The 115,343-nt window shown below is 55.4% G+C and carries 102 protein-coding genes, 1 tRNA gene, 3 rRNA genes and 1 riboswitch (2 of these 107 only partly in view); of the genes, 47 read left to right on the top strand and 59 right to left on the bottom strand.

The features are described 5' to 3' along the window. On the bottom strand, positions 1-747 hold the 5' portion of the coding sequence (locus QMG90_RS20205) for a polysaccharide export protein (RefSeq protein ID WP_283284011.1). The gene continues 360 nt to the left of window position 1, outside the view; 747 of the gene's 1,107 nt are visible here — the first part of the coding sequence; the start codon lies at positions 745-747; its stop codon lies off the left edge, out of view. Between the two features lie 545 nt (positions 748-1,292). On the opposite strand from QMG90_RS20205, the gene cbpA reads away from it, so the two are divergent. Genes cbpA through QMG90_RS20220 form a run of 3 tightly spaced genes read left to right on the top strand, consistent with a single transcriptional unit; the run spans position 1,293 to position 3,538 of the window. After that, positions 1,293-2,222 carry a curved DNA-binding protein gene (gene cbpA, locus QMG90_RS20210; protein ID WP_283281452.1) on the top strand — a complete coding sequence of 310 codons (930 nt, stop codon included), beginning with the start codon at positions 1,293-1,295 and terminating at the stop codon, positions 2,220-2,222. After that, entirely contained in the window at positions 2,222-2,527 is a 306-nt protein-coding gene (gene cbpM / locus QMG90_RS20215) for a chaperone modulator CbpM (RefSeq protein ID WP_283281453.1), read from the top strand. Before cbpA ends, cbpM begins: the two co-directional genes overlap by 1 nt. A 54-nt stretch (positions 2,528-2,581) precedes the next feature. After that, positions 2,582-3,538, top strand: a complete 957-nt coding sequence (locus tag QMG90_RS20220) for a nickel/cobalt transporter (RefSeq protein ID WP_283281456.1) — start codon at positions 2,582-2,584, stop codon at positions 3,536-3,538. Here QMG90_RS20220 and ampR read toward each other — a convergent pair. Beyond that, the gene (gene ampR, locus QMG90_RS20225) at positions 3,535-4,422 is read right to left on the bottom strand and encodes a LysR family transcriptional regulator AmpR (protein ID WP_283281458.1); all 888 of its coding nucleotides are present in this window, start codon (positions 4,420-4,422) and stop codon (positions 3,535-3,537) included. The two genes, QMG90_RS20220 and ampR, sit on opposite strands and share 4 nt — an antisense overlap. Positions 4,423-4,566: 144 nt before the next feature. Between ampR and ampC the strand changes: the two genes are divergently transcribed. Beyond that, entirely contained in the window at positions 4,567-5,715 is a 1,149-nt protein-coding gene (gene ampC, locus QMG90_RS20230; RefSeq protein ID WP_283284012.1) for a class C beta-lactamase, read from the top strand. A gap of 40 nt (positions 5,716-5,755) precedes the next feature. Here the strand turns inward: ampC and proP are convergent, their stop codons facing one another. The 3 genes from proP to crfC all read right to left on the bottom strand — a co-directional run bounded on the left by proP (position 5,756) and on the right by crfC (position 10,812). Next, on the bottom strand, positions 5,756-7,258 hold the full coding sequence (gene proP, locus QMG90_RS20235; RefSeq protein ID WP_283281460.1) for a glycine betaine/L-proline transporter ProP: 1,503 nt from the start codon (positions 7,256-7,258) through the stop codon (positions 5,756-5,758). A gap of 342 nt (positions 7,259-7,600) precedes the next feature. Further along, the gene (locus QMG90_RS20240; protein ID WP_283281461.1) at positions 7,601-8,488 is read right to left on the bottom strand and encodes a diguanylate cyclase regulator RdcB family protein; all 888 of its coding nucleotides are present in this window, start codon (positions 8,486-8,488) and stop codon (positions 7,601-7,603) included. Further along, on the bottom strand, positions 8,485-10,812 hold the full coding sequence (crfC, locus tag QMG90_RS20245; RefSeq protein ID WP_283281463.1) for a clamp-binding protein CrfC: 2,328 nt from the start codon (positions 10,810-10,812) through the stop codon (positions 8,485-8,487). Before crfC ends, QMG90_RS20240 begins: the two co-directional genes overlap by 4 nt. 341 nt (positions 10,813-11,153) lie before the next feature. On the opposite strand from crfC, the gene QMG90_RS20250 reads away from it, so the two are divergent. The 12 genes from QMG90_RS20250 to phnP all read left to right on the top strand — a co-directional run bounded on the left by QMG90_RS20250 (position 11,154) and on the right by phnP (position 19,853). After that, positions 11,154-11,489 (top strand): zinc ribbon domain-containing protein YjdM, encoded by a 336-nt coding sequence (locus tag QMG90_RS20250; RefSeq protein WP_283281465.1) that lies wholly within the window; start codon positions 11,154-11,156, stop codon positions 11,487-11,489. Between the two features lie 79 nt (positions 11,490-11,568). After that, positions 11,569-12,003 (top strand): VOC family metalloprotein YjdN, encoded by a 435-nt coding sequence (yjdN, locus tag QMG90_RS20255; protein ID WP_283281467.1) that lies wholly within the window; start codon positions 11,569-11,571, stop codon positions 12,001-12,003. A 145-nt stretch (positions 12,004-12,148) separates the two neighbouring features. Next, positions 12,149-12,874 (top strand): phosphonate metabolism transcriptional regulator PhnF, encoded by a 726-nt coding sequence (phnF, locus tag QMG90_RS20260; protein WP_283281468.1) that lies wholly within the window; start codon positions 12,149-12,151, stop codon positions 12,872-12,874. Beyond that, on the top strand, positions 12,875-13,327 hold the full coding sequence (gene phnG / locus QMG90_RS20265) for a phosphonate C-P lyase system protein PhnG (protein ID WP_283281470.1): 453 nt from the start codon (positions 12,875-12,877) through the stop codon (positions 13,325-13,327). After that, positions 13,324-13,908, top strand: a complete 585-nt coding sequence (phnH, locus tag QMG90_RS20270) for a phosphonate C-P lyase system protein PhnH (RefSeq protein WP_283281472.1) — start codon at positions 13,324-13,326, stop codon at positions 13,906-13,908. Before phnG ends, phnH begins: the two co-directional genes overlap by 4 nt. Beyond that, a complete protein-coding gene (locus tag QMG90_RS20275; protein WP_283281474.1) occupies positions 13,908-14,972 on the top strand; it encodes a carbon-phosphorus lyase complex subunit in 1,065 nt (354 codons plus the stop codon). Before phnH ends, QMG90_RS20275 begins: the two co-directional genes overlap by 1 nt. After that, positions 14,965-15,813: an alpha-D-ribose 1-methylphosphonate 5-phosphate C-P-lyase PhnJ gene (phnJ, locus tag QMG90_RS20280; protein WP_283281476.1), complete on the top strand. Its 849-nt coding sequence runs from the start codon at positions 14,965-14,967 to the stop codon at positions 15,811-15,813. Before QMG90_RS20275 ends, phnJ begins: the two co-directional genes overlap by 8 nt. Further along, a complete protein-coding gene (phnK, locus tag QMG90_RS20285) occupies positions 15,810-16,568 on the top strand; it encodes a phosphonate C-P lyase system protein PhnK (RefSeq protein WP_283281479.1) in 759 nt (252 codons plus the stop codon). The genes phnJ and phnK overlap by 4 nt, the downstream gene beginning before the upstream one ends. Positions 16,569-16,678: 110 nt before the next feature. Beyond that, on the top strand, positions 16,679-17,359 hold the full coding sequence (phnL, locus tag QMG90_RS20290; RefSeq protein ID WP_283281482.1) for a phosphonate C-P lyase system protein PhnL: 681 nt from the start codon (positions 16,679-16,681) through the stop codon (positions 17,357-17,359). Further along, entirely contained in the window at positions 17,356-18,492 is a 1,137-nt protein-coding gene (phnM, locus tag QMG90_RS20295) for an alpha-D-ribose 1-methylphosphonate 5-triphosphate diphosphatase (protein WP_283281483.1), read from the top strand. The genes phnL and phnM overlap by 4 nt, the downstream gene beginning before the upstream one ends. Continuing rightward, positions 18,492-19,061: a ribose 1,5-bisphosphokinase gene (gene phnN / locus QMG90_RS20300; protein WP_283281485.1), complete on the top strand. Its 570-nt coding sequence runs from the start codon at positions 18,492-18,494 to the stop codon at positions 19,059-19,061. The genes phnM and phnN overlap by 1 nt, the downstream gene beginning before the upstream one ends. Before the next feature lie 33 nt (positions 19,062-19,094). Further along, the gene (phnP, locus tag QMG90_RS20305; protein ID WP_283284013.1) at positions 19,095-19,853 is read left to right on the top strand and encodes a phosphonate metabolism protein PhnP; all 759 of its coding nucleotides are present in this window, start codon (positions 19,095-19,097) and stop codon (positions 19,851-19,853) included. On the opposite strand, the gene yjdP is transcribed toward phnP, so the two are convergent. Beyond that, complete coding sequence (gene yjdP, locus QMG90_RS20310; RefSeq protein ID WP_283281487.1) at positions 19,850-20,185, bottom strand: DDRRRQL repeat protein YjdP; 336 nt, start codon at positions 20,183-20,185, stop codon at positions 19,850-19,852. The genes phnP and yjdP overlap by 4 nt on opposite strands. A 306-nt stretch (positions 20,186-20,491) precedes the next feature. Here yjdP and fdhF point away from each other — a divergent pair, with 306 nt between their 5' ends. After that, positions 20,492-22,639, top strand: coding sequence for a formate dehydrogenase subunit alpha (gene fdhF, locus QMG90_RS20315; RefSeq protein ID WP_283281489.1), 2,148 nt, complete (start codon positions 20,492-20,494; stop codon positions 22,637-22,639). A 255-nt stretch (positions 22,640-22,894) separates the two neighbouring features. Then, positions 22,895-23,566: a tetratricopeptide repeat protein gene (locus QMG90_RS20320; RefSeq protein ID WP_283281491.1), complete on the top strand. Its 672-nt coding sequence runs from the start codon at positions 22,895-22,897 to the stop codon at positions 23,564-23,566. A gap of 56 nt (positions 23,567-23,622) precedes the next feature. Here QMG90_RS20320 and gltP read toward each other — a convergent pair whose 3' ends face one another. Continuing rightward, on the bottom strand, positions 23,623-24,936 hold the full coding sequence (gene gltP / locus QMG90_RS20325; RefSeq protein ID WP_283281493.1) for a glutamate/aspartate:proton symporter GltP: 1,314 nt from the start codon (positions 24,934-24,936) through the stop codon (positions 23,623-23,625). Positions 24,937-25,352: 416 nt separating this feature from the next. Between gltP and acs the strand changes: the two genes are divergently transcribed. The 3 genes from acs to actP all read left to right on the top strand — a co-directional run bounded on the left by acs (position 25,353) and on the right by actP (position 29,348). Beyond that, complete coding sequence (gene acs, locus QMG90_RS20330; RefSeq protein WP_283281495.1) at positions 25,353-27,311, top strand: acetate--CoA ligase; 1,959 nt, start codon at positions 25,353-25,355, stop codon at positions 27,309-27,311. Positions 27,312-27,387: 76 nt separating this feature from the next. After that, positions 27,388-27,702 carry a DUF485 domain-containing protein gene (locus QMG90_RS20335; RefSeq protein WP_283281497.1) on the top strand — a complete coding sequence of 105 codons (315 nt, stop codon included), beginning with the start codon at positions 27,388-27,390 and terminating at the stop codon, positions 27,700-27,702. Then, positions 27,699-29,348, top strand: coding sequence for a cation/acetate symporter ActP (gene actP / locus QMG90_RS20340; protein ID WP_054179749.1), 1,650 nt, complete (start codon positions 27,699-27,701; stop codon positions 29,346-29,348). Before QMG90_RS20335 ends, actP begins: the two co-directional genes overlap by 4 nt. 32 nt (positions 29,349-29,380) lie before the next feature. Here actP and QMG90_RS20345 read toward each other — a convergent pair whose 3' ends face one another. Both QMG90_RS20345 and QMG90_RS20350 read right to left on the bottom strand, forming a co-directional pair. Further along, positions 29,381-30,070, bottom strand: coding sequence for an LrgB family protein (locus QMG90_RS20345; protein WP_283281498.1), 690 nt, complete (start codon positions 30,068-30,070; stop codon positions 29,381-29,383). After that, complete coding sequence (locus QMG90_RS20350) at positions 30,063-30,473, bottom strand: CidA/LrgA family protein (RefSeq protein ID WP_283281499.1); 411 nt, start codon at positions 30,471-30,473, stop codon at positions 30,063-30,065. The genes QMG90_RS20345 and QMG90_RS20350 overlap by 8 nt, the downstream gene beginning before the upstream one ends. A 101-nt stretch (positions 30,474-30,574) precedes the next feature. Here QMG90_RS20350 and QMG90_RS20355 point away from each other — a divergent pair, with 101 nt between their 5' ends. Continuing rightward, on the top strand, positions 30,575-31,462 hold the full coding sequence (locus QMG90_RS20355) for a LysR family transcriptional regulator (RefSeq protein ID WP_283281500.1): 888 nt from the start codon (positions 30,575-30,577) through the stop codon (positions 31,460-31,462). A 38-nt stretch (positions 31,463-31,500) separates the two neighbouring features. Here QMG90_RS20355 and QMG90_RS20360 read toward each other — a convergent pair whose 3' ends face one another. The 3 genes from QMG90_RS20360 to soxR form a co-directional block, all read right to left on the bottom strand. Continuing rightward, positions 31,501-33,147, bottom strand: a complete 1,647-nt coding sequence (locus tag QMG90_RS20360; RefSeq protein WP_283281501.1) for a Na+/H+ antiporter — start codon at positions 33,145-33,147, stop codon at positions 31,501-31,503. Positions 33,148-33,303: 156 nt separating this feature from the next. Beyond that, positions 33,304-34,653 (bottom strand): NCS2 family permease, encoded by a 1,350-nt coding sequence (locus QMG90_RS20365; RefSeq protein ID WP_283281502.1) that lies wholly within the window; start codon positions 34,651-34,653, stop codon positions 33,304-33,306. Positions 34,654-35,221: 568 nt separating this feature from the next. Next, positions 35,222-35,680 carry a redox-sensitive transcriptional activator SoxR gene (soxR, locus tag QMG90_RS20370; protein ID WP_283281503.1) on the bottom strand — a complete coding sequence of 153 codons (459 nt, stop codon included), beginning with the start codon at positions 35,678-35,680 and terminating at the stop codon, positions 35,222-35,224. Between the two features lie 86 nt (positions 35,681-35,766). Here soxR and soxS point away from each other — a divergent pair, with 86 nt between their 5' ends. After that, positions 35,767-36,096: a superoxide response transcriptional regulator SoxS gene (gene soxS / locus QMG90_RS20375; protein WP_015368734.1), complete on the top strand. Its 330-nt coding sequence runs from the start codon at positions 35,767-35,769 to the stop codon at positions 36,094-36,096. Here soxS and QMG90_RS20380 read toward each other — a convergent pair. The 4 genes from QMG90_RS20380 to QMG90_RS20395 form a co-directional block, all read right to left on the bottom strand. Then, entirely contained in the window at positions 36,081-37,454 is a 1,374-nt protein-coding gene (locus QMG90_RS20380) for an EAL domain-containing protein (protein WP_283281504.1), read from the bottom strand. The genes soxS and QMG90_RS20380 overlap by 16 nt on opposite strands. Before the next feature lie 123 nt (positions 37,455-37,577). Continuing rightward, the gene (locus tag QMG90_RS20385; RefSeq protein ID WP_000019473.1) at positions 37,578-38,558 is read right to left on the bottom strand and encodes an IS5-like element ISKpn26 family transposase; all 981 of its coding nucleotides are present in this window, start codon (positions 38,556-38,558) and stop codon (positions 37,578-37,580) included. A gap of 45 nt (positions 38,559-38,603) precedes the next feature. Beyond that, positions 38,604-38,879, bottom strand: coding sequence for a CSS-motif domain-containing protein (locus QMG90_RS20390; RefSeq protein WP_430381667.1), 276 nt, complete (start codon positions 38,877-38,879; stop codon positions 38,604-38,606). A gap of 205 nt (positions 38,880-39,084) precedes the next feature. Beyond that, the gene (locus tag QMG90_RS20395) at positions 39,085-39,984 is read right to left on the bottom strand and encodes a PAS domain-containing protein (protein WP_283281505.1); all 900 of its coding nucleotides are present in this window, start codon (positions 39,982-39,984) and stop codon (positions 39,085-39,087) included. 535 nt (positions 39,985-40,519) lie between these two features. Between QMG90_RS20395 and QMG90_RS20400 the strand changes: the two genes are divergently transcribed. Further along, complete coding sequence (locus QMG90_RS20400; RefSeq protein ID WP_283281506.1) at positions 40,520-40,801, top strand: YjcB family protein; 282 nt, start codon at positions 40,520-40,522, stop codon at positions 40,799-40,801. 59 nt (positions 40,802-40,860) lie between these two features. Here QMG90_RS20400 and ssb1 read toward each other — a convergent pair whose 3' ends face one another. Then, entirely contained in the window at positions 40,861-41,391 is a 531-nt protein-coding gene (gene ssb1, locus QMG90_RS20405) for a single-stranded DNA-binding protein SSB1 (RefSeq protein ID WP_283281507.1), read from the bottom strand. A gap of 246 nt (positions 41,392-41,637) precedes the next feature. On the opposite strand from ssb1, the gene uvrA reads away from it, so the two are divergent. The 3 genes from uvrA to QMG90_RS20420 all read left to right on the top strand — a co-directional run bounded on the left by uvrA (position 41,638) and on the right by QMG90_RS20420 (position 45,352). Continuing rightward, the gene (gene uvrA / locus QMG90_RS20410) at positions 41,638-44,463 is read left to right on the top strand and encodes an excinuclease ABC subunit UvrA (protein WP_283281508.1); all 2,826 of its coding nucleotides are present in this window, start codon (positions 41,638-41,640) and stop codon (positions 44,461-44,463) included. Positions 44,464-44,581: 118 nt separating this feature from the next. Continuing rightward, the gene (locus tag QMG90_RS20415) at positions 44,582-45,013 is read left to right on the top strand and encodes a hypothetical protein (protein ID WP_283281509.1); all 432 of its coding nucleotides are present in this window, start codon (positions 44,582-44,584) and stop codon (positions 45,011-45,013) included. Next, a complete protein-coding gene (locus tag QMG90_RS20420) occupies positions 45,014-45,352 on the top strand; it encodes a hypothetical protein (RefSeq protein ID WP_283281510.1) in 339 nt (112 codons plus the stop codon). Between the two features lie 14 nt (positions 45,353-45,366). On the opposite strand, the gene QMG90_RS20425 is transcribed toward QMG90_RS20420, so the two are convergent. The 5 genes from QMG90_RS20425 to dnaB form a co-directional block, all read right to left on the bottom strand. After that, positions 45,367-45,723 (bottom strand): MmcQ/YjbR family DNA-binding protein, encoded by a 357-nt coding sequence (locus tag QMG90_RS20425; RefSeq protein WP_038158366.1) that lies wholly within the window; start codon positions 45,721-45,723, stop codon positions 45,367-45,369. Between the two features lie 168 nt (positions 45,724-45,891). Next, a complete protein-coding gene (aphA, locus tag QMG90_RS20430; RefSeq protein ID WP_283281511.1) occupies positions 45,892-46,605 on the bottom strand; it encodes an acid phosphatase AphA in 714 nt (237 codons plus the stop codon). A gap of 166 nt (positions 46,606-46,771) precedes the next feature. Then, on the bottom strand, positions 46,772-47,965 hold the full coding sequence (gene tyrB, locus QMG90_RS20435) for an aromatic amino acid transaminase (protein WP_283281512.1): 1,194 nt from the start codon (positions 47,963-47,965) through the stop codon (positions 46,772-46,774). 132 nt (positions 47,966-48,097) lie between these two features. Then, positions 48,098-49,177, bottom strand: a complete 1,080-nt coding sequence (gene alr / locus QMG90_RS20440; protein ID WP_283281513.1) for an alanine racemase — start codon at positions 49,175-49,177, stop codon at positions 48,098-48,100. A 16-nt stretch (positions 49,178-49,193) separates the two neighbouring features. Next, positions 49,194-50,609 (bottom strand): replicative DNA helicase, encoded by a 1,416-nt coding sequence (dnaB, locus tag QMG90_RS20445; RefSeq protein WP_038158374.1) that lies wholly within the window; start codon positions 50,607-50,609, stop codon positions 49,194-49,196. A gap of 63 nt (positions 50,610-50,672) precedes the next feature. Here dnaB and QMG90_RS20450 point away from each other — a divergent pair, with 63 nt between their 5' ends. Continuing rightward, complete coding sequence (locus QMG90_RS20450) at positions 50,673-51,656, top strand: quinone oxidoreductase (protein WP_283281514.1); 984 nt, start codon at positions 50,673-50,675, stop codon at positions 51,654-51,656. Between the two features lie 165 nt (positions 51,657-51,821). On the opposite strand, the gene pspG is transcribed toward QMG90_RS20450, so the two are convergent. From pspG to QMG90_RS20465, 3 genes are all read right to left on the bottom strand, one after another. Beyond that, positions 51,822-52,064: an envelope stress response protein PspG gene (pspG, locus tag QMG90_RS20455; protein WP_283281515.1), complete on the bottom strand. Its 243-nt coding sequence runs from the start codon at positions 52,062-52,064 to the stop codon at positions 51,822-51,824. Positions 52,065-52,208: 144 nt separating this feature from the next. Continuing rightward, entirely contained in the window at positions 52,209-53,207 is a 999-nt protein-coding gene (gene dusA, locus QMG90_RS20460) for a tRNA dihydrouridine(20/20a) synthase DusA (protein ID WP_283281516.1), read from the bottom strand. 81 nt (positions 53,208-53,288) lie between these two features. Then, positions 53,289-54,536 (bottom strand): conjugal transfer protein TraF, encoded by a 1,248-nt coding sequence (locus QMG90_RS20465; protein ID WP_283281517.1) that lies wholly within the window; start codon positions 54,534-54,536, stop codon positions 53,289-53,291. 315 nt (positions 54,537-54,851) lie between these two features. Here QMG90_RS20465 and zur point away from each other — a divergent pair, with 315 nt between their 5' ends. Beyond that, a complete protein-coding gene (gene zur / locus QMG90_RS20470) occupies positions 54,852-55,367 on the top strand; it encodes a zinc uptake transcriptional repressor Zur (protein WP_283281518.1) in 516 nt (171 codons plus the stop codon). A 67-nt stretch (positions 55,368-55,434) separates the two neighbouring features. Here zur and QMG90_RS20475 read toward each other — a convergent pair whose 3' ends face one another. From QMG90_RS20475 to QMG90_RS20490, 4 genes are all read right to left on the bottom strand, one after another. Continuing rightward, a complete protein-coding gene (locus QMG90_RS20475) occupies positions 55,435-55,644 on the bottom strand; it encodes a CsbD family protein (RefSeq protein ID WP_054179771.1) in 210 nt (69 codons plus the stop codon). Between the two features lie 121 nt (positions 55,645-55,765). Then, the gene (dinF, locus tag QMG90_RS20480; protein ID WP_283281519.1) at positions 55,766-57,085 is read right to left on the bottom strand and encodes an MATE family efflux transporter DinF; all 1,320 of its coding nucleotides are present in this window, start codon (positions 57,083-57,085) and stop codon (positions 55,766-55,768) included. Between the two features lie 69 nt (positions 57,086-57,154). Further along, positions 57,155-57,763: a transcriptional repressor LexA gene (gene lexA, locus QMG90_RS20485; protein ID WP_038158388.1), complete on the bottom strand. Its 609-nt coding sequence runs from the start codon at positions 57,761-57,763 to the stop codon at positions 57,155-57,157. Between the two features lie 108 nt (positions 57,764-57,871). Beyond that, a complete protein-coding gene (locus QMG90_RS20490) occupies positions 57,872-58,240 on the bottom strand; it encodes a diacylglycerol kinase (RefSeq protein ID WP_038158390.1) in 369 nt (122 codons plus the stop codon). A gap of 177 nt (positions 58,241-58,417) precedes the next feature. Between QMG90_RS20490 and plsB the strand changes: the two genes are divergently transcribed. After that, the gene (plsB, locus tag QMG90_RS20495; RefSeq protein WP_283281520.1) at positions 58,418-60,838 is read left to right on the top strand and encodes a glycerol-3-phosphate 1-O-acyltransferase PlsB; all 2,421 of its coding nucleotides are present in this window, start codon (positions 58,418-58,420) and stop codon (positions 60,836-60,838) included. 42 nt (positions 60,839-60,880) lie between these two features. Here plsB and ubiA read toward each other — a convergent pair whose 3' ends face one another. The 5 genes from ubiA to malK all read right to left on the bottom strand — a co-directional run bounded on the left by ubiA (position 60,881) and on the right by malK (position 65,987). Then, positions 60,881-61,750, bottom strand: coding sequence for a 4-hydroxybenzoate octaprenyltransferase (ubiA, locus tag QMG90_RS20500; protein ID WP_283281521.1), 870 nt, complete (start codon positions 61,748-61,750; stop codon positions 60,881-60,883). Between the two features lie 13 nt (positions 61,751-61,763). Beyond that, the gene (gene ubiC / locus QMG90_RS20505) at positions 61,764-62,261 is read right to left on the bottom strand and encodes a chorismate lyase (RefSeq protein WP_283281522.1); all 498 of its coding nucleotides are present in this window, start codon (positions 62,259-62,261) and stop codon (positions 61,764-61,766) included. 185 nt (positions 62,262-62,446) lie between these two features. Continuing rightward, entirely contained in the window at positions 62,447-63,379 is a 933-nt protein-coding gene (gene malM, locus QMG90_RS20510; protein WP_283281523.1) for a maltose operon protein MalM, read from the bottom strand. A 110-nt stretch (positions 63,380-63,489) separates the two neighbouring features. Then, positions 63,490-64,833, bottom strand: a complete 1,344-nt coding sequence (locus tag QMG90_RS20515; RefSeq protein ID WP_283281524.1) for a maltoporin — start codon at positions 64,831-64,833, stop codon at positions 63,490-63,492. A 44-nt stretch (positions 64,834-64,877) separates the two neighbouring features. Continuing rightward, the gene (malK, locus tag QMG90_RS20520) at positions 64,878-65,987 is read right to left on the bottom strand and encodes a maltose/maltodextrin ABC transporter ATP-binding protein MalK (RefSeq protein ID WP_283281525.1); all 1,110 of its coding nucleotides are present in this window, start codon (positions 65,985-65,987) and stop codon (positions 64,878-64,880) included. A gap of 370 nt (positions 65,988-66,357) precedes the next feature. Here malK and malE point away from each other — a divergent pair, with 370 nt between their 5' ends. From malE to malG, 3 genes are all read left to right on the top strand, one after another. Beyond that, positions 66,358-67,548, top strand: coding sequence for a maltose/maltodextrin ABC transporter substrate-binding protein MalE (gene malE, locus QMG90_RS20525; protein WP_283281526.1), 1,191 nt, complete (start codon positions 66,358-66,360; stop codon positions 67,546-67,548). 80 nt (positions 67,549-67,628) lie between these two features. Then, positions 67,629-69,173: a maltose ABC transporter permease MalF gene (malF, locus tag QMG90_RS20530; protein WP_283281528.1), complete on the top strand. Its 1,545-nt coding sequence runs from the start codon at positions 67,629-67,631 to the stop codon at positions 69,171-69,173. A 13-nt stretch (positions 69,174-69,186) separates the two neighbouring features. Next, positions 69,187-70,077: a maltose ABC transporter permease MalG gene (malG, locus tag QMG90_RS20535; protein ID WP_049855763.1), complete on the top strand. Its 891-nt coding sequence runs from the start codon at positions 69,187-69,189 to the stop codon at positions 70,075-70,077. Positions 70,078-70,163: 86 nt separating this feature from the next. On the opposite strand, the gene psiE is transcribed toward malG, so the two are convergent. The 6 genes from psiE to pgi all read right to left on the bottom strand — a co-directional run bounded on the left by psiE (position 70,164) and on the right by pgi (position 76,485). Next, positions 70,164-70,574 carry a phosphate-starvation-inducible protein PsiE gene (gene psiE / locus QMG90_RS20540; protein ID WP_038158408.1) on the bottom strand — a complete coding sequence of 137 codons (411 nt, stop codon included), beginning with the start codon at positions 70,572-70,574 and terminating at the stop codon, positions 70,164-70,166. 117 nt (positions 70,575-70,691) lie between these two features. Further along, positions 70,692-72,788, bottom strand: a complete 2,097-nt coding sequence (locus QMG90_RS20545; RefSeq protein ID WP_283281532.1) for a YjbH domain-containing protein — start codon at positions 72,786-72,788, stop codon at positions 70,692-70,694. Beyond that, positions 72,788-73,528, bottom strand: coding sequence for a capsule biosynthesis GfcC family protein (locus tag QMG90_RS20550; protein WP_283281534.1), 741 nt, complete (start codon positions 73,526-73,528; stop codon positions 72,788-72,790). The genes QMG90_RS20545 and QMG90_RS20550 overlap by 1 nt, the downstream gene beginning before the upstream one ends. After that, positions 73,525-74,163, bottom strand: coding sequence for a YjbF family lipoprotein (locus tag QMG90_RS20555; RefSeq protein WP_283281535.1), 639 nt, complete (start codon positions 74,161-74,163; stop codon positions 73,525-73,527). Before QMG90_RS20555 ends, QMG90_RS20550 begins: the two co-directional genes overlap by 4 nt. Positions 74,164-74,226: 63 nt before the next feature. After that, a complete protein-coding gene (gene yjbE / locus QMG90_RS20560; protein ID WP_038158418.1) occupies positions 74,227-74,469 on the bottom strand; it encodes an exopolysaccharide production protein YjbE in 243 nt (80 codons plus the stop codon). A gap of 366 nt (positions 74,470-74,835) precedes the next feature. After that, positions 74,836-76,485, bottom strand: a complete 1,650-nt coding sequence (pgi, locus tag QMG90_RS20565; RefSeq protein ID WP_283281537.1) for a glucose-6-phosphate isomerase — start codon at positions 76,483-76,485, stop codon at positions 74,836-74,838. A 293-nt stretch (positions 76,486-76,778) separates the two neighbouring features. Between pgi and lysC the strand changes: the two genes are divergently transcribed. The 3 genes from lysC (at position 76,779) to QMG90_RS20580 (ending at position 79,502) form a co-directional block, all read left to right on the top strand. Next, positions 76,779-78,128, top strand: coding sequence for a lysine-sensitive aspartokinase 3 (gene lysC / locus QMG90_RS20570; RefSeq protein ID WP_283281538.1), 1,350 nt, complete (start codon positions 76,779-76,781; stop codon positions 78,126-78,128). A 94-nt stretch (positions 78,129-78,222) separates the two neighbouring features. Continuing rightward, entirely contained in the window at positions 78,223-79,167 is a 945-nt protein-coding gene (gene panS, locus QMG90_RS20575) for a ketopantoate/pantoate/pantothenate transporter PanS (protein ID WP_283281539.1), read from the top strand. Between the two features lie 62 nt (positions 79,168-79,229). Then, positions 79,230-79,502 (top strand): YjbD family protein, encoded by a 273-nt coding sequence (locus QMG90_RS20580; RefSeq protein WP_283284014.1) that lies wholly within the window; start codon positions 79,230-79,232, stop codon positions 79,500-79,502. Here QMG90_RS20580 and rluF read toward each other — a convergent pair whose 3' ends face one another. Beyond that, a complete protein-coding gene (rluF, locus tag QMG90_RS20585; protein ID WP_283281541.1) occupies positions 79,503-80,387 on the bottom strand; it encodes a 23S rRNA pseudouridine(2604) synthase RluF in 885 nt (294 codons plus the stop codon). 273 nt (positions 80,388-80,660) lie between these two features. On the opposite strand from rluF, the gene QMG90_RS20590 reads away from it, so the two are divergent. Further along, positions 80,661-80,951: an addiction module antidote protein gene (locus tag QMG90_RS20590; RefSeq protein WP_054179791.1), complete on the top strand. Its 291-nt coding sequence runs from the start codon at positions 80,661-80,663 to the stop codon at positions 80,949-80,951. On the opposite strand, the gene QMG90_RS20595 is transcribed toward QMG90_RS20590, so the two are convergent. Beyond that, positions 80,945-82,576, bottom strand: a complete 1,632-nt coding sequence (locus tag QMG90_RS20595) for a Na/Pi cotransporter family protein (RefSeq protein WP_283281544.1) — start codon at positions 82,574-82,576, stop codon at positions 80,945-80,947. The two genes, QMG90_RS20590 and QMG90_RS20595, sit on opposite strands and share 7 nt — an antisense overlap. Before the next feature lie 135 nt (positions 82,577-82,711). After that, complete coding sequence (gene metH / locus QMG90_RS20600) at positions 82,712-86,395, bottom strand: methionine synthase (protein WP_283281546.1); 3,684 nt, start codon at positions 86,393-86,395, stop codon at positions 82,712-82,714. Between the two features lie 202 nt (positions 86,396-86,597). On the opposite strand from metH, the gene iclR reads away from it, so the two are divergent. The 4 genes from iclR to QMG90_RS20620 are packed head-to-tail and all read left to right on the top strand — an operon-like array spanning position 86,598 to position 89,705. Further along, positions 86,598-87,422, top strand: a complete 825-nt coding sequence (gene iclR / locus QMG90_RS20605; protein WP_283281548.1) for a glyoxylate bypass operon transcriptional repressor IclR — start codon at positions 86,598-86,600, stop codon at positions 87,420-87,422. A 57-nt stretch (positions 87,423-87,479) separates the two neighbouring features. Then, the gene (locus QMG90_RS20610; RefSeq protein ID WP_283281550.1) at positions 87,480-88,142 is read left to right on the top strand and encodes a CDP-alcohol phosphatidyltransferase family protein; all 663 of its coding nucleotides are present in this window, start codon (positions 87,480-87,482) and stop codon (positions 88,140-88,142) included. After that, positions 88,139-88,780 (top strand): lysophospholipid acyltransferase family protein, encoded by a 642-nt coding sequence (locus tag QMG90_RS20615; RefSeq protein ID WP_283281552.1) that lies wholly within the window; start codon positions 88,139-88,141, stop codon positions 88,778-88,780. The genes QMG90_RS20610 and QMG90_RS20615 overlap by 4 nt, the downstream gene beginning before the upstream one ends. Further along, a complete protein-coding gene (locus tag QMG90_RS20620; protein WP_283281554.1) occupies positions 88,773-89,705 on the top strand; it encodes a phosphatidate cytidylyltransferase in 933 nt (310 codons plus the stop codon). Before QMG90_RS20615 ends, QMG90_RS20620 begins: the two co-directional genes overlap by 8 nt. Here the strand turns inward: QMG90_RS20620 and aceK are convergent. The 8 genes from aceK to QMG90_RS20660 all read right to left on the bottom strand — a co-directional run bounded on the left by aceK (position 89,696) and on the right by QMG90_RS20660 (position 101,059). After that, complete coding sequence (gene aceK, locus QMG90_RS20625; protein WP_283281556.1) at positions 89,696-91,447, bottom strand: bifunctional isocitrate dehydrogenase kinase/phosphatase; 1,752 nt, start codon at positions 91,445-91,447, stop codon at positions 89,696-89,698. The two genes, QMG90_RS20620 and aceK, sit on opposite strands and share 10 nt — an antisense overlap. A 48-nt stretch (positions 91,448-91,495) precedes the next feature. Beyond that, complete coding sequence (aceA, locus tag QMG90_RS20630; RefSeq protein ID WP_283281558.1) at positions 91,496-92,803, bottom strand: isocitrate lyase; 1,308 nt, start codon at positions 92,801-92,803, stop codon at positions 91,496-91,498. A 31-nt stretch (positions 92,804-92,834) separates the two neighbouring features. Next, positions 92,835-94,436, bottom strand: a complete 1,602-nt coding sequence (gene aceB, locus QMG90_RS20635) for a malate synthase A (RefSeq protein ID WP_283281559.1) — start codon at positions 94,434-94,436, stop codon at positions 92,835-92,837. Positions 94,437-94,706: 270 nt separating this feature from the next. After that, positions 94,707-95,636, bottom strand: coding sequence for a homoserine O-acetyltransferase MetA (metA, locus tag QMG90_RS20640; protein ID WP_283281560.1), 930 nt, complete (start codon positions 95,634-95,636; stop codon positions 94,707-94,709). Positions 95,637-95,819: 183 nt separating this feature from the next. Beyond that, positions 95,820-95,935: ribosomal RNA gene (rrf, locus tag QMG90_RS20645) — 5S ribosomal RNA — on the bottom strand. A 189-nt stretch (positions 95,936-96,124) separates the two neighbouring features. After that, positions 96,125-99,033: ribosomal RNA gene (locus QMG90_RS20650) — 23S ribosomal RNA — on the bottom strand. 321 nt (positions 99,034-99,354) lie between these two features. Further along, positions 99,355-99,430 (bottom strand) — tRNA-Glu (locus tag QMG90_RS20655). Positions 99,431-99,517: 87 nt separating this feature from the next. Next, positions 99,518-101,059 (bottom strand): 16S ribosomal RNA (locus QMG90_RS20660). Together the 16S, 23S and 5S rRNA genes with 1 tRNA gene alongside form the textbook arrangement of a ribosomal RNA operon. A 562-nt stretch (positions 101,060-101,621) precedes the next feature. Here QMG90_RS20660 and purH point away from each other — a divergent pair. Next, positions 101,622-103,211: a bifunctional phosphoribosylaminoimidazolecarboxamide formyltransferase/IMP cyclohydrolase gene (gene purH / locus QMG90_RS20665; RefSeq protein WP_283281561.1), complete on the top strand. Its 1,590-nt coding sequence runs from the start codon at positions 101,622-101,624 to the stop codon at positions 103,209-103,211. A 15-nt stretch (positions 103,212-103,226) separates the two neighbouring features. Continuing rightward, positions 103,227-104,516: a phosphoribosylamine--glycine ligase gene (gene purD / locus QMG90_RS20670; RefSeq protein WP_283281562.1), complete on the top strand. Its 1,290-nt coding sequence runs from the start codon at positions 103,227-103,229 to the stop codon at positions 104,514-104,516. On the opposite strand, the gene zraR is transcribed toward purD, so the two are convergent. Both zraR and zraS read right to left on the bottom strand, forming a co-directional pair. Next, complete coding sequence (gene zraR / locus QMG90_RS20675; RefSeq protein ID WP_283281563.1) at positions 104,513-105,847, bottom strand: sigma-54-dependent response regulator transcription factor ZraR; 1,335 nt, start codon at positions 105,845-105,847, stop codon at positions 104,513-104,515. The genes purD and zraR overlap by 4 nt on opposite strands. Beyond that, positions 105,844-107,232, bottom strand: coding sequence for a two-component system sensor histidine kinase ZraS (gene zraS, locus QMG90_RS20680; RefSeq protein WP_283281565.1), 1,389 nt, complete (start codon positions 107,230-107,232; stop codon positions 105,844-105,846). The genes zraR and zraS overlap by 4 nt, the downstream gene beginning before the upstream one ends. Before the next feature lie 252 nt (positions 107,233-107,484). Here zraS and zraP point away from each other — a divergent pair, with 252 nt between their 5' ends. Then, positions 107,485-107,937, top strand: coding sequence for a zinc resistance sensor/chaperone ZraP (gene zraP, locus QMG90_RS20685; RefSeq protein WP_283281566.1), 453 nt, complete (start codon positions 107,485-107,487; stop codon positions 107,935-107,937). A gap of 2 nt (positions 107,938-107,939) precedes the next feature. Here zraP and QMG90_RS20690 read toward each other — a convergent pair whose 3' ends face one another. The 6 genes from QMG90_RS20690 to nudC all read right to left on the bottom strand — a co-directional run bounded on the left by QMG90_RS20690 (position 107,940) and on the right by nudC (position 112,296). Further along, entirely contained in the window at positions 107,940-108,632 is a 693-nt protein-coding gene (locus tag QMG90_RS20690; protein ID WP_283284015.1) for a DUF1481 domain-containing protein, read from the bottom strand. A gap of 12 nt (positions 108,633-108,644) precedes the next feature. Beyond that, the gene (gene hupA, locus QMG90_RS20695; RefSeq protein ID WP_006816568.1) at positions 108,645-108,917 is read right to left on the bottom strand and encodes a nucleoid-associated protein HU-alpha; all 273 of its coding nucleotides are present in this window, start codon (positions 108,915-108,917) and stop codon (positions 108,645-108,647) included. 186 nt (positions 108,918-109,103) lie between these two features. After that, complete coding sequence (locus QMG90_RS20700) at positions 109,104-109,694, bottom strand: YjaG family protein (RefSeq protein WP_283281569.1); 591 nt, start codon at positions 109,692-109,694, stop codon at positions 109,104-109,106. Between the two features lie 45 nt (positions 109,695-109,739). Then, positions 109,740-110,408: a deoxyribonuclease V gene (gene nfi, locus QMG90_RS20705; protein WP_283281570.1), complete on the bottom strand. Its 669-nt coding sequence runs from the start codon at positions 110,406-110,408 to the stop codon at positions 109,740-109,742. A 9-nt stretch (positions 110,409-110,417) separates the two neighbouring features. Further along, positions 110,418-111,482: a uroporphyrinogen decarboxylase gene (gene hemE / locus QMG90_RS20710; RefSeq protein WP_283281572.1), complete on the bottom strand. Its 1,065-nt coding sequence runs from the start codon at positions 111,480-111,482 to the stop codon at positions 110,418-110,420. A 40-nt stretch (positions 111,483-111,522) separates the two neighbouring features. After that, complete coding sequence (gene nudC, locus QMG90_RS20715; RefSeq protein WP_283281574.1) at positions 111,523-112,296, bottom strand: NAD(+) diphosphatase; 774 nt, start codon at positions 112,294-112,296, stop codon at positions 111,523-111,525. 99 nt (positions 112,297-112,395) lie between these two features. On the opposite strand from nudC, the gene rsd reads away from it, so the two are divergent. The 3 genes from rsd to thiE form a co-directional block, all read left to right on the top strand. Next, entirely contained in the window at positions 112,396-112,908 is a 513-nt protein-coding gene (gene rsd / locus QMG90_RS20720; RefSeq protein ID WP_283281576.1) for a sigma D regulator, read from the top strand. 45 nt (positions 112,909-112,953) lie between these two features. Continuing rightward, a riboswitch (TPP riboswitch) is annotated at positions 112,954-113,071 on the top strand. An 82-nt stretch (positions 113,072-113,153) separates the two neighbouring features. Beyond that, the gene (thiC, locus tag QMG90_RS20725; RefSeq protein WP_283281578.1) at positions 113,154-115,049 is read left to right on the top strand and encodes a phosphomethylpyrimidine synthase ThiC; all 1,896 of its coding nucleotides are present in this window, start codon (positions 113,154-113,156) and stop codon (positions 115,047-115,049) included. Then, a protein-coding gene (gene thiE, locus QMG90_RS20730; RefSeq protein WP_283281580.1) for a thiamine phosphate synthase crosses the window boundary here: on the top strand, positions 115,049-115,343 show its beginning. Its footprint extends 341 nt past the window's final position; only the first 295 of its 636 coding nucleotides appear in the window; the start codon lies at positions 115,049-115,051; the stop codon falls past the right edge of the window. The genes thiC and thiE overlap by 1 nt, the downstream gene beginning before the upstream one ends.

Genomic DNA, 115,343 nt, shown 5'->3' on the forward strand with positions numbered 1-115,343 from the left:
CATCACGAACACTTTCAGACTGTCATTGCGCGGGACAAACAGAATGTCGCCGGGGTACAGCAGCCGGTTCTGGGTTAAATCACCATGCTGCATCAGCGCATAGAGTGAAATGCGGCTCTCCATGCCGTTATGGGTCAGTACCACATTGCGCCAGTCGGCGTTTTCGGTCAGACCGCCCGCCGCGTTTATCGCATCCATAATGGTTAAGGGAATATTGGTGATCGGCTGCTGGCCGGAGTTGGCGACTTCGCCAGTGACGTAGGATTTCTGGGAGCGGAATGCGGCGATGCTGACATCCACCTGCGGGCTTTCGATGACCGCATCGAGACGCGCGGTGATCTCGTCCCGCACCTGAATAAGCGTCTTGCCAGCCACCTTCAGGCGGCCCACGTAAGGGTAAAAAATGGCGCCGTCGGCATTGACCCAGTTGCCGGTATCGCTGGCGCTGCGGTACTGACCCGCGGGCGTTGTCAGCTCGGGGTGATCCCAGACTGTGACCATTAAGACATCGCCAATGCCAATGCGATATTCGTAATCCTGCAGGAGCTGATCGAGTTGCGGGTTGGCGCGGGAGGAGATCCGTGGCGGGCGTAATTGCTCGACCAGGCCGGGTGTCAGCGGATAGATATTTACCATCTTATTCAGATCGTAATCCTTGTCCGCGGATTCAACGACATTCTTGCCGTGTGTGCTTAACCCTTGACCCGGAATTACCGTACAGCCGCTTAGCGCCGCCAGAACGAACATCAGCACGGGAAATGCGGAAATATATTTTATAGCCTTGGGCTTCCTGCTCATTAATTTTCCTTACAATGCGATTTCGCATTTAACATGCTAATCAGAGACATATTGAGATAATGAAAATGCAATCCCTAAATTTTATTAATGTATTAAAAGCAAAGAAGTTTATTGTTTTATCTTTAAAAACAAAAAGTTATAACAATTTAATAAGTTAAGGACGAGAGAGGGAAAACAGCAGAATACATTACTCCCCGCCCGCCTTGATGTAAACACAACTAAGTATTTTTAAGAATTTACAATGGATACTTAATAAAATAAATGCATTCTCAAAGAGAAAAAATAAATATACTGTTATTTGATGAAATATCAGAAAAAATATCGCAACAAGATTAATAAATAATACGACTTCTCGTCTGTTGGATAATCTGACGCTGTACGTAAGAAGAATAAGCACATTTGACCAGGAAAATTGCCTTATTTATTCTAAGATTAATGGCGATACCGGGTCAGGCAACCGGTACCTTTCGGTAAGAATAAAATGAGATAACACCATGGAATTAAAGGATTATTACACGATTCTGGGGGTTAAGCCGACGGACGATCTCAAAACCATCAAGACCGCCTATCGCCGCCTCGCGCGAAAATATCACCCCGATGTCAGTAAAGAAGCGAATGCCGAAGCGCGTTTTAAAGATCTCGCTGAAGCCTGGGAAGTGCTGAAAGACGATCAGCGCCGCGCCGAATATGACCAGCTCTGGCAGCACCGTAACGATCCGCGCATGGATCCGCATCGGGGACGCCAGCAAACACAACAGGAAACGCAATACAGCCAGCAAGAGTTCGACGATATTTTCTCGTCGATATTCGGTCAGCACGCCCGCCAGTCGCGGCAGTCACATGCCGCACGGGGTCATGACGTTGAAATCGAAGTGGCCGTTTTCCTCGAAGAGACGCTGGAAGATCAAACGCGAACCATCAGCTATAAGCTGCCGGTATACAACGCCTTTGGCCTCGTAGAGCAGGAGATCCCCAAAACACTGAACGTGAAAATCCCGGCAGGCGTTGGCGACGGGCAACGCATTCGCCTGAAAGGCCAGGGAACACCCGGCGAGCATGGCGGTCCGAACGGGGATTTGTGGCTGGTGATTCATATCGCGCCGCATCCGCTGTTCGACATTGTCGGTCACAATCTGGAAATTGTCGTACCGCTGGCACCCTGGGAAGCGGCGCTCGGCGCAAAAGTCACTATCCCGACGCTGAAAGAAAGTATTTTGCTGACCATTCCACCCGGCAGCCAGGCGGGGCAACGACTGCGCATCAAAGGGAAAGGTCTGGTCAGTAAAAAAACCACGGGGGATCTGTACGCAGTGATTAAAATCGTCATGCCACCGAAACCGGATGAGCAGAGCGCAGGGCTCTGGCAACAGCTGGCGCAGGCCCAGTCTGCGTTCGATCCGCGCAAAGAGTGGGGTAAAGCATAATGGCTAACGTTACCGTCACCTTCACAGTGACTGAATTTTGTCTGCATACCGGCGTCCCGGAAGATGAGCTGAATGAAATCGTCGGTCTGGGCGTGATTGAACCCTGTGAAACGCAGGATGAGGCATGGCGGTTTGACGACCGCGCCGTGAATATCATGCACCGCGCTGTGCGCCTGCGTAAGGAGCTTGAGCTCGACTGGCCGGGTATCGCCGTTGCGCTGGCGCTGCTCGACGAAAATGCGCGTCTGGTGAAAGAGAACCGCCTGCTGCATCACCGACTGGCGCGTTTTATCATTCACTCCTGATCGATGGCCTCCGCTGAGATATACTTCAGGGAGGCCATTAATGGGGGCACCCTCATGAGCACTCAACGTCTCGCGCGCAACTTACGCCTTTCCGGCATCGGCGGGTTTATGCTGCTGTCCCTGTTTGCCGTTATTACGCTGCACGCGCACTGGCCGGCGTTTATCCAGTGGTGCCTTAGTACCCAAATCACCCTGCACCGTTATCTGGTGATGTATCTGCTGCAACTGAATAATCATCAGTACAGCGGCGGCCTGTGGCTGCTTACCGGCGCTTTTTTATATGGCGTGCTGCACGCCATCGGCCCCGGGCACGGTAAATTCATCGTCACAACGTATCTCAGTACCAACAAAGAGAGTCAGCTCGCCGCCCGGGTCGTGCCGTTTCTTGGCAGCCTGATGCAGGGCGTCAGCGCGATCCTGTTCGTGTTTATTCTGGCGGTGGGGCTTAATCTGGCCTCCGGCGATCTCAGTGAGAGCCGCTGGTACGTCGAGAAAATCAGCGCCGTGTTGATTGGCGGTTTTGGCGCTTTCGTGATTTACCAGGCGCTGAAAACCCTGCAACCGCGCAGGCTGACGATCAAAAGCCTGACACCGGCGCATCAGCACGACGCGGAGTGCGGTTGCGGTCACCATGGCGTCGGGGTGGATCTCACCCGGGCCGACTGGAAAACCCGCCTCGGGGTGATTCTGGCGATCGGCGCACGTCCCTGCAGTGGTGCTATCATGATCCTGCTCTTTTCTAACGCGCTGGGCATTGTCAGTTGGGGCATTGCGGCGGTAATGACCATGTCCTTCGGTACGGCGCTGTCGATCATGGGATTGTCACTGGCGGTGCGCTACGCCCGAAACCGCACCGTGGCCTTTTTTGGTGCTGATAGCGCACAGCTTCACTGGCTGGTTCCGCTGGTGAAAGTGGCGGGCGGCGTCATTCTGATCCTCTTCGCCACCGTGCTGTTCCTGACCGTGATCCCGATGAACGCCAACGGTGATTTTATTGCCGCAGGCTGTTAATCCCCCTGACTCTGACGGGTTTGCGTGGTGATCCACGCAACAAAATCGCGCATCGCGGCAGTTTCCGGCCGCGACTGCAGACGCGTTAACCAGTATCCACCGAGACTGATTTGCGTGCTGAATGGCTGAATAATGCGTTCGGTATTCAGCAGCGAGGTAAACATTCCCGGCGGCGCGATGGCGATCCCCGCGCCAGCCTGTGCCGCTTCCAGCATTGTGACGGAAGAGTCAAACACCATCACCGGATGCGTCGGAGAAGGCGCCCGTTCACCCGCCGCCTGCGACCAGGCGCTCCATTCATCACGCCGATACGAGCGCAGCAGGGTAAATTTCAGCACATCCGCCGGCTGCCGTAATTCTGCCGCCAGCGCCGGGGAACAGAGCGGTGACAACGGCGCATCGCACAGAAAAATCGCCTCGGTGCCATGCCAGGCGCCACCGCCAAAGCGGATGGCGTAGTCCAGCCCTTCCGCCGCGGGATCGACCCGGTTGTTGTGAGTGGAGAGATGTAAATCAATGTGCGGGAAGCGGCGGCGAAAGCTTTCCAGCCGGGAAAGGAGAAAGCCTGTCGCGAACGTTCCCACCACACCAACCTTCAGTTTTTCCCGCTGCTGGCTGGCGGCAAAGCGATCCAGCGTATCAGCAATCCTGTCAAACGAATCATTCAGTACCGGTAGCAGATTTTCCCCTTCCGTGGTCAGCATCAGGCCGCGCGACACGCGGGCAAACAGCTGACAGTTGAGGTGTGCTTCCAGTGCTTTCACCTGCTGACTGATGGCCGAATGGGTGACGTTCAGCTCAATAGCCGCGTGAGTAAAACTTAAGTGTCGGGCAGCGGCTTCAAACGCGCGCAGGGCATTCAATGGAATATAGCTTCGGGTCATGGCGTTATCTGTAAGAAAAACTTCAGGCAGCTGCTAAATTTAATCGTTTGCCAGCGGTTGTCAAATCCCACAGACTGAGCGCATCTCAAGGGTCCGGACACCTCATCTTCTTCACGCTAAGAAAGGAATTCACTCATGCAAAAAATGCTTAACGCCACGCTGGCTTTTACGGCACTGACGCTGACCTCCCCCATTTTCGCCGCCGGAAATACGCTGACACCAGCGCAAATCAGCAAAACGGTGGACAAGACCATTGCACCGCTGCTCAGGGCGCAGGCCATTCCGGGTATGGCTGTGGCGGTCATTTATCAGGGGCAGCCGTACTACTTCACTTACGGCAAGGCCGATATTAAGCACGACAGTCCGGTCACGCCGGAGACGCTGTTTGAACTGGGGTCCGTTAGCAAAACTTTCGCAGGCGTGCTGGGTGGCGATGCCATCAGCCGGGGCGAAATCAGCCTCAGTGATCCGGCAACGAAATACTGGCCTGAACTTACCGGCAGCCAGTGGAAAGGGATCACCCTGCTGCATCTCGCGACCTACACCGCGGGCGGCTTGCCGCTGCAGGTGCCGGACGAGGCAAAAGACGAAGCGTCGCTGCTGAATTTCTACCAGCACTGGCAGCCCAAATGGGCGCCGGGCACGCATCGGCTGTATGCGAACTCCAGCATCGGGCTGTTTGGCGCGCTGGCAGTGAAACCGTCCGGGTTAAGCTACGAACAGGCGCTGACAGAACGCGTTTTGCAGCCGCTGAAACTGACGCATACCTGGGTAAACGTCCCGCCGCGTGAAGAGAAAAATTACGCATGGGGTTATCGCAACGGACAACCGGTTCGCCTCACGCCCGGCATGTTGATGGCCGAAGCGGCGGGGTTAAAATCGAGCGTGGTGGATATCGCCGCCTGGCTGCAGGCCAATATGGATCCGCAGCAAATCAGGAACCGCACATTGAGCGAGGCGGTATCGCTCGCGCAGTCGCGCTACTGGCGGGTTGGCAGCATGTATCAGGGGTTGGGCTGGGAAATGCTTAACTGGCCAGTGAAGGCCGACACCGTCATCAACGGTAGCGATAACAAAGTGGCGCTGGCTCCGCATGCGGCAACTGCCATTGAACCACCGGCGCCGCGCGTCGTCGCCTCGTGGGTGCATAAAACCGGCTCCACCAACGGCTTTGGCGCGTACGTGGCATTTATTCCGGAAAAACAGCTCGGCATCGTGATGCTGGCGAATAAAGCCTACCCCAATACAGAACGGGTGAAAGCCGGGTATGCCATCCTGAACGCGTTGCAGTAAACAGACGAAAAAAAGCCCGATATCATCGGGCTTATTACGGTTACTCGTTTATTTTCGGATGCTGCGACACCAGCCGCGACCGTTTTTCCTGAAGGTCGGCGATCTCTTTATCGATATCGTCGATTTTCTGCTCGATGTTATCGTGATGCTCCTGCAGGATCTCCCTTGCTTCCTGAATGTCAGACGCCGCAGGGGTCGCGCCTTTCAGCGGACGGTTGGCGGTCTCTTTCATCGTAATCCCGGTAATCAAACCGATAACGGCAATCACCATCAGATAGTACGCCGGCATCATCAGGTTCTGCGATGCTTCCACCAGCCACGCGGCGAGGGTTGGCGTCAGACCAGCTACCAGCACCGAAATATTAAACGCGGCGGCCAGCGCACTGTAGCGGATGTGGGTCGGGAACATCGCGGGCAGCGATGAAGCCATTACCCCGGTAAAACAGTTAAGCACCACAGCCAGCATCAACAGACCGGCGAAAATCAGGCCAATCACATCGCTGTTAATCAGAATGAAGGACGGGATCGCCAGCGCGAACAACGCCACGCTACCGATGATGATAAACGGACGACGGCCAAAACGGTCGCTCAGCAGTCCCATCACCGGCTGCACGAACAGCATCCCGATCATGATGGCGATGATAATCAGTACGCCGTGATCTTCGGAATAATGCAGGTTGTGTGACAGGTAGCTCGGCATATAAGTGAGCAGCATGTAATAGGTCACGTTGGTGGAAATCACTAGGCCGATACAGGCCAGCAGGCTGCGCCAGTGCTTCGTGGCGATCTCTTTAAAGGAGACCTTCGGCCCGTCCTGCAGCCCCTCGCGGTCGCCCTGCTCCAGCTTATCAACGTGTTGCTGGAACGCCGGGGTTTCTTCCAGCGCATGACGCAGATAGAGGCCAATCAGCCCTAACGGCAACGCCAGGAAGAACGGGATACGCCAACCCCATTCCAGGAAGTTCGCCTCACCGACAATCGTCGAAATGAGCACCACAACGCCTGCGCCCATCACGAAGCCCGCGATCGAACCAAAGTCCAGCCAGCTGCCCATGAAACCGCGTTTGCGGTCCGGCGAATATTCGGCAACAAAAATAGACGCGCCAGTATATTCTCCACCCACTGAGAACCCCTGCGCCATTTTACAGAGCAGCAGCAGGATCGGCGCCCAGATGCCAATGGTGGCATATGACGGGATCAAACCAATACAGAAGGTACTCAGGGACATGATGACGATGGTGATCGCCAGGATTTTCTGACGACCATATTTGTCGCCCAACATACCGAAAAACAGACCGCCCAACGGGCGAATCAGGAAGGGAACGGAGAAGGTTGCCAGGGCGGCAATCATCTGTACGCTGGGGTTAGCATCAGGGAAGAAGACCTTACCCAGGGCAAACGCCACAAAACCGTAAACACCAAAATCAAACCATTCCATGGCGTTTCCGAGCGACGCGGCGGTGATCGCTTTACGCAATTTGCCGTCGTCGATAATCGTGACATCCCGAAGCGTGATAGGTTTTACTTTTTTCCTTTTAAGCATTCATATTCCTCGTAAATTTCGCCGTGAGCGCACATTTGAGGGGCAAACAAAAGGGTGTTCGCAATCGTGCGGTAGCGGAGCGGCGAAATGCTGTGCTCCTCATTTCAAGCGTAGCAGGTTTGCCTGCACAGGCTGTTCAACCCCTGTACAACCGAACCTGTGACGCCTGCTCTGGCAGTCAAAGATAGCGCAGGATCACGGAATGACGTGGTCAACATTCGGCCCCTGCTTTTTTACCCTACCAGCGTTTAGATTTGTGATCAACTTCACGCAATTGATGACATCGTGTTACGTGACATTAACAAACGTAAAGGGGTTTACGTGCATGCTGACGACGCCCGGCTACAGCGGGGCGGCCAGCATGTCGTCTGTAAACATCTCTTCCAGCATCGCCGCAACCAGACGTTTCGCCGAACAGAGTCGCGGCATGCCCAGGGCGATGGTCTGCCAGGTTTGGGTGATGGACCAGCTGACCGGGTGTTTCTCTGCAGAGCACCAGCTGCCCTGCCAGCCGAGCATCTCCCGGTAATCCATCAATGAAGCCGAGGTCGGTGAGGCCAGCCACTGGTGATAAAAATGACGCGTCTCCGGCGAGGCGCTAATGCTTTCTGCCAGATACTGGCTGGCCATGGTCAGTAGATTCTCTTTCAGTAGGGTGCGGACTTCACTGTTCGCCAGGCGACAGGCATCGCCAAAGGCGCCCCAGCGCAGCTCTTCAAGAGCGATAAAACAGCGGCCCGCCAGCGACCAGCCGTCGTAACTGCCTGCATGCCAGCGGGTAAAAACCTCATCGCTGTGTTCGCCGGCATACACCATCAATCCACGCTGCGACAGCGCGCGCTGCTTATGCCCGGCGCGCTGCAGAAAGAGCCCGGCAACGGCGCCGTACTGCTCGCGCAGCTCAGCCGGGGCGCACCCTTTCTCCTGTAGCGAAAAGAGGTACTGGCTCATGCGCGTGAGCGCCAGGTGACCGGGGTCGAACATCCCCGCCAGTTTTTCCGCCAGTCTGAGCCGGATAGCCGGATTGTCGCCCGACGTCCCGGACACCGCCCATGGCGTCAGTTGTACCTGCGATACCACCTCTTTCAGCAGTTGCTCGCGAAAAAGCTGCTGTTGCGGCACCACGGAGCCAGGCCGGGGATTGTCGATGCCCAACACCAGTTCGACGATAAATTTCGGATGAATGGATTCCAGGTGTCGTCCCGGACCTTCCAGTAATTGCCTGTTCATGTCTGTTCGACCACAAAAAGTGTCTGAATATCATCGCGAAGCAGACGCGCATCCTCCTGGATCCACCGCACAGTAGACAGGCTTTGTTGCAGCTGGAGATTAAGCGTCATCACCGCGGACTGGTGCTGCTGACGTAAGTTAAGGCTTTCCTGCAAATTTTTTTGCAGCCCGGCAAGGTTCTGAGAAAAGCCGGCGAAAAAGGTAGTCATTCCGGCGGTCACCGCCACATCCACCTGCGCCCCCAGCGCCTTCAGGATCTGTTCGCAAAACTGAGAGATATGGAAGATCAGCTTTTGCTTCAGAGCCGGAATATCAATCACGTATCGCGACTGCGTCATGACATAATCGTCCCATCCCCAGCCCGGGTTATTCAGCCAGCGCGAGACGGATTCCCGCACTCCCACGCGTGGCAGCGCGCTGACCGGGGTATCTTCGCGGGCAATCGCATCGGCAAACACCAGCGGAATATTGAAATCCACCAGCCCGGCGCGAAACGGCGGCAGGCTGATCCGTGCGCGAAATCCGGCTTTGCCCAGCTCTTCTTTGATATGCAGTTCGATGGGGCGCAACGCCTCTTCCAGCGTGCGCGTCAGGCTGATTTCCAGTTGCGCGAAGCGCTGCGACAGCTCGCGCGTAAGCGTCTGCTGGGTGGTCAGCAACATGCTCTCGCAGCCCTGGCGAATCTTACTCAGCAGGCAGTGCGCCTCACTTTCGGCGTTGAGCACCACCGGACCGGGTTCACCGTCTTCCATCGTGCGTAGTTCAACCGGTATATCACCACTCAGTCTGCGCAGGTTCTCTTCTGCAAACCAACGGGTGACGTTCTGCAGCGCATTCGCCTGTTGCTCAGCGATAAAACCTTCAACGGCGGACAACGCCTCGATCACCTCATGATGCACCTCTTCGGTCACGCCATGTTTGCGCGCTTCAAACTGCGCCATACTCTCTTCCAGCCCGACGATATTGTGCTGAAGCTGGTCGAATGCCACCGTCATGCCCTGGTGGCGAAAATCGAGATAGTCCCTGGCCTGGGTCGCATAGTTGAGCAGCTTATGCGAGGCAGAGCGCAGCGCGAACAGTGACGCATGCGTATGCGCGGCGTGCAGCAACTTGCGGATGGGTTGTTCAAACAGCGAATCCTCCCACAGCAGCTGAGCCGCGTGATGCATTTTTCCGGCCTCCTGCAGATCCTCGCTGCGCCAGCGTCGCCCCAGCGCCGCCTCGGCAAAATCCTGCACCCAACGCTGCTCCTCCGGCGACGGTAGCCTGCCGTAGACGTTCAGTTCATGTCGCGCCCGGTTTGCCAGATAACCCCACATCGACGAAACCGGGAAAATCTGCCCGGGTGTAATGCATCCTTTCATCAGTGTGCCGGAGATCAGAGCCCGCACCTGGTCTTCATCGTCGCTGTTACGATCCTTTTGATCGAACTTATTCACCAGCGCATACAGCGGTACTGACCGTCCGACCGCCGCAATCGCCTGCCGCATCTCTTCATCAGAGACTGATTTCAACTGGGTATAATCCATTACCGCCAGCACCGCAGACGCACGCGACAACTGCTCGCTGAGCATTTTTTGCAGATGCGGTTGTCCGGCTTCGTTCGGCCCAGGTGTATCCAGCAATGTCAGTTGACCGGGGAAACTCCCCATGGCGGACAGATGCACAAACTCCACTTCAATCACTGGAATATGTTCAATCGCGGCATATTCGGCGAATGGAAATTCCGCCTCCAGCGCCTGCGAAAGCCGCACCAGATCGTTGAGACTTTTCAGGCAATGAAAAATCGGCTGTGCGCCCAGGTAATGTTTTTCAAACGCCACGCCGTGGGAAATATGATCGAGCAGCGTGTTCATGTCTTTATCAAGCTCCAGCTTTTCCGCCAGCGCGTTGCGATCAATGTGACTGATTTTATTCTGCAATTCCTGCATTAACCGATCGATGGGTTCAGGATGAGTAAAATGCAGGCCGGGTTCTTTTTGCCCCGGGGTGTGACGAATTAAGGTGGGGATCGCCGTCATCGGGCGATTGCGGTTAGGTAAAACCTCAGTCCCGACAATCGCATTAATGGTTGTCGATTTTCCGGCTTTCATGGTGCCGACAATCGCCAGCACCATTTCCAGACGGGTTATCTTGCGTAATTCGTTATTGAGCGTCGCCTGTTGGGTGTTAATCCCCTCGGGGCTGAAATGCACCGGACGTGGGGCGTCCTGAGCGTTCTGATTGCTCACGGGCAGGGTTTTCAAACTCTGTAGATGTCGCAGAGCCAGCTGCAGCAAGCGTTCCGCTTCCTGGCTTAACTCATATATTGTCTGTGTGTACATGGTTAAAGAATTTCCTTAACGCAAATTATATTGCTTTTATTTCTCTGAACTTTTAACAGCCAGATATTATTTTTATATTTACTCGTATTTATAATATTTTATGTTTATGCAGGCGCTCATTAATTTATTATTCTGGCGGTGCTTTAGATAAAGCAGAGATTAACAGCGTAGCGCATTTTCTAAAATATTCAGAACATATCGTTATTTATTTTCATATCGGTAACGCGACCTTTCCCGCGTGGCGCCGTCGCAGATGTGAAATAGCACCGACAAAAGTGTGGATTTGCGGTATAATTAGGCCTATTTTCGGCGATCTGCCATTTTTTAAGAGGACTTTTTCAATGCAACTTCCACACTGCCCAAAATGCAATTCCGAATATACCTATGAAGACAACGGTATGTACATCTGCCCGGAATGCGCGCATGAATGGAACGATGCGGAACCCGCTCAGGAGAGCGATGCGCTGATCGTCAAAGATGCGAATGGCAATCTGCTGGCCGATGGCGACAGCGTTACGGTCATCAAAGATTTAAAAGTGAAAGGCAGCTCGTCGATGCTGAAAATCGGTACCAAAGTGAAGAATATTCGTCTGGTCGAAGGCGATCACAACATCGACTGTAAAATTGACGGCTTTGGCCCGATGAAACTCAAATCAGAATTTGTGAAGAAGAACTAAATTGCCGCCCGGTGGCGCTTCGCTTACCGGGCTGGCCCTGACTACACTTAACGGGCTTCTCTTACCTGAGGTAATGAATATGCCGTTAAGTCCTTACATCTCCTTTGCAGGCAATTGTGCTGAAGCCATTGCCTTCTATCAACAAGCGCTCGGTGCAGAACTGGCGTACAAAATCACCTTCGGCGAAATGCCCAAAGAGGCGCAAAACAGCGAGGATGGCTGTGCGTCAACAATGTCATACCCGGATGACGCTATCGCCCATGCCAACGTTCGCATCGCCGGTAGCGACATCATGATGAGCGATGGCCTCACCAGCGACCGGGCAAACTACTCCGGCTTTACGCTGGTCATCGACACCCAGAATACGGAAGAAGGTAAGCGCTGGTTCGACAATCTGGCCCAAAGCGGCAAAATCGAAATGGCCTGGCAGGAGACGTTCTGGGCGCACGGCTTTGGAAAAGTGGTCGATCAATTTGGCGTGCCGTGGATGATCAACGTCGTTAAACAACACTAATTCCCTGCCTTCCCGCCCCGGGAAGGCGTCTTCAACTCTTCATCCCCCGTTAACAGACTTGTCACACTCCAGGCTCACGATGTTGCCATATCCCCTGTTTGCGCATGCGCAAAAGGCTCATCCGAACCGCGAGGCATTGACAATTATGCACTTGTCCAGACATCCGACCAGTTACCCGACGCGTTATCAGGAGATTGCCGCGAAACTCGAACATGAGCTTCGCAACCATTACCGTTGCGGCGACTGGCTGCCCGCCGAACATCAGCTGGCGGCGCGTTTTGAAGTGAACCGTCACACACTGCGTCGCGCCATCGATCAACTGGTGGAGAAAGGCTGGGTGCAACGCCGTCAGGGGATCGGCGTGCTGGTGCTGATGCGCCCGTTCGACTACCCACTGAATTCTCAGGCGCGATTCAGCCAGAACCTGCTCGATCAGGGCAGTCATCCTACCAGCGAAAAACTGCTGTCGGTGTTGCGCCCGGCGTCGAGCCACGTTGCCGATGCGCTCGGTGTGCAGGAGGGCGACAACGTCATTCATCTGCGCACGCTGCGCCGGGTGAACGGCATCGCCCTGTGTCTTATTGATCACTATTTTTCCGATATGGCGTTCTGGCCTGAGCTACAGAATTTCAACAACGGCTCACTGCACGACTTTCTGCGCGAGCGGCTGGGCGTGTCGCTGAAGCGTACACAAACCCGAATCAGCGCCCGCCGCGCTCAGGCCAAAGAAAGCAATGTGCTGGAAATCCCCAACCTGTCGCCGCTGCTTTGCGTGCGCACCCTGAACCACCGTGACGGTGAGGTCAACGCGGCGGAATACTCCGTCAGCCTGACCCGCGCTGACATGATTGAATTCACTATGGAGCACTGAATGCATTTTGATACCGCAACCCGTCAGCGCTGGCTATCGGCGCTGTCACACAGCGACCCCGCCGCGCTCAGTGCGCGAATGCAGGCGCTGGCGCTGTCGCCCGACTACGAGCTGATCCGCGCCCCGGAAACCGGACTGGTGCAGATCCAGGCACGGATGGGCGCCACCGGGGATCGCTTTTTTGCTGGCGACGCCACCCTAACCCGTGCGGTGATCCGCCTCGCGGACGGCACCCTCGGCTACAGCTGGGTGCTCGGGCGCGATAAACCGCACGCAGAACGCTGCGCAGTCATCGACGCCCTGCTGCAAACACAACCCCACTTCCACACGCTGATGGAAACCCTGATTAGCCCACTGGAGGCAGCGCGGACGGCACAAATCAATGCCCGTCGCGCCGAAGTCGATGCCAGCCGGGTCGACTTCTTTACGCTGGTACGCGGAGATAACGAATGACATTACAGACTGCCTTTACACTTCCGGTGCAGGATGCCCAACACTGTTTTCGTCGCCTGTTGAAAGCGATGAGCGAGCCGGGCGTGATCGTCTCGCTGCATCTGCTGAAGCACGGCTGGCAGCCACTCAATCTCGCCACCACCAGCGTGTTACTGACCCTGGCGGATAACGATACGCCGGTATGGCTATCGACGGCGGTGAACAATGATATCGCCCGTCAGAACTTACGGTTTCATACCAACGCGCCGCTGGTGGATCAGCCGCAGCAGGCGATCTTCGCCGTGGCAGATGACGCGCTGAGCGCTGAGCAACTGAACGCAATGAGCGCGGGTAGCGCCGTCGCCCCGGAAACCAGCGCCACGCTGATTGTGCAGGTTGCCGGGTTGAGCGGTGGGCGCATGCTGCGCCTGACCGGCGCGGGCATCGCCGAAGAGCGGATGATCGCCCCTCAGTTGCCGGAGTGCCTGTTGCATGAACTGACTGAGCGCCCGCACCCGTTCCCGCTGGGCGTTGACCTGATCCTCACCTGCGGCGAACGCCTGCTGGCGATCCCGCGGACTACCCATGTCGAGGTGTGCTGATGTACGTTGCCGTCAAAGGGGGCGAAAAGGCGATAGCCGCCGCCCATCATCTGCAGGAACACCGGCGCCGGGGCGATACCGGGCTGCCTGAACTGAGTGTGGCGCAAATTGAGCAACAGCTTAATCTCGCCGTTGATCGCGTCATGACCGAAGGCGGCATTGCCGATCGCGAACTGGCGGCGCTGGCACTGAAACAGGCCAGCGGCGATAACGTTGAAGCGATTTTTTTGCTGCGCGCCTACCGCACGACGCTGGCGAAACTGGCGGTGAGCGAACCGCTGAACACCACGGAAATGCGCCTCGAACGCCGCATTTCCGCCGTCTACAAAGACGTCCCAGGCGGGCAGTTGCTTGGCCCGACCTACGATTACACTCACCGTTTGCTTGATTTTACCCTGCTGGCGAACGGTGAAACGACGGCACTGAACACGGCGGAGTCTCCGCTGGAATCCACGCCGCACGTCTTCAGCCTGCTGGCAAAACAGGGGCTGGCGAAAGCGGAAGCAGACACCGGCGCAACGCCGGATGACATCACCCGTACACCGCCGGTCTACCCGTGCTCGCGCGCCTCGCGCCTGCAACAGTTGATGCGCGGCGACGAGGGCTATCTGCTGGCGCTGGCCTACTCTACGCAACGTGGCTATGGCCGTAACCACCCGTTCGCCGGAGAGATCCGCAGCGGTCACGTTGATATTGAAATTGTGCCGGAAGAGCTGGGATTTGCCGTTAACGTCGGCGAACTGCTGATGACTGAATGTGAAATGGTAAACGGTTTTGTCGACCCGCAAGACGAGCCGCCGCACTTTACCCGCGGTTACGGGCTGACCTTCGGCATGAGCGAGCGTAAAGCGATGGCGATGGCGCTGGTGGATCGCGCGCTACAGGCGCCAGATTACGACGAAACCATCGCCGGCCCGGCACAGGACGAAGAGTTCGTGCTGGCGCATGCGGATAACGTTGAGGCGGCCGGTTTTGTCTCGCATCTCAAGCTGCCGCACTACGTGGATTTCCAGGCTGAACTGGAGCTGTTGAAACGTCTGCAACAGGAGAACTGCCGTGGCTAACCCACTGACTGGCTACAACTTTGCGTACCTTGACGAACAAACCAAACGCATGATCCGCCGCGCTATTCTCAAAGCGGTGGCGATCCCCGGTTATCAGGTGCCGTTCGGCGGCCGTGAAATGCCAATGCCCTACGGTTGGGGAACCGGCGGGATCCAGCTCACCGCCAGCGTAATCGGCGAAAACGATGTGCTGAAGGTGATCGATCAGGGCGCCGACGACACCACCAACGCCGTCTCCATTCGCAATTTCTTTAAACGTGTTACCGGCGTCGAGACCACCGAACGCACCGACGAGGCGACGTTGATCCAGACCCGTCACCGGATCCCCGAAACGCCGTTGGTGGAAGATCAGATCCTGATCTTTCAGGTGCCGATCCCGGAACCGCTGCGCTTCATCGAGCCGCGCGAAACCGAGACCCGCACCATGCACGCGCTGGAAGAGTACGGCGTGATGCAGGTGAAACTGTATGAAGACATCGCCCGCTTCGGCCATATCGCCACCACCTACGCCTACCCGGTGAAGGTCAATGGCCGTTATGTGATGGATCCATCGCCGATCCCGAAATTCGACAATCCAAAAATGGACATGATGCCCGCCCTGCAACTGTTTGGCGCCGGTCGTGAAAAACGCATCTACGCGGTACCGCCGTTCACCCGTGTTGAGAGTCTCGATTTTGACGATCACCCGTTTACCGTGCAGGCGTGGGACGAACCCTGCGCCATCTGCGGCTCACGCCACAGCTACCTTGATGAAGTGGTGCTGGATGACACCGGCAAACGGATGTTTGTCTGCTCCGACACCGACTACTGCCGCCAACAAAGTGAGGCGTTAAGCAAATGACCCAACCGCTGCTTTCAGTCAACAATCTGACCCACCTGTACGCGCCGGGGAAAGGCTTTAACGACGTGTCATTCGAACTGTGGCCGGGCGAAGTGCTGGGTATCGTCGGCGAGTCCGGCTCCGGCAAAACCACGCTGCTGAAATCCATTTCTGCCCGCCTGACACCGCAGCAGGGCGAGGTGGTCTATCAGGCGCAATCACTGTATGGCATGAGTGAAGCGGAACGCCGCCGCCTGCTGCGCACCGAGTGGGGCGTGGTGCATCAGCATCCGATGGACGGCCTGCGCCGCCAGGTCTCGGCGGGCGGCAACATCGGTGAACGTCTGATGGCCACCGGCGCACGCCACTACGGCAACATTCGCGCGACGGCGCAGCAGTGGCTGGAAGAGGTAGAGATCCCCGCCTCACGCATCGACGATCTACCGACCACCTTCTCCGGCGGTATGCAGCAACGTCTGCAAATCGCCCGCAACCTGGTCACTCATCCGAAACTGGTGTTTATGGACGAGCCCACCGGCGGGCTGGACGTCTCCGTGCAGGCGCGTCTGCTCGATTTACTGCGCGGGCTGGTGGTGGAGTTGAACCTGGCGGTGGTGATTGTCACCCACGATCTCGGCGTCGCACGCCTGCTGGCCGACCGTCTGATGGTGATGAAAGAAGGTCAGGTGGTGGAAAGTGGATTAACTGACCGCGTGCTGGACGATCCGCATCATCCCTACACCCAGTTGCTGGTGTCATCGGTATTGCAGAATTGATGATGTTGCTGTTGCCGGGTGGCGCTCCGCTTACCCTACCTGGGAACAGCACACCTTTGTAGGCCGGATAAGGCGAAGCCGCCATCCGGCAATCGAACCACGAGGCCAACATGATCCACGTAGAAAACGTGAGTAAAACCTTTGTGCTCCACCAGCAAAACGGCGTGCGTCTGCCGGTGTTACAGAACGCATCGCTGACCGTCAGTGCCGGCGAATGCGTTGTGCTGCATGGTCATTCCGGCAGCGGTAAATCCACGCTGCTGCGTTCCCTGTACGCCAATTACCTGCCCGACGACGGTCATATCCACATTAAGCACGGCGACGAGTGGGTTGATCTGGTCACGGCACCCGCGCGAAAAGTGGTGGAAGTGCGTAAATCCACCATCGGCTGGGTCAGCCAGTTTCTGCGGGTGATCCCGCGGATTTCCACGCTGGACGTGGTCATGCAGCCGCTGATCAACCTCGGCGTGCCGCGCGACGAATGCGCCGCCAAAGCCGCTCGCCTGCTGACGCGCCTCAACGTGCCGGAACGCCTGTGGCATCTGGCGCCGTCGACCTTTTCCGGCGGCGAGCAACAGCGCGTCAACATCGCCCGCGGCTTTATCGTCGATTACCCGATTCTGCTGCTCGACGAACCTACGGCGTCACTGGATACAAAAAACAGTGCGGCAGTCGTTGAGCTTATCACCGAAGCAAAAGCGCGTGGTGCCGCGATTGTCGGTATTTTCCATGACGAAACGGTGCGTAACCACGTCGCCGATCGTCTCCATCCAATGAGTACAACATCATGATTATCAATAACGTAAAGTTAGTGCTGGAAGATGAAGTTGTTCATGGTTCTGTCGACGTCAGGGATGGCATAATTCGCGCGTTTGCGCAGACCCAGAGCGGCCTGCCGGAAGCGATGGACGGTGAAGGCGGCTGGTTGTTGCCAGGCTTGATCGAGCTGCATACCGACAATCTGGATAAATTTTTTACGCCGCGTCCGAAAGTGGACTGGCCTGCCCACTCCGCGATGAGCAGCCATGATGCGCTGATGGTCTCAAGCGGGATCACCACTGTGCTGGATGCAGTCGCGATTGGCGACGTGCGCGACGGTGGCGATCGGCTGGAAAATCTTGAAAAGATGATTAACGCCGTCGAAGAGACGCAAAAACGCGGCCTAAATCGCGCCGAACATCGCCTGCATTTGCGCTGCGAGCTGCCGCATCACACCACCCTGCCGCTGTTTGAAAAGCTGGTCGATCGCGAGCCAGTGACGCTGGTGTCGCTGATGGATCACTCGCCAGGACAGCGTCAGTTCGCCAATCTTGAGAAGTACCGCGAGTATTATCAGGGCAAATACCAGCTGACCGATGAGCAGATGGCGCGTTACGAAGAAGAGCAGTTGCAGCTGGCCGCCCGCTGGTCGCAGCCCAACCGCGAAGCCATCGCCGCACACTGCCGCCAGCGGGGTATTTCACTGGCGAGCCATGACGACGCCACCCGCGATCATGTGGTGGAATCGCATCAAATTGGCAGTGTGATCGCCGAATTTCCTACCACGTTTGAAGCGGCAGAAGCGTCGCGACAGCATGGAATGAACGTACTTATGGGCGCGCCAAATATCGTGCGCGGCGGTTCGCACTCCGGCAACGTCGCGGCACACCAGTTGGCCTCGCTCGGTCTGCTGGATATTCTGTCGTCCGATTACTATCCGGCAAGCCTGCTGGATGCAGCGTTTCGCGTGGCAGACGATCACAACAACGCCTTCACACTGCCACAGGCCATCCGCCTGGTGTCGAAAAACCCGGCACAGTCGCTGAACCTGCACGATCGCGGCGTGATCAGCGAAGGTAAACGCGCTGACCTGGTGCTGGCGCACCGCAAAAGCGAACACATCCACATCGATCATGTCTGGCGTCAGGGCAAGAGGGTTTATTGATGGCGGGAAAGCTGGTCTGGTTAGTGGGGCCGTCGGGCTCCGGTAAAGACAGTCTGCTGGAAGCGCTGCGCGTACTGGAACATCCGCGCATTCTGGTGGCGCATCGCTACATCACCCGGCCATGGAATGCGGGCAGCGAAAACCACGTTGCGCTGAGCGAACAGGAATTTTTTACCCGCGCCGCACAGCAGCTGTTTGCCCTGAGCTGGCACGCCAACAATTTTTACTATGGCGTCGGCGTGGAAATTGACGTCTGGTTGCATGCCGGGTTTGACGTGGTGGTGAACGGATCGCGGGCGCATCTTCCGCAGGCCAAAGCACGCTACGGCACGGCGCTGCTGCCGGTCTGTCTGCATGTGTCGCCTGAGGTATTGCGCGAGCGGCTTGAGCTTCGTGGTCGCGAGAACGCCAAAGAGATCGACCAGCGTCTGGCCCGGGCGGCGCGTTATACGCCGGATAACTGCCATATGCTGAATAACAACGGAAGTCTGCTACAGTCAGTGGAGACCTTTTTATCCCTGATCCGCCAGCCCGTTGCGTCACAAGAGAACCCTCATGCCTGCCTGTAACCTGATCCAGGGGACATGCTGTAAGGAGGAATGATGAGTCTGATTCTTCGCTTAACCGGCACCGGAGGCGCGCAGTTAGTTCCGGTCTTTGGCTGCGATTGCGCCGCCTGCCGCCGCGCCCGCCAGTATCCTCAACATCGTCGCCGTCCGTGCAGCGGTGTGGTGAGCTACAACGATGCCGTCACCCTGCTGGACGCCGGGATCCCCGATCTGATGGAACATCACCCCGCTGGCAGTTTTCACCAGTTTTTACTCACCCACTACCATATGGATCATGTTCAGGGGCTGTTTCCGCTGCGCTGGGGCATTGACGAACCCATTCCGGTTTACGGACCGCCAGACGAAGAGGGTTGCGACGATCTGTTTAAACACCCGGGGATCCTGGATTTCAGCCACACCGTGGAACCGTTCGTGGTGTTTGACCTGCAGGGGCTTCAGGTCACGCCGCTGCCGCTTATCCACTCAAAACTGACCTTCGGCTATCTGCTGGAGTCTGCACACAGCCGCGTCGCGTGGCTTACCGACACCGCCGGGCTGCCCGACAAGACACTGACGTTTCTGCGCAATAATCATCCGCAGGTGATGGTGATTGACTGCAGCCACGAGCCGCGCGACGAAACGCCGCGCAACCATAACGATCTCAATACGATTATCACGATCAAAGCAGAGACAGGCTGCCCGCGGGTGATCCTGACGCATATCAGCCATCGTTTCGATGTCTGGATGATGGACAATCCACTCCCGGAAGGTATAGAAGCGGGGTTTGACGGCATGGAGATTATGCTGGATTAACGGGCGTAATCATCCTCAAAACGACGTTCTTCGTCTTCCAGCTGGCGTCGCTCCTGATCGAGCTGGCGCTGGCGGTCATCAAGTTGACGGCGTCGGTCTTCGAACTGGCGACGACGGTCGTCATATTGCCGGCGGCGATCGTCGCTCATCTGCCGCTCCCAGCCCTCATCACGATCGCGATCGTCGTCATAGTCCCGGTTGTTGTCGGGTTTCCAGGCGTCGTTAATCGCCTGCTGGATATTACCAATCGCGTCGTCAATCACATCCGCGTGAGCCAGTTGGCTGCTCAATGAGAGCAGGCTGAACAGAATCGCTGCTACATGCTGTTTCATAAGGTTAATCTCGATGCCGGGCTGATCTCACGGTAGTGAATCACCCGCAATGCGTGTAGTGGAGGATTCTCAAAACTGTCAGCTCCGGCGATTATCACTTTGTCAGTCCGCGTTATCATTTCGAGAAACGTCGCCGCTGCCAGCCATTTCGACACGTCAAATCTGACGAGAATCTGCTTTTCGTCATGACATCGTCCAAAACTCGCCCGTAATATCAGGGGATACCCACAATAAAAACATGGCATAGAAGATGCATAATCAGTGTGAAAGCGCGAGAGCGTAAATTGATTAACTGGAGCGAGACCGATGAAAAAAGTCGTCACGGTTTGCCCGTACTGCGCATCAGGTTGCAAAATCAATCTGGTGGTGGATAACGGCAAAATCGTCAGGGCTGAGGCAGCGCAGGGGAAAACCAACCAGGGTACGCTTTGTCTGAAAGGGTATTACGGTTGGGATTTCATTAACGATACGCAAATCCTCACCCCCCGTCTGAAATCCCCCATGATTCGCCGGCAGCGCGGCGGCAAGCTGGAGTCCGTCTCCTGGAACGAAGCGCTGGATTACGTCGCCACCCGTCTGAGCGCCATCAAAGAGAAGTACGGCCCGGACGCCATTCAGACGACAGGCTCTTCACGCGGAACGGGTAATGAAACCAACTATGTGATGCAAAAATTTGCGCGCGCCGTTATTGGTACCAATAACGTCGACTGCTGCGCTCGCGTCTGACACGGCCCTTCGGTTGCAGGTCTGCACCAGTCGGTCGGTAATGGCGCCATGAGTAATGCCATCACAGAGATTGATAACACCGATCTCGTGTTTATCTTCGGGTACAACCCGGCAGATTCACACCCTATTGTGGCGAATCACGTGATTAACGCCAAACGCAATGGGGCGAAAATTATCGTCTGCGATCCGCGCAAAATTGAAACTGCGCGCATTGCGGATATGCACGTCGCGTTAAAAAACGGCTCGAACATCGCGCTGCTTAACGCCATGGGGCATGTCATCATTGAAGAAAATCTGTACGACAACGCGTTCGTTGCGGCCCGTACGGAAGGCTTTGAAGAGTATCGTAAAATCGTCGAAGGCTACACGCCGGAGTCGGTTGAGGAGATCACCGGCGTCAGCGCGCAGCAGATTCGTCAGTGCGCGAGAATGTACGCCACGGCGAAATCCGCGGCGATCCTGTGGGGGATGGGCGTCACCCAGTTCTATCAGGGTGTAGAAACTGTCCGTTCACTGACCAGTCTCGCCATGTTAACCGGCAACCTCGGTAAGCCGAGCGTTGGCGTTAACCCGGTTCGCGGCCAGAACAACGTTCAGGGCGCCTGCGATATGGGCGCATTACCGGATACCTTCCCGGGCTATCAGTTTGTCAAAGAGGAAAAACACCGCGAGAAGTTCGCCAAAGCCTGGGGCGTGGAAAGTCTGCCTGCCCACACCGGTTATCGCATCAGCGAGCTGCCGCACCGCGCGGCACACGGCGAAGTGCGTGCGGCGTACATCATGGGTGAAGATCCGCTGCAAACCGATGCCGAACTCTCTGCTGTTCGCAAAGGGTTTGAGGATCTGGAGCTGGTGATCGTGCAGGACATTTTTATGACCAAAACCGCCGCGGCGGCGGACGTCATCCTGCCTTCCACCTCCTGGGGCGAGCACGAAGGGGTCTACACCGCGGCAGATCGCGGCTTCCAGCGCTTCTTTAAGGCTGTTGAGCCGAAGTGGGATCTGAAAACGGACTGGCAAATCATCAGCGAAATCGCCACACGCATGGGTTACCCGATGCACTACAACAACACCCAGGAGATCTGGGATGAGTTGCGGCATCTCTGCCCGGATTTCTTCGGCGCAACCTATGAGAAAATGGGCGAACTGGGTTACATCCAGTGGCCGTGCCGCGATGAGTCAGACGCCGATCAGGGCACCTCGTATCTCTTTAAAGAGAAATTCGATACCGATAACGGGCTGGCGAAATTCTTCACCTGCGACTGGGTGGCGCCCATCGACAAACTCACTGATGAGTATCCGATGGTGCTCTCCACCGTGCGTGAAGTCGGCCACTACTCCTGTCGTTCGATGACCGGTAACTGTGCTGCGCTGGCGGCGCTGGCAGATGAACCCGGCTATGCACAAATCAATACCTCTGACGCCGCGCGTCTGGGCATTGAAGATGAAGCGCTGGTATGGGTGAACTCCCGTAAAGGCAAAATCATTACCCGTGCGAAAGTCAGCGACCGCCCGAACAAAGGTGCGGTTTACATGACCTATCAGTGGTGGATTGGCGCCTGTAACGAACTGGTGACGGAAAACCTGAGCCCGATAACTAAAACGCCGGAGTATAAATACTGTGCTGTTCGTGTTGAACCTATTGCTGATCAACGCGCCGCGGAACAGTACGTGATCGACGAATATAATAAATTGAAATCCCGGTTGCGTGAAACTGCAATGGGCTGAATTAATTACTTTCGCTAATAATAAGGGGTGAATTAATTCACCCCTTTTTTATATTTAAATTATGCGATCCCGACTCCAGAGAAATGTAATTTTTTCTTAATGGAATTAACTCATTAGGAGTAAAAGGCATGACGCCATTTAAATACCTGTCAGGCATTTTGTTAATAATGAGGGGTCAGAGGTCTTAACGCACCCGTTTTATTTTTCCTGCCAGCCAATTATACTGCGGGCTCTGTACTCTGAAGATAACTAAAAATGAAATATCTCTATTTATTACTTTTTTTGTTTGTATTTCCATTACATGCAGACGACATCGGTAGCCAGTTTCAACAGCAGGCGCAGGCGGGCGATGCGCACGCGCAATACCTTCTCGCCGACACGTACTACAGTTCCGGCGATGAGCAGAAAGCACACTACTGGGCTGAAAAGGCGGCGGAAAACGGCAATGCCGATGCCATCGCGCTGCTGGCGCAAATGTCGCTGAAAAAAGATATCGTCGCGGCAAAAACGCTGGCTGAACAAGCAAGCCTCGCTGGCAGTAAAATCGGCGATATCATCCTCGCCCGCGTTCTGGTTAACAGCGAGGCGGGCAAGCCGGACTATCCCCGGGCTATCAGGTTGCTGGAGAATGCGGCGAAGAATATCGAAAGCGATGCCGCCGTCGATGCGCAAATGCTGCTGGGGCTCATCTATGCTAACGGCGGCCCGCTGCCTGAGGACGACGTCAAAGCCGCCTGGTACTTCAAACGCAGCTCAACACTCTCGCGTACCGGTTATGCTGAATACTGGGCAGGAATGATGTTCCTGCAGGGGGAGAAAGGGTTTATCACACCGAACAAACAGAAAGCGCTTCAGTGGCTCAACCTGAGCTGTATGGAGGGGTTTGATACCGGCTGCGAGGAGTTTGATCGGCTGAGCAACAAATAACCGACTCAGCCGCTAACAGGCCGGGTGCGCCTTCGCGCCACCCGGCAGGTACAGTCTTATGAATTTGCCGTTTTATCAAATTTGCCCAGCACCTCACGCTCATAAGCCAGCGCTTTTTTGCGGTCAAATTTGTGTTCCCATTTGGCGATAACCAGTACCGCCAGCGCGTTACCCACCACGTTCAGCGCCGTACGCGCCATGTCGAGAATACGGTCAACCCCGGCGATAAACGCCAGACCTTCCAGCGGGATCCCAACGCTGCCCAGCGTCGCCAGCAGCACCACAAAGGAGACGCCCGGAACACCGGCAATCCCTTTCGACGTCACCATCAGCGTCAGCACCAGGATGATTTCCTGACCCAATGACAGATCAATGCCGTACAACTGCGCGATAAAGATCGCCGCGATGCTCTGGTAGAGCGTGGAGCCATCAAGGTTAAAAGAGTAACCGGTCGGCACCACAAAACTGGTAATCGACACGGGCGCTCCGTAGGCTTCTATTTTCTCGATAATGCGCGGCAGCACGCTCTCGGAACTGGCGGTGGAGTACGCCAGAATCAGCTCTTCTTTCAGAATACGGATCAGCGTCCAGATACTCAGACCACACACCCGCGCCACCAGACCCAGCACCACCAGCGCAAAGAACAGGATCGCGACATAAACCAGCACCACCAGTTTGGCGAGCGGCCACAGCGAGGCGAAACCGAAGTTAGCCACTGTCACTGAAATCAACGCGAACACCCCAATCGGCGCGTAGCGCATCACCATGTGCGTCACTTTGAACATGGTTTCAGAGATGGAGCGGAAAACCGTCACCAGCGGCTCACGGTGCGACGACGGCAGTGACGACAGCCCCAGCCCAAACAGCACCGAGAAGAAGATCACCGGCAGCATGTCGCCCTTCGCCATGGAAGCGAAAATATTGGTCGGCACCAGCGACAGCAGCGTACCCATCAGGCCATGCGCGTGGCTCTGCACGTCCGCCGTCGTACTCTGGTATTTCGAAATATCCACGGTCGCCAGTTGCGACATATCAATGCCCGCGCCAGGCTGGAAAACGTTCGCCAGCGTAATGCCCAGCACGATGGCAACGGTCGTGATCACTTCGAAATAGAGAATGGTTTTCGCACCAATGCGCCCGAGTTGCTTCGCATCGCCTACGCCCGCAATCCCGACCACCAGCGTCGAAATCACGATCGGCACCACAATCATTTTGATCAGGTGGATGAAGATATCTCCGGCCGGAGATAACAGGTTCGCGATAAGCCACTCGCGGCTGTCACTTTGGTAATGCAGATAGCTGCCCAGCAGAATACCCAGCACCAGCGCCAGCAAGATTTGCCAGGCCAGGCTGACTTTTGTTGTTTTCATGACTACAGACTTCCTCAATGAGAGATGTCATTCCTTAAATGAATGACACCTGCTGAAAGGGGTATGAATTGTGTTGCGTTTGTTAGTGGGGTTTTTTAACGCGCAATATCAGTATCATTTGCATGGCATGCTGCGCAACCCTTTCAGAATGGGGCTTTTGTCTGCTGAAGTGCATAAACGTACGAGTTTATTTCATTTAGATTGCATAACTATTTGTTATAAAAAACTTTTTGAATTCATCATTTCTATAAATTCAAATCCGCAATTATTTCTTATCTAAGATTCATTTGATGCATTTTCATACAATTCATTGATTGCGTGATCCGTCGCGCAAATAATAAACAAAAGTGATAGATCATCCTACAATTAACGTTTATTTGACATATTATTAACATCTTACAAGGAGAATAAAAGCCATGAGCCAAATACATAAACACGCTATTCCCGCCAGCATTGCGGACAACTGCCTGATTAACCCGGAACAGTACAAGGCGAAGTATGAGCAGTCCGTGGCTGACCCGGATGCCTTCTGGGGTGAGCAAGGAAAAATTCTTGACTGGATCACGCCGTATCAGAAGGTAAAGAACACCTCTTTTGCGCCAGGTAACGTCTCGATCAAATGGTACGAAGACGGCACACTGAACCTGGCGGCGAACTGTCTCGACCGTCACCTGGCCAAACGTGGCGATCAGACGGCCATCATCTGGGAAGGTGATGATGCCACGCAGAGCAAACACATTACTTATCGCGAACTGCATCGCGATGTCTGCCGTTTTGCCAACGTCCTGCTGGATCTGGGCGTCAAAAAAGGCGATGTGGTCGCTATCTATATGCCGATGGTGCCTGAAGCGGCGGTGGCGATGCTGGCCTGCGCGCGCATTGGCGCCATCCACTCAGTGATTTTTGGCGGCTTCTCACCGGAAGCGGTCGCCGGGCGCATCATTGATTCTAACTCCCGTCTGGTGATCACCGCCGACGAAGGCGTCCGCGCCGGACGCAGTATTCCGCTGAAGAAAAACGTCGACGACGCGCTGAAAAACCCGAACGTAAAAACTGTTGAACACGTTGTGGTGCTGAAACGCACCGGCGGAAACATCGACTGGGAAGCCGGCCGCGACCTGTGGTGGAGCGACCTTATCAACAAGGCGAGCGAGGAGAACACCCCGGTTGCGCTGAACGCCGAAGATCCGCTGTTTATCCTCTATACCTCGGGCTCCACCGGAAAACCGAAGGGCGTGCTGCACACCACCGGCGGTTACCTGGTTTATGCCGCGACCACCTTTAAATACGTGTTTGATTATCACCCGGGCGAGATCTACTGGTGTACTGCGGATGTGGGCTGGGTGACGGGGCACAGCTATCTGCTGTACGGACCGCTGGCCTGCGGCGCCACCACACTGATGTTTGAAGGGGTGCCAAACTGGCCGACTCCGGCGCGCATGTGTCAGGTGGTGGACAAACATAAGGTCAATATTCTCTATACCGCACCGACGGCGATCCGCGCGCTGATGGCGGAAGGGGATAAAGCAATTGAAGGGACCGACCGTTCCTCCCTGCGAATTCTCGGTTCCGTGGGCGAGCCGATTAACCCGGAAGCCTGGGAGTGGTACTGGAAGAAAATTGGTAATGAGAAGTGCCCGGTGATGGATACCTGGTGGCAGACCGAAACGGGCGGTTTCATGATCACCCCGCTTCCCGGCGCTATCGAACTGAAAGCCGGTTCCGCGACCCGTCCCTTCTTCGGCGTTAAGCCGGTACTGGTGGATAACGAAGGCCATCCGCTGGAAGGCGCGACCGAGGGGAATCTGGCGATTGCCGACTCCTGGCCGGGTCAGGCGCGTACGCTGTTTGGCGATCACGATCGCTTCGAGCAGACTTACTTCTCGACCTTCAAAAATATGTATTTCAGCGGCGATGGCGCGCGCCGTGACGAAGACGGTTACTACTGGATCACCGGCCGCGTCGATGACGTGCTGAACGTTTCCGGTCACCGTCTGGGAACGGCGGAGATTGAATCCGCGCTGGTGTCACATCCGAAAATTGCGGAAGCGGCCGTTGTCGGGATCCCGCACAACATCAAAGGACAGGCCATTTACGCCTATGTGACGCTTAACCATGGAGAAGAACCGACGCCAGAACTGTACGCCGAAGTGCGTAACTGGGTGCGTAAAGAGATTGGGCCGCTGGCGACGCCGGACGTGCTCCACTGGACTGACTCCTTGCCGAAAACGCGTTCCGGCAAAATCATGCGCCGTATCCTGCGCAAAATCGCGGCTGGCGATACCAGCAATCTCGGCGATACCTCGACACTGGCCGATCCGGGCGTAGTCGAAAAACTGCTCGAAGAGAAGCAGGCCATCACTATGCCTTCCTGATGCCCCACCCTAACCCTCTCCCCGCAAGGGAGAGGGGAATAAAGCAAAAGCCCTATCTACCTCTGGAGACTCTGTGATGAATAACGATATTTGTCAGCAGATAGAGAGCAGTGCGCATTACAGGGAGTTGGTTGAAAAACGGCAACGGTTTGCCTTCGTGCTTTCCATCATCATGCTGATTATTTACGTCAGTTTTATTTTGCTGATTGCCTTCGCGCCTGGCTGGCTGGGCACCCCGCTTCACGCCGGAACCAGCGTGACACGCGGCATCCCAATCGGGATTGGCGTCATCGTGATTTCCTTCGTACTGACCGGTGTTTATGTCTGGCGGGCGAACGGGGAGTTTGACCGTCTGAACAAAGCTGTAATGCACGAGGTGAACGCATCATGAAGAAAGTCCTGACGGCGCTTGCCGCCACGCTTCCTTTGGCAGCAAATGCCGCCGACGCCATTACCGGCGCGGTTCAACGCCAGCCCACCAACTGGCAGGCCATCGTCATGTTTTTGATTTTCGTGGCGCTGACACTGTACATCACGTACTGGGCCTCCAAACGTGTGCGCTCCCGCCGCGATTACTACACCGCGGGCGGTAATATTACCGGTTTCCAGAACGGTCTGGCGATTGCCGGCGACTTTATGTCTGCCGCCTCGTTCCTTGGGATCTCCGCGCTGGTTTACACCTCCGGGTACGACGGGCTTATCTATTCGCTCGGCTTCCTGGTCGGCTGGCCCATCATTCTGTTCCTGATTGCTGAACGCCTGCGCAACCTTGGACGCTATACCTTTGCGGACGTTGCTTCTTACCGCCTGAAGCAAGGCCCGATCCGCACCCTCTCCGCCTGTGGGTCGCTGGTCGTTGTCGCCCTGTATCTGATCGCTCAGATGGTCGGCGCGGGCAAACTTATCGAGCTGCTGTTTGGCCTCAACTACCACGTCGCCGTGGTGCTAGTCGGCGTACTGATGGTGATGTACGTCCTGTTCGGCGGCATGCTCGCCACCACCTGGGTGCAAATCATTAAAGCGGTACTGCTGCTGTTTGGCGCCAGCTTTATGGCCTTCATGGTGATGAAACACGTCGGTTTCAGCTTCAACAACCTGTTCAGTGAAGCGATGGCAGTACACCCGAAAGGCGCGGCGATTATGAGCCCCGGCGGTCTGGTGAAAGATCCCATCTCCGCGCTGTCGCTCGGACTGGGTCTGATGTTTGGTACTGCGGGCCTGCCGCATATCCTGATGCGTTTCTTTACCGTCAGTGATGCCCGCGAAGCGCGCAAGAGCGTCTTCTACGCCACCGGTTTTATGGGTTACTTCTACATTCTGACCTTTATCATCGGTTTCGGCGCCATCATGCTGGTTGGCGCTAATCCGGCGTTTAAAGATGCGGCGGGCGCGTTGATTGGCGGCAACAACATGGCGGCCGTGCATCTGGCCGATGCGGTCGGCGGGAACCTGTTCCTTGGCTTTATTTCTGCGGTGGCGTTCGCCACCATCCTCGCGGTGGTCGCCGGGTTAACGCTGGCTGGTGCGTCGGCGGTCTCCCATGACCTGTACGCCAACGTGATCCGCAAAGGCGCGACCGAACGTCAGGAGCTGAAGGTGTCCAAAATCACCGTGCTGGTGCTGGGCATTGTGGCGATCCTGTTGGGGATTTTGTTTGAGAATCAGAACATTGCCTTCATGGTCGGTCTGGCGTTTTCCATTGCTGCCAGCTGTAACTTCCCGATCATTCTGCTCTCCATGTACTGGTCGAAGCTGACCACGCGCGGCGCGATGATTGGCGGCTGGCTGGGTCTGCTGACCGCAGTGGTGTTGATGATCCTCGGCCCGACGATTTGGGTGCAGATCCTCGGCCACGAGAAAGCGATTTTCCCGTATGAGTATCCGGCGCTGTTCTCGATAGCGATTGCTTTTATCGGCATCTGGTTCTTCTCAGCGACCGATAACTCCGCCGAGGGCGCCCGCGAACGCGAGCAGTTCCGTGCGCAGTTTATTCGTTCTCAGACCGGACTGGGTATCGAGCAGGGTCACGCTCACTAAAGATGACTCCCCGGCCTGCGGGCCGGGGAATGTCAGAACAGCAACCACCCCACCAGCGGCGCTACCAGCACCATCGCCACACCAGAGAGCATCATCACCAGGCTCGCCACCACGCCTTCCTGTTGCCCCAGCTCATACGACCGCGCCGTTCCCGCCCCGTGCGATGCCGCACCGAACCCAGCCCCTTTCGCCATGCCTTCACGAATGGAGAGCCGCAGAAACAGAATGTCGCCAATAGCCATCCCGAACACGCCCGTCACCACCACAAACAGCGCCACCAGATCCGGTTGACCACCCAGCGGTTTTGCCGCCGCCAGCGCAAACGGCGTGGTGACCGAGCGCACCGCGAGGCTACGCTGAATAGCATCCGGCAAGGTAAACAGTCGCGCCAGCCAGACGGAGCTGGTGACAGCCACCAGCGTGGCGGTAATCACCCCGGCAGAGAGGGACATCCAGTGGCGTTTAATGATCGCCAGATTATCGTAAACCGGCACCGCGAAGGCGATAGTCGCCGGACCGAGCAGCCACAGCAACCAGTGGGTTTCCCCCATATAGTTCTGATAAGAGATATGACCAAACACCAGCAGCAGCACCAGCAGAACAGGCGTGAAGACCAGCGGCATCAGCGGCAGTTTACGAAAGCGGCGATACAGCTGCTTGTTGGCAAAATAGAGCCCGAGCGTGATCGCCAGGCACAGAACGCTGAGCTGAAAATTAGTCATGGTTCAGCCTGCGCATCTCAAAACGATAGACCCTGTCGACTACCCAGGCCGTGGTGCCCAGCACCAGAATCGTGCTGAGGGCGATGACCAAAAAAATCCGCCAGCCGTCCACCATCAGCAGTTGTGCATAATTCACCACCGCCACCACGGCGGGAACGAAGAAGAGCAACATTTCAGCCAGTAGCCAGCGCGCTCCTGCCCTGACCCAGCTTAACGGGATGATGCGGCAGACAATCAGCACCAGCAGCATCACCATGCCGACAAGGTTGGCGGGAAGCGGCAGATTAAGCCAGCTCACCACATACTCAGCCACGACGAATAATCCTGCATACAGTAAAACCTGCACCGGAACCTGAATATGATGAAGCACTCGCGGCGTCACGCGCGCTAAGGCCGTAGCCATAAAGGAAATTCCTGCAAAAAAGAAAGGGCAGAGTATAGAGAGCACGCGACAATGACTGAAATGAATTAAAATCATCGTTAGCATAGTCTGAAGGAATAATCATGGACATCCGAACGCTGCGCTATTTCGTCGAAGTGGTCCGCCAGCAAAGCTTTACCCGTGCGGCAGAAAAGCTGTTCGTCACGCAGCCAACCATCAGCAAAATGCTGAAAAATCTGGAAGATGAACTGGGCTGCACGCTGCTGATCCGCGACGGCCGCAAGCTGCTGTTAACCGATACCGGCCGCGTGGTGTTTGAGCGCGGGCTGGCCATTCTTGGCGAATTCCGCCAGCTGGAAGCGGAACTCAGCGACATCAATCACCTGCATAAAGGCGTGTTGCGCCTCGGCATTCCGCCGATGGTCGGCATGCTGATGGCCGGGCCGATCAGTCTGTTTCGCCAGCGCTATCCGGGCGTTGAGCTAAAAATCGCAGAGTTTGGCGGGCTGACAGTCCAGCAGGCAGTGATGAACGGCGAGCTGGATGTCGCTATGACGGCGTTGCCGGTCGAAGAGGAAAACGGCATGGCGACGTTGCCGCTGTTCAGCCATCCCTTGTGTGTGCTGGCGCCGCGCTACGGCGACTGGGTTAACATCGACCGCGTAACGCCGGAACAGCTCGCCCAACAGTCGCTACTCATTTACAACGAAGATTTCGCCCTCAGCCGTCAACTGATGCAGCTGTTTACCCGCCACAACGTGAAACCGCGTATTGCAGTGCGTAGCGGGCAATGGGATTTTCTCGCCGCGATGGTGCAGGCGGGCGTTGGCGTGGCGATTTTGCCCGAACCCATTTGTCAGCGGCTGGACAAACAGACACTGCGCTGGATCCCGCTGGAAAGCGATCTGCGCTGGCAACTGGGGATGATCTGGCGGGAAGGCGTGTATCTGTCGCACAGCGCCCAGGCCTGGCTGGATTGTTGCGAGGGGTTTTGGGTGAAGGCAGAATAATGCCGGGCGGCGGCGTCGCCTGACCCGGCAATCAACGGTTATCGATCCTCTATCAGCAGCGCTTCCAGCAGGTCGAGATCGTGCAGCAGTTTTTGCAGCGTTTCGTTGCTGATCTGCCGGGTGGCGCGCAGATGGTACAACTCGCCGCGTTCGGAGCGCAGCGCCGCCAGACGGAACCGGCGTTCAAGTTGTTCTTCCTGCCTCGACGTTTCAACATCGTTACGCCCGTCCGCACGACGACGCAGGTTGCCAATAACGCGCGAACTCACCTCAGTCAGCAGTTGATTATCAATATTCTCTTCGGCATCCGCCGCCAGGCGCTCTTCCATCTTCTGAATCGAGACAATCGCCACTTCAGCGGTCGCCGCCCGCGCCAGGCGCTCTTCTTCGCGCTGCCGGGTGTGATCGCCTGATTCAACGTGCTGCAACAGGAGCGGCAGCATAATGACACCGACAAACAGCGAAAAGAGGATCACCCCGGCGGCGAGGAAAATCAGCTCATAGCGCGCCGGGAAGACGTCGCCATTCGGTAACAGCAGCGGAATGGAGAGCACACCGGCCAGCGTAATCGCCCCGCGCACGCCCGCAAACGAGGCAATCAGCAGCTCGCGGGTACTCCATGACCCGAACTCCATCGGCTTTTTCTTCAGGAAGCGCTGGCTGAAACGCTGCATCGTCCACAACCAGCCAAAACGCACCAGCATCAACGCGACATAAATCAGGATGATATCGGTGAACAGCATCCACAGTTCAACGTTGGGATCGGCCTCTGCCGCCACCAGTGAGGACTCAAGAATGCCGGGGAACTGCAACCCTAACAGCAGGAACACCATGCCGTTAAAGACAAACTCCAGCATCGCCCAGGTGCTGTTGGCGCGCAGGCGCATCGCCAGCGGCGCGGTGCGCATGACGCCGGAGCGGGTGATGGTCATCCCGGCAGCCACTGCCGCCAGAATACCGGAGACGCCGATGTGTTCCGCAATCAGGTAGGACGCGAATGGTAACAGGAACAGCAGTACGATTTGCGTTGCCGGTTCATCACCGCCCCAGCGGCTAAGGAAACGCAGCGAACGGCCATACAGCCAGCTGACGATAAACCCGGCGAGGATGCCGCCAATCGCCACTTTGAGGAATTCTACCGTTGCGCCGCCGACGGTAAACACCATCGTGCCCATCACCACGGCAACGGCAAATTTCAGCGACACCAGGCCCGACGCGTCGTTCATCAACGCTTCACCCTGCAGAATGCCCATGATTTTCTTCGGAATACGCCCTTCGCCGACGATCCCCGAGAGCGCTACCGCATCGGTTGGCGACAGCACTGCCGCCAGCGCAAACGCTGGCACCAGCGGAATACCCGGCACCACCCAGTAGATGAGGAAACCAATCCCCACCACGGTCACCAGCACCAGCGCCAGTGCCAGCCCTAAGATCTCGCGCCCGTGTTCAAGAAATTCGCGGGTCGGCGTTTTCCAGCCATCCGCAAACAGCAGCGGCGGAATGAACAGCACCAGAAACAGTTCTGGATCGAATTCAACGTGGAGGCCGAACGTCGGCCATGCCAGCAGCGCGCCAATGGCGATTTGCATCAACGGCAGCGGTACCTGGAAGGGCAGTACGCGTGTCACCACCCCCGACAGTGAGACCACGAGGGTCATGATGAGTATGGTAAAGAAAATTTCCATGCTATCCCTGTGTGCGATGTTTTCTTATAAGTGGTACTGAAGACTGACGGTCCATGTCTGATAATAAAACATGATAATCAACGCAAGGGAAACAGGATGTGCCCGAAAAGCAGAAAGGGCGGCCTGAGCCGCCCTTCATCCTGACGGTATGACGAATTAAATCGCCCAGCCGCCCGCGTAGAAGATCACCAGCGCGAGAGCGATCACTACTGTGCCAATGTTCAGCTTACGCCATTCACCGGACACGACGCGGCCAATCACCAGCGTCGCGAAGCCGATCATGATCCCGGTAACGATGTTACAGGTGAGCACGATAAACACTGCTGTGATCAGCCCGGACATCGCATCAACGAAATCATTGAAATCAATTTTCGCCACGTTGCTCAGCATCAGCAGACCAACGTACATCAGCGCAGGCGCGGTCGCATACGCCGGAACCAGGTAAGAGAGCGGAGAGAGGAACAGGATCAGCAGGAACAGCACGCCGACGGTGATTGCCGTCAGACCGGTTTTACCGCCCGCTGCTGTACCGGCGGCGGATTCGATATACACTGCCGCTGGCGCCGCGCCGACGACTGCGGAGAACACGCTGCTCAGGGAGTCGGTGGTCAGCGCTTTACCGCCGTTGATGATCTGACCGTCTTTATCCAGCAGATTGGCCTGACCGGCTACCGCGCGGATGGTGCCCGTCGCGTCAAAGACCGCCGTCATCACCAGCGCCAGTACGCTCGGCAACACCACCGGGCTCAGCGCGCCCATGATATCCAGGCTGCCAATCAGTGATTTACCGCTCTCATCGCTCAGCGACGGCATGGCAAAGAAGCCGGAGAAATGAACGTTCGGGTCAAAAATCAGCCCCACGATGGAAACGCCGATGATGGTCAGCAGAATGCCGCCAGGCACTTTCATTTTTTCGAGGCCGATAATCACCGCCAGACCAATCAGCGACATGATCACCGGGAAGCTGGCGAAATGGCCGAGAGAAACCGGTAAACCGTCCAGTGGGTTTTTGATCACCAGACCCACGCCGTTCGCTGCGATCAGCAACAGGAACAGGCCGATACCAATCCCCGTGCCGTGCGCAATCCCCTGCGGCAGATTGCGCAGGATCCAGCTACGAATACCGGTGGCGGAAATGATGGTAAACAGCACCCCCATCAGGAAGACGGCGCCGAGCGCCACCGGAATGCTGATCTGCTGCCCCAACACCAGGCTGAACGCGGTAAACGCGGTCAGCGAAATGGCGCAGCCAATCGCCAGCGGCAGGTTCGCCCACAGTCCCATCACCAGCGAACCGATACCGGCAACCAGGCAGGTCGCGACAAACACGGCGGCAGGCGGGAAACCGGCTTTACCGAGCATGCCCGGCACCACAATCACGGAATACACCATCGCCAGAAAGGTCGTCAGACCGGCGACGATTTCCTGACGCACGGTACTGCCGCGAGCAGAGATTTTAAACCAGGCGTCAAGTGAACCGCCGGTACGCGCAGAAGGCGTAGACATAGAAAACATCCCCTAAGAGTTTTTATTTTATCGTTCGTCTGTCGGCGTGGTGGAACATCCACTGCCAGTTAAACGTCCTGTCCATGTGCAGCCTCGCGGCAAGGGGCGCCGGGAAAACGCAAACGTTTAACTCCGCGCTGACAAAACGGCTAGTCAAAAAAGGCAAACGATTATCTGGCTTTTAGCGGGCCATTTTCAACAGAAGTTTGCGCCGTTTCGCCAAAAATTATCGTCGCTGCTGAAGAAACCGCCAGAAGATGCGCAAACGTTATCGTCGATGCGCAATCTGGCAACATGTTTCACATGCCGGTTAGAAAAATTTGTTCAAATTAACGATAGAAACTGTGGGCGATCGGCGGAAAATTTTCGGCGAAAAAGTCGCCCGTTTTTGTGGCGAAGAGGCCGACATGGCATAGACTTAAAGTGTCAGCACAACCCGGAACCTCCAACCCCTGATGAGACGATGAGGGGTGCTGATGTCGGGGGAAACCCTCCCGTGTCTCAACGGGATAGAGCGAAAGACAAAGACCGGAAACGACTAAAGCGCCCTCTGTGGCGCTTTAGTTTTTTATTCGTCTTCAAGAAAGTGCGCGCCAGGTCCCTTCTCGCCGAGCTTATCGCCAGGGTTGCGCAGCGGGCAGTCAGTGCGCGACAGGCAGCCGCAACCGATGCAACCATCCAGTTGATCGCGCAGCGCCACCAGCGTGTGGATGCGGCTGTTCAGTTCCTCACGCCATTGAGAAGAAAGCTGTTTCCATTCTTTGGCGCTCAGCCTGTGCCCTTCCGGCAGCACGCCAAATGCCTCGCCAATGGTCGATAGCGGAATGCCAATGCGCTGGGCAATCTTGATGATGGCCACATGACGCAGCACGTCACGACGGTAACGGCGCTGGTTTCCGGCGTTACGCGTACTTTTGATAAGTCCTTTGCTTTCATAGAAATGCAGCGCAGAAACGGCAACACCGCTTCGTTTCGCCACTTCGCCGGGCGTCAGCAGGGATTTAATGCGGGGTGATTTCTTTTCCATAAAGCGCTTTACCTCAAGTTAACTTGAGGAATTATACTCGCCTTCAGACACTACGACGAATCGAAAAATGCAAAAAGAGGCCCTGTATGTCCCATCAGGATATTATTCAAACGCTTATTGAATGGATTGATGAACATATCGATCAACCGCTTAACATTGACGTGGTCGCGAAAAAATCAGGTTACTCAAAGTGGTATCTGCAACGGATGTTCCGCACCGTGACGCACCAGACGCTGGGGGATTACATTCGCCAGCGCAGGCTGCTGCTGGCGGCGGAGGCGCTGCGCACAACGCAACGTCCTATCTTTGATATCGCAATGGATTTAGGGTATGTCTCGCAGCAAACCTTCTCCCGGGTCTTCCGCCGCGAGTTCGACCGCACGCCGAGCGACTATCGCCATCAGATTTCCGCCTGAGGCATCCGCTGGCGGACCTGGCATGATGAAACATCCAGCCACTGCATAAATTCCTGCGGTGGCATGGCTTTCGCGAAATACCACCCCTGACAGAACTGCACGCCCCGCTTCGCCAGCCACGAGACCTGCTCAACGGTTTCCACGCCCTCGGCAATGGTTTTCAGCCGCAGACTTTGCGCCATCTCGATAATATGTTCGGCGATCAAATGGCTGGTGCTGTTGGTGGTGAGCGTATCGATAAACGATTTATCGATTTTAAGAATATCGACGTTCAGCGAATAGAGGTTGTGCAGGTTGGAATACCCGGTGCCAAAGTCGTCGATAGCCACTTCATAACCCGCCTGACGAAACGCCTGGATCACTGGCGTCGTTTTCGGCACATCAATAAACCCGCGCTCGGTGACTTCGATTTTAATTTGTTGTGCACGTACGCGATGGCTTTGCGCTTTTTCTGAGATCAGCGCAATCAGCCGTGAAGAATGGAAATCCGACGCGGAAAGATTAATGGCGATATACAGCTGTGGGTGTGTTGCCAGGAATTGCCCCATCTCCGCAAACATCTCTTCGACCACGTAATCGGTCACCTGCTCTATTAACGCCTCTTTTTCAGCAAGTGGAATAAATTCCGATGGGCTCATTATCTGACTATTGAAACCCGGCCAGCGCAGCAGCGCTTCGGCACCGACACAGCAATTATTTTTGATATCGACGATCGGCTGATAATGCAGGCGCAGTTGCCGCTTATTAAGCGCACGCTGGAGTTTGCGTCGCGGCGAGTTAATTTGCTGGCGGGTGCGTGACCAGACCAACAAAATGAGCACGCTGCAGATCGCGCCTAATGGCAGCGTTAACGTCAGCTGATGCCAGAGATTTACGTAATAGCGGCGATCCTGTGTCGAGACAATAACCGCAACGGGACGACGATCAGACAGCACGACAGTATTAAAACGCCCTTCTTTTCGAAATGACGCATTACTGTTGCGAATCAGCGGGCGTAATATCTGCGGATCCGACGTCGCGCTGACAGAGAAAAAAGAATTGGTTTTGGTATCGTAAACGCCGTAGCTCAACGAGGTATCTTCGGAGATCACTTCACTATAAGAGAGCGGGTTGACCACTGCGACATAATTATCCCGCTGCATGTAGATCATCGAATAACCCGGATAAAATGGCGTGTCACGATAGTAATAAACCGAGACATTCGGTTTTTTCTGATAACTCGGCAGCGGCATGGTAAAAGGTTGCGCCGGACGAAAAACAGTCGAACACAGAAACTGATTGCCCTCGGCATAGATTAAATCCGTAACGTACAACTGGCCGCGCACAATATTTAGGGAAGGTGCGAATAAGCAGGTCATTTCTTCCCAAGCTGACTCGCTGATTAAAATTTCGCGGATCTGGGCCGATTTTTTTCCCGCAAACACATCGAATCAGCCTATTTAGGCTATTTTTTCCACCATTTCTGGCGTTATTTCCGGTTTTTACTGAGATCTCTCCCACTGACGTATCATTTGGTCCACCCGAAACAGGTTGGCCAGGGTGAATAACATCGCCAGTTGGTTATCGTTTTTCAGCAGCCCTTTGTATCTGGCTTTCACGAAGCCGAACTGCCGCTTGATGATGCGAAACGGGTGCTCCACCCTGGCACGGATGCTGGCTTTCATGTATTCGATGTTGATGGCCGTTTTGTTCTTGCGCGGATGCTGCTTCAAGGTTTTTACCTTGCCGGGACGCTCGGCGATCAGCCAGTCCACATCCACCTCGGCCAGCTCCTCGCGCTGTGGCGCTCCTTGGTAGCCGGCATCGGCTGAGACAAATTGCTCCTCTCCATGAAGCAGATTACCCAGCTGATTGAGGTCATGCTCGTTGGCCGCGGTGGTGACTAGGCTGTGGGTCAGGCCACTCTTGGCATCGACACCAATGTGGGCCTTCATGCCAAAGTGCCACTGATTGCCTTTCTTGGTCTGATGCATCTCCGGATCGCGTTGCTGCTCTTTGTTCTTGGTAGAGCTGGGTGCCTCAATGATGGTGGCATCCACCAAAGTGCCTTGGGTCATCATGACGCCTGCTTCGGCCAGCCAGCGATTGATGGTCTTGAACAATTGACGGGCCAGTTGATGCTGCTCGAGCAGGTGGCGGAAATTCATGATGGTGGTGCGATCCGGCAGGGCGCTATCCAGGGATAATCGGGCAAACAGGCGCATGGAGGCGATTTCGTACAGGGCATCTTCCATGGCACCGTCGCTCAGGTTGTACCAATGCTGCATGCAGTGAATACGCAGCATGGTCTCCAGCGGATAGGGCCGTCGGCCATTGCCCGCCTTGGGATAAAACGGCTCGATGACTTCCACCATGTTTTGCCATGGCAGAATCTGCTCCATGCGGGAGAGGAAAATCTCTTTTCGGGTCTGACGGCGCTTAGTGCTGAATTCACTATCGGCGAAGGTGAGTTGATGGCTCATGATGTCCCTCTGGGATGCGCTCCGGATGAATATGATGATCTCATATCAGGAACTTGTTCGCACCTTCCTTAGCATCGCCTGTTGATGTTGTGGCGTACAGGCCGCGCCATGATAGCCTTCCGCCTCGCGGCGGGTCTCTTCCGCTTCATGGATGACGATTTCAGTTTTATCGAGCGCAAGCTGCGCAAATGTCTGCAATTGACCCGTGGTTTCCGACATTGCACGCATTTGCGCAAACCAAAGCGCCAGCATCACGGGTAACAATACCACCATGATAACGCCGACAATGCGCAGCACCTTGTCTCGCACCCTACGATTCATCCAGCCCAATATCCCTGTTTTCATTGCGCCTGAAAGTCAGGCCCATGGCTTTGATTGCAGGTGATTACGTTGCATGAATCAAACAACATTAGCAACCGTCTTTTTGCTCTATATTCCTAATATTTCGTTATGACGATTTTATTTCACCGTAAGGCAAACCAGGAGACATGCCGACGTTTTTATTAAGGACAAAGTTCCCTTTACGTTAAAAACGTGGCGTGTTGTCTTTTTTTAAACCCGTCACATCGACGCCAATATTGAGTATTGTTCCATCGCCCATCGTAATATTAGACCAGAGCGTTGTCAGCGTTGCGCCATCGCGACGCACCGGGTAGCGGGTGTGCATTTCTGTTACGGGCGTGTCATTGATCGGGCTAAAAGAAAGCCGCACCTGCTCGCGCATCTCCAGGTCAGGATAAAATAACTCCAGCGGATCAGTGTAACGATTAATGTCATTTTGCGTCCAGCCAAACGATCGCTCGCAGGCTCTGTTCCATAATATGCACCGCCGACTGGCATCGAATGCATTTAATAATATCGGCGCGCAGTCTAACATCAGTTTATATCGCACCATGATAGCATTTAATTCGCTGGCAGTGCGTTCTTTAAGAATAACATCGGAAAGATAACTTTTCAGTTTTTCTGCCAGAATAATAGCAATGCTTTTAATTACTGAGGAAGACGTCTGCGAATGAGGGAAAGCAACAAATAAATAATTACTGTGGCTGGTTCCCTGTAAAGGGATTTTGCATAACGCCGCGCTTTTTATTATTCCGGCATCGGGATGAGAGTCAGGATAAAGCAACCTGCTCGCCTCATTTCGCCAGTACCGGATGCGCCAGCTTCGTTCCGGCTCAAGCCGGGATAACGCCAGCAGGCGTACGACATGATGATGGTTACACTCCAGATCGCCCGCGACCTCCAGCCGTAGCTCCCGGCCATCGTCGATCATCGTCCACGTCAGGCACGCACCCAGCGCGGTGTTGATAGTAAAAAGTAAAGGGCGGAGTGGCTGATGCGTGGATAATCCGGGCATCAGCTGCGCCAGCATATGCAGCCCTAAAGCGGCATCATTTATTGCGGTGTGCAGCGTGTCATTATTCATTTTATCAATCACAGGTTGAGGGAACGGAATAAACCTGCAATGAAAATCAGACGTCGATCCAGCCTACGCAAAGTATTTGCGCAGCAAATGTTCAGGAGTTAATACAACCACGAGAAAGGTGTTCAGCAATGCTTACAAGAAATCAAAACTACCCAGTAAATCCAGCCGCTGATTGCCTTATTGCAAGTAAAAATAACTGTCCACGACAGCATAATCCAGCCGGCCAGTCCTGTAAATATTGAACACGGGACGGCAAGAGTACCGATTTGGCTATCTCTCTGAATTGGCGTGAAAGGGTCTTAAATAAAGATCATGTTCAACGGAGAATATATTCTCTGTTCCCATGACGCCTCGCAAAATTAACCCGCAAAAAAGTCATTTTTTGAACTGGCGAATAAAACACCAAATGTGATATAGTTCACACATCCTAATGCAAAAGAAATTTCGTTTCATTCAATCGCTAAATGCCTTCAGATAGCCAGCCTGCAATGACGTTCGCGCTGTCAAAGGCAACTGTTCTTCCGAGGAAAGATTCATGGCATCGATCACCACCGGCGTTGTGCTGTTGCGCTGGCCACTTTTCAGTGCAGTGCTGATGTTCTTAGCCAGTACGCTCAACATTCAGTTACGCAAATCCGACTATGCCGGGCTGGCCGTCATTTGCAGCGGTCTCGGCGTGGCCGCCGCCTGCTGGTTCGCGACCGGCTTGCTGGGTATTACGTTAGTAGATATCGCCACCATCTGGGGTAACATTAAAGACGTGATGATTGAAGTGATGAACCAGGCGCCGCCAGAATGGCCGATGGTGTTAACCTGATAAAAAAAGAGCTTCCCGGTGGAAGCTCTTTTTTCGTCTGATGATCGCGAAAAGCGGAATCAGAACGGGATGTCGTCGTCGAAATCCATCGGCGGTTCGTTAGACGGCGCCGGAGCAGATGGCTGTTGCGGGCGAGACTGCGCGCCGCCGCTAAACTGTGCGCCACCCTGCGGCTGCTGAGGCTGACCCCAACCGCCCTGCTGCGGCTGACCACCGCCCGCCGGTGCGCCTGCGCCCTGCTGACGGCCGCCCAACATCTGCATGGTGCCGCCGACATTCACCACCACTTCCGTGGTGTATTTTTCTACGCCGGACTGATCGGTCCATTTGCGGGTACGCAACTGGCCTTCGATGTAGACCTGAGAACCTTTACGCAGATATTCGCTGGCGACTTCAGCCAGTTTGCCGAACAGCACAACACGGTGCCATTCCGTCTGCTCTTTCATTTCCCCGGTCTGCTTGTCACGCCAGGATTCGGAAGTAGCCAGCGTAATGTTGGCAACTGCACCACCATTCGGCATGTAGCGTACTTCCGGGTCCTGGCCCAGATTACCGACGAGAATCACCTTGTTTACGCCTCTGCTGGCCATGATCGTGTCTCCTGAATACGTTTTGAAATAGTGTAAACGCGCGATTGTACCACCACAAAGCGACATTTTGATAGCTGCGAGCATGATTCCAGAAATCTCGCGTCAATAATCATTTTTGCACATAATCGAGGAAGATGCATTCCAATACTGTATATTCAAACAGGTTTAATTGTGTCATAATTAGCCGTTTCTGCCGTTTGTCCTTCAAGCAAACCAGGCATTCCGAGTCTCTACCGGGAAAGGTGAATGGATAAGATCGAAGTTCGGGGCGCCCGCACCCATAATCTCAAAAATATCAACCTCGTCATCCCTCGCGACAAACTGATTGTCGTCACCGGGCTGTCGGGTTCAGGCAAATCTTCACTGGCTTTTGACACGCTGTACGCCGAAGGGCAGCGCCGCTACGTTGAGTCGCTGTCAGCCTACGCGCGCCAGTTTCTGTCGTTGATGGAAAAACCGGACGTCGATCATATCGAAGGCTTGTCGCCCGCGATCTCCATTGAGCAAAAATCGACCTCGCACAACCCGCGTTCGACGGTGGGGACGATTACTGAAATCCACGATTACCTGCGTCTGCTGTACGCCCGCGTCGGGGAGCCACGCTGCCCGGATCACGACGTGCCGCTGGCCGCGCAGACCGTCAGCCAGATGGTAGACAACGTGCTGTCGCAGCCGGAAGGCAAACGCCTGATGCTGCTGGCACCCATCATTAAAGAGCGTAAAGGTGAACACACCAAAACGCTGGAAAATCTGGCGAGCCAGGGCTATATCCGCGCCCGTATCGACGGCGAAGTGTGCGATCTTTCCGATCCGCCGAAACTGGAATTACAAAAGAAACACACCATCGAGGTGGTGGTTGATCGCTTTAAAGTCCGTGGCGATCTGGCACAGCGTCTGGCCGAATCCTTCGAGACCTCGCTGGAGTTGTCCGGTGGCACGGCCGTCGTCGCCGATATGGACGATGAAAAAGCCGAGGAATTGCTCTTCTCCGCCAACTTCGCCTGTCCGATTTGCGGTTACAGTATGCGTGAGCTGGAGCCGCGCCTGTTTTCGTTCAACAACCCGGCAGGCGCCTGCCCGACCTGTGACGGTCTCGGCGTACAGCAATATTTCGATCCGGATCGCGTGATCCAGAACCCGGAGCTGTCACTCGCTGGCGGGGCGATCCGCGGCTGGGATCGCCGTAACTTCTACTATTTCCAGATGCTGAAATCGCTGGCGGAACACTACAAATTCGACGTGGACGCGCCCTGGGGCAGCCTGAACCCGTCGGTGCATAAAGTGGTGCTGTTCGGTTCCGGTAAAGAGTCTATTGAATTCAAATACATGAACGATCGTGGCGATACTTCAATCCGCCGCCATCCGTTCGAAGGCGTTCTGCACAACATGGAGCGCCGCTATAAAGAGACCGAATCCAGCGCCGTTCGTGAAGAGCTGGCGAAATTCATCAGCAACCGTCCGTGCGCGACCTGTGACGGTACGCGCCTGCGTCGTGAAGCCCGCCATGTGTTTGTCGAAAACACGCCGCTGCCGACCATTTCAGACATGAGCATCGGTCACGCGATGGACTTCTTCAATAACCTGAAGCTATCCGGCCAGCGCGCGCAAATTGCCGAAAAAGTGCTGAAAGAAATTGGCGATCGCCTGAAGTTCCTGGTCAACGTCGGTCTGAACTATCTGACGCTTTCACGCTCAGCGGAAACGCTGTCCGGCGGCGAGGCGCAGCGGATCCGTCTGGCAAGCCAGATTGGCGCAGGGCTGGTGGGCGTGATGTACGTGCTGGATGAGCCTTCTATCGGCCTGCATCAGCGCGATAACGAACGCCTGCTCGGCACGCTGATCCATCTGCGTAACCTGGGTAACACAGTGATTGTCGTCGAGCATGACGAAGACGCGATCCGCGCGGCGGACCATATTATTGATATCGGCCCGGGGGCGGGCGTACACGGCGGTCAGGTGGTGGCCGAAGGGACGCTGGACGCCATCATGTCAGTGCCGGAATCGCTGACCGGCCAGTTCATGAGCGGGAAACGCCAGATTGAAATCCCGAAAAAACGGGTACCGGCGGATCCGCAAAAAGTGCTGAAGCTGAGCGGTGCGCGTGGCAACAACCTGAAAGACGTCACACTGACGCTGCCTGTCGGTCTGTTTACCTGTATCACCGGGGTTTCAGGTTCCGGTAAATCGACGCTGATCAACGATACCCTGTTCCCGATCGCCCAACGCCAGCTTAACGGCGCGACGATTGCAGAACCGGCGCCGTATCGCGAGATCCAGGGGCTGGAGCATTTCGATAAAGTCATTGATATCGACCAGAGTCCGATTGGCCGTACGCCACGTTCCAACCCGGCGACCTATACCGGCGTTTTCACCCCCGTACGTGAACTTTTCGCCGGGGTGCCGGAAGCCCGCTCGCGCGGCTATACGCCAGGACGTTTCAGCTTTAACGTACGTGGCGGACGTTGCGAAGCCTGTCAGGGCGACGGCGTGATCAAAGTCGAAATGCACTTCCTGCCGGATATCTACGTACCGTGCGACCAGTGCAAAGGCAAACGCTATAACCGTGAAACGCTGGAGATTAAATACAAAGGCAAGACGATCCACGAAGTGCTGGATATGACCATTGAAGAAGCGCGTGAGTTCTTTGACGCGGTTCCGGCGCTGGCGCGTAAGCTGCAAACGCTGATGGATGTGGGGCTAACCTACATTCGTCTTGGTCAGTCGGCAACCACGCTTTCCGGCGGTGAAGCGCAGCGCGTTAAGCTGGCGCGCGAGCTGTCAAAACGCGGTACCGGCCAGACGCTCTACATTCTCGATGAACCCACCACCGGTCTGCACTTTGCCGATATCCAGCAGTTGCTGGACGTGCTGCATCAGTTGCGCGATCAGGGTAATACCATCGTGGTGATTGAGCACAACCTGGACGTCATTAAAACAGCGGACTGGATTGTGGATCTCGGCCCGGAAGGCGGCAGCGGCGGCGGGGAAATCCTCGTTTCCGGTACGCCAGAGACAGTGGCGGAGTGCGAAGCCTCGCACACTGCACGTTTCCTGAAACCCATGCTGAAATAATCCTCCTGCGCCCTGTGGATCCTCTTCAGGGCGCAACACTTTGCCTCTTTTTTGCGTATTTTAAACCACGGATTTGCTCTATTCTGGATGGTATTCACCGCTTGCCAGAGCCACGGCTATGCCTGTTATTCGCCTCATCAGAATCATTTTTTTAGTCCCGCTGCTGCTGTTAACCGCCTGTTCCGCGACAGGAAACTATAACGGCGACGCCCACCGTCAGCTGGTGATGTTGCAGGCGCTGCATATGCAATTCATTGATGACGCCACGATGAGCGATATCCGTGACGCGGCGCTGGACGAACGCGATTATCAACTGCAATACCGCGCCGCGTGGCTGTTCGCTGAAAACCTGGGCGATCCGCTGCGTCTGGATAACCTTCAGTCGCTGCACAATATCTGGCAAGTACAGTCTGATCGCTTCCGGCAGCAGCAGCGACCGTTCAACAGCTCACAGGCCCGGCTGTTCAGCCGCCAGGCGAGCGCCGCTTACCAACAAGCCATTCACGGCGAGTGCTTACGCCCGCATTCCGTTTGTCACCAGGGGTTATAAATGTCGATTTTAAATGATCTGGAAACAGCGTTTACCCATCCGGCATTTCGCCAGCAGGCCGGGGAGATTGTCGGGGGAGAATGTCTGGCGCTGTTTAAGCAGGGTCTGGAGGACAACGACACGTTTATTCGCGACACCTGTAAACTGCTGGCAGAGGCGCTACGCGACAAAGCGCGCGGCGACCTGGAAGAGGAAGATATCAGGGTGATACTCGACGGGATGCAGCAGCAATTAGCAATACAAATGACCAACGCGCAGATCGCCGTGCGATCCCGCATGCAGAATATTGTTGAGCGACTGCTCAGCCTGTCGCTGTCGGTGCTGATCACCGCACTGTAGTGTTTAAACGGGAGCTATTCGCCGAGAATGCTTTTCCGGGTCTCTTCCGGGATCAGCGTCAGCGCCTGTTCCCACGAGGCATCGACCAGATAGTAAATTTGCGAATCCGGCAGCGTGCCGTCGAGATAAACCGTGCTCCAGTGCGCTTTATTGAGATGTTTGCTGGGCCGCACATCGCTGTGCTGCTGGCGCAGCAGTTCGGCAAGCTCCGGGCTGGTTTTTAATGATGTCGCCGGGCGCCCCTCAACTTCCTTCACCATGGCAAACAACACGTCGGCTACCTTGATCTGCGTGGCCTTCCAGTCACTGTGAACGCTCTGCTCCGCGCCGGGTTTCTTCATGCAATACTGTAAAAGCTCCGAAATGGTCATTTCTGTTCTCCGTGCCCACTCAGGCGGTTCCAATGTATAGAGGATCTGTTTAAGTGTGCAGCAAGATGACGAAAGGTGAAACTTTCACCGCCCAACCAGAGCAAAAAAAAAGCAACCCGAAGGTTGCCGTTACGAAAAAGGGCTGAATAATCTGTTTTTGCCGAAGCGTCAGTATTCCGAATTGACGATCACCTCTTCGCCAAATTTTCCGGCCATCGGTAATGGTTGGTACGTCGAGTTTGATGCCCGCAACACGCGGATCCCCCGCACGCCCACCTCTCGCGCGGCGGCGATGTCATTATCCGAATCGCCGTAGAACATGCGGATATTCTTTTTCTGCAACCAGACCGTTTTGGCATTTTGTCCCGGCTTATCGCCGGCAAAAATGACCGGATTCATATTCGCCGCAGGAATAAGGAAATCGTCCTGCAGTGTTTTTGAAACGGTTTCCGTGCGGGTCTGGCTGCGGCCCGTAACGAAATAGATGCTGTCGCCGCGTTTGATGTGCATGGTGGTCAGCGTCCGCGCGACCTCTTTCGGAATGCTGAACTCATCCCAGCCGTTATTCATCTTTTGCCAGAATGCCGGGTTCTTCAGGTACGCCTCACTGCCGGGCGAGTAAATTTTTTGTCCTCGCCAGAAACCCGGGCTGGAAAACAGCACGGTGTCATCAATATCAAAACCGACCGCCATCGGCGGGCGTCCTAACAGGCTGTTTTCAATTTGTGCCACGGAAACCCAGTGGACAGGTGCCTGTTCAGCGAGGCGAGCAACATTGGTGCCGGGATAGACGGGAGAAGGTGATGAAGCGCGGGCAACAACCGGGTTGTTGAGCGTGAATAGCAGACAGACGGCGCTTAACGCCATGGTGATCTTACGCATATTATTCCCTGACTGTGCTAAAAATTTTTTTTGGGATTTTATATTTTTGATCAAGATGTCGATCTGACCTTACTCTTGACGGGGTTTTGACGGAAGGGGAAAAGTCGGAGAAAAGGGGGGTGATCACACTCATCACCCCGCTTTAAGAAAAATTGCAAGTAAGTACTTACATTACTGCGCAGAATGCCTCTGCAACGCGGTGAACGTTACGCGAGTTGAGGCCCGCAACGCACATGCGACCGCTGGCGATGAGGTAAACACCAAACTCGTCACGCAGCCTGTCCACCTGCGCTGCGCTGAGTCCGGTATAGCTGAACATGCCGCGCTGCCTGAGCAAGTAATCGAAATTACGACCCGGCATTGCCGTTTTCAACACGTTGACCAGTTCCTGACGCATTGCCAGGATGCGGGTGCGCATCGTCTCTACTTCTTCCAGCCATGACGCCTTCAGTTCCGGGTTGCCCAACACTGCGGCGACAACCTGCGCGCCAAAATTCGGCGGGCTGGAGTAGTTGCGGCGTACGGTAGCTTTCAGTTGCCCTAACACGCGCCCGGCTGTTTCTGCGTCCTCACACACCACCGATAACCCGCCGACGCGCTCGCCATAGAGCGAGAAAATCTTCGAGAAAGAGTTGCTGACCAGCAGCGGCAGGCCAGAGCTGGCAAAGGCGCGAATGGCGTACGCGTCCTCTTCCATGCCCGCGCCAAATCCCTGATAGGCGATGTCGAGGAACGGGATCAAGTCGCGGCTCTTCGCCACTTCCACCACCGCATCCCACTGGGCAGGGGTTAAATCCGCGCCCGTCGGGTTATGACAGCACGGATGCAGCAGCACGATGCTTTGCGCCGGTAGCGTGTTCAGTTTTTCCAGCAGCGCGTCGAAGCGTACGCCGTTGGTTTCTGTGTCGAACCACGGGTAAGTGCTTACTTCGAAGCCAGCGCCTTCAAAAATCGCCACGTGGTTTTCCCACGTCGGGTCGCTGACCCACACGCCGGAATCGGGGAAGTAACGTTTCAGGAAATCCGCGCCAATTTTCAGCGCGCCGGAGCCACCCAGGGTCTGGATTGTCGCGACACGTTTTTGCGTCAGCACCGGGTGCTCCGCGCCAAAAAGCAGTGGCGCAATGCTGTTGCGGTAGGTATTCAGACCTTCCATCGGCAGATAAACCGACGCGCCGTGCGGCTGCGCGTTGAGCTGTGCCTCTGCGCTTGCCACGGCCTGTAGCTGCGGGATAATCCCGTCTTCGTTGTAATACAGACCGATGCTGAGATTCACTTTGTCACTGCGCGGATCTTCTTTAAAACGCTCCATTAAGGAGAGGATGGGGTCGCCAGCGTAGGCGTTAACTTTCTGAAACACGCGATGCTTCTCCGGATTGTAGACGGGCAGGAATAACAACAATAAACCGGAAGTCAGAGAAGATCGAGGGGATGCGGGAGAAAACGGGAGCGGCCTGAATGCCGCTCCCGGTTTTTCGTGTTGCGCAAGCGTTTAGTCTTCGTACTGCATCGCGACCCGGGAAGTCAGACGCGTAATAAGTTCGTAAGCACTTACTTTTGTGATTTCAGCGATGCGCTCAACGGGTAACCCGGCGCCCCACATTACCACTGGATCGCCGGCTTTATCCTGTGCCTGCGGGCCTAAATCGACACAAATCATGTCCATCGCCACGCGCCCGACAATCGGCACTTCGCGGCCGTTCACCAGCACTGGCGTGCCCGACGGTGCCGCGCGAGGGTAACCGTCGCCGTAGCCCATCGCCACCACGCCAAGACGCGTATCGCGATCACTTATCCAGGTACCGCCGTAGCCCACGGGCTCGCCCGCTTTATGTTCGCGCACCGCAATCAGGCTGGAAGTCAGCGACATCACCGGCTGGAAGCCAAAATCCGGCCCCCACGGTTTTTGGTCCAACGGGGAAACGCCATACAGAATGATGCCAGGGCGCACCCAGTCAAAATGCGATTGCGGCCACAGCAAAATTCCGCCGGAAGCGGCAATGGAACGCTGCCCCGGTTTCCCTTCGGTGAAGGTGGTGAAAATATCCAGTTGCAGTTCTGTCGCGCCGCACTCGGGCTCGTCGGCGCGGGCGAAATGGCTGACAATGTTGACCGGCTGGCGAACGTTTTTGCACTGGCAAAGACGCTGGTAAAACCCGTCAGCCTGCTCCGGGCGGATCCCCAGGCGATGCATGCCGGTATCCAGTTTCATCCATACGGTGACCGGCTCAGGCAAATCAGCCTGCTCCAGTGCCTCCAGCTGTTCCTGGTTATGCACCGCCGTGTGCAGGTGCTGCTGAGAAATCACCGGCAGATCGCTGGCATTGAAAAACCCTTCCAGCAACAGAATCGGCTGAGTGATGCCCCCTTCCCGCAGTCGTAGCGCCTCTTCAAGGCGAGCGACGCCGAAAGCATCCGCATCAGTGAGCGTTCGCGCGGTCTCCAGAAGACCATGTCCGTAGGCGTTCGCTTTCACGACTGCAACCAGTTTGCTGGCGGGCGCCAGTTCACGCAGACGTTGCAGGTTGTGTCGCAGAGCGCGGCGGTTAATTACTACAGTTGCCGCTTGCATTTGAATTCCTTAGAAATTACTCATCATCATACTGGGGACCGGCATAGTTATCGAAACGTGACCACTGACCGTTAAAGGTGAGACGTACGGTGCCAATAGGGCCGTTACGCTGCTTACCAATAATAATTTCTGCGATGCCCTTCAGGTCGCTGTTCTCGTGATACACCTCATCACGGTAGATGAACATGATCAGGTCAGCATCCTGTTCGATGGAGCCGGATTCACGCAGGTCGGAGTTGACCGGGCGTTTATCGGCGCGTTGTTCCAGCGAGCGGTTAAGCTGCGACAGCGCCACTACCGGCACTTGCAATTCTTTTGCCAGCGCTTTCAGCGAGCGCGAGATCTCCGCGATTTCCAGCGTACGGTTGTCGGATAATGACGGCACGCGCATCAGTTGCAGGTAGTCGATCATAATAAGACCGAGTCCACCGTGCTCGCGGGCGATACGCCGGGAACGGGAACGCACTTCCGTGGGCGTCAGGCCGGAAGAGTCATCGATATAAATGTTTCGTTTTTCCAGCAGAATGCCCATGGTGCCGGAGATGCGCGCCCAGTCTTCATCATCCAGTTGCCCGGTACGAATGCGGGTTTGATCGACGCGGGAAAGCGATGCCAGAGAACGCATCATGATCTGTTCTGAGGGCATTTCAAGACTGAAAATCAGGACGGGTTTATCCTGCAACATCGCTGCGTTTTCGACGAGGTTCATCGCAAATGTCGTTTTACCCATCGACGGACGCGCTGCCACGATGATCAGATCCGACGGCTGCAAACCAGCGGTTTTCTTGTTCAGATCATCATAGCCGGTATTGACGCCCGTTACGCCGTCGTGCGGCTGCTGGAACAGTTTCTCGATACGCGCGACGGTCGCATCAAGCACATCAGCGATGTTTTTCGGCCCTTCGTCCTTATTGGCGCGGCTTTCGGCAATTTTGAAAACACGGGATTCGGCGAGGTCGAGCAGATCTTCGCTGGTACGGCCCTGCGGATCAAAACCCGCTTCGGCAATCTCGTTGGCAACGGAGATCATTTCACGAACAACGGCGCGTTCGCGCACGATGTCGGCATAAGCGCTGATATTCGCGGCGCTGGGCGTGTTTTTCGATAATTCGGCCAGATAGGCGAAGCCGCCGACACTGTCGAGCTGCCCCTGTCGCTCAAGCGATTCCGCGAGCGTGATCAGATCGATAGGACTGCCGGTCTCCTGCAGGCGCGCCATTTCGGTAAAAATGTGGCGATGTGGACGGGTATAGAAATCATCCGACACGACGCGCTCGGCGACATCGTCCCAGCGTTCGTTGTCCAGCATCAAACCGCCCAACACCGACTGTTCCGCTTCAATCGAGTGCGGCGGCACTTTCAAACCGGCCACCTGCAGATCGCGGTCGCGGGGTTCAGTCTGTTGTTTGTTGAAGGGTTTATTTCCTGCCATAGTGAATGGAGTTACCGAGCCTGATATTGGGTCGTAAGATTATCACAGAGTTCAGGAGGAAGCATGGCAACACGAATCGAATTTCACAAGCATGGGGGTCCTGAGGTACTGAAAGCGGTCGAATTTACCCCTGCAGACCCCGCCGATGACGAGATCCAGGTGGAAAACAAGGCCATCGGCATTAACTATATCGACACCTATATTCGTGCAGGACTTTACCCGCCGCCATCTCTGCCAAGTGGCATCGGCACCGAGGCCGCCGGTATCGTCAGCAAAGTGGGCCGTAATGTGACGCATATTAAAGCGGGCGATCGTGTGGTGTATGCGCAGTCCGCGCTGGGTGCGTACAGTTCAGTGCACAACGTGCCCGCCGCAAAAGCCGCGATCCTGCCGTCGGCCATCTCCTTTGAGCAGGCTGCCGCCTCGTTCCTTAAAGGTCTTACCGTCTTTTATCTGCTGCGCAAAACCTATGAAATCAAACCGGATGAACAGTTCCTGTTTCACGCAGCCGCCGGTGGCGTGGGGTTGATTGCCTGCCAGTGGGCTAAAGCGCTCGGCGCAAAGCTGATTGGCACCGTTGGCAACGCGCAGAAAGCGCAGCGGGCGAAACAGGCGGGCGCCTGGCAGATCATTAACTATCGGGAAGAGAGCGTCGTTGAACGGCTGAAGGAGATCACCGACGGCAAAAAAGTGCGCGTGGTGTATGACTCCGTGGGGAAAGATACCTGGGAAGCGTCGCTGGATTGCCTGCAACGCCGTGGACTGATGGTCAGTTTCGGTAACTCATCAGGCGCGGTAACCGGCGTTAACCTCGGCATTCTGAATCAGAAAGGATCATTGTACGTCACACGTCCGTCTCTGCAGGGCTACATCACCACTCGCGAAGAGCTGGAGGAAGCGAGTAACGAGCTGTTTTCGTTGATTGCCAGCGGCGTGATTAAGGTTGATGTTGCGGATAACCAGAAGTACGCCCTGCACGACGCGCAGAAAGCGCATGAGGTGCTGGAAAGCCGCGCAACGCAAGGCTCCAGCCTGTTGATTCCATAAAAAATTTGGGCTTCCACCGTGGTGGAAGCCCTTTCTTTTTTTGTTCGGCTGTCTGTAGGGTACAGCGCGATGAATTCGTTACTGCGGGATAGTGACAGATTTATTTCGCAAAACCTAAGTACTTTTATGCAAAACTTCTCAGGTTGTGATCCCCTGCACAATCAATCAGTAACGCCAGCGGTCACTACGGCGATACTGCGGAATTTTCGGCTCCTTGATAAGCCGGATCACCCACACCACCGCCACCGCCAGCAGCAGCCAGGGCAACAGTTTCAGCATCATCGCGAGCAGACCGCCAACGAACATCAGCGCCGTCGCCACGACGATAGCGGCCAGGATCCCCAATAATGACACGCCCGTCATCAGCAACATGACGAAAAATCCAATCACAAATAACAGTTCCAGCATGATGCTCTTCTCCCCAAAGAATTGTTGTTACTCTGCCGGGAGTATTACAAGAAGCGTGCCAGAAGTTAACTCATTGAACAGAAAGCAAAACGCCCTGAATATCGTTTCATGGCGTGGTGAATTTGACGAAATAATAGTGAAAAATTAACGCTTATTCGCCACTAGCTGTAGCGCCTGCTCAAGGACGTTAATATCGGCCCCGGCTTTGTGGGCGTTTTCGCTGAGGTAACGACGCCACTGGCGCGCACCGGGAATGCCCTGGAACAGGCCGAGCATATGGCGGGTGATGTGTCCCAGATATGTGCCGTTGCTGAGCTCGCGCTCAATGTAAGGATACATCGCCCGCACCACGGCCACCGGGTCGGCATCTGCCACGTCCGCTGCGAAAATCGCACGATCGACCGAGGCGAGAATGCCAGGATTCTGATATGCCTCGCGACCTACCATCACGCCGTCCATGTGTTGCAGGTGCGCTTTCGCCTCTTCCAGCGTCTTAATACCGCCATTGATCGACATCGTCAGTTGCGGGAAATCACACTTGAGCTGCCAGACGCGCGGGTAATCCAGCGGGGGGATTTCACGGTTCTCTTTCGGGCTCAGACCGGAAAGCCAGGCTTTGCGAGCATGGATGATGAATGTATCGCACTCGCCGCGACCGGAAACGGTGCTGATGAAATCACAAAGAAATTCGTAGCTGTCCTGGTCGTCGATCCCGATACGGGTTTTAACGGTGACAGGCACCGACACTACGTCGCGCATCGCCTTCACGCAGTCGGCGACCAGTTGCGCGTTACCCATCAGGCAGGCGCCAAACATGCCGTTCTGTACGCGATCGGACGGGCAGCCAACGTTCAGGTTGATTTCGTCATAACCACGCGCCTCCGCAAGCTTTGCGCAGTGCGCAAGCTGCGCCGGATCGCTGCCGCCGAGCTGTAACGCGACCGGATGCTCTTCATCGCTGTACGCCAGATAGTCGCCTTTACCATGAATAATCGCCCCGGTGGTAACCATCTCCGTGTACAGCAATGTGTGACGTGACAGCAGGCGCAGAAAATAACGGCAGTGCCTGTCTGTCCAGTCGAGCATTGGCGCGATGGAAAAACGGTGAGCAGGGAAAACTGATGACGAGGTCTCTTGCAGCATGGCGAATAATTAAGCATCCGGGTAAAAAGGGGCGCTACTATAGCATAAAGATAAACCGGAGGCGTGAACCTCCGGTCAGCATCAGAAAGTCAGGCTCAATTGCGCCCCTGCCCCCCAGGTTTCGTCTTCGCCGTACAGGCCCATCAGATCGAGGTGAACACGGTTGAACGGCGCAAAACCGACACCGGCGGTGAATACGTTGCTGTCATTACTCTTCACATCCGCACGGTAACCGGCACGTACCGCCAGCCAGTTCAGCGGCTGAATTTCAGCGCCAACGCCGACGTACTGCGAGTTTTCTTCGCTTTTAAAACCTTTCGTTTCGGTCAGATCGCCATCGGCGGTGAGGGTCACCAGATCGTTATGCCAGGCGATACCGGCTGTTACCAGCGGGCTGATCTGATAGGTATCCCGTACGCCGCCCACTTCTTTGGTGTCGATGTCGCGCGACATCAGGTTCTGACCGCTTAAGCCGACAGTCCAGTTTTCACCAAAATCGGCGGCCAGCCCGGCATCGACGTTAAACCCGGTGTCGTCGTTACGGTAGCGGCTGTTTTTGAGATCACCGCTGTTGTAGCTGTAAATCGACACCGTGTAGTTATAGAGCCAGGTTTTTTGCAGCTTCGGGGTAATACCCACGGAAACCGGCACGCCGCCAATATCGAACTGCCGGGCAACGGCCACGCCATAGTCGGAAACGATGGCTGCGCGGCCAAAACCGGTAGATTTCAGGTTATCAGGATCGACGGTTAAGGCAGTCGCAGGTACAGCTTCAATCGCCCGTAGCTGGTCGATATCGCCCTGATCAATATAAGAGCTGACCCGCGCTCGGGCGTTGGCTTTTGCCACAAACGCGACCGACAGCGTGTCGTTCGGAATACTCACCGCGATCCCTCCGGCAGCTTTAGCGCTGGCAGTTTTTCCTTTCAGCGATTCAAGCTGATCGGCAAGCGAACCCGCAGCCGACGAGACCTGACGATATCCCGGCGAGCCCGGGATAAAGAGATCAGCCAGATTCAGATTATCTAACGTGTCGCGGTAGTTATCCACGTCGTCGCTGATATCATCGATTTTGTCGCGCAGGTTGTCTTTATCGCTGATCTGCGCGCCAATCGACGGAAAAACCACCGTGACGTCATCTTCCGGTTTCGCTTTCGCCAGCAGCGCCGGGTTACTGAACACGGCGCTACCATATTGGGACGCAGCGACTCCCGTTCCCCCCATTGCATTGTTTCGCGTTTCCGCACCAAAACCCGTTGCACTTGCCTGATTTGCCATAAGAAAAGAGAGTGCGACTGGCAACACCGAAATTTTTACGTTTTTTTTCACAATACGCTCGTTATAGGCAGATGAATGTTTATCCCTTTCCAGTTATTACCTGAAAAGGGGTGAACTATTGCTGTGAATAACGATGAAAAAAACGGGTTTCACGCGGGATTAACCACAGGGTGAGCTACTGTATTCGTTATAATCTGTGCCACCCCTCACTATTTATAGATGAGAATATTCTTTTCTGGAAAGTTTCGGATTACTGGAAATCTCAAACGCAGAAGGATCTTCGCCGACGTTCCGTGCGGATCTCGGTGTTTCCGGTATTACATGGTAAAGTAAGGGATTAAAATCCACGCAACCAGAGGATGCTCAATGGACAAGACTACTTCGCAAGCGCTGTTAGCTCATGCCGAGAAAGCCTGTGCGCAACGCGGCGTGCGCCTGACTCCGCAGCGCCTTGAGGTGCTACGCCTGATGAGCCTGCAACCCGGCGCCATCAGTGCCTATGATCTTCTGGATCTGTTGCGTGAAGCCGAACCGCAGGCAAAACCGCCAACCGTCTACCGGGCGCTGGAATTTTTACTCGAGCAGGGCTTTGTGCATAAAGTGGAGTCCACCAACAGCTATGTGCTGTGCCACCTGTTCGATCAGCCAACGCACACCTCAGCCATGTTTATCTGCGACAGATGCGGCGTCGTTAAAGAAGAAGGTGCGGAAGGGGTCGAAGATATCCTGCATACGCTGGCGGCCAGGATGGGTTTTGCGCTGCGCCATAACGTCATAGAAGCGCATGGCTTGTGTGTGAACTGCGTGGAAGTTGAAGCCTGTCGCCATCCTGGTGAGTGCGGTCACGATCATTCCATTCAGATGAAGAAAAAAGCGCGCTAAAAACAGACGGGCGGCAAAACGCCGCCCGGAGGGTTGTACGTCCTTGTACGCTCGGGTAAGAGCATTATTACCAGTGGTAGTCGTTACGGGTTTCCCAGTCACGAACCTCTTTCTCAGCCTGGTCTTTCGCGTAGCCATAACGTTCCTGAATACGACCAACCAGTTGATCACGACGACCTTCAATCACCGTGAAGTCATCGTCAGTAAGTTTACCCCACTGCTCTTTCGCTTTACCTTTCAGTTGTTTCCAGTTACCGCCGATTTCGTCTTTATTCATCATCAATTCCTCATCGTTCGGTTGTTAAAAAATCCTCGTCAGCCTTTCGTTTTCTGCTGAACGTAATAATAAGTTTAGACGAGACTGCTGCACCCGATTCGATATTCAGAATTTTTAACCGTCAGGCAAACCATGTGTTGTTCTGCCAGTGGCGTCGCCAGATCCACGCCAGTGACAATCCGCGCAGCGCCAGGAACACGGCCAGCGACAGCCATAAGCCATGATTTCCCAGCACCGGCACCGTCAATAGCGTTAAGGCAAACCCTGCCGCCGCCACAGCCATGCTGTTACGCATTTCAGCGCCGCGAGTGGCGCCAATAAACATGCCGTCCAGCAGATAACACCAGACGCCGATCACCGGCAAAATAACCTGCCAGATGACATAACGATCGGCCAGTTGTTGCAGGGAGGGTAAAGACGTGAGCATGGCAACGATCTGCTCGCCCGCTGCCAGGTAAACCAGCGCAAATGCCAGCGCCACCAGCCCGGACTGACGACACGCCGCGCGCCAGACATGTAGTAACTGGCTGCCATCTTTCGCGCCATACGCCTGCCCGGAATGGGCTTCCACGGCATAGGCGAAGCCATCCAGCGCATAGGCGGTGAAGGTCAGCATGGTCATCAGTACCGCATTGACCGCCACAATATCGCCCCCCAGACGCGCACCGAACACAGTGATGGTACCGAAACACAGTTGCAGCAGCAGGGAGCGCAGCATGATGTCTCGATTGAGCGCCAGCAATCGTCGAAAATTGCCGCGCCATGCCTGTTTCAGTAACGCCAGCGAGACACCACGCAGCGCCAGAACCCGACGCGCCATCAGCAGACCGATAATAAACGTGGCATATTCTGCAATCACCGTTGCCAGCGCTGCGCCCTGCACGTTCATGTGCAGACCCATCACCAGCCAGAGATCAAGGACGATATTCAGGATATTGCCGACCACCAGCAGGATCACCGGGGCGCGGGCATATTGAACACCCAGCAGCCACCCCAGTAACACCAGATTCGCCAGCGACGCGGGCGCACTCAGCCAGCGGATCATCAGGAACCGCCGTGCCTGCGCAAGCACGACATCGCTGCCGCCGACGATATGCAAGGCGAGTTCAATGATCGGCCCGCGCAACAGAACGATTAACGCACCGGCACCCAGCGCCATCAGCAGCGGTTGTACCAGCGATCTCGCCAGCGCCAGCGGATCTTTCGCGCCAAACGCCTGCGCGGTGAGCCCCGTGGTACTCATCCGCAGAAACAGCAGCAGCATGAACAGGAAACTGGTTGCCGTCGCGCCTACCGCCACGCCGCCGAGGTAAACCGGGCTGTCGAGATGCCCCATCACCGCAGTATCCACCAGCCCCAGCAAAGGCACGGTGATGTTGGAGAAAATCATCGGCAACGCCAGACGCCACAGTGCCTTATCGGCTGCGTTGAAAAGTTGCATGGGGAAATGCCTGAGGTAAAACGATACGCACACTGCGGCGCCGGTTGCGCCGCAGTAGGAAAAGGGTGGTTACAGCCAATCGCCGTTGCGAATCACGCCAACGGCCAGCCCTTCAATGGTAAAGCTCTGATTGCGCAGATCCACCACGATAGGGGAAAACTCGGTGTTTTCTGGCAACAGCTCAACCGTGTTGCCCTGTTTTTTCAGGCGCTTAACGGTAACTTCGTCATCGATGCGCGCAACAACCACCTGACCGTTGCGGACATCCTGCGTTTTATGGACGGCCAGCAGGTCGCCATCAATAATACCGATGTCTTTCATGGACATTCCACTGACGCGCAGCAGAAAATCCGCGCTCGGTTTGAACATGGACGGATCAACCTGATAATGGCCTTCGATGTGCTCCTGCGCCAGCAGCGGCTCGCCCGCGGCAACGCGGCCAATCAGCGGCAGCCCTTCTTCCTCTTCAACCAGCAGGCGGATGCCGCGAGAGGCGCCAGAGACAATCTCAATGACGCCTTTACGCGCCAGCGCTTTCAGATGTTCTTCAGCGGCATTCGGGGAACGAAACCCCAAGCGCTGAGCGATTTCCGCACGCGTCGGTGGCATGCCCGTCTGGCCGATGTGATCCCGAATGAGATCAAACACCTCTTGCTGCCTGGTCGTTAACGCTTTCATTCCGCCCCCTGGGTGTATATACAGTTATGCTGTGAGTATATACAGTTAACGCCCATTTTGAAACCACAAAAAGCACAAAAACCAGAGTCTTCTTCAATTCTGGAAGCATTATCGAAAATGTGACCACAACAGCGTGACCCAGGTGATGAGCGCGATAATAATCGCCAGCAGCACCGCCGCCGAGCCCATATCCTTCGCCCGGCCAGAGAGTTCATGGCGTTCCGTCCCGATGCGATCCACCACTGCCTCTATCGCGCTATTGATGATTTCCACTATCATCACCAGAAGAACGGAGCTAATCAGTAACACCCGCGTAATGGCATCGACATCCAGCACGCAGGCAATAATAATCGCAACGATGGCGGCAACGCCCTCCTGACGAAACGCGGCTTCGTTGACCCATGCAGCGCGTATCCCTTTCCAGGAATATCCAGCCGCGTTGATGATTCGGGTTAACCCGGTGGTATTATTAGCCATCAAAAAGAACCTTTTGTTATGTGCGTCAATGACAAGTACAGGTATTAACCGGAATAATTCACGCTTCGGCCTACACCATCGCGGCACGAAGTATGACGGCTTACCACAGATATTCTGTACGCTTTCTGTTATTCTTGCCGCGCATTTGCATTATTAACCAGAGGCTTTACATCGTTTATGTCCGGCTGGCCACGAATTTACTACAAATTACTGAATTTACCATTAAGCGTACTGGTAAAAAGCAAGTCGATTCCGGCAGAACCTGCTCAGGAGTTAGGGCTCGATACATCACGCCCTATTATGTACGTTTTGCCTTATAACTCTAAGGCAGACTTGCTGACCTTGCGCGCTCAATGTCTGGCGCATGATTTACCTGATCCGCTGGAGCCGCTTGAAATCGACGGCACGGTGCTGCCGCGTTACGTGTTTATCCATGGCGGCCCACGCGTTTTCACCTATTACGCGCCGAAAGAAGAGTCCATCAAACTGTTCCATAACTATCTGGATCTGCATCGCAGCAACCCAGATCTCGACGTGCAGATGGTCCCGGTTTCGGTGATGTTTGGTCGTTCTCCGGGGCGTGATAAAGGCGAAGAGAACCCGCCGCTACGCATGCTGAACGGCATTCAGAAATTTTTCGCCGTCACCTGGCTTGGCCGCGACAGCTTCGTGCGCTTCTCCCCTTCCGTCTCCTTACGCCGGATGGCGACGGAGCACGGCACGGATAAAACCATCGCCCAGAAACTGGCGCGTGTGGCGCGCATGCACTTTGCCCGTCAGCGTCTGGCAGCCGTCGGCCCGCGTCTGCCGGCGCGTCAGGATCTGTTCAATAAGCTGCTGTCCTCGAAAGCGATCGCCCGTGCGGTGGAAGACGAAGCGCGCAGCAAAAAAATCTCTCACGAGAAGGCGCAGCAGAACGCCATCGCCCTGATGGAAGAAATTGCCGCCAACTTCTCCTATGAGATGATCCGCCTGACTGACCGCATCCTCGGTTTTACCTGGAACCGGTTATACCAGGGGATTAACGTTCATAACGCGGAGCGCGTACGTCAACTGGCGCACGATGGTCACGAAATCGTCTATGTGCCCTGCCACCGCAGCCACATGGATTACCTGCTGCTGTCTTACGTGCTCTATCACCAGGGGCTGGTACCGCCGCACATTGCTGCGGGGATCAACCTTAACTTCTGGCCTGCCGGGCCGATTTTCCGTCGCCTCGGCGCGTTCTTCATCCGCCGTACCTTCAAGGGCAACAAACTCTATTCCACCGTGTTCCGCGAATATCTGGGCGAGCTGTTCAGCCGTGGCTATTCCGTTGAATACTTTGTGGAAGGCGGGCGTTCGCGCACCGGCCGGTTGTTGGATCCGAAAACCGGTACGCTGTCGATGACCATTCAGGCGATGCTGCGCGGCGGCACCCGTCCGATCACCCTGGTGCCTATCTACATTGGTTACGAGCACGTGATGGAAGTGGGCACCTACGCCAAAGAACTGCGCGGCGCCACCAAAGAGAAAGAGAGCCTGCCGCAGATGATGCGCGGCTTAAGTAAGCTGCGTAATCTCGGCCAGGGCTATGTGAACTTTGGTGAGCCGCTGCCGCTGATGACGTACCTGAATCACCATGTGCCGAACTGGCGCGAGGCTATCGATCCTATCGAAGCGGTGCGTCCGGCCTGGCTGACGCCGACGGTCAACGACATTGCCGCTGATCTGATGGTGCGCATCAACAACGCCGGGGCCGCCAACGCCATGAACCTGTGTTGCACGGCGCTGCTGGCTTCTCGCCAGCGTTCTCTGACCCGCGAGCAGTTAACGCAACAGCTGGATTGCTACCTTGAGCTGATGCGTAACGTGCCCTATTCCCCGGATTCAACCGTGCCGTCCGTATCAGCCAGTGCGCTGATCGATCACGCGTTGCAGATGAACAAGTTCGAAGTCGAGCAAGACACCATCGGCGATATCATCATTCTGCCGCGCGAGCAGGCGGTGCTGATGACGTACTACCGCAATAACATCGCCCACATGCTGATGCTGCCGTCTCTGCTGGCGGCCATCGTGACGCAGCATCGCCACATTTCCCGCGACGATATTCTGCATCACGTCGAAATCCTCTACCCGCTGTTGAAAGCAGAGCTGTTCCTGCGCTGGGAAAACGAGGAGATGGTCGGTGTCATTGATGCGTTGATAGCGGAAATGCAGCGTCAGGCGCTGATTACCCGGCACGACGACGACATTGCTATCAATCCGTCGCATTCCCGGACGCTACAGTTGCTGGCGGCGGGCGCGCGTGAAACGCTGCAACGCTATGCCATCACCTTCTGGCTGCTCAGCACGAACCCGTCAATCAACCGCAGCTCGCTGGAAAAAGAGAGCCGCACCATGGCGCAGCGTCTGTCGGTGCTGCACGGCATTAACGCGCCGGAATTCTTCGACAAGGCAGTGTTCAGTACACTGGTGTTAACACTGCGCGATGAAGGCTATATCAGCGATACGGGTGACGCCGAGCCGGAAGAGACGATGAAGGTGTACCAGCTTCTGGCGGATTTGATTACATCAGATGTTCGCCTGACGATTGAAAGCGTCAGTCAGGACGCATAAAACGCCCTTCACCGAAGAGCCCTCTCCATGGAGAGGGCTTTTTTATGCCATAAAGCTCATCGCCAGTCCGAGAAATAGCACCAGTCCGACGTAATTGTTATTCATAAACGCTTTGAAACAGGCATCGCGCTCGCGATCTTTAATCAGCTTCTGTTGATAGACAAACAGCGCGCCAGCCACCGCGACCGACCAGTAAAACGCCCAGCCCAGGTGGTTCATCATGCCGATGGCGACCATCAGTGCCAGCACGGCGACCTGCAAAATACCGATGATCAGTTTGTCGTATTGCCCGAACAGGATCGCTGTCGATTTAATACCGATTTTCAGATCGTCATCGCGATCGACCATCGCGTACTGCGTATCGTAAGCCACCGCCCACAGAATATTGGCGAGGAACATCAGCCAGCAGCTCAGCGGTAGTGATTCACTGACCGCCGCAAACGCCATCGGAATGGACCAGCCAAACGCGGCGCCCAGCACCACCTGCGGCAGATGGGTGTAACGCTTCATGAAGGGATAAACCCAGGCCAGCGCCAGCGCCGCCACGGAGAGCAGAATGGTCATGGTGTTGAGCGTCAACACCAGTAAAAATGAAAGCATCACCAGCACGACAAACAGCGTACGCGCCTCTTTCTCGGTGACATCACCGCTGGGTAACGGGCGGTGCGCTGTTCGCTTAACATGACCGTCGAATTTACGATCGGCATAATCGTTGACCACACAACCTGCCGCGCGCATCAACCAGACACCCGCGACAAAAACGGCAAGGATCCACAGCGGCGGCAGACCGGGAGCCGCCAGCCACAACGCCCACAGCGTCGGCCACAGCAACAGCAACGCGCCAATCGGTTTGTCGGTACGCATCAGGCGATGAAATGCCAAAAGCTTATCCTGCGTAAGACTCCACTCCATTTTTTTGTACCTCTTAATACAGCGGCGATGCAGGCAAAAACAGCTCTGTCAGTAACAGCGGTTTACCGCTCAGGCGAAGGCGGGAACGACGCCCCCACAGCTCTGCATAGCGACCGATTTCAATAAAATCACGGGTCAGCGAGGATGACGTAAACAGGTAACGACCCAGCGGCACGTTCCCGAGCTGTTGCAACGCTAATTCCGGGCCGGTCAGCGTGGATTCAGGCACCACGGTACGCCCCGCCAGCCACGGTTCGCCATCAGCACACAGCAGAATTTCCCGCAGCCAGTAGCGCGGTTCGTCAGGTAACAGTGCCTGCTCTTCGTCGATGGCGTCGCGCGTTACAAAGCCTTCGCGGATCATCGTCACAGTGATGGTTTTGCCCTGCTGCTCAAAACGTTTGGTCATGGAATCTTCCAGCAGCAGCCAGTCCAGCAGTTGCGGATCCAGAGAGGGAATTGCGTCGTAATAGCGTAGCTCACGCAGTTGCGTGAGTGCCGGATGTGTCATGCCTGACGTCTCCAATACATAACTTTAAGGCATTGTAACGCAGAAAAGCGATTTCGGGGCGGATACACGTCAATATACGATCATTAGCGTAACAGGTACGTAACGAACCTTAATAATAAAAAAGGTGCGCCCGGGGTGGACGCACCGAAAGGCTTCGCCTAAACATCAGCATTGCGGGGAGACGCTTACCCCTTGCCTTTTACACTGCTGATAAAGGTGGAACGAGCAGATGTCGAGCCGAGGCGCTCAGCTTCGTCCAGGAGTTTCAGGGCTTTATCAACGTCGCCTTTCGCGACAGCTTGCTTAATGGCATTGTTGAAATAGGTTTCCGTGTCATCAAGCACTGGCGCGCTCTTTTTCGCAGGCGCGGCAGGTGCTGCGGCAACCGGTGCGGCATATACCGGTGCTGCCGTGTTACCGACGGTGACCGGGCCAGGTTTCGAGGCGCCGAACAGCGGGCCGACCAGCACGCTGGAGCCGGAAGAGGTTTTCACCTTCAGCTTCACTGTACCGTCAGTCACGTGGCGGGCAATCGGATCGGGGATGTCAGGCACTGCGTTGCCGGTACCTTTCGCATAGGCTTTTGCCGGATCAAGCAGTGTGGTGGTTTGCTGGAGATCCTGCGGCGTAGTGAAGACCAGCACGTAAATTTTTTGCTGACCCAGCGCGGGTGTCAGGCGCATTTCGCCTTCCAGGCGATCGGCGCTCATCACGCCCGGTTCCTGATAGGTGAAATAGCTGCTCGGGAAAAAGGCGGAAGGCGTCATGTTCTGATCAAGGATCAGCACATTCGGCGCAAAAACCTGCGTTCTCTTATCCACTTCGCTGCTGAGCGTCAGATACAGCTCGCCGATATTGGCCGGTACGCTGTAGGCGGCGACCGGACCAGTAATGCCCGGAACATTAAGTTGCTGACCGCCCGTAGAGAGCTGGGTCGCCTGGATTTTGGCTTGATCGACCGGGGTCCAGGTCAGTTGCTGAAGCGCGTCGGTCGGAATAGCCGGTGCAGCAGAGGTATTCTGCGGCACAATATTCACATCGGCGAGCGTCATCATCGGAGCGCTTGCCAGTAAACCTGCACAGAGACTCAGTGCGACGAGACTTTTTTTCATTTTCATCGTTATTCCCTCAAACAGGGTCCAGTCGGTAGCCAGGCAATGGCGCGCTGAACCTAAGGAGAGAGGGGCTTGCGCCCCTCTTCAGGTCATTACATCGGGTTAACTTACTATTACCACCAGATTTCCATCTGGGCGCCGAAGGACCACTCGTCGTTGTCGCCGCGGCCAAAGGAACCACCGTTAAAGCCATCTTTAAATGCTTTACCGTAGTTCGCATTGTTAGACGGGTTACCGTTGTAATCGTAGCCCCATTTTTCATCCCACTTGGCGTAGGTAGCAAACAGACGAATAGCCGGACGAGACCAGATGCTGTCGCCCGCCTGCCACTGTTGCGCCAGGGTAATTTTGTACTGGTTGTTCGTTTCGTCAGCGCTCTGCGATTTCACGTTGTCGTAACCAATTTCCAGCAAGGTGCTCATGATTGGCGTCCATTTGAACATCGGACGAATACCAACGGTCCACCATTTAGTACCGTTGTTGTTATCCCAGTCGATGTCCTGATACATACCGACATACATCAGGTCCCAACGGTCGCCCAGTGAGATGGCACCGTGGTCGAGGATACGCAGCAGACTGCCGTTGTTGTTAATGTCGTAGGTGTAGCCTGAGTTACCATCTAAACCTACGCCAGAACCCTGAGACAAGCCTTTACCCTGTGAAGTCATAGAGTCGGTCGCGTACTGAACAACGAACTTGTTATAACCTTTCAGCATGCTCTGAGTGTGCTCAGCGGTGAACATCCAGCCATCTTTGGACGCACCATCAACCAGACGGTATTCATCACGCGGATTCGCACGACCATAGTCCACGCCGAGTTCCAGCGTGCCGCCCGGGTTGATTTCCATCTGCGCTAAACGCACGTCGAAGACGTCGTTCGCGGTACGGGTGGTGTAGTCGTAAATGCTGTTGCTGGCGAAAGAGGAGGAACCGCCCGCTTCAGAAGAACGGGTGGCGGCCAGGGAGAGTTTACCGAAGCCAACGTCAACGTTTTCCAGACCTGCGCCCGGGCCAGAGATATCCCAGTAGTAGAAGTCGATCATGTGAACGTCATGACGCTGGTAGAAGCGCTTACCAGCCCAGATAGTGGAGCCTGGCAGCCAGTCGATCAGGTTTTTACCCTGAACGTTAGCTTCACGGAACGCCGGATCGGTGGCTTCCCAGTCGTTCTGCTGAGCAACGGAGTAGGCTACGTTAGTATCGAAGTAGAAGCTCTTATCGCCTTCTTTCCAGACTTCCTGTCCCAGTTTCAGCTCGGCGTAGGTTTCACATTCGTTACCGAGACGATACTTACTTTGAGCACCGGTGGCCTGGAAACATTGCTGTTCGCCGCCGCTGCCGGTCCAGCCAATGCCAGAACGGGCGTACCCGTGGAAATCGACGGCCATTGCCTGAACAGACATAACGCCTGCTGCGACGGCAACTGCCAGTGGAAGTTTGCGCAGAGTAATCATCATTCTATCTCCTGAGATCATTGCTTTTCTCTTGATTTTTATGGGATTTAAACGCCAGGCTCTTTATGCAGCCGACGACAAGCTGTGCCATCCTCACGGAACAGATGACAACGCTCTGGCGGCAAACCAATGGCGAATGTGGCTCCCTCTTCTACCAACACCACGTCAGACTGGCGGTACACCAGGTTCTGTCGGATGGCGGGGATCTGGATATGAATCTGTGTTTCATGACCAAGTTGTTCGACGACCTGCACGTCGCCTTCTAGCGTGACGTCCGCGATATCGCTGGGTAACAGGTGTTCCGGGCGAATACCCAACGACATGTTGGCGCCTGGCTGTACGTTCGCGCTGTCTACCGGCAGCCAGATTTGCTGACGGTTTGGCAGTTCCACCTGCACCTGCTCAATGGCGGTGGCCGTGACTTTTACCGGCAGGAAGTTCATCTTCGGCGAGCCGATAAAACCCGCGACGAAACGATCTGCCGGGTAGTGATACAACTCCAGCGGCTTGCCCACCTGCGCGACCCGCCCTGCATCCAGCACCACGATGGTGTCGGCCAGCGTCATCGCTTCGACCTGATCGTGGGTGACATAAATCATCGTGCGCCCCAGCCGCTTGTGCAGACGGGAAATCTCGATACGCATCTGAACGCGCAGCGCCGCATCGAGGTTCGACAGCGGTTCATCGAGCAGGAACACGTTCGGCTCCGCCACCAGCGTCCGGCCAATCGCCACACGCTGACGCTGACCGCCAGAAAGCGCTTTCGGCTTACGATCCAGCAGATGCGCCAGTTGCAGCACTTCAGCCACCTGCGTCACCCGCTGTTGAATCAGTTCTCTTTTGGCACCCGCCAGCTTGAGACCAAATGACATGTTTTCCGCGACGGAAAGATGGGGATACAGCGCATAGGACTGGAAAACCATCCCCACACCGCGCTCGGCAGGGGGAACCTCATTCATGCGGGTATCGCCAATAAACAGATCCCCGCTGGTAATCGTTTCGAGTCCCGCGATCATTCTCAGCAGCGTCGATTTACCACAGCCTGATGGGCCTACGAACACCACGAATTCCCCTTCGTGAATGTCGAGATTGATGTTTTTTGACACCACCACATCGCCCCAGGCTTTCGTTACATTTCGCAGCTGTACGCTCGCCATGCCCTTCTCCCTTCGTTACAACCTGTCACCAACAGACACATTCAAGTTGGGCTGACTATGCGCTATTGATTTAGGGCGTGAATCCTCCACCCCCGGAGTTTTTTATGGGGGAGGAGACGGGAGGATGAGAGAGCAGGCTCTGCCACCTGAGACGGCAGGCGCAGAGGATTTTTGTGATGGTCATTACAAAAATGGGGGCATTTTTATGTGCGCTGGCACCCATAACTCACTTTTATGTAACAGAGATCACACAAACCAGGGTTGGGGCGTAGACAAAGGGAGGATGGAAAGGGGTTGCTAAATAAGGAAACTCATCGTCGTTAAGCCACCGAAGTGTATCCACGAGCACACACCAAAAAGGACGGGATATATGAAAATCAAAACTGGCGCTCGCATCCTCGCGCTGTCCGCATTGACCACGATGATGTTCTCCGCCTCTGCCCTCGCCAAAATTGAAGAAGGAAAGCTGGTTATCTGGATTAACGGCGATAAAGGCTACAACGGCCTTGCCGAGGTTGGTCAGAAATTCGAAAAAGATACGGGCATTAAAGTGACCGTTGAGCACCCGGACAAGCTGGAAGAGAAATTCCCGCAGGTTGCGGCCACGGGCGATGGCCCGGACATTATTTTCTGGGCGCACGACCGTTTTGGCGGCTATGCGCAATCGGGTCTGCTGGCGGAAGTCTCGCCGGATAAAGCTTTCCAGGACAAACTTTATCCCTTCACCTGGGATGCCGTTCGCTACAACGGCAAGCTGATCGCCTACCCGATCGCCGTCGAAGCCCTGTCGCTCATTTATAACAAAGACCTCGTGCCGAACCCGCCGAAAAGCTGGGAAGAGATCCCGGCGCTGGATAAAGAACTGAAAGCGAAAGGTAAATCCGCGCTGATGTTCAACCTGCAGGAGCCGTACTTCACCTGGCCGTTAATCGCCGCTGATGGCGGTTACGCCTTTAAATATGCCAACGGCAAATATGACGTGAAAGATGTCGGCGTCGACAGCGCAGGTGCGAAGGCGGGTCTGACGTTCCTGGTTGACCTCATTAAGAACAAACACATGAACGCCGATACCGATTACTCCATCGCAGAAGCGGCGTTCAACAAAGGTGAAACCGCGATGACCATCAACGGTCCGTGGGCCTGGTCAAACATCGATAAGAGTAAGATCAACTATGGTGTCACCCTGCTGCCTTCCTTCAAAGGCAAACCATCCAAACCGTTCGTTGGTGTACTGAGCGCGGGAATTAACGCGGCAAGCCCGAACAAAGAGCTGGCGAAAGAGTTCCTCGAAAACTACCTGCTGACCGATCAGGGTCTGGAAGCGGTGAACAAGGACAAACCGCTGGGCGCCGTGGCGCTGAAATCGTATCAGGATCAGTTAGCGAAAGACCCACGCATTGCGGCAACCATGGATAACGCCCAGAAAGGCGAAATCATGCCGAACATCCCGCAGATGGCTGCCTTCTGGTATGCCACCCGCACGGCGGTGATCAACGCAGCCAGCGGTCGCCAGACCGTAGACGCCGCGCTGAAAGACGCACAGGGACGTATTACGAAGTAAGTCAGAAAACGGCGGGTGGCGCTGCGCTACCCGCCTGCTGTCGTTCAGGAACATGTTCACCGTTGTAGAGGAAGATCCCCATGGATGTCATTAAAAAGAAGCACTGGTGGCAAAGCGACGCCCTGAAGTGGTTAGTGATTGGCGTGCTGGGCCTGCTGGTCGGTTACCTTGTCGTTTTAATGTACGCCCAGGGAGAGTACCTGTTCGCCATCATGACGCTGATCTTAAGCTCTGTTGGCCTTTATATTTTTGCGAATCGCAAAGCTTATGCCTGGCGCTATGTGTACCCAGGCGTCGCCGGGATGGGCTTGTTTGTTCTGTTTCCGCTGATTTGCACCATCGCCATCGCGTTCACCAACTACAGCAGTACCAACCAGCTGACGTTTGAGCGTGCGCAACAGGTGCTGATGGACCGCGTGTACCAGGCCGGGAAAACCTTCAACTTTGGTTTATATCCGTCGGGGGATGCGTGGAAACTGGCGCTGACCGACGGGGAAAGCGGGAAAAATTATCTCTCTGACACCTTTACGTTGGGCGGCGAACAAAAGCTTACCGTAAAAGAAACCGATGCCCTGCCGGCAGGCGAGCGGGCGAATCTGCGCGTCATCACCCAGAATCGCCAGGCGCTGAACCAACTGACCGCCATCCTGCCCGACGAGAGCAAAGTGGTGATGAGCTCGCTGCGTCAGTTCTCCGGCACACGCCCGCTGTATACACTTAGCGACGATGGCGTCCTGACCAACAATCAAAACGGCACAAAATATCGCCCAAACAACAGTGCCGGGTTTTATCAGGCGATTAATGCGGATGGCAACTGGGGCGACGAAAAACTCAGCCCCGGCTATACCGTGACCATTGGCTGGGATAACTTTACCCGCGTCTTTACCGACGAGGGCATTCAGAAGCCGTTCCTGGCGATTTTCGTCTGGACGGTGGTGTTCTCCATGCTGACCGTGCTGCTGACCGTAGCTGTCGGCATGGTGCTGGCTTGTGTGGTGCAATGGGAATCGCTGAAAGGCAAAGCGGTTTACCGCGTGCTGCTGATCCTGCCCTATGCAGTGCCGTCGTTTATTTCTATTTTGATTTTCAAAGGGTTGTTCAACCAGAGCTTTGGTGAAATCAACATGATGCTGAGCACGCTGTTTGGCATCCGACCGGCGTGGTTCAGCGATCCGATCACCGCGCGCACGATGATCATCATCGTCAACACCTGGCTGGGCTATCCGTACATGATGATCCTCTGCATGGGGCTGCTGAAGGCGATCCCGGACGATCTCTACGAAGCGTCGGCGATGGATGGCGCGGGTCCGTTCCAGAATTTCTTCCGGATCACCCTGCCGCTGCTGATCAAGCCGCTGACCCCGCTGATGATCGCCAGCTTCGCGTTTAACTTTAACAACTTCGTGCTGATCCAGTTGTTGACCAACGGCGGGCCGGATCGTCTCGGCACCACCACCCCGGCAGGTTATACCGACCTGCTGGTGAGCTACACCTACCGCATCGCCTTCGAAGGTGGCGGCGGGCAGGACTTTGGACTCGCGGCGGCGATCGCTACGATCATCTTCCTGCTGGTAGGCGCGCTGGCGATTGTGAACCTGAAAGCCACACGAATGAAATTTGACTAAGGAGGGACAGACGATGGCAATGGTACAACCGAAATCTCAGAAGCTGCGCCTCTTTATCACGCACCTGCTGCTGCTCGTCTTCATCGCAGCAATTATGTTTCCGCTGCTGATGGTGGTCGCCATCTCCCTGCGTGAAGGCAACTTCGCCACTGGCAGCCTGATCCCGGACAACATCTCCTGGGAGCACTGGCGACTGGCGCTCGGGTTCAGCGTTGAGCACGCCGACGGCCGCGTCACGCCGCCGCCGTTCCCGGTGCTCTTGTGGCTGTGGAACTCGGTGAAAATCGCCGGGATCACCGCCATTGGAATCGTGGCGCTCTCCACTACCTGTGCGTACGCCTTCGCCCGTATGCGTTTCCCCGGCAAAGCTACCCTGCTGAAAGGGATGCTGATTTTCCAGATGTTCCCGGCGGTACTGTCACTGGTGGCGCTGTATGCCTTGTTTGACCGTCTCGGTCAGTACATTCCGTTTATCGGTCTTAACACACATGGCGGGGTGATCTTCGCTTATATGGGCGGTATTGCGTTGCACGTCTGGACCATTAAAGGCTATTTCGAAACCATCGACGGTTCGCTGGAAGAGGCGGCGGCGCTGGATGGTGCCACACCGTGGCAGGCCTTCCGTCTGGTGCTGTTACCGCTGTCGGTACCGATTCTGGCGGTAGTGTTTATTCTGTCGTTTATCGCGGCGATCACCGAAGTACCGGTCGCCTCGCTGCTGCTGCGTGATGTCAACAGCTACACGCTGGCGGTAGGTATGCAGCAATACCTGAACCCGCAGAACTACCTGTGGGGCGATTTTGCCGCGGCGGCGGTGCTGTCCGCGATCCCCATCACCCTCGTGTTCCTGCTGGCGCAGCGCTGGCTGGTCAGCGGTCTGACGTCGGGAGGCGTGAAAGGGTAAATTTCATTGTTATGCCACTGCAACCCTCAAATGCTGTTCATTGCGAATAATTGTGACTGTTCAGGCGGCCTTCGGGCCGCCCTTTTTTATTCACGTTTCAGCCGCTTAGAGTTGCAGAGCCATAACGTGATCACCAACAACAGGATCGCCGCCGAGTAGATCAGCACATCCAGTGGGGATTTGTGATCAACGATGATCAGCCGCACAATGGCGGTGATCCCGATGTAAATAAAGTAACGCAGCGGGAAGTGAAAGCCTGACTGAAAATACTTCACAATCAGGGCGATAAATTCAAAGTAGAGAAAATAGACCACCAACCCTTCCACCAGCGCATATTTGCTGGTTTGCTCAGGGGCAAACAGAACGTCTGCCAGATGCAGCGTCTCTTTGCCGAGGAAAACGACCAGGATCAACCCTAGCGTCAGCAGACCCAGATTCAACACGGTCTGCAGGATGGTGGAGATGAACTCAACACGAGGGCGAGTGAGTGACGTCATAACAGCACCTTTATTGCAGTGGCGAGCCTCCTGTATAACGCAAAAGTGTGACGGAGATCTATATTTTTTATTTATGCGTATTGCCGGGTAAGCACCGCGCCACCCGGCAATACAACATCAACGGAAATTCACGCTGCGATCGCTGGTCATGTCGTACAGCTGGAATTTGCGTCCCAGTTTCTGACCGCCATCACGCGTCAACGGCGTCCAGCCGATGGCGGCACGGCTGCGGGTCGGGCCGGAGGAGAAGATATCCAGCGGCACAGACACGTACACGCCTTTGGTGAAATCCCCTTCCCCGTACTCTTCCGGCGACACGTTAGTGATCGTTGCATAAGCGCCCACCACCACGCCGCTGTCGAAGTGTTTCGCCACTTCCAGCGTACCGCCCTTATCGCCTGCCAGATATTGCCCGACGCTGGCTTTGATCAGCACATCCTGCGCAAATGGCGGTGTCCAGTAGGCGGTCAGGTGACCGGTTTTGGCGCTGTAGTCGGTGAACTTCATCATGTCCTGCGCGCTACGCCAGTCACGCTGTTTCACGTAGTTCGCATCGATCCCAAACGCCCAGTTGCTGTCGACCGGACGATAGAGCACTTCCGCGCCCGCGCCGCCGAACATGGTCTCCAGATAACCGCCGTACACCTGGCCGTAGAAACCGTTGCCGAAATACTGCAGGTAGTTGGCCTGCAGGTTATTGACGTAAATATCGTTCTCCACATACTCACGCACGTGGGTTCTGACGCGCGGCAAATGCGTGTCCCGCGGCGGCTCGGTGTAGTTGAACTTGTCGTAGTTGTTAGCCAGGTTGGCGAACAGGCTGCCGGTGGTGATCAGGTGGTCAGTTACCCACCAGTCCGCGGTACCCATCACGCCCAGTTGATACATGTAGAAGCTTTCCGGGCCGCCGATGGACTGATTCAGCACCGGGTCGATATGCACATCAAAACGCGACTTATCGATATACCAGCCCTGCTCCGTTTTCTCCGGTATCACCGGCTCAATGCGTTTCTGTGCCAGTGGCGTTTCGTGACCTAATGGCTCGCCCGCCAGATGGTTGCGCAGGCTGGCGACGTCGGTTTCCGTTGTTACCTGCGGCAGATTGAGGCGGTTTTCGGTAATGCGGATGGTGCGGATCCCTTCCGGCAGATCGTTCATGATGATCCGGTTGGCACGCTCAATGCCTTCACGCGAGTCGCGATATTTCACCTGTTCGCCAGTGACGTACAGCGTGTCGCCTTTCACCTGAATCTGCGGATCTGCCAGACCGGCGTTGTATTTCAGCAGGGTCAACTGGCTCGATACCACCGAATGCTGCAGGATCGCGTCCTGCGGTTCCGGCTGGTATTTTGGCCGCGCGTTGTCGTTGTAGGACGGCCGCAGATCGTTAAAGTTGGTACGCAGCGTCACACCAAACATGAAGGTGTTGCCGCGCTCATAGCTCAGGTTAACGTCGGCCCAGTCAGTCACACGGTAAATGGCGCCGACGTTAAACTTGCTCTTCTGTTCGATTTTTCCAGCAAATTCATCGCTGTAATCATTGCCTTCGTATTCCAGCTTCAGGCGCAGCGGTTGCCAGGGGGTCTGATATTCAACGCCGCCAAACAGTGCGGTCGGGCCGTGGAACATCTGGCTACCATCCACCGAGCCCGCTTCGCGGTAACTGTTGTCGCGGTAGCAAAATTTATCGCTATAAGAACAGAGCGGGTTTTTCACGTTGCCGCTGGTGCCGAGATAGCCCCAGCCGAGCCCCAGCGAGAAATCAAACGGTCCCCAGGCTTTGCTGGCGACGATGTATTCCGCATCAAACAGACCGGTCCCGCCGATGTCCCGTGCGCCCACCGCCACCTGCGGCAGCCAGTAGCCCTCTTCCCACAGCCGCAGCTTGAGATCGAACGCTTTGTCTTTGTAGGTCTGGTCGCCCGAGAAGGCGTCAACGCTGCTGTACTGCCGGGTACGCACATCGGTATAACGCAGGGTGGTTTCCAGCCAGGGGAAAAGCTGTATTGAACCGGAGTAGTAGCGATACTGATCGTTATCGCGATAGTTGATGCTCATCTCCCCTTCCCGCGCCATGCGCGCGGTAGGCGTCTGCATCAACCCCACGCCGCCAAAGTCAGACTGCGATGGCCCGACGGGCGCCGGATACGTTTCTGCATGGCAGGCCGCGCTCACGCCCAACGCCAGCAAGCTATAGAGAAATCTTTTTTTCATTATTCAGGTATCCGCTGTGTGAGTGAGTGAAGAATGTCGGCGTTCAGCTCGTCGTATTTCTTCGTCCACAGGGAATCGGCAAAGCCGACAAAAATAAGGCTTCCAGGCATCAGTTCAACGTGGCGTTTGTTCCAGTACGCCACTGGCGCTTTTTGCGTCCGCCCGTCGGGGTAAATCACCCAGGCGTAGCTACGGTCAGCGCCACTGAGCAGGCTTTGATCATCGAGATAGCTCGCCACATCACGCTCTGGCGTGAACGGCAGCGTACCCGGACGGCTGATTAAACCGAACAGGTGTACCGTGGAGGGCTGATGACCCACCCAGAGGGTGTAATCGCCCTGCAACGGCGGGTTCGCGCCCGGTTTCACCCGTACAACGTCAGGATCGAGGCTCACCAGCTGGCGTCCGGTCACGTTGATGCTCTGTAACTGCTGGCGCAGCGCGTTAATCGCCGCGCCGTCATCACCGCCCTCTTCGGCGGCAAGCGCCGCCAGCCGGGCAAGCAACGCCTGATGCTGCTGTTTCGCCGTGGCGGTTGACTGGCGTTCGCTGATGACCGCGCCCGGCCACCAGCTGTCCGCCAGCCGTGGTTGCGCGACCAGATCGGCCAGATGATCAGCGTCAGTGAGTTTTTTCGGCTGCGCCGCGCCATTGATAAAAACATCCACATTGCCGGCAGCGAAAACCGTTAACGGCGCAATAAACGTGGCGATCAACGCGGCAATTAAACGTTTTTTCATGATTTTGCCGCCTTAATCAGGGTGGTTTTCACCGGGAAATAGTTCGCCCCGAGGTACTGCTCAGACTGGCGAATTTGCCCCTCGTCATCGATCCAGTAGCGGTTGCGCCAGTGGGTTTGATCGGTGCTGACAGTCTCCTCGAGCACGCGCACCTGGGTACTTTCGCCCGCCAGCGTCAGGGTATCGGTGCCCTCCCAGCGGAATTCAGAACGCGCGGTGGCGTAACGCACCTGCTTGTGCTCGGTCCAGCCCATCGTGCGCGTCCAGCTCACACCATCGATAATCTGATTAGGTTTCGTCAGCGGGTCAGCCTGCAGGTTGTTCACCTCCAGCAGGTTGTCGCCGCCAAGCTGCGTTTTAATGATGCGACCGTGTCGGGTCACGATGGTGGCCTGATCCTGCGTCACCCATTTCTGCTGCCCGTTTTCCGAGAAAGCGAGCACCACAAACAGCTGGGGGCCGCCGTTGAGTTGCATATACTGACTGGCATACGGCATGTTCTGGATGTCATCGTCGGTGAGCTGGACACCGGGTGTGCCGAACAGGCTATCCCAGAGGGATTGTCCCAGTCCTTTTGTACTGGCTGAACATGCCTGAAGCAGCAGGCAAAGAAGGATAATAATGGGTCGCTTCACGACTCTTCTCCGAAGGGGCAAAATAACCACACCGAAGTGTGGTTATGGTTAAAGCACCCGCTGTTACTGGGTACTGGTGGTCGTTGTGGTGGTGGTTCCCGTATTGGAGCCATCACCACCACCGGTCGCCGCCAGTGCGACACCCACGGCCGAACTTACGGTGCTGGCGCTGGTTGCGGTCGAACTGCCCGCAGACACAGACGTCGCTGCCGACCCGGCCGCCTCACCCACTTCCACGGGTGCTGCATAAGCTGAGGTCGCCGCAAGCGCGGATATGGCAAAAATGCCATACAGGATTTTCTTCATAACTACTTCCCTTCATTGAATGAATGGAGATATGCCTGAAAAGAAATTCAGACGGGATCGAGTATACACAACTAAAGCAGGCTAATTAGCGCAGGGGAAAATAGCAGCGCAGTTTTCGGATTTATGGATGAAAGGGTTATTAAGCGGCAAACAGCAATTTGCAAAAGCAAAGTAATTCAAACGATTATAATATAATTCTACACATTTCATTCTCCGTAAAATCCTAAAATAACACGCAGTGATTAACTGGTTAAATAGTCTTTTCAGATTAAACTCAGAACGGAAATTTGCGCTACGTAACGGACAACAGGAATTATCCGATAAAAAAATGCCGGCATTTCGCCGGCATTAATTATTAAATATTAATTACCCACGCCATTGCTTATAACGGTTAATCAAACCGTTAGTAGAGCTGTCGTGGCTGCTGATTTGTTTGTCATCTTTCAGCTCCGGCAGAATGCGGTTCGCCAGTTGTTTACCGAGCTCAACGCCCCACTGGTCGAAAGTGAAGATGTTGAGGATAACGCCCTGAGTAAAGATTTTGTGCTCATACAGCGCGATCAGCGCGCCCAGGCTGAACGGCGTGATTTCACGCAGCAGGATGGAATTGGTCGGGCGGTTGCCTTCGAACACTTTAAACGGCACCACGTGCTCCAGCGTCGCCGGATCTTTCCCCTGATCGCGATATTCCTGCTCAACCACTTCACGGGATTTACCGAACGCCAGCGCTTCGGTCTGCGCGAAGAAGTTAGACAGCAGCTTCGGATGGTGATCAGACAGCGGGTTGTGGGTAATGGATGGCGCAATGAAGTCGCACGGCACCATTTTGGTTCCCTGGTGAATCAGCTGGTAGAACGCGTGCTGACCGTTGGTGCCTGGCTCGCCCCAGATGATTGGCCCGGTCTGGTGCGTCACTTTATTGCCATTACGGTCGACGTACTTACCGTTGGATTCCATGTTGCCCTGCTGGAAGTAGGCCGCAAAACGGTGCATGTACTGGTCGTACGGGAGAATGGCTTCGGTTTCCGCGCCAAAGAAGTTGTTGTACCAGATACCGATCAGCGCCAGCAGCACCGGCAGGTTTTTCTCAGGTGCCGTGGTGGAGAAGTGCTTGTCCATCGCATGCGCGCCGGAGAGCAGTTCTACAAAGTTGTCGAAGCCTACAGACAGGATGATCGACAAACCGATCGCTGACCACAGCGAATAACGGCCACCGACCCAGTCCCAGAACTCAAACATGTTGGCGGTATCAATGCCGAACTCACCGACCGCTTTGGCGTTGGTAGACAGCGCGGCAAAGTGTTTCGCCACGTGTTTCTGATCACCGGCGGTTTTCAGGAACCAGTCACGCGCGCTGTGGGCGTTGGTCATGGTTTCCTGAGTGGTAAAGGTTTTGGACGCGACCAGGAACAGCGTGGTTTCCGGGTTCACTTTTTTCAGCACTTCAGCGATGTGCGTCCCATCGACGTTAGACACGAAATGCATGTTGAGATGATTTTTGTACGGGCGCAGCGCTTCGGTCACCATGAACGGGCCGAGGTCGGAACCACCGATACCAATGTTCACGACATCGGTGATCGGCTTACCGGTGTAGCCTTTCCAGCTCCCGGAGATGATGGCTTCTGAGAAGCCTTTCATCTTATCCAGCACCGCGTTCACTTCCGGCATCACGTCTTTGCCATCCACCACAATCGGTGTATTGCTACGGTTACGCAGCGCAACGTGCAGCACGGCACGATCTTCCGTACGGTTGATCTTTTCACCCGAGAACATGGATTTGATGGCGCCTGCCAGATCGGTTTCTTTCGCCAGATCCTGCAGTTTTGCCAGCGTGTCGGCGGTGATGCGGTTTTTGGAAAAATCCACCAGCATCAAATCGTCAAAGGTCGCGGAAAATTTGGAAAAACGGTCGCTATCTTTTGCGAACAGCTCCGCAATAGTGACGTCCTTCATCTCCTCGTAGTGTTTCTGTAATGCCTGCCAGGCTGAAGTCTGCGTTGGATTGATATTTTTCATAGCAATACTCATCTGATTTGAAAATTGTGACTTCGCTCGATTGTAGCGCCTGCAGATAAAAATTGTGATGCTTTTTCAGGATGAGGGCAAAAGCGGCTAAAAAATGTCTTCAGATCACACTTTTATAAGCGAGATTTCTTGATCCTCTGCCAGCATAAAAAATCCGCATAACCTAAGCGTTGACAGCGCCCCGCCTCGCATTTTATTTATGAATACGGTACCTGCGCCTGGTTCGATTACTGTTCTGCTCTTGTGCCAAGGTCACTATTTTCACTCCCTGACACGAGGTTGTTATGACAGATTTAGTCGTCGCCAAATTTGGCGGTACCAGCGTTGCTGACTTCGACGCGATGAACCGTAGCGCGGATGTCGTGCTCGCCGATCCCAATACCCGACTGGTGGTGCTTTCCGCCTCGGCGGGCATTACCAATCTGCTGGTGGCGCTGGCGGAAGGCCTGGAAGCCACCGAGCGTTTCGCCAGACTCGATGCCATTCGTCAAATCCAGCTCGATATTCTCGATCGCCTGCGGAATCCAAATGTGATCCGCGAAGAGATTGAGCGTCTGCTGGAAAATATCACCACCCTGGCGGAGGCCGCGTCGCTGGCTACCTCCAATGCGCTGACCGATGAACTGGTCAGCCATGGCGAGCTGATGTCCACGCTGTTGTTTGTGGAAATTCTGCGTGAGCGCGGGGTTCAGGCGCAGTGGTTTGACGTGCGTAAAGTGATGCGCACTAACGATCGTTTTGGCCGCGCCGAGCCGGATGTCGCGGCACTGTCCGAGCTTTGCCTTCAGCAGCTCGCGCCACGCCTGGCGGAAGGCATGGTCATCACCCAGGGCTTTATCGGCAGCGAAGGCAAAGGCCGCACCACCACGCTTGGCCGTGGCGGCAGTGACTATACCGCTGCGTTGCTGGGCGAAGCTCTGAAAGCGAAACGTGTCGATATCTGGACTGACGTCCCGGGCATTTACACCACCGATCCGCGCATTGTGCCTGCCGCACGGCGCATCAATGAAATCGCCTTTGAGGAAGCCGCCGAGATGGCGACCTTCGGCGCGAAAGTGCTGCACCCGGCGACCCTGCTGCCCGCCGTACGCAGCGAAATTCCGGTATTCGTGGGCTCAAGTAAAGATCCGAAAGCGGGCGGTACGCTGGTCTGCAATAAAACCGAGAACCCGCCGCTGTTCCGCGCGCTGGCGCTGCGTCGCAACCAGACGCTGGTAACGCTGCACAGCCTGAATATGCTGCACTCCCGTGGTTTCCTGGCGGAGGTGTTCGGTATTCTGGCGCGTCACAATATTTCGGTCGATCTCATCACCACTTCAGAAGTGAGCATCGCGCTGACGCTGGATACCACCGGCTCCACCTCAACCGGCGATACTCTGCTGACACAGGCGCTGCTGACCGAGCTCTCTTCCCTGTGCCGCGTTGAAGTCGAAGAAGGGCTGGCGCTGGTAGCGCTGATTGGTAATCACCTCTCCAGAGCCTGCGGTGTTGGCAAAGAGGTGTTTGGCGTGCTGGAGCCGTTCAACATCCGCATGATTTGCTACGGTGCTTCCAGCTACAACCTGTGTTTCCTCGTGCCGGGTAACGAATCAGAAAAAGTCGTGCAGAAACTTCACCATAATTTATTTGAATAAAATTACACTACACGATAAACCATACCTATGGCCGGGCTCGAACCCGGCCTTTTTATAAAAAAACACAACACAACACGATCGCAAGGAATACAAAATGTCAGGAATATTCACCAGGCTGTTCCCGTTATGGGCACTGCTGCTCTCGATTATTGCGTACTACACGCCCTCGACCTTTACCCCTATTGGCCCCTGGGTCACTACGCTGCTGATGCTGATCATGTTTGGCATGGGCGTGCATCTGAAAGTGGATGATTTTAAGCGCGTGCTGTCGCGCCCGGCACCAGTTGCCGCGGGGATTTTCCTGCACTATCTGGTGATGCCGCTCGCCGCCTGGCTGCTGGCGCTGGCGTTTCGCATGCCGCCGGAATTGTCCGCAGGCATGGTGCTGGTAGGCAGTGTTGCCAGCGGCACGGCGTCAAACGTCATGATCTATCTGGCGAAAGGTGATGTCGCGCTGTCGGTCACTATCTCGTCGGTATCGACGCTGGTGGGTGTTGTCGCGACCCCACTGCTGACACGCCTGTACGTTGACGCCCACATTCAAGTGGACGTGATGGGAATGCTGCTCAGCATTCTGCAAATCGTGGTGATCCCGATTGCCTTAGGGCTGGTGGTGCATCATCTGCTGCCGCGTGTGGTGAAGGCGATAGAGCCTTATCTCCCGGCATTCTCCATGATCTGCATCCTGGCGATCATCAGCGCTGTGGTGGCCGGTTCCGCATCGCATATCGCGTCAGTGGGTCTGATGGTGATTATCGCGGTTATTCTGCATAACAGCATCGGCCTGCTGGGGGGTTACTGGGGTGGTCGTCTGTTCGGTTTCGATGAATCCACCTGCCGCACACTGGCGATTGAAGTGGGTATGCAGAACTCCGGGCTCGCCGCTGCTCTCGGCAAAATCTACTTCGGCCCACTCGCCGCCCTCCCCGGCGCGCTGTTCTCCGTCTGGCACAACCTGTCGGGTTCACTGCTGGCGGGTTACTGGTCCGATAAGCCGGTTGATGAACAACAGAAAAAAGAAGTAGTGAAACAGGGCTAATTCGCTTCGCGCCTGCACGCGCTTGCTTTACACTGAAGCCTCCCTACCAGGAGGCTTCAGTGATGCCCATAGCACGATTAACCCAAAAAGACATGACAGAAAGCGAGCAGCGTGAGCTGAAAACATTGCTCGACCGCGCGCGCATCTCACATGGCCGTCCCCTGACCAACGCCGAAACCAATCAGGTCAAAAAAGAGTACATCGACAAGCTGATGGCGCAACGTGACGCTGAAGCCAAAAAAGCCCGCAAGCTGAAAAAGCAACAGGCTTATAAACCGGATGAGAACGCAACATTCTCCTGGTCTGCCAATACCTCGACCCGTGGAAGGCGCTAATTAGCGCCCTTTCTTTTTCCGCCCCGGCGAGGTAAAGCGCTTACGGTTGGCCATTTCTGCAGGCGTTTTGGCCATATTTTTCCCGCCACTGGTGGCCGGTTTTTTTGCCGCACTGGATGGTGTTTTCGGTTTGGCCTTCACCTTTGCTTTCGGCTTCGCTTCCGACGACGAATCTTCGATAAGCTTAAAAAGCGCAATCAACTCATCATCGGTTAAATCACGCCATTCACCCTGCGGGATCCCGCTCAGGCTGACGTTCATGATCCGCGTACGTTCCAGTTTCGTCACTTCAAAACCAAAGTACTCGCACATGCGGCGGATTTGCCGGTTCAGTCCCTGAATGAGAGTGATGCGGAAGGTAAACGGCGCCTCTTTTTTGACTTTGCACTTCTTTGTGACGGTACCGAGGATCGGCACACCTGCGCCCATGCCGCGAATGAAGTCATCGGTAATCGGTTTATTCACCGTCACCAGATACTCTTTTTCATGGTCATTACCGGCACGCAGAATTTTATTGACCAGATCGCCGTGGTTGGTCAGAAAGATCAGCCCCTGCGAGTCTTTATCCAGGCGACCAATCGGAAAAATGCGACTACTGTGGTTAACAAAATCAACGATGTTATCCCGTTCACCGTCTTCCGTCGTACTCACAATGCCAACCGGTTTGTTCAACGCGATAAACACCAGGTCTTCTTCGTTTCTTGGCTCAATGAGTTGACCATTCACTTTCACCACATCGCCTGCGACGACCTGATCGCCAATGGTGGCGCGTTTACCGTTGATAAACACGTTCCCCTGTTCGATGTAGCGGTCAGCCTCGCGACGTGAGCAAATTCCACTTTCGCTAATGTATTTGTTTAATCGGGTTGATTGGGTTGGCAGCATAGTTTCTCCTGTAAAGGCGAAATATACCTTACCTTCGCGCTGGCACAAATGGTCTTGTTTCCGAGCGTCATTCCAGATTCTGTGACATACCATTCACCCCCTTTCAGACGCTCTCTATTCTCCTTCATGGCCCCGGTTATCGCATATATTTCAAGCAACAAGGTAATATGCTAATCATCCTGTTATGTGGCGGCGACAAACGTACTCAGAGTAAGGACATTTTGCTCGCCAGAGCGCTGGTACACTCACTGGATATTGAGAAGGTATTTGGTTATGAATAAACTCACTCGCTACGATCCCGCAGAAGCATTGGTTAACGACGAAGAGATCGCCGTATTCATGGCGGATGCTCTGGAAACGGGTGATGCCGCGTATATCGCAAAAGCGTTGGGCATCGTCGCACGCGCGAAAGGTATGGCACAAATTGCTGCACAAACAGGTCTTTCTCGTGAGCAACTCTATCGGTCTTTTAGTGAGAAAGGTAACCCAACGCTCAAAACAACACTGGCTGTCATGAATGCGTTGGGTATTGGGTTAACAATTAAACACACCAGTTGTCAATAATCATCCCGCTCATCGTCTTCGTCCGGCTGCTCCATCACGCTGTAAGCCACTGAGCAGAACAGCGAGTTCAGACGTTTCATGTCGCCGAGCAGGCCCAGATGCAGTGAGCTGGTTTCGATGCTTTGCACGTTTTGCTGGTGAAGCCGGTCAACATGCGCGTGCGAGTAACGGCGATTCAAAATACGGAAACGGTGTTTGTTGCGGCGCAGACGGCGGGCGCTGGGAACGTCGCTGGAGAAGAATACCGACATCGCCAGTTTCAGGTTACTGAGCAGTTGTTCGTAGAGCGCATCCAGCTCTTTCAGCCCTTCAATGGAGAACGCGCGGCGGGCAGCCAGCGATTTGTCGGCAATCTCGCTGCCCATGCGTTCGACGATGTCAGACGCCTGCTCCAGGTTCAGCGACATTTCAATAATTTCCGCCCAGCGGCGGGATTCCTCTTCCGCCAGCTCCTCTTTCGGCATTCGCGCCAGATAGAGTTTGATGGCGGTATACAGCACGTTGATGTCATCTGCCAGCTTGCGCAGCTCTTTTTCTTCCCGCGGTTCGCCGTGCATGATGTTATGCAGGCCGCCCAGCATCAGCTCCATGGCATCGCCCATGCGCAGGGTCTCACGCGCGGCATTGGCCAGCGCCAGTGCCGGCGTATCCAGCGCGGTGGTGTCGAGATGTTTTGGCTTCAGACGCGCATCCAGTTCAGGCTCATCACGAATCACACGTTTGCAGAACCGCGCCATCGGCTCGGCGAAAGGCACCATCGTCAGGCAGCGGATCAGGTTGTAGAACACGTGGAAATAAATCACCAGTTCTGATTCAGGCAGCGGTAGCTCATGCAACAGGCTGGCGAGCGGGTGAACAAATGGCAGGATAATCAGGCTGCCCACCAGCTTAAAGAGCAGACTGCCCAGCGCCACGCGGCGAGCGGCGGCATTGGCGGCGCTGTTGTTCAGCATCGCCAGCAGGCCGGAGCCAAGGTTAGCACCGATCACCAGACAAAGCGCGACCGGGAAGGCGATGATCCCGGCAGCAGTGAGCGTGGCGGTCAGCAGCACAGCGGCGAGGCTCGAGTAACTTACCAGTGCGAAGACAGCGCCGATCAGCGCATCCAGCATGATGTCGCCAGTCAGCGAGGCAAAAATCACCTGAACGCCGCTCGCTTCGGTGATAGGGTGCACCGCCTGGACGATAAGCTCCAGTGCCAGCAGGATCAAGCCGAGGCCAATCCCCACGCGGCCCAGTTGCCCGGCACGAGTCTGTTTTCGTCCCAAAAAGAAAATCACACCGATAAAAATCAGTAAAGGCGACAGCCAGGAGAGATCAAATGTCAGCACCCGCGCCATCAGCGCGGTCCCCACGTCTGCGCCCAGGACAATCACCAGCGCAGGGGTGAGCGCCACCAGATCCTGCGCCACGAATGACGTTACCAGCATCGTGGTAGCGTTACTGCTCTGCACCAGCGCAGTCACACCGATACCCGCGCAGAAGGCGAGCGGTTTCTTTTCGACACTACCGCTCAGTACGGTACGTAAACGCGCACCAAAAACACGCATCACGCCGGTACGGACAATATGGGTGCCCCATACCAGCAGGGAAACAGCAGAGAGCAAGTGTAACAGCGTCAACACGGATGCAGGTTCTCCTTATCTTTATTTTCCTGAGGCGCCAGGCCTCTCTCTAGTATAAGGGTTTACCACTAATAAAGAGACAAGGCGCCTTATGAGCGCCCTGTTTGTTGTAAAGAAAGATGACAGTTTTATGAATCAGTCGGCGTCGTAGCCTAAATGCGACGCTAACCAGCGCTCCACGTCTGTCACGCTCATCCCTTTACGCCGGGCGTAATCTTCTACCTGATCGCGCTGGATCTGTGCCACGGCGAAATATTTGCTGTCAGGATGGCTGAAGTACCAGCCCGATACCGATGCGCCCGGCCACATGGCGAAGGACTCGGTGAGTTTCATACCAATACGCGCTTCGACGTCCAGTAACTGCCAGATAGTCCCTTTTTCGGTATGTTCCGGGCAGGCCGGATAACCCGGCGCCGGGCGAATGCCCTGGTAATTTTCGCGGATCAGGTCCTCGTTGCTGAGATTCTCATTCGCCGCATAACCCCAGTAAACTTTGCGCACCCGTTCGTGAAGGTACTCCGCAAACGCCTCTGCCAGACGGTCGGCAATCGCTTTGACCATGATTTTGTTGTAATCATCATGCTGTGCTTCGTACGCTTCCGCCAGCGCATCCTCCTCCAGCCCGCCGGTGACGGCGAACGCGCCGATGTAGTCGGCTTTACCGGAGAGTTTCGGCGCGACGAAATCCGCCAGGCAATAGTTAGCAAACCCGACTTTTTCCGTCTGCTGGCGCAAATGATGGCTCACTGCCAACACATGAGTGCGGGTTTCATCACGGTAAATCTCGATGTCATCGCCCACGCGGTTGGCCGGGAACAGGCCCACCACGCCACGTGGCGTCAGGCTTTTTTCTGCACTGAGCTGGTCGAGCATTGCGTTGGCATCGTGGAACAGACGTTTAGCCTCAACGCCCACGACTTCGTCTTCCAGAATGCGCGGGTATTTGCCTGCCAGCGACCAGGTCATGAAAAACGGCGTCCAGTCGATGTAGTTGCGCAGCGTTTCGATGCTGGCCGTCACATCCTGTACACCAGGGCGGTGCGCCACCGGCGGTGTGTAATTGCTCCAGTCAAAGGCCAGATCATTTTCACGTGCGGCTTCCAGCGTTACTGGCGGCGTGCGCGGTTTTTTACGCGCATGCTGGATACGCACCGTTTCATATTCTTTGCGGGTACGGGCGACAAAATCATCATGCTGCGTCGCGGAGAGCAATGACGACACCACGCCAACCGTGCGCGAGGCGTTCTGCACATAAACCGTCGGGCCGCTGTAGTTCTGTTCGATCTTCACCGCCGTGTGCGCTTTCGACGTCGTCGCGCCGCCAATCAACAGCGGAATGGTAAAGCCCTGGCGTTCCATCTCCTTCGCCACGTTAACCATTTCGTCCAGCGAAGGCGTAATCAGCCCGGAAAGGCCAATGAGATCGGCGTTCACTTCGCGGGCGGTTTTGAGGATTTTATCCGCCGGGACCATCACGCCGAGATCAACGATTTCGTAGTTGTTGCACTGCAGCACCACGCCAACGATGTTTTTGCCGATGTCGTGCACATCGCCCTTCACCGTGGCGATAACCATCTTGCCGTTGCTGGAGCCCTTCTCTTTGCTGGCTTCGATAAACGGCTCCAGGTACGCCACTGCCTGTTTCATCACGCGGGCAGATTTCACCACCTGCGGCAGGAACATTTTGCCTTCGCCAAACAGATCGCCGACCACGTTCATGCCGTCCATCAGCGGTCCTTCGATGACTTCTATCGGGCGCGCCGCCTGCTGGCGAGCTTCTTCGGTGTCCTGCTCGATAAACTCAGTGATGCCTTTCACCAGCGAATATTCGAGACGTTTTTTCACGTCCCATGAGCGCCATTCCGCCTGCTGGGCATTCGCGCCATCGTCAGCCTTGCTACCGCGATATTTTTCCGCCAGTTCCAGCAAGCGCTCGGTGCTATCGTCGCGACGATTGAGGATCACGTCCTCGACCGCATCGCGCAACTCGGCAGGCAGATCATCATAAATTGCCAGTTGACCGGCATTGACGATGCCCATATCCATGCCGTTACGGATGGCGTAATAGAGGAACACCGCGTGGATAGCTTCGCGCACCGGGTCGTTGCCGCGGAACGAGAAAGAGACGTTAGAGACACCGCCAGAGATCAGCGCATGCGGCAGTTCGCGTTTGATGTCTTCGCAGGCGCCGATAAAGTCCTGCGCATAGTTGTTGTGCTCTTCAATGCCGGTCGCTACCGCGAAGATATTGGGGTCAAAAATGATGTCTTCCGGCGGGAAACCCACCTCTTCAGTCAGGATCTTGTAGGCACGACGGCAGATCGCAATTTTACGCTCGCGGGTATCAGCCTGGCCGATTTCATCAAACGCCATGACCACCACAGCCGCACCGTAGCGACGTACCTGTTTCGCGTGATGGATAAACGCCTCAACGCCCTCTTTCATCGAGATGGAGTTGACGATGCCTTTCCCCTGAATGCATTTCAGCCCTTTTTCGATGACGTCCCATTTTGAGGAGTCGATCATGATCGGCACACGCGCGATATCCGGCTCACCGGCAATCAGGTTGAGGAAACGCACCATCGCCGCTTCAGCGTCGAGCATCCCTTCGTCCATGTTGATGTCGATGATCTGCGCGCCGTTTTCCACCTGCTGGCGTGCCACATCCAGCGCTTCGTTGTACTTCTCTTCTTTGATCAGGCGTTTGAACTTCGCAGAACCGGTGACGTTAGTCCGTTCGCCGACGTTCACAAACAAGCTGTCATCACCGATATTCAGCGGTTCGAGACCAGACAGACGACAGGCCACCGGCAGTTCCGGCAACTGGCGTGGCGCCAGGCCTTCCACCGCGCGGCTCATGGCGGCGATGTGTTCCGGCGTGGTGCCGCAGCAGCCGCCGACGATATTGAGAAACCCGGCTTCTGCCCATTCGCGGATCTGTTTTGCCATGGTATCGGCGTCGAGATCGTATTCACCAAAAGCGTTCGGCAGCCCGGCGTTCGGGTGCGCGGTGACGTAGCATTCGGCAATGCGCGACAGCTCCTGCACGTACTGGCGCAGCTCGTCCGGGCCGAGCGCACAGTTCAGGCCAAAGGTCAGCGCATCGGCGTGACGCAGCGAGTTGTAGAACGCTTCGGTCGTCTGACCGGACAGCGTACGCCCGGAAGCGTCGGTGATGGTGCCGGAAATCATGATCGGCAGATCAACGCCCAGCGTCTCGAACTCTTCTTTTACCGCGTAAATCGCGGCCTTGGCATTGAGCGTATCAAAGATGGTCTCGATCAAAATCAGGTCTGCGCCGCCTTCCACCAGCGCACGGGTGGACTCACGGTATGCCACCACCAGTTGATCAAAGGTGATATTACGGAATGCCGGGTCGTTGACGTCCGGAGAAATAGAGGCCGTGCGGTTAGTCGGGCCGAGCACACCTGCCACGTAGCGCGGTTTTTCCGGTGTGCGCGCGGTCCATTCATCGGCACAGGCGCGCGCCAGTTTTGCCGCTTCAAAGTTGATTTCTGCCGACAGGGATTCCATCTGGTAATCCGCCATCGCGATGGTCGTCGAGTTGAAGGTGTTGGTTTCAATGATGTCCGCGCCTGCTTCGAAGTAGGCATAGTGGATAGCGGCGATCGTTTCCGGTTGGATGATCGCCAGCAAATCATTGTTTCCTTTCAGATCGCAGGGCCAGTCGGCGAAGCGTTCACCGCGGAAATCCTGCTCTTCGAGACGATAGCTCTGGATCATGGTGCCCATGCCCCCATCCAGAACCAGAATGCGTTCTTTTAACTGCTGATGCAGCTGTTCAACTTTGTTGCTCACACGTGCTCCCGACAACGATCAACCAGGCCGACAGGCCAGCAGTCCATACTGGCATAAACCGGCAGTACGGAAAAGTCACATGGCCTTAACATGAGACAAGTTCATTTTCCCGGGAATAACTCATCCGATGAGTAAGGATAGAGGTTGCATTATCAATAAATAAAACGAAAATGATTTCCACGATACAGAAAAGGAGTCCGCTATGGTCGCTACCGTTCCCGCCAAACGTGGCAGAAAAGCCGCCCCTGTCGCCGCTCAGCCTGCCGGACAAGTCCAGTCGCTAACCCGTGGTCTGAAATTACTGGAGTGGATTGCGGAATCCCACGGCAGCGTGGCGCTGACCGAACTGGCGCAACAGGCAGGACTGCCTAACTCCACCACTCACCGTTTGCTGACCACCATGCAGCAGTTGGGTTTCGTGCGCCAGACTGGCGATCTGGGGCACTGGACGGTGGGCGCGCACGCGTTTATCGTCGGCAGCAGCTTTTTGCAGAGCCGTAATCTGCTGGCCATTGTGCATCCGATTTTACGCTCGCTAATGGAAACCTCTGGCGAAACGGTCAATCTGGCGGTGCTGGATCAGAGCGATCATCAGGCCATTATCATCGACCAGGTGCAGTGTACCCAGTTGATGCGCATGTCCGCGCCGATTGGCGGTAAACTGCCGATGCACGCGTCGGGTGCCGGGAAAGCGTTTTTGTCACAACTGAGCGAAGAGCAAGTCAGCGCATTGCTGCATCGCAAGGGGCTGCATGCGTATACCCACGCCACGCTGGTGTCGCCGGTGCATCTGAAAGAAGACCTGGCACAAACGCGTAAGCGTGGTTATTCCTTCGATGATGAAGAGCACGCGCTGGGGTTGCGCTGCATCGCGGCCTGCATCTTTGATGAACACCGCGAACCGTTCGCCGCAATATCCATTTCCGGACCCATTTCACGAATCACTGACGATCGGGTGACAGAACTGGGCGCGCTAGTGATCAAAGCCGCAAAAGAGGTCACGCTGGCCTACGGCGGGGTTCGTTAATCTCCCGCCGAAGCAGTATAATCCGTGCTCAACGACAGCCAAAGTTGAGCACTCTTGATGGAAAAGGATATCCAGGACCGCCGCCCCATTCGGGCGCGCGAAACACGCTGGGCAGCATCCGCCGCCCGCTTTCTCCGCCGTAAAGGTTGTACACCCAACGGCATCTCCCTCTTCAGCATTCTGTTCGCTGCGATCGCGGCGCTGTGCTTTTTGCTGGTCTGGCACAGTGACAGCACGCTCGTGCAACGCATTCTGTTAGTGATCGCCGCCGCCGGTATTCAGGGGCGGCTCATCTGTAATCTGCTGGATGGCATGGTGGCGGTTGAAGGTGGCTTACGAAGCCCGGCAGGCGCGGTATATAACGAACTTCCTGATCGCATCTCCGATACCCTGCTGTTGCTCGGCATGGGTTACGGCCTTCTTCACTTTCCGTCTGGCGTCGTGCTGGGTTGGGCCTGTGCGCTGTTCGCCATTACGACGGCGTATATCCGTTTGCTGGGAGGTACCTGCGGGCTGACACAGCGCTTCAGCGGCCCGATGGCCAAGCAGCATCGTATGGCGTTGCTGACGGCAGGCGCGCTGGCCGCTGCGGTGGTGCCGCAGTGGGGGCAGCACATTGGCCTGACGGTGCTGACCATCATTCTGGCGGGCACGGTGATCACCTGTATTGATCGTACCCGGAAAATTATCCGCGATTTACATGCAGGAGAACGCTCATGAGTTTCTCGCCTGACAAAACCCTCGTGCGCGCTTTACTGGTCAGTCTTTGCCGTTTACTGACGGGCATTAAGGCCAGATGGCAATCCGTTCCGCAAACGGAACGGCCAACGATTTACTTCGCCAACCACAGCAGCCACCTTGACGGACTGGTAATCTGGGCCAGTATGCCCGCCGCGATGCGCGATAAGGTCCATCCGGTGGCTGCTGCCGATTACTGGCAAAAGAGCCGCCTGCGCCGTTATCTCTCCTCGCGCATCTTTGGCGCAGTGTTGATCGCGCGTAACGGCAAGAGCAGTAAACCGCTGCCAGACGAAAATCCCCTGGTTCCGCTCATCGACGTGCTGGAAAAGCGGGAGTCGCTGATTTTCTTTCCTGAAGGTACCCGGGGAAGCGGCGAAGCGCTGGGGGAATTCAAAAGCGGGCTCTATCATTTGATGCAACGCTACCCGGAGGCGCAATTGATCCCGGTCTGGCTGGAAAACCTGAATCGCGTGTTGCCGAAAGGCTCGAAACTGGTCGTTCCCATTATTTGCAGCGCAACGTTTGGCTCCCCGTTAAGCGGTCCTGCAGAACATGAAACCAAAGCGGAATTTTTGGATCGCGCCAAAGTCGCGCTGGAGGCGCTTTCCCATGCGTAATACCGATCATGAATTAATGCTCCTGCTGGCGGGGCTATTTAGTCTGCTGATCATCGCGAGTCTTATTGGCTATCTGCTGGCGAGAAAAAAACAAAACGCCACCATTGCTAATCTCAATGCCCGTATTCGGGCCTGGTGGGTGATGTGCACCATTTCCGTTATCGCGTTGCTGGTAGGCCCCATCGGTTCCGTCGTCTTGTTTGCACTGATGTCTTTCTTCGCATTACGCGAATGCGTTACGTTGACACCCACCCGGCGTGGAGATCACGAGGCGCTGTTCTGGTGCTTTTTCGTCATTCTGCCGCTGCAATATCTGCTGGTCGGCATTGAATGGTATAACCTGTTTGTGGTGTTTATTCCGGTCTACGCTTTTCTCTTTATCCCTGCACGCATTGCCCTCGCCAGCGATACCCGGCAATTTCTGGAGCGCAGCGCCAAAATCCAGTGGAGCCTGATGATCGCCGTGTATTGTGTCAGCCATGCGCCTGCGTTGCTGATGCTCTCCATTCCCGGTTTTGAGGGGGAAAACATCAAGCTGGTGCTGTTTATGATGATTGTCGTGCAGATCTCCGACGTGCTGCAGTATGTGTTCGGTAAACTGTGGGGCAAGCGCGCTATCGTGCCGAAACTCAGCCCGAATAAAACCGTGGAAGGCTTTGTCGGTGGGATCCTGAGCGCCAGCCTCGTCGGCGCCGCGTTGCTCTGGGTAACGCCCTTCAATGCGGTGGAAGCGTTTTTCATCTCTCTGTTGATCACGCTGCTGGGTTTTGCCGGTGGGTTGTGCATGTCTGCGATTAAACGCGACCGTGGCGTGAAAGACTTTGGCGCGATGCTGGAAGGACATGGCGGGATGATGGATCGCATTGATTCCCTGTGCTTTGCCGCGCCGGTCTTCTTTCACGTGGTGCGCTATTTTTACGCCTGATCGGTCTGCGGTTGCTTACCGTAGCGGACGCTGAAACGCTGCCGTCTGCGGTAAGCATAGACATCTTCGACGTGGCCGTTTTTGATGCGCGTTTGCAGGCCGCGCCAGTAGTCGGCGCGGAACAGATCGGCGTGCATCTCTTCAAACAGCGGTCCGATACGCGGGTCGGCGCAGAGCCAGTGGCGAAACTCCTCCGGGAACACATCGCCAGGTGAGACGCTGTACCACGGCTCGCCAGACAGCTCATCTTCCGGGTACCGTGGTGGCGGAATGTCGCGGAAATTCACTTCCGTCATGTAGCAAATTTCGTCGTAATCGTAGAACACCACCCGCCCGTGGCGCGTGACGCCGAAGTTTTTGAACAGCATATCGCCCGGGAAAATATTGGCCGCCGCAAGCTGGCGGATGGCGTTGCCATACTCTTCAATCGCATCACGCAATTGCTGGCCTTCTACCTGCTCCAGCCAGATATTGAGCGGCACCATGCGTCGCTCGATGTACAGATGGCTGATGCTGATACGGTCGCCGAGATCGGTGATTTTTTCCGGTGCCTCCGTCAGCAGTAGCGTCATCAGCGCCGGGTCAATCTGCTGCTTTTCCAGCACGAAGTTTTCAAACTCCTGCGTGTCTGCCATGCGTCCGACGCGATCATGTTCTTTGACCAGTTGATAACAGGCGCGGACATGCGCCGCCGTGACCTCTTTCTGTGGGGCAAAGCGGTCTTTAATCACCTTGAAGACGCGGTCAAACCCCGGCAGGGTGAACACCAGCATCACCATGCCGCGAATGCCTGGCGCTTCGGTGAATTGTTCATCCGCCGCAGAATGGATGTAGTTGAGGTATTCACGGTAGCTTTCGGTTTTTGCATGCTTCTGGCAACCAATCGCCATATACAGCTCCGCCGTGGTTTTCCCTGGTAACAACTCGCGTAACCATTCCACCAGGGCGGCAGGCAACGGCGCGTAAACCATGAAATAGGATCGGGCGAAACCAAAGACAATGCTGGCTTCAGAGTGGGTCGTCAGACACGTATCAATAAACAGCTCGCCATCTTCGCTGCGGTGAATAGGCAGCAGAAACGGCAATGTCGCCGTCGGGGTGAACAGTTTCCCGACCAGCCAGGCGGCTTTGTTGCGATAAAACAGCTCATTCGCCACCTGCAAATAGCTCTGTTGCAGCGTCTGCGCCCCGAGGGTTTCGGTCAGATGCGCGATGATGTATTCCACATCCCGCGCTTTGTTTTGCCACGGCAGTCGTAACGACAGATCGGACAAGACGTTGGTTAATAACGTTCCCCAACCGCGATCGGGAAAGAAATCTTTCGCCAGCGGGCGTGGCATGGTGCGAAAACGGCGGTCGGGCTGCGAACTGAAAATAAAGAGCCGGTCGGGGGTCAGCGAGCGGTGATCAAAGAGACGGCAGTAGACCGAGTTAAAAAAACTCTCGGCAATCTCAAAGCGCGGGTAGTCGGGTAGCAGACGCGTGTAATGCGCTTTGACTTCCAGTAAGAAGGTTGCGTCTGTGCTTCTGTCGCCCGTAATGCAACGCAGTTGCTCCACCACCAGACCGACGTGATGATCATAAAGATTAATACGCTGCTTCATGGCCTGTTGCACGGCGTGCCAGTCGGCCTGCTCAAAACGCTGCTGCGCGCCTGAGGTGACTTCCAGAAAGCGGCCATACTGCGCATCGAAGCCCTGCAGAATGGTTTGAGCGATCAATAATTCCAGGCCACGCTGCATCGTTATCCCTCACGGTAGCCCCTCTCCGGATGGAGAGGGGAAAGAGTATCAGAACTGATCTTCTTCGGTGGAGCCGGTCAGCGCTGTGACCGACGATGCGCCGCCCTGAATGATGGTGGTGACATTGTCGAAGTAGCCAGTGCCAACTTCCTGCTGGTGAGAGACGAAAGTGTAACCCTCGCTGCCTGCGGCGAATTCCGGCTGCTGCACTTTTTCGACGTAGTGCTTCATGCCCTCGCCCTGCGCATAGGCATGCGCCAGGTCGAACATGTTGTACCACATGCTATGGATGCCCGCGAGAGTGATGAACTGGAACTTGTAGCCCATCTCCGAGAGCTGCTGCTGGAAGCTGGCAATGGTTTTATCGTCGAGGTTTTTCTTCCAGTTAAACGACGGCGAGCAGTTGTAGGCCAGCAGTTTGCCCGGGTACTGCGCATGGATGGCTTCAGCAAAACGGCGCGCCTGTTCGAGATCCGGTTTGGAGGTTTCACACCACACCAGATCTGCATACGGAGCATATGCCAGCCCGCGGCTGATCGCCTGTTCAATACCGGCATGGGTGCGGTAAAAGCCTTCGCTGGTACGCTCGCCAGTGATGAATGCGCTGTCATACGGGTCACAGTCAGAGGTGATCAGATCCGCCGCATCGGCATCAGTACGAGCGACCAACAGCGTCGGAACCCCCATTACATCAGCCGCCAGACGTGCCGCCACCAGTTTCTGGATCGCTTCTTGCGTCGGAACCAGCACTTTGCCGCCCATATGTCCGCACTTCTTCACCGACGCCAGTTGATCTTCGAAGTGAACCGCCGCCGCACCGGCTTCGATCATCGATTTCATCAGTTCAAAGGCGTTCAGTACGCCGCCGAAGCCCGCTTCCGCGTCGGCAACGATCGGCAGGAAATAGTCGACAAAACGCGGATCATTTGGCTCGATACCCGCGGCCCATTGGATCTGATCCGCACGGCGGAAAGTGTTGTTGATTCGCTCCACCACGGAAGGGACGGAGTTCGCCGGGTACAGCGACTGATCCGGGTACATGCTGGACGCGAGGTTCGCATCCGCCGCCACCTGCCAGCCAGACAGATAAATCGCTTCGATACCCGCTTTTGCCTGTTGCAGCGCCTGCCCGCCAGTCAGCGCGCCGAGGCTGTTGACGTAACCTTTTTTCGCTTCACCGTGCAGTAAACGCCACATTTTCGCCGCACCCAGTTGCGCCAGTGTGCATTCCGGATTGACCGAACCACGTAATTTCACCACTTCGTCCGCGCTGTAGGGGCGACGAATGCCTTCCCAGCGCGCTTGTTGTGTCCATTCTTTTTGTAACTCTTCGATCTGTTGGGTACGAGTCTTCATTTGCAAATGCTCCATGTCGTTATGTGGTGAGTTAAGGCAACAGGCGGTAGCCCGGCAGCGTAAGGAAATCGATCAGTTCGTCAGAGGTGGTAATTTCTTCCATCAGGCGTGCGGCATCATCAAAACGGCCGCTGCTGTAGCGCGCTTCGCCCAGCTCAGCCTGAATAACGCGCATCTCTTCTCGCAGCATCTGCCGGAACAACTCGCGAGTGACGGGTTTACCATTGCTGAGCGTCTTTTCGTGATGGATCCACTGCCAGATAGAGGTACGGGAGATCTCGGCGGTGGCGGCGTCTTCCATCAGACCGTAGATAGGTACGCAGCCGTTGCCGGAAATCCAGGCTTCGATGTACTGAACCGCGACGCGGATATTCGTGCGCATCCCCTCTTCGGTACGTTCGCCATCGCAGGGCGCCAGCAGCTGTTCGGCGGTGATCGGCGCATCCGTTTCCCGCGTCACAAACAGCTGGTTCGGCTTTTCACCCAGAATGCCGTCGAAGACCGCCATCACCGTATCAGCCAGCCCCGGATGCGCCACCCAGGTGCCGTCGTGGCCGTTCTTCGCTTCCAGCTCTTTGTCCGCTTTCACTTTCGTCAGTACCTGCGCGTTGCGTTCCTCATCTTTGCTGGGAATAAACGCTGCCATGCCGCCCATCGCAAACGCTCCGCGGCGGTGACAGGTTTTGATCAGCAGACGCGAATAGGCGCTCAGGAACGGTTTGTCCATGGTGACCACCTGGCGATCCGGCAGGACACGATCCGGGTAATTCTTCAGCGTCTTGATATAGCTGAAAATGTAATCCCAGCGGCCACAGTTCAGGCCGACGATGTGATCGCGCAGCGCATGCAGGATCTCGTCCATCTGGAATACCGCAGGCAGGGTTTCGATCAGCAATGTCGCTTTGATGGTGCCGCGAGGCAGATCGAAGCGATCCTCCGCGTAGCAGAACACATCGCTCCACCAGGCCGCTTCCTGCCAGGCCTGCGTTTTCGGCAGATAGAAATAAGGGCCGCTGCCTTTGGCTAATAAGTTTTTGTGGTTATGGAAGAAGTAGAGCGCGAAATCAAACAGGCTTCCCGGGATAGCCTCACCGCGCCAGGTAACGTGCTTCTCCGGTAAATGCAGGCCGCGTACGCGGCAGATCAGCACCGCCGGATCGGGCTTCAACTGGTAGATTTTGCCGTTTTCATTGGTGTAGCTGATGGTGCCGTTCACCGCATCGCGCAGGTTGATTTGGCCTTCGATCACTTTGTCCCAGTTCGGCGCCAGAGAATCTTCAAAATCCGCCATGAACACTTTTACGTTAGCGTTCAGGGCATTAATGACCATTTTGCGCTCAACCGGGCCGGTGATTTCAACGCGGCGATCCAGTAAATCATCCGGGATGCCACGGATCGTCCACTCACTCTTACGAATGGAATCTGTTTCCGAAATAAAATCAGGCAGTGTTCCGCCATCGATATCCTGCTGTTGTTTGACACGAGCGGCCAGCAAGCTATTGCGTTTAGCCGTGAAACGCGTCACCAGTTCTGTCAGAAACTCTACAGCTTCTGGCGTCAGGATTTGCGCTTCCTGTTCGCCACGTCGCTGACTAAACGCCAGTTCATCGATGGTTGTTGCCTGTTGATTCATTTCGCAGCTCCTCGTAATCGATCCTTTAGGATTTCCCCAACGTGAACGAACGATCGTTGTGTGGTTTTCGTTCAGCACAATTAAGACTACTCATTTAAATTTCAAAATCAAAAACAATTTCCATTTTTGAATTAAAAACATTTCAACGTATTGATAACAAAGAATTTAAAATTTATTTACTGAATGAAGTGGATTTCAGAAATGAAAAAGGCACCCGAAGGTGCCTGTGGTGGAATGCTGAAACGCTTTAGGATCCTGAATGTCAGGAGATTAATCCAGTGTTGGATTCATATGGCGCAGATCGTACGGTGTGATCTGGTAGACGTAATAGTTGAGCCAGTTGGTAAACAACAAATTGCCGTGGCTTCGCCAGCTGGCACGAGGACGATTTTGCGGATCGTTTTTCGGGAAATAGTTATAGGGGACTTCCGGATTCAGACCGGCTTCAACGTCGCGGAAATATTCACCCGCCAGGGTATCCGCATCATATTCAGGATGACCCGTCACAAAGGCGATGCGTTTATCCTTGCTGGCAAACAGGTAAGCGTCACCGTCGTCCGTTTCGGCGAGGATTTCGAGATCGGTATAGTCGCGAATAAGCGCCGCCGGGAAATCAGCATAGCGTGAATGAGGAGCCAGAAACGCGTCATCAAACCCGCGGGTCAGCAGAGCATGAGGATGGAGGATGTGATGTTCATAAACGCCGGAAAGTTTTTCTGTGCGGGTTTGTTTAGGAATACCGTAGAGAATATTGAGTGCCGCCTGTACGGCCCAACAGACAAACAGCGTGGAGGTCACGTGATCTTTTGCCCATTCCAGCACCTGCCTGATTTGCGGCCAGTAGGCAACGTCGTTGAATTCAACCAGTCCCAGCGGCGCCCCCGTGACAATCAGTCCATCAAAGTTTTCATGGCGTATATCGTCAAAGTTGCAGTAAAAATTGTTCAAATGTTCGGCCGGCGTGTTACGCGATTCGCGGGCATCGATGCGCAATAGCTGAATATCGACCTGTAGCGGCGAGTTCGAGAGCAAACGCAGAAACTGGTTTTCCGTTTCGATCTTCTTTGGCATCAGGTTAAGGATCAGCACCTTCAGAGGGCGGATTTCCTGACCTGTCGCGCGCGATGCGGTCATCACAAAGACGTTTTCATCACGCAAGAAATTGACGGCTGGTAGCTCGTCCTGTACCCGAATCGGCATAACCTTGTTACCTCACAGCATACGTATAAACGTTTAGACATCCAGATAGCTGAAGATAACCAGAATTGATCAGAATGTCGAGTCTGGAAGCGAAAGGTGAGAAAGTTTCAATTTCAGGAGATGTGAAAAAGGACAAAAACGCAAAAAGGCCATCCTTCCGGATGGCCTCTTCACCTAATTAATGCCTGGCAGTGTCCTACTCTCACATGGGGAAGCCCCACACTACCATCGGCGCTACGGCGTTTCACTTCTGAGTTCGGCATGGGGTCAGGTGGGACCACCGCGCTAAAGCCGCCAGGCAAATTCTTGTGCTCAGTACGCAATAATTTATCGCATCCGCTGCGTTGGCTGCGCTCGTAAACTCAGTCACATACTTCTGTATGCTCCTTCCTTTCCTTCGCTTGCCGCCTTGCCGCTGCGCAAACTATTGCCTACTCTGAATCAATGCTGAAAATCTGTCTCTCACGCCAAAACATCTTCGGCGTTGTAAGGTTAAGCCTCACGGTTCATTAGTACCGGTTAGCTCAACGCATCGCTGCGCTTACACACCCGGCCTATCAACGTCGTCGTCTTCAACGTTCCTTCAGGAGACTTAATGTCTCAGGGAGAACTCATCTCGGGGCAAGTTTCGTGCTTAGATGCTTTCAGCACTTATCTCTTCCGCATTTAGCTACCGGGCAGTGCCATTGGCATGACAACCCGAACACCAGTGATGCGTCCACTCCGGTCCTCTCGTACTAGGAGCAGCCCCCCTCAATTCTCCAGCGCCCACGGCAGATAGGGACCGAACTGTCTCACGACGTTCTAAACCCAGCTCGCGTACCACTTTAAATGGCGAACAGCCATACCCTTGGGACCTACTTCAGCCCCAGGATGTGATGAGCCGACATCGAGGTGCCAAACACCGCCGTCGATATGAACTCTTGGGCGGTATCAGCCTGTTATCCCCGGAGTACCTTTTATCCGTTGAGCGATGGCCCTTCCATTCAGAACCACCGGATCACTATGACCTGCTTTCGCACCTGCTCGCGCCGTCACGCTCGCAGTCAAGCTGGCTTATGCCATTGCACTAACCTCCTGATGTCCGACCAGGATTAGCCAACCTTCGTGCTCCTCCGTTACTCTTTAGGAGGAGACCGCCCCAGTCAAACTACCCACCAGACACTGTCCGCAACCCGGTTTACGGGCCCACGTTAGAACACCAGCCATTAAAGGGTGGTATTTCAAGGGCGGCTCCATGCAGACTGGCGTCCACACTTCAAAGCCTCCCACCTATCCTACACATCAAGGACCAGTGTTCAGTGTCAAGCTATAGTAAAGGTTCACGGGGTCTTTCCGTCTTGCCGCGGGTACACTGCATCTTCACAGCGAGTTCAATTTCACTGAGTCTCGGGTGGAGACAGCCTGGCCATCATTACGCCATTCGTGCAGGTCGGAACTTACCCGACAAGGAATTTCGCTACCTTAGGACCGTTATAGTTACGGCCGCCGTTTACCGGGGCTTCGATCAGGAGCTTCGCCTTACGGCTGACCCCATCAATTAACCTTCCGGCACCGGGCAGGCGTCACACCGTATACGTCCACTTTCGTGTTTGCACAGTGCTGTGTTTTTTAATAAACAGTTGCAGCCAGCTGGTATCTTCGACTGGTCTCAGCTCCATCCGCAAGGGACTTCACCTACGCACCAGCGTGCCTTCTCCCGAAGTTACGGCACCATTTTGCCTAGTTCCTTCACCCGAGTTCTCTCAAGCGCCTTGGTATTCTCTACCTGACCACCTGTGTCGGTTTGGGGTACGATTTCGTGTTACCTGGAGCTTAGAGGCTTTTCCCTGGAAGCAGGGCATCTGTCACTTCAGCACCGTAGTGCCTCGTCATCACGCCTCAGTGTTAAAGCACTCCGGATTTGCCTGGAGCACACACCTGCACGCTTAAACCGGGACAACCGTCGCCCGGATGACACAGCCTTCTCCGTCCCCCCTTCGCAGTAACACCAAGTACAGGAATATTAACCTGTTTCCCATCGACTACGCCTTTCGGCCTCGCCTTAGGGGTCGACTCACCCTGCCCCGATTAACGTTGGACAGGAACCCTTGGTCTTCCGGCGAGCGGGCTTTTCACCCGCTTTATCGTTACTTATGTCAGCATTCGCACTTCTGATACCTCCAGCAGCCCTCACAGACCACCTTCAACGGCTTACAGAACGCTCCCCTACCCAACAACACTTAGTGTCGCTGCCGCAGCTTCGGTGCATGGTTTAGCCCCGTTACATCTTCCGCGCAGGCCGACTCGACCAGTGAGCTATTACGCTTTCTTTAAATGATGGCTGCTTCTAAGCCAACATCCTGGCTGTCTGGGCCTTCCCACATCGTTTCCCACTTAACCATGACTTTGGGACCTTAGCTGGCGGTCTGGGTTGTTTCCCTCTTCACGACGGACGTTAGCACCCGCCGTGTGTCTCCCGTGATAACATTCTCCGGTATTCGCAGTTTGCATCGGGTTGGTAAGTCGGGATGACCCCCTGGCCGAAACAGTGCTCTACCCCCGGAGATGAATTCACGAGGCGCTACCTAAATAGCTTTCGGGGAGAACCAGCTATCTCCCGGTTTGATTGGCCTTTCACCCCCAGCCACAGGTCATCCGCTAATTTTTCAACATTAGTCGGTTCGGTCCTCCAGTTAGTGTTACCCAACCTTCAACCTGCCCATGGCTAGATCACCGGGTTTCGGGTCTATACCCTGCAACTTAACGCCCAATTAAGACTCGGTTTCCCTTCGGCTCCCCTATTCGGTTAACCTTGCTACAGAATATAAGTCGCTGACCCATTATACAAAAGGTACGCAGTCACACCCCAAAGGGTGCTCCCACTGCTTGTACGTACACGGTTTCAGGTTCTGTTTCACTCCCCTCGCCGGGGTTCTTTTCGCCTTTCCCTCACGGTACTGGTTCACTATCGGTCAGTCAGGAGTATTTAGCCTTGGAGGATGGTCCCCCCATATTCAGACAGGATACCACGTGTCCCGCCCTACTCATCGAGTTCACAGCCTGTGTGTTTTTGTGTACGGGGCTTTCACCCTGTATCGCGCGACTTTCCAGACGCTTCCACTGACACACATGCTGATTCAGACTCTGGGCTCCTCCCCGTTCGCTCGCCGCTACTGGGGGAATCTCGGTTGATTTCTTTTCCTCGGGGTACTTAGATGTTTCAGTTCCCCCGGTTCGCCTCGCAACACTATGTATTCATGTTACGATGATGCACCGAAGTGCACCGGGTTTCCCCATTCGGACATCGCCGGTTATAACGGTTCATATCACCTTACCGGCGCTTTTCGCAGATTAGCACGTCCTTCATCGCCTCTGACTGCCAGGGCATCCACCGTGTACGCTTAGTCGCTTAACCTCACAACCCGAAGATGTCTTGTTCTGTCCGGCTTGTTGCGCGTCGTGAATACTGTGTTGTTCCGTACTCGCGATGCTCATGGACATTAAGTCCACTGCGCTCGCTACGTGCGGTACGCCTTGTCTTCACTTCGCTCACATCACCTCTGACAGTGTTGTCTTCTGATTGCGAAAATTTGAGAGACTCGAACACACATAAACTGTGTGTCGTTTCAATTTTCAGCTTGATCCAGATTTTTAAAGAGCAAATATCTCAAACGTGACTCACTGAGTCAGTTTTGAGATATCAGTGGGCAACGCCTTTCACACATTACCGCGCAAGTGGCGTCCCCTAGGGGATTCGAACCCCTGTTACCGCCGTGAAAGGGCGGTGTCCTGGGCCTCTAGACGAAGGGGACACAAAGTCTGCTTCGCAAGACGCCTTGCTGCTATTCACTTTTCATCAGACAATCTGTGTGAGCACTTCGAAGGCAGGTTCTTTCAGGTAAGGAGGTGATCCAACCGCAGGTTCCCCTACGGTTACCTTGTTACGACTTCACCCCAGTCATGAATCACAAAGTGGTAAGCGCCCTCCCGAAGGTTAAGCTACCTACTTCTTTTGCAACCCACTCCCATGGTGTGACGGGCGGTGTGTACAAGGCCCGGGAACGTATTCACCGTGGCATTCTGATCCACGATTACTAGCGATTCCGACTTCGTGGAGTCGAGTTGCAGACTCCAGTCCGGACTACGACATACTTTATGAGGTCCGCTTGCTCTCGCGAGGTCGCTTCTCTTTGTATATGCCATTGTAGCACGTGTGTAGCCCTGGTCGTAAGGGCCATGATGACTTGACGTCATCCCCACCTTCCTCCAGTTTATCACTGGCAGTCTCCTTTGAGTTCCCGACCTAATCGCTGGCAACAAAGGATAAGGGTTGCGCTCGTTGCGGGACTTAACCCAACATTTCACAACACGAGCTGACGACAGCCATGCAGCACCTGTCTCACGGTTCCCGAAGGCACATTCTCATCTCTGAAAACTTCCGTGGATGTCAAGACCAGGTAAGGTTCTTCGCGTTGCATCGAATTAAACCACATGCTCCACCGCTTGTGCGGGCCCCCGTCAATTCATTTGAGTTTTAACCTTGCGGCCGTACTCCCCAGGCGGTCGACTTAACGCGTTAGCTCCGGAAGCCACGCCTCAAGGGCACAACCTCCAAGTCGACATCGTTTACGGCGTGGACTACCAGGGTATCTAATCCTGTTTGCTCCCCACGCTTTCGCACCTGAGCGTCAGTCTTTGTCCAGGGGGCCGCCTTCGCCACCGGTATTCCTCCAGATCTCTACGCATTTCACCGCTACACCTGGAATTCTACCCCCCTCTACAAGACTCAAGCCTGCCAGTTTCGGATGCAGTTCCCAGGTTGAGCCCGGGGATTTCACATCCGACTTGACAGACCGCCTGCGTGCGCTTTACGCCCAGTAATTCCGATTAACGCTTGCACCCTCCGTATTACCGCGGCTGCTGGCACGGAGTTAGCCGGTGCTTCTTCTGCGGGTAACGTCAATTGCTGCGGTTATTAACCACAGCACCTTCCTCCCCGCTGAAAGTACTTTACAACCCGAAGGCCTTCTTCATACACGCGGCATGGCTGCATCAGGCTTGCGCCCATTGTGCAATATTCCCCACTGCTGCCTCCCGTAGGAGTCTGGACCGTGTCTCAGTTCCAGTGTGGCTGGTCATCCTCTCAGACCAGCTAGGGATCGTCGCCTTGGTGAGCCGTTACCCCACCAACAAGCTAATCCCATCTGGGCACATCTGATGGCATGAGGCCCGAAGGTCCCCCACTTTGGTCCGAAGACGTTATGCGGTATTAGCTACCGTTTCCAGTAGTTATCCCCCTCCATCAGGCAGTTTCCCAGACATTACTCACCCGTCCGCCGCTCGCCGGCGGGGAAGCAAGCTTCCCCCCGCTGCCGCTCGACTTGCATGTGTTAGGCCTGCCGCCAGCGTTCAATCTGAGCCATGATCAAACTCTTCAATTTAAGTTTGATGCTCTAAGAATTAAACTTCGTAATGAATTACGTGTTCACTCTTTGAGACTTGGTATTCATTTTTCGTCCGAGGACGTTAAGAATCCAGTCACTCCGAGTGCCCACACAGATTGTCTGATAAATTGTTAAAGAGCAGTTGCGACGCGGCTTACAGCGCACCGTCGCGAGGTGGCGTATATTACGCTTTCCTCTTTCAGAGTCAACCCTGAATTTCAGCGTTTTTCTCTTCCGACGTCTCGTCGCGATGTGATGTTGTTCACAAGCGCCGTGTCGATGGAGGCGCATTATAGGGAGTTCTCTGCAGCCCGCAACAGAAAAATGACACAAAAATGACTGACTGCTGCATTCCCCAGCAAAACCCCGGGTTATACCTGTTTACACACAAACTTATCCACAACCCCGAGAAAAAATGAAAATTCGCGAGCGTCGCGCAAACGTTTTCGTTACAATGCCGCGCTAAACGAAAGATGCCTGGTCAGGCGCGTTAGTTGAGTTTTTTATGGAAAATTCACCTAACGCTCTCTGTAATGTTCAAATCCTGGGGATTTATACCATGCAACAACGTCGTCCAGTCCGCCGCGCTCTGCTCAGTGTTTCTGACAAGGCCGGTATCGTCGAATTCGCACAGGCGCTTTCCACTCGCGGAGTTGAGCTGCTGTCTACTGGCGGCACCGCGCGCCTGCTGGCAGAGAAAGGCCTGCCGGTGACTGAAGTCTCTGACTACACCGGTTTTCCGGAAATGATGGATGGACGCGTTAAAACCCTGCACCCAAAAGTTCATGGCGGTATTCTTGGTCGTCGTGGTCAGGATGACGACATCATGGCGCAGCACGCCATTTCGCCAATTGATATGGTGGTCGTGAACCTTTACCCCTTCGCCCAGACCGTGGCGCGTGAAGGCTGCACGCTGGAAGACGCGGTAGAGAATATCGATATCGGCGGCCCGACGATGGTGCGCTCCGCGGCCAAGAACCATAAAGATGTGGCTATTGTCGTAAAAAGCAGCGACTACAGCGCCATTATTAAAGAGATGGATGCGAACGACGGCTCTCTCACCTTTGAAACCCGTTTTGATCTGGCAATTAAAGCCTTTGAGCATACCGCCGCTTACGACAGCATGATCGCCAACTACTTCGGCAGTCTGGTTCCGGCTTACCACGGCGACACCGACGCACCATCAGGCCGTTTCCCGCGAACCCTCAATCTGAACTTCATTAAGAAGCAGGATATGCGCTATGGCGAGAACAGCCACCAGCAGGCCGCCTTCTATATAGAAGAGAATGTGAAAGAAGCGTCGGTAGCGACGGCGCAACAGTTGCAGGGTAAAGCGCTCTCTTATAACAACATCGCCGACACCGATGCTGCGCTGGAATGCGTGAAAGAATTCAGCGAACCGGCGTGTGTGATTGTGAAACACGCGAACCCGTGCGGCGTCGCCGTCAGTGATTCCATTCTCGACGCCTACGACCGCGCGTATAAAACCGATCCGACTTCCGCGTTTGGCGGCATTATCGCGTTCAACCGCGAGCTGGATGCGGAAACCGCGCAGGCCATCATCTCTCGCCAGTTCGTCGAAGTGATCATTGCCCCAACAGCCTCTCTGGAAGCCCTTAAAATTACCGCCGCGAAACAGAACGTCCGCGTTCTGACCTGCGGTGAGTGGGCATCACGCGTGGCAGGTCTGGATTTCAAACGCGTCAACGGCGGTTTGCTGGTTCAGGACCGGGATCTGGGTATGGTGACGGAAACCGAACTGCGGGTGGTGACCAAACGTCAGCCGACCGCGCAAGAGCTGCGCGACGCACTGTTCTGCTGGAAGGTGGCGAAATTCGTTAAATCTAACGCCATCGTCTATGCGAAAGAGAATATGACCATCGGCATTGGTGCGGGCCAGATGAGCCGCGTTTATTCTGCAAAAATCGCAGGCATTAAAGCTGGCGACGAAGGGCTGGAAGTGAAAGGATCGGCGATGGCGTCGGATGCGTTCTTCCCGTTCCGGGATGGTATTGATGCCGCAGCCGCTGTCGGCATCACCTGTGTTATCCAGCCGGGCGGCTCCATTCGCGATGACGAAGTGATCGCCGCCGCCGATGAACACGGTATCGCGATGATCTTCACCGACATGCGTCACTTCCGCCATTAATCCACGGAGCAGAGAATGAAAGTATTAATCATCGGAAACGGCGGGCGCGAGCACGCGCTGGCGTGGAAAGCCGCGCAGTCACCTCTGGTTGACACCGTGTATGTCGCGCCGGGCAATGCGGGCACGGCGCTGGAGCCTGCGCTGCAAAACGTCGCCATCAGCGCAACGGATATCCCGGCGCTGCTGAGCTTTGCGCAGAACGAAAAAATCGGCCTGACCATCGTCGGCCCAGAAGCCCCGCTGGTGATTGGCGTGGTGGATGCGTTTCGCGCCGCGGGCCTGACGATCTTTGGCCCGACAGAAGGTGCTGCGCAGCTGGAAGGCTCAAAAGCGTTCACGAAAGATTTCCTTGCACGTCATAACATCCCTACGGCGGAATACCAGAACTTCACAGAAGTGGAGCCTGCGCTGTCTTACCTGCGTGAAAAAGGCGCGCCGATCGTCATCAAAGCGGACGGTCTGGCTGCAGGCAAAGGGGTGATCGTGGCAATGACGCTGGAAGAGGCGGAAGCCGCGGTGAACGATATGCTGGCAGGTAACGCGTTTGGCGACGCCGGGCACCGCATTGTTATCGAAGAATTCCTTGATGGTGAAGAAGCCAGCTTTATTGTGATGGTTGACGGCGAGAACGTGCTGCCGATGGCCACCAGCCAGGATCACAAACGTGTGGGTAACGGTGATACCGGACCGAATACCGGCGGTATGGGCGCTTACTCGCCTGCGCCGGTGGTCACCGACGATGTTCACCAGCGCACGATGGAGCGCATCATATGGCCAACCGTGCGCGGCATGGCGGCAGAAGGCAATACCTACACCGGTTTTCTCTATGCGGGTCTGATGATCGACAAGCAGGGCAATCCGAAGGTGATTGAATTCAACTGCCGTTTTGGCGACCCGGAAACTCAGCCGATCATGCTGCGCCTGCAATCTGATCTGGTGGAACTGTGCCTGGCGGCCTGTGACGGCAAACTGGATACGAAAACCTCACGCTGGGATCCGCGCGCCTCACTCGGCGTCGTGGTCGCTGCCGGCGGTTATCCGGGCAGCTATCGCACGGGTGACACTATTCACGGCCTGCCGCTGGAAGAGGTTGCTGACGGTAAAGTCTTCCACGCCGGCACCCGCCTCTCTGATGACGACCAGGTGCTGACCAGCGGTGGACGCGTACTGTGCGTGACGGCATTAGGCGAGACGGTGGCGCAGGCGCAGAAACGCGCTTATGAATTACTGCACGATATTCACTGGGACGGCAGTTTCTACCGTAACGACATCGGCTATCGCGCCATTGCACGCGAGAAAAACTAGCGGCTTAGCTTTGCCAGCAACGTTTTACGCGTGATCCCCAACTGACGGGCGGCTTCAGTTTTGTTGCCGCCCGTTTTTTCCAGCGCCGCCAGAATCACCTCTTTTTCCACCTCCACCAGCGGCTGAATCGCGGCGTCTCCGGTGTTATCTGGCTCCGGCACCACGGTTCCGGCAATCGACAGCGGCAGTTCTCTTTCTGAAATATACTCGCCAGTTAATAACACCACCGCGCGCTCAACGGCGTTCTCCAGTTCACGAATGTTTCCCGGCCAGGGATAGTGGATCAGCAAATCCATCGCCTGCGGGGTAAAGCCTTTGACCGGTTTGCGGTTTCGCTCGCCGTAGCGTTGCAGAAAGTGTTCGGCCAGTAGCGGGATATCTTCCCGGCGCTGACGCAGCGGGGGCATCTCGATGGTCACGACATTGAGGCGATAGTAAAGATCCTGGCGAAAACGCCCTTCGGCCACCTCTTGCGCCAGGTTACGGTGCGTCGCGGCAATCAGCCTGGCATCGATAGGGATCGTTTTGTTACTACCGACGCGCTGTATCTCACGCTCCTGGATGGCCCGCAGCAGGCGGACCTGCATCAGCGGGGAGATATCGCCGATTTCATCCAGAAACAGAGTGCCGCCCTGCGCTTCCTCGAAACGGCCTTCGCGACGTTTATCCGCACCGGTGAACGCCCCTTTCTCATGACCGAACAACTCTGACTCCAGTAATGATTCATTCAGCGCGGCGCAGTTGAAGATCACCAGTGGCTTATCACGGCGCCCGCTGCTGGTGTGCAACGCTCTGGCGACCAGCTCTTTACCGGTGCCGGATTCGCCGCAAATCAGCACTGTGGCATCCGAAGGTGCCACCAGCGCGATCTCATTCAACAGCGCCTGCATCGCCGGGCTCTGCCCTACCATGCCAGATTGCATGGCGGAAACCGGTGATGACGCAACCGACGATGGATGCGTATGGGCCAGCGCCCCGGCGACGGTCTCTTCCAGACGGTCGAAATCCAGCGGTTTCGTCAGATAATCCAGCGCGCCGGACTTTATCGCCTCCACTGCGGTTTCAATGCTAGAGAATGCGGTCATGATCAGGATCGGAATCGCCGGATTGTACGCTTTGATCTCTTTTAACGTTTCGATCCCGTCCATTTCCGCCATACGAATATCACACAACACGAGATCGAAAATACGTTCCCGCACCTGCTCCAGCGCCTGCCGCCCGTTGTACGACAGCGTGACGTTATACCCCCACCCCCGGAGCAACGCCTGTAATATCGTGCAGTGGCTGATGTCATCATCAACAACGAGAATATTGACCTTCGTACGAGTCATCCTTGCCTGTCCTTCTGTGATGCGTTCATCGGCAGAAACAGCGTAAAGACGGCGCCTTCACCTGCGGTGCTTTCGACCTGAACCGTCCCGCCGTGCTGTTCAATAATATTCTGTACCACCGCCAGCCCAAGCCCGGTGCCGTCGGCTTTGGTGGTGAAATAGGGCGTAAAAATCGCTTCCAGTTGTTCCGACGCGATCCCTTTCCCGCTGTCGCTGACCGTGATTTTCAGCCGCTGACCATCGCTCTCGCTGGCCTCAACAGAAAGGGTACCGTCGCGACCGATTGCCTGAATCGCATTCAGATACAGATTCAACAACACCTGGGTCAACCTGTCCGGATCGGCCTGTATCTGCCGTAGTTCCGGCCGCGAGTGGAATTGCAGATCAATGTCCCGGCTCTTCGCGTCCTGACTCACCAGTTGCAGCGAATGGGTGATCAGCGCATTGACGTCAACTGCTTGCAGGGAAAGGTGCGGCGGTCGCACCAGCTCCAGCAGTTCACTCACGACCCGGTTCAGCCTGTCGGCCTCTTTTGCCATTACCTGCGCCAGCGCATGGGATTCACTGTCTGACGGTGCGCGTTCCGCAAAATATTTCGCAATCCCCTTGATGGAAGAGAGCGGATTACGGATCTCATGCGCGACGCCCGCCGCGAGATGCCCCAGCGCCGTCAGTTTCTCTTTGCGTTTATTCGCCTCCTGCAACAGCAGCCAGGAGCGCTGATAGCGGCGAAACCAGAACAGCGCAGAAATCGTCGCAAACAGCACCACGCCGGCGGCGCAAAGCATCACGATCATATTTCGCCGCTCTCTCGCCAGCGTCGCATCCAGTTCGCTGACGTCCAGAGCGATGAAAATCACCTGTGGCGCGCTGGCAACATCTCCACCGCCGCGTCGTGACATCATGCGCATATGATGCCTGCCCACAGGATTCTGCGGGCGAAACTGTCGGTAAATTTCCACCGCTGGTTCGGGCGTGGTGATCCGCCGCCAGCGCTCCTGCTCGCCGATACCCAGTTCGCGCATCATGGCGGCAGAATAGAGGGTTTTGCCGACCTGTAGCGGATCGCTATGAGCGGTGATCCGGCCCGCGTCATCCGTCACCGCAAACCACAAGACGCCCGGCTGCCAGGCCATCTCTTCCAGCAGCGCCTGCAGCTGCATTTGATGCATCCGCATGCCCATGCCGACACGCGTTCCCGACTCCAGCGCGCGGATTAATACGCTCCCTTTTTCCTCCAGGTTCTGCCGTGCGGCGGTATTTTCCCGCGCATAGTCGCGAATGATCAGCACCGAGAACAGGCCTATCAGCAGCAACGTCAGGCCCGCCAGCAATCCGCTTAGCCAGCTGGCGGCTGATCCTTTCGGTAAACGCATCAGGCTCATGAATACTTCCTTTACGTTGATGTTCTCTCCTGTGCAGCAGAAACCATGCCACTTTTGCTGGCGGATAACTTTGTCCTCAGGCATATCCCGGGCCTTTTGCCGGGTAAAAATGACCCGCCCACGATGCCCTGGCGAGTCATTTTTACTCGTTTCGTCTGCCTTCTCACGAGGACGCCCCGTCTCTGCGCGGTTTTTGTCTCTGGCACGGAAGATGCAAAAAGGGGATGAATGGTTCAATAAGGAGAAAAGACGATGAAACGAAATAAAGGATTCACCCTGGCACTGATCGCTATTGCCACGCTGACGATTGGCAGCAGCGCGGCGCTGGCAGGCCCCCATTGGGGAAACGGCTACGGTATGGGCGGTCAGGGCTACAGCCAGCTGACGCCAGAACAGCAAACCACGCTGCAGAAATTGCATAACGACTACTACACACAGACCAGCCAGTTGCGTCAGCAGTTGATGTCGAAACGCTATGAGTATAATGCGCTGCTCACCACCAGCTCGCCGGACAGCGCGAAAATTGAGTCCGTAGCGAACGAGATAGCAACGTTGAATCAGCAACTCGACCAGCAGCGCGTGAAGTTTGATATTGCGTTAGCAGAATCAGGCGTGCCGCGTGGTACCGGAATGGGTTACGGCGGTTGTGGCGGCGGAATGCATCGTGGCGGCGGTCACATGGGTATGGGCATGGGCCGCTGGTAATCTCAGAAGGTTTTTTCCTGCGGCTGCCAGGTACAAAAGTCTTCGTTCGCGACCAACAGCAACTGAGACCCTTCCGGCGCCTCAAGCCAGGCGACGCTCACTTCCAGAGAAGAGTGGTTCTGGCGGCGCTGAATGCGCGATAACGCCCAGGCTTCAAGGTCAGGCTTCACCGCCTGGCCTTCACAGGTAGTGACCGTTTGATCGGCATGCCAGCGTCCCTGGCGCAGCACCACACGCCCGTGACGCAACGCGTCGCTGGTCAGACGGAGTTGCTCTGCCCGGAATTTGTACAAGGCGATTTGATCGCTGGAAAGCTGCTGTTTCTGTCCGTCCACTTCACGTTGCATAAAACTGAGTTCGCCGTGATCGTCAAAACGGGCGCGAATGTGTTCGGGCGTTTTACTGTAGACGTTGAGTTCAATCAGCGTCAGCGTATCGCCCTGCCAGCGGTATTCGCTGGTTGAGGTGTTTCCGCTTCGCCAGGGGCTGAAAGCGGCAAGAAGATGAGTCTCGCCGTTGGCATCTTTACGCCACAGGCGTACAGCGCCCTGATCATCCGCGTAACCGCTGGCGGTAAACGGCGGCAGTGAGGAATTATGACTACAGGCTGACAGCAACAGCACGCCCGACAGCGCCAGCATGCGACGCCAGAAGGACAAAAGGGGCGAAACCGCCCCTTCGATAAAACTGTTCACTGCCACGCGGTCTTACTTAACTGCGTCTTTCAGTGCTTTGCCAGAAACAAATGCCGGTACGTTAGCTGCGGCGATTTTGATTTCTTTACCGGTCTGCGGGTTGCGGCCAGTGCGCTCAGCGCGGTGGTTCACTTTGAAGGTACCGAAACCAACCAGTTGTACAGCATCACCTTCTTTCAGAGACTCAGTAATAGCAGCCAGGGTGGATTCCAGAGCAGATTTTGCCTGTGCCTTTGACAGATCAGCCTTGTCCGCAATTACATCAATCAGTTGAGTCTTGTTCATAAGTTATCCTTACAATGTGTTTATCGCTTGCTAAGCATCGAGTGCGACGGATATGCCTTAAGAGCACTCTCCTGCATATACGCACCGATAGCCACTTTTTTTCGCCCTCCAAATGTAGACCAGACGGGGGGCAGATGTGAAGCCTTCAGGCACGACAAATCACGCGGTAAATCACGTTTTATCGTCTCATTGCTTAAAATTTATACCAATATTGCTCTCGCCAGCTTCGCGGAGGTCTGCACGAAGCCCTTTAATCAGTTCCAGGTCGCGTTCTTCGCAGCCTGCCAGCAGGCGAAAAATTTCCCATTGGATATCCCATTCCTGTTCTACCGCCGGGTTTTCTTTCAGTTCTTCGTCGGTCATTTCACGACCGGCCTGGGTCATTTCCAGCATCGCTACCGTAGTAATAGACGTCTTACTGACTTCAACCGCATGCTCCAGCGTTTCACCACTCAAACGCGAGTGCACGAGTTCACTTAACGCCACACACGCATCGATGGCCGGATAGACACCATACATATCGTAGTCGTCCGCCGCCGGAATCGCCTCTTCCAGTTTCTCAAGCTGGCTGTCGAAGTTCACTTTCGCCTCTTTGACCGTCAGCGTTTCCCAGATTAAATCGAGAATACGGCGATAAAGATGCGGATCGCCAAACTCGGTCTCCTTGCAGAACATCGCGTAGTTCGGATACATGCGTTCGCACAGGCAGGCCATAAAGGTCGTGTGCTGCCAGCTTTCCAGCTTCTCCAGACGCAGATGAATGGGGTTTTGTAGCATGATGACATCCCGGATTCGAAAATTAGCGGCAGTGTACCTGAATCATTACTGAATTTCCTGCCAACGAACAAATGCCGGGCGGCCCGAAGCAACGGCGTCAGCCCAGCGTGTTGGTTCCGGCAGGCGGTAACCGCGCATACAGCGTTGCACCCATGCCAGCGCACTGTCGATGCTGACGCGGTGACCGGTTGAAACAAAGAGCGGATTACAGCGGATTTTGCTGCGCCACACCCACGCCAGTTGCTCGCCTTTATCCATCAGCGGTGCCAGCGCGCCGGGTTCTGGCGACAGCGGATCAAACTTACCGCACAGGCGTTTTTTCGCCACGCCGATGGTCGGCACATCCACCAGCAGACCAAAATGGCTGGCTACGCCAAGACGACGTGGATGCGAGATACCGTGACCGTCCACAAACAGTAGGTCCGGTTTTTGTGAAAGCTGCGCCCAAGCCGCGCTCAGCGCCGGAGTTTCACGGAAAGAGAGAAAGCCAGGAACGTAAGGCATGGTGGTGGCGACGCGCGCCACCTGATGTTCGATAAGCTCAAGCGAAGGATACTTCAGCAGGATGATGGCCGCGCGTGTGACTTCGCCGCCCTGCTCAAACCCCACGTCAGCACCTGCGATCAACGTCGGTGGATCCTTATCTAAACGATCCTCGCGGATCACGGATGAGGCCAGTTCAAGTTGTTGCGCGCGAAGTGACGCGAGATCCATAACAGCTCCTTACTGATGATACGGCTCAGAAAGTCGATGCACCGCCTCCACAAACACGCCAGCGTGCTCTGGCGGAACATCCTGATGAATACCATGGCCGAGGTTGAAAACATGCCCTTCCCCCTGACCGAAGCCAGCAAGAATAGTGGCGACTTCTTCCTCAATGCGCGCCGCAGAGGCGTACAGCATTGACGGGTCCATATTGCCCTGCAGCGCGACTTTATCGCCCACGCGACGGCGCGCGTCTGCGATATCGGTCGTCCAGTCCAGCCCGAGAGCGTCACAGCCGGTGTCGGCCATCGCCTCCAGCCACTGACCGCCGCCTTTGGTGAATAACGTCACCGGCACGCGCTGCCCGTCGTTTTCACGTAGCAGGCCATCGACGATTTTGTGCATGTAGTAGAGCGAGAACTGCTGATAGTCACGCCCGGTCAGCACGCCGCCCCAGGTATCGAAAATCATGACTGCCTGCGCACCCGCCTTAATTTGTGCATTCAGATAAAGGGTGACACTTTTTGCCAGCTTATCAAGCAGCGCATGCAACGTTGCGGGATCGGCGTACATCATTTTTTTAATGACAGTAAAGGCTTTGCTGCTGCCGCCTTCCACCATGTAGGTCGCCAGCGTCCACGGGCTACCGGAGAAACCAATCAGCGGCACCTGACCTTTCAGCTCGCGGCGAATGGTGCGCACAGCGTTCATGACATACCCCAGTTCCTGTTCCGGATCGGGAACGGGCAGCTTGTCGACATCGGCTTTACTTTTCACTGGCGAGGTAAAACGCGGCCCTTCACCCGCTTCAAAATAGAGTCCGAGGCCCATCGCGTCCGGCACGGTGAGGATGTCCGAAAAGAGGATCGCCGCATCCAGTGGATAACGACGCAGCGGCTGAAGCGTCACTTCGCAGGCCAGTTCGGCATTCTTGCACAGCGACATAAAATCACCCGCTTGCGCGCGAGTGGCTTTGTATTCCGGCAGATAGCGGCCCGCCTGTCTCATCATCCATACCGGGGTGACATCAACGGGCTGGCGCAGCAGCGCACGCAGATAACGATCGTTTTTCAGTTCGGTCATTTTGCAGTTCCTTTATGCGTCAGGCGCTCAGTGTAACACGTCAGTAATCATCATCCCGGCACAATGCCACGGTGTCTTCAATCAGGCGACGGGCAACGGTTCCCGGCGGCGGCAACAGTGGCAGATTGTCGTAACGATACCAGTTCGCTTCGTGCAGCTCTTTGGGATCAATAACGATGTCACCACTCTCATACTCCGCCATAAACGCCGTCATTAACGACTGCGGGAACGGCCAGGGTTGCGAGGTCACGTAACGCAGGTTTTTGACTTTGATCCCGCTCTCTTCCATGACTTCACGCGCGACCGCCTGCTCCAGCGTTTCACCCACCTCAACAAACCCCGCCAGCACCGTATGGATGCCGCCGCGGTGACGGGTGTGCTGCGCCAGAAGGATGGAGTCGTCGCGACGAATGGCAACGATGATGCAGGGGGCGATTTGCGGATAATAGCGTTCCCGGCAGTGGCTGCACAGCATCGCCCATTCGGTTTTGCTGGGGTGCATCGTATGCCCGCAGTAGCCACAGAATTTATGCGAGCGGTAGAACTCAGCCAGCTGCACGCCGCGCCCGGCCAGCTGGAACAGCCCGACGTCCTGATCGATCACCTGGCGTACCGAGCCCATATCATGGCGGCGATTTTGCTGCACCAGCCAGACGGGATCGCCCTGCCATTCACCGATCTGCATCGCAGGCTGCCCGACAAGATCGTATTTTTCCGCCTCGCCGTAAGGCAATTCTCCCACAGGGAGCCATAATTTCTGTTCATGGCTGATGATCCACCAGCCATGATCTAATTTTTCAATTATACGATCCATATCTATTGCACTACCTTGGCTTCACTGGCAATTTGATAACATAGTTTTTACATTTCCCGGGTGAGCAGTTTTTTTACTTTTAAACTTGCGGAGTCAAACATGCTAAACCAGCTAGAAAGCCTGACGGAACGCGTTGGCGGAAGTAATCAGTTTATCGATCAATGGCTGCACGGACGTAAGCATCTGCTCGTTGCTTACTATAATCTGGTTGGCATCAAGCCTGGCAAAGAATCGTATATGCGGTTGAACGAAAAAGCGCTCGATGATTTCTGTCAGAGCCTGGTAGACTACCTCTCCGCCGGTCATTTTAAAATTTATGAACGTATTATCCGTGAACTGGAAGCAAATAGCCCACATTTAGAGGCAACAAAACTCTATTCGCGGCTGGAAGCTAACACTCAGCAGATCATGGATTATTACGACTCCAGCCTCGAAAATGCTATCGATAACGACAACTATCTGGAATTCCAGCAATCGCTGTCCGGCATTGGTGAAGCGCTAGCCGCGCGGTTTACGCTGGAAGATAACCTGATTGTGCTGGCACAGAGCAACCAACGAAATCCCGTTGCCAGTGACGCCAGCAATGTCGAAAGCCCTCGCTTGAGTTCTTAAGCATTAACGAGTAGTTTACATAATGATCCCCTCTTCAGTGAGGGGTGCTTCTTGTCGGAGTGCCTAGTGTTGAAAATGAAAAACACGGGCTGAGACCGTTTATTCGGGATCCGCGGAACCTGATCAGGTTAAGACCTGCGAAGGGAACAAGAGTAATTCGCCACAGGCGAGCGCCCTCTCGGGCAATAGTCACCATTACTCCCTCCGTCGTCTGACAAGCCACGTCCTCTTTTCTGGAATGAGCTATGTCTACTACAAAACTGACCCGTCGCGAGCAGCGCGAACACGCCCAACACTTTATCGATACGCTGGAAGGCACCGCTTTCCCCAATTCTGCCCGTATTTACATTGCGGGGTCGCAGCCAGACATCCGCGTCCCGATGCGGGAGATCCGGCTTAGTCCGACGCTTATTGGCGGTAGCAAAGAGCACCCGCAGTACGAAGACAATGAAGCGGTGCCGGTGTATGACACTTCCGGTCCCTATGGCGATCCGGCGATTGCCATCGACGTGCAGCAGGGTCTGGCAAAGCTGCGCCAGCCGTGGATCGACGCACGCGGCGACAGCGAACCGCTGGCCGAACGCAGCTCGGCCTATACCAAAGCCCGCCTTGCCGATGATGGCCTCGACGATCTGCGCTTCAACGGTTTATTGACGCCGAAGCGCGCCCGAGCCGGCAAACGCGTTACCCAGCTGCACTACGCCCGTCAGGGGATCGTTACGCCGGAAATGGAGTTCATCGCCATTCGCGAAAACATGGGTCGCGAGCGGATCCGCAGTGAAGTGTTGCGCCAGCAGCATCCCGGCGAAGGTTTCGGTGCGTGCCTGCCGGAAAATATCACCCCGGAATTTGTCCGCGACGAAGTGGCTGCGGGCCGCGCGATTATCCCGGCAAATATCAACCACCCGGAATCGGAGCCGATGATTATCGGCCGCAATTTCCTGGTAAAAGTGAACGCCAACATCGGTAACTCCGCAGTGACCTCCTCCATCGAAGAAGAGGTGGAGAAACTGGTATGGTCCACCCGCTGGGGCGCAGACACGGTGATGGATCTGTCAACCGGACGCTATATCCACGAAACCCGCGAATGGATCCTGCGCAACAGCCCGGTACCGATCGGCACCGTGCCGATCTACCAGGCGCTGGAGAAGGTCAACGGGATCGCCGAAGATCTGACGTGGGAAGCATTCCGCGACACGCTGCTGGAGCAGGCGGAACAAGGCGTTGACTACTTCACTATTCACGCTGGTGTGCTGCTGCGCTACGTGCCAATGACCGCAAAACGCCTGACCGGCATCGTTTCCCGTGGCGGCTCGATTATGGCGAAGTGGTGTCTGTCGCATCACAAAGAGAATTTTCTCTATGAGCGCTTCCGTGACATCTGCGAAATCTGCGCCGCCTACGACGTCTCATTATCGCTGGGCGACGGACTGCGTCCGGGGTCGATTCAGGACGCCAACGACGAAGCGCAGTTTGCCGAACTGCACACACTGGGTGAGCTGACAAAAATCGCCTGGGAGTATGACGTTCAGGTGATGATTGAAGGTCCGGGGCACGTCCCCATGCAGATGATCCGCCGCAACATGACCGAAGAGCTGGAGCACTGCCACGAAGCGCCGTTCTACACTCTCGGGCCATTAACCACCGACATCGCACCGGGCTATGACCATTTTACCTCCGGCATTGGCGCTGCGATGATTGGCTGGTTCGGTTGCGCGATGCTGTGCTACGTGACGCCGAAAGAGCACCTCGGGTTGCCGAACAAAGAGGATGTTAAACAGGGGCTTATCACCTACAAAATCGCCGCCCACGCCGCTGACCTGGCGAAAGGCCATCCGGGCGCGCAAATCCGCGACAACGCCATGTCGAAAGCGCGTTTTGAATTCCGTTGGGAAGATCAGTTTAACCTCGCGCTCGACCCGTTCACCGCCCGTGCGTATCACGATGAAACTCTGCCGCAGGAGTCCGGCAAAGTGGCGCATTTCTGCTCCATGTGCGGCCCGAAATTCTGCTCGATGAAAATCACGCAGGAAGTACGTGATTATGCCGCGAAGCAAGCCATCGAAGTCGGCATGGCGGATATGTCGAACAGCTTCCGCGCCAAAGGAGGCGAAATTTATCTGAAGCAGGAGGAAGCGTAATGTATCAGCCTGATTTTCCACCCGTTCCCCTCCGCCTCGGACTGTATCCGGTGGTCGACAGCGTGGAATGGATCGAACGCTTGCTGGAGGCGGGCGTACGGACCATCCAGTTGAGAATTAAAGATCGGCCTGACGACGACGTCGAAGCGGATGTGATCCGCGCAATCCAGCTGGGCCGTCGTTACCGCGCCCGGTTATTCATTAATGACTACTGGCGGCTGGCGATTAAACATCAGGCGTATGGCGTGCATCTTGGCCAGGAAGATCTGGAAACTACCGATGTGCAGGCCATCC

Origin of the sequence: Trabulsiella odontotermitis (assembly GCF_030053895.1) — a bacterium.
Classification (GTDB): Bacteria; Pseudomonadota; Gammaproteobacteria; order Enterobacterales; family Enterobacteriaceae; genus Trabulsiella; species Trabulsiella odontotermitis_C.

Coding starts and splice junctions, on each gene's coding strand:
- dinF (WP_283281519.1), bottom strand. CDS start 57,085: ATGCAACTTTTCAACGCAGCCGATAAGGCACTGTGGCGTCTGGCGTTG.
- acs (WP_283281495.1), top strand. CDS start 25,353: ATGAGCCAAATACATAAACACGCTATTCCCGCCAGCATTGCGGACAAC.
- phnK (WP_283281479.1), top strand. CDS start 15,810: ATGACCCAACCGCTGCTTTCAGTCAACAATCTGACCCACCTGTACGCG.
- QMG90_RS20390 (WP_430381667.1), bottom strand. CDS start 38,879: ATGAATCGTAGGGTGCGAGACAAGGTGCTGCGCATTGTCGGCGTTATC.
- hemE (WP_283281572.1), bottom strand. CDS start 111,482: ATGACCGAACTGAAAAACGATCGTTATCTGCGTGCGCTGCTGCGCCAG.
- phnG (WP_283281470.1), top strand. CDS start 12,875: ATGCATTTTGATACCGCAACCCGTCAGCGCTGGCTATCGGCGCTGTCA.
- QMG90_RS20400 (WP_283281506.1), top strand. CDS start 40,520: ATGGCATCGATCACCACCGGCGTTGTGCTGTTGCGCTGGCCACTTTTC.
- QMG90_RS20220 (WP_283281456.1), top strand. CDS start 2,582: ATGAGCACTCAACGTCTCGCGCGCAACTTACGCCTTTCCGGCATCGGC.
- QMG90_RS20420 (WP_283281510.1), top strand. CDS start 45,014: ATGTCGATTTTAAATGATCTGGAAACAGCGTTTACCCATCCGGCATTT.
- rsd (WP_283281576.1), top strand. CDS start 112,396: ATGCTAAACCAGCTAGAAAGCCTGACGGAACGCGTTGGCGGAAGTAAT.
- actP (WP_054179749.1), top strand. CDS start 27,699: ATGAAGAAAGTCCTGACGGCGCTTGCCGCCACGCTTCCTTTGGCAGCA.
- zraP (WP_283281566.1), top strand. CDS start 107,485: ATGAAACGAAATAAAGGATTCACCCTGGCACTGATCGCTATTGCCACG.
- aceK (WP_283281556.1), bottom strand. CDS start 91,447: ATGCAGCGTGGCCTGGAATTATTGATCGCTCAAACCATTCTGCAGGGC.
- alr (WP_283281513.1), bottom strand. CDS start 49,177: ATGCAAGCGGCAACTGTAGTAATTAACCGCCGCGCTCTGCGACACAAC.
- QMG90_RS20365 (WP_283281502.1), bottom strand. CDS start 34,653: ATGTCTACGCCTTCTGCGCGTACCGGCGGTTCACTTGACGCCTGGTTT.
- cbpM (WP_283281453.1), top strand. CDS start 2,222: ATGGCTAACGTTACCGTCACCTTCACAGTGACTGAATTTTGTCTGCAT.
- soxR (WP_283281503.1), bottom strand. CDS start 35,680: ATGGAAAAGAAATCACCCCGCATTAAATCCCTGCTGACGCCCGGCGAA.
- lysC (WP_283281538.1), top strand. CDS start 76,779: ATGACAGATTTAGTCGTCGCCAAATTTGGCGGTACCAGCGTTGCTGAC.
- QMG90_RS20580 (WP_283284014.1), top strand. CDS start 79,230: ATGCCCATAGCACGATTAACCCAAAAAGACATGACAGAAAGCGAGCAG.
- QMG90_RS20615 (WP_283281552.1), top strand. CDS start 88,139: ATGAGTTTCTCGCCTGACAAAACCCTCGTGCGCGCTTTACTGGTCAGT.
- nudC (WP_283281574.1), bottom strand. CDS start 112,296: ATGGATCGTATAATTGAAAAATTAGATCATGGCTGGTGGATCATCAGC.
- QMG90_RS20450 (WP_283281514.1), top strand. CDS start 50,673: ATGGCAACACGAATCGAATTTCACAAGCATGGGGGTCCTGAGGTACTG.
- aceB (WP_283281559.1), bottom strand. CDS start 94,436: ATGAATCAACAGGCAACAACCATCGATGAACTGGCGTTTAGTCAGCGA.
- soxS (WP_015368734.1), top strand. CDS start 35,767: ATGTCCCATCAGGATATTATTCAAACGCTTATTGAATGGATTGATGAA.
- metA (WP_283281560.1), bottom strand. CDS start 95,636: ATGCCGATTCGGGTACAGGACGAGCTACCAGCCGTCAATTTCTTGCGT.
- cbpA (WP_283281452.1), top strand. CDS start 1,293: ATGGAATTAAAGGATTATTACACGATTCTGGGGGTTAAGCCGACGGAC.
- ampR (WP_283281458.1), bottom strand. CDS start 4,422: ATGACCCGAAGCTATATTCCATTGAATGCCCTGCGCGCGTTTGAAGCC.
- phnL (WP_283281482.1), top strand. CDS start 16,679: ATGATCCACGTAGAAAACGTGAGTAAAACCTTTGTGCTCCACCAGCAA.
- ampC (WP_283284012.1), top strand. CDS start 4,567: ATGCTTAACGCCACGCTGGCTTTTACGGCACTGACGCTGACCTCCCCC.
- QMG90_RS20515 (WP_283281524.1), bottom strand. CDS start 64,833: ATGATGATTACTCTGCGCAAACTTCCACTGGCAGTTGCCGTCGCAGCA.
- yjdN (WP_283281467.1), top strand. CDS start 11,569: ATGCCGTTAAGTCCTTACATCTCCTTTGCAGGCAATTGTGCTGAAGCC.
- QMG90_RS20355 (WP_283281500.1), top strand. CDS start 30,575: ATGGACATCCGAACGCTGCGCTATTTCGTCGAAGTGGTCCGCCAGCAA.
- malE (WP_283281526.1), top strand. CDS start 66,358: ATGAAAATCAAAACTGGCGCTCGCATCCTCGCGCTGTCCGCATTGACC.
- QMG90_RS20385 (WP_000019473.1), bottom strand. CDS start 38,558: ATGAGCCATCAACTCACCTTCGCCGATAGTGAATTCAGCACTAAGCGC.
- QMG90_RS20250 (WP_283281465.1), top strand. CDS start 11,154: ATGCAACTTCCACACTGCCCAAAATGCAATTCCGAATATACCTATGAA.
- QMG90_RS20380 (WP_283281504.1), bottom strand. CDS start 37,454: ATGACCTGCTTATTCGCACCTTCCCTAAATATTGTGCGCGGCCAGTTG.
- nfi (WP_283281570.1), bottom strand. CDS start 110,408: ATGGATCTCGCGTCACTTCGCGCGCAACAACTTGAACTGGCCTCATCC.
- lexA (WP_038158388.1), bottom strand. CDS start 57,763: ATGAAAGCGTTAACGACCAGGCAGCAAGAGGTGTTTGATCTCATTCGG.
- QMG90_RS20350 (WP_283281499.1), bottom strand. CDS start 30,473: ATGGCTACGGCCTTAGCGCGCGTGACGCCGCGAGTGCTTCATCATATT.
- panS (WP_283281539.1), top strand. CDS start 78,223: ATGTCAGGAATATTCACCAGGCTGTTCCCGTTATGGGCACTGCTGCTC.
- malG (WP_049855763.1), top strand. CDS start 69,187: ATGGCAATGGTACAACCGAAATCTCAGAAGCTGCGCCTCTTTATCACG.
- QMG90_RS20345 (WP_283281498.1), bottom strand. CDS start 30,070: ATGACTAATTTTCAGCTCAGCGTTCTGTGCCTGGCGATCACGCTCGGG.
- QMG90_RS20415 (WP_283281509.1), top strand. CDS start 44,582: ATGCCTGTTATTCGCCTCATCAGAATCATTTTTTTAGTCCCGCTGCTG.
- QMG90_RS20610 (WP_283281550.1), top strand. CDS start 87,480: ATGGAAAAGGATATCCAGGACCGCCGCCCCATTCGGGCGCGCGAAACA.
- proP (WP_283281460.1), bottom strand. CDS start 7,258: ATGCTTAAAAGGAAAAAAGTAAAACCTATCACGCTTCGGGATGTCACG.
- QMG90_RS20335 (WP_283281497.1), top strand. CDS start 27,388: ATGAATAACGATATTTGTCAGCAGATAGAGAGCAGTGCGCATTACAGG.
- ssb1 (WP_283281507.1), bottom strand. CDS start 41,391: ATGGCCAGCAGAGGCGTAAACAAGGTGATTCTCGTCGGTAATCTGGGC.
- phnP (WP_283284013.1), top strand. CDS start 19,095: ATGAGTCTGATTCTTCGCTTAACCGGCACCGGAGGCGCGCAGTTAGTT.
- QMG90_RS20475 (WP_054179771.1), bottom strand. CDS start 55,644: ATGAATAAAGACGAAATCGGCGGTAACTGGAAACAACTGAAAGGTAAA.
- malM (WP_283281523.1), bottom strand. CDS start 63,379: ATGAAAATGAAAAAAAGTCTCGTCGCACTGAGTCTCTGTGCAGGTTTA.
- purH (WP_283281561.1), top strand. CDS start 101,622: ATGCAACAACGTCGTCCAGTCCGCCGCGCTCTGCTCAGTGTTTCTGAC.
- rluF (WP_283281541.1), bottom strand. CDS start 80,387: ATGCTGCCAACCCAATCAACCCGATTAAACAAATACATTAGCGAAAGT.
- phnM (WP_283281483.1), top strand. CDS start 17,356: ATGATTATCAATAACGTAAAGTTAGTGCTGGAAGATGAAGTTGTTCAT.
- phnF (WP_283281468.1), top strand. CDS start 12,149: ATGCACTTGTCCAGACATCCGACCAGTTACCCGACGCGTTATCAGGAG.
- QMG90_RS20590 (WP_054179791.1), top strand. CDS start 80,661: ATGAATAAACTCACTCGCTACGATCCCGCAGAAGCATTGGTTAACGAC.
- psiE (WP_038158408.1), bottom strand. CDS start 70,574: ATGACGTCACTCACTCGCCCTCGTGTTGAGTTCATCTCCACCATCCTG.
- QMG90_RS20545 (WP_283281532.1), bottom strand. CDS start 72,788: ATGAAAAAAAGATTTCTCTATAGCTTGCTGGCGTTGGGCGTGAGCGCG.
- aphA (WP_283281511.1), bottom strand. CDS start 46,605: ATGCGTAAGATCACCATGGCGTTAAGCGCCGTCTGTCTGCTATTCACG.
- QMG90_RS20275 (WP_283281474.1), top strand. CDS start 13,908: ATGTACGTTGCCGTCAAAGGGGGCGAAAAGGCGATAGCCGCCGCCCAT.
- uvrA (WP_283281508.1), top strand. CDS start 41,638: ATGGATAAGATCGAAGTTCGGGGCGCCCGCACCCATAATCTCAAAAAT.
- yjdP (WP_283281487.1), bottom strand. CDS start 20,185: ATGAAACAGCATGTAGCAGCGATTCTGTTCAGCCTGCTCTCATTGAGC.
- phnN (WP_283281485.1), top strand. CDS start 18,492: ATGGCGGGAAAGCTGGTCTGGTTAGTGGGGCCGTCGGGCTCCGGTAAA.
- malF (WP_283281528.1), top strand. CDS start 67,629: ATGGATGTCATTAAAAAGAAGCACTGGTGGCAAAGCGACGCCCTGAAG.
- QMG90_RS20395 (WP_283281505.1), bottom strand. CDS start 39,984: ATGAATAATGACACGCTGCACACCGCAATAAATGATGCCGCTTTAGGG.
- ubiA (WP_283281521.1), bottom strand. CDS start 61,750: ATGGAGTGGAGTCTTACGCAGGATAAGCTTTTGGCATTTCATCGCCTG.
- ubiC (WP_283281522.1), bottom strand. CDS start 62,261: ATGACACATCCGGCACTCACGCAACTGCGTGAGCTACGCTATTACGAC.
- dnaB (WP_038158374.1), bottom strand. CDS start 50,609: ATGGCAGGAAATAAACCCTTCAACAAACAACAGACTGAACCCCGCGAC.
- QMG90_RS20490 (WP_038158390.1), bottom strand. CDS start 58,240: ATGGCTAATAATACCACCGGGTTAACCCGAATCATCAACGCGGCTGGA.
- gltP (WP_283281493.1), bottom strand. CDS start 24,936: ATGAAAACAACAAAAGTCAGCCTGGCCTGGCAAATCTTGCTGGCGCTG.
- plsB (WP_283281520.1), top strand. CDS start 58,418: ATGTCCGGCTGGCCACGAATTTACTACAAATTACTGAATTTACCATTA.
- hupA (WP_006816568.1), bottom strand. CDS start 108,917: ATGAACAAGACTCAACTGATTGATGTAATTGCGGACAAGGCTGATCTG.
- aceA (WP_283281558.1), bottom strand. CDS start 92,803: ATGAAGACTCGTACCCAACAGATCGAAGAGTTACAAAAAGAATGGACA.
- zraS (WP_283281565.1), bottom strand. CDS start 107,232: ATGAGCCTGATGCGTTTACCGAAAGGATCAGCCGCCAGCTGGCTAAGC.
- pspG (WP_283281515.1), bottom strand. CDS start 52,064: ATGCTGGAACTGTTATTTGTGATTGGATTTTTCGTCATGTTGCTGATG.
- malK (WP_283281525.1), bottom strand. CDS start 65,987: ATGGCGAGCGTACAGCTGCGAAATGTAACGAAAGCCTGGGGCGATGTG.
- QMG90_RS20240 (WP_283281461.1), bottom strand. CDS start 8,488: ATGAACAGGCAATTACTGGAAGGTCCGGGACGACACCTGGAATCCATT.
- iclR (WP_283281548.1), top strand. CDS start 86,598: ATGGTCGCTACCGTTCCCGCCAAACGTGGCAGAAAAGCCGCCCCTGTC.
- zraR (WP_283281563.1), bottom strand. CDS start 105,847: ATGACTCGTACGAAGGTCAATATTCTCGTTGTTGATGATGACATCAGC.
- pgi (WP_283281537.1), bottom strand. CDS start 76,485: ATGAAAAATATCAATCCAACGCAGACTTCAGCCTGGCAGGCATTACAG.
- purD (WP_283281562.1), top strand. CDS start 103,227: ATGAAAGTATTAATCATCGGAAACGGCGGGCGCGAGCACGCGCTGGCG.
- QMG90_RS20360 (WP_283281501.1), bottom strand. CDS start 33,147: ATGGAAATTTTCTTTACCATACTCATCATGACCCTCGTGGTCTCACTG.
- yjbE (WP_038158418.1), bottom strand. CDS start 74,469: ATGAAGAAAATCCTGTATGGCATTTTTGCCATATCCGCGCTTGCGGCG.
- crfC (WP_283281463.1), bottom strand. CDS start 10,812: ATGTACACACAGACAATATATGAGTTAAGCCAGGAAGCGGAACGCTTG.
- phnH (WP_283281472.1), top strand. CDS start 13,324: ATGACATTACAGACTGCCTTTACACTTCCGGTGCAGGATGCCCAACAC.
- QMG90_RS20700 (WP_283281569.1), bottom strand. CDS start 109,694: ATGCTACAAAACCCCATTCATCTGCGTCTGGAGAAGCTGGAAAGCTGG.
- QMG90_RS20620 (WP_283281554.1), top strand. CDS start 88,773: ATGCGTAATACCGATCATGAATTAATGCTCCTGCTGGCGGGGCTATTT.
- QMG90_RS20320 (WP_283281491.1), top strand. CDS start 22,895: ATGAAATATCTCTATTTATTACTTTTTTTGTTTGTATTTCCATTACAT.
- QMG90_RS20425 (WP_038158366.1), bottom strand. CDS start 45,723: ATGACCATTTCGGAGCTTTTACAGTATTGCATGAAGAAACCCGGCGCG.
- thiC (WP_283281578.1), top strand. CDS start 113,154: ATGTCTACTACAAAACTGACCCGTCGCGAGCAGCGCGAACACGCCCAA.
- dusA (WP_283281516.1), bottom strand. CDS start 53,207: ATGCTGCAAGAGACCTCGTCATCAGTTTTCCCTGCTCACCGTTTTTCC.
- zur (WP_283281518.1), top strand. CDS start 54,852: ATGGACAAGACTACTTCGCAAGCGCTGTTAGCTCATGCCGAGAAAGCC.
- QMG90_RS20550 (WP_283281534.1), bottom strand. CDS start 73,528: ATGAAAAAACGTTTAATTGCCGCGTTGATCGCCACGTTTATTGCGCCG.